At 53.0% G+C, this 101,751-nt stretch carries 90 protein-coding genes (1 of these 90 cut by a window edge); 23 read left to right on the top strand and 67 right to left on the bottom strand.

Annotated features, from left to right (window positions below; all coding sequences use genetic code 11):
* The 8 genes from KP806_RS04335 to KP806_RS04370 form a co-directional block, all read left to right on the top strand.
* Positions 1-200, top strand: partial view of an extracellular solute-binding protein gene (locus KP806_RS04335; protein ID WP_224722304.1) — the 3' portion only. It extends 1,291 nt beyond the left edge of the window; only the last 200 of its 1,491 coding nucleotides appear in the window; its start codon lies off the left edge, out of view; it ends in the stop codon at positions 198-200.
* 94 nt (positions 201-294) lie between these two features.
* Positions 295-1,734 carry an ABC transporter substrate-binding protein gene (locus tag KP806_RS04340; RefSeq protein ID WP_224722305.1) on the top strand — a complete coding sequence of 480 codons (1,440 nt, stop codon included), beginning with the start codon at positions 295-297 and terminating at the stop codon, positions 1,732-1,734.
* A gap of 88 nt (positions 1,735-1,822) precedes the next feature.
* The gene (locus tag KP806_RS04345; protein ID WP_224722306.1) at positions 1,823-2,746 is read left to right on the top strand and encodes a carbohydrate ABC transporter permease; all 924 of its coding nucleotides are present in this window, start codon (positions 1,823-1,825) and stop codon (positions 2,744-2,746) included.
* Positions 2,746-3,624, top strand: a complete 879-nt coding sequence (locus KP806_RS04350) for a carbohydrate ABC transporter permease (protein ID WP_224722307.1) — start codon at positions 2,746-2,748, stop codon at positions 3,622-3,624. Before KP806_RS04345 ends, KP806_RS04350 begins: the two co-directional genes overlap by 1 nt.
* A gap of 167 nt (positions 3,625-3,791) precedes the next feature.
* Positions 3,792-6,479, top strand: a complete 2,688-nt coding sequence (locus KP806_RS04355) for a fibronectin type III domain-containing protein (RefSeq protein WP_224722308.1) — start codon at positions 3,792-3,794, stop codon at positions 6,477-6,479.
* Positions 6,480-6,967: 488 nt separating this feature from the next.
* Positions 6,968-7,804, top strand: coding sequence for a dienelactone hydrolase family protein (locus tag KP806_RS04360; RefSeq protein ID WP_224722309.1), 837 nt, complete (start codon positions 6,968-6,970; stop codon positions 7,802-7,804).
* A 375-nt stretch (positions 7,805-8,179) separates the two neighbouring features.
* Positions 8,180-10,774, top strand: coding sequence for a phosphoenolpyruvate synthase (gene ppsA, locus KP806_RS04365; protein WP_224722310.1), 2,595 nt, complete (start codon positions 8,180-8,182; stop codon positions 10,772-10,774).
* A 293-nt stretch (positions 10,775-11,067) separates the two neighbouring features.
* Entirely contained in the window at positions 11,068-11,523 is a 456-nt protein-coding gene (locus KP806_RS04370) for a VOC family protein (protein WP_224722311.1), read from the top strand.
* A 433-nt stretch (positions 11,524-11,956) separates the two neighbouring features.
* On the opposite strand, the gene KP806_RS04375 is transcribed toward KP806_RS04370, so the two are convergent.
* The 21 genes from KP806_RS04375 to KP806_RS04475 all read right to left on the bottom strand — a co-directional run bounded on the left by KP806_RS04375 (position 11,957) and on the right by KP806_RS04475 (position 36,260).
* Positions 11,957-12,676, bottom strand: coding sequence for a YebC/PmpR family DNA-binding transcriptional regulator (locus KP806_RS04375; RefSeq protein ID WP_224722312.1), 720 nt, complete (start codon positions 12,674-12,676; stop codon positions 11,957-11,959).
* 99 nt (positions 12,677-12,775) lie between these two features.
* The gene (locus tag KP806_RS04380; protein ID WP_224722313.1) at positions 12,776-13,537 is read right to left on the bottom strand and encodes an endonuclease/exonuclease/phosphatase family protein; all 762 of its coding nucleotides are present in this window, start codon (positions 13,535-13,537) and stop codon (positions 12,776-12,778) included.
* 22 nt (positions 13,538-13,559) lie between these two features.
* Positions 13,560-16,817, bottom strand: a complete 3,258-nt coding sequence (locus KP806_RS04385) for a PQQ-binding-like beta-propeller repeat protein (protein WP_224722314.1) — start codon at positions 16,815-16,817, stop codon at positions 13,560-13,562.
* 147 nt (positions 16,818-16,964) lie between these two features.
* Entirely contained in the window at positions 16,965-17,966 is a 1,002-nt protein-coding gene (locus KP806_RS04390; RefSeq protein ID WP_224722315.1) for a zinc-dependent alcohol dehydrogenase, read from the bottom strand.
* A 16-nt stretch (positions 17,967-17,982) separates the two neighbouring features.
* Positions 17,983-20,232: an AraC family transcriptional regulator gene (locus KP806_RS04395; protein WP_224722316.1), complete on the bottom strand. Its 2,250-nt coding sequence runs from the start codon at positions 20,230-20,232 to the stop codon at positions 17,983-17,985.
* A 50-nt stretch (positions 20,233-20,282) separates the two neighbouring features.
* Entirely contained in the window at positions 20,283-21,146 is an 864-nt protein-coding gene (locus KP806_RS04400; protein WP_224722317.1) for a carbohydrate ABC transporter permease, read from the bottom strand.
* Complete coding sequence (locus KP806_RS04405; RefSeq protein ID WP_224722318.1) at positions 21,140-22,105, bottom strand: ABC transporter permease; 966 nt, start codon at positions 22,103-22,105, stop codon at positions 21,140-21,142. Before KP806_RS04405 ends, KP806_RS04400 begins: the two co-directional genes overlap by 7 nt.
* Positions 22,106-22,181: 76 nt before the next feature.
* Positions 22,182-23,804 carry an extracellular solute-binding protein gene (locus KP806_RS04410; RefSeq protein ID WP_224722319.1) on the bottom strand — a complete coding sequence of 541 codons (1,623 nt, stop codon included), beginning with the start codon at positions 23,802-23,804 and terminating at the stop codon, positions 22,182-22,184.
* A gap of 260 nt (positions 23,805-24,064) precedes the next feature.
* Positions 24,065-24,964: a Gfo/Idh/MocA family protein gene (locus KP806_RS04415; protein WP_224722320.1), complete on the bottom strand. Its 900-nt coding sequence runs from the start codon at positions 24,962-24,964 to the stop codon at positions 24,065-24,067.
* Positions 24,961-25,887 carry an L-serine ammonia-lyase, iron-sulfur-dependent, subunit alpha gene (gene sdaAA / locus KP806_RS04420; protein WP_224722321.1) on the bottom strand — a complete coding sequence of 309 codons (927 nt, stop codon included), beginning with the start codon at positions 25,885-25,887 and terminating at the stop codon, positions 24,961-24,963. Before sdaAA ends, KP806_RS04415 begins: the two co-directional genes overlap by 4 nt.
* Before the next feature lie 12 nt (positions 25,888-25,899).
* Complete coding sequence (gene sdaAB / locus KP806_RS04425; RefSeq protein WP_224722322.1) at positions 25,900-26,565, bottom strand: L-serine ammonia-lyase, iron-sulfur-dependent subunit beta; 666 nt, start codon at positions 26,563-26,565, stop codon at positions 25,900-25,902.
* A gap of 31 nt (positions 26,566-26,596) precedes the next feature.
* Entirely contained in the window at positions 26,597-27,670 is a 1,074-nt protein-coding gene (locus KP806_RS04430) for a dihydrodipicolinate synthase family protein (protein WP_224722323.1), read from the bottom strand.
* Positions 27,671-28,687: an NAD-dependent epimerase/dehydratase family protein gene (locus KP806_RS04435; RefSeq protein ID WP_224722324.1), complete on the bottom strand. Its 1,017-nt coding sequence runs from the start codon at positions 28,685-28,687 to the stop codon at positions 27,671-27,673.
* A 111-nt stretch (positions 28,688-28,798) separates the two neighbouring features.
* Positions 28,799-30,139: a hypothetical protein gene (locus tag KP806_RS04440; protein WP_224722325.1), complete on the bottom strand. Its 1,341-nt coding sequence runs from the start codon at positions 30,137-30,139 to the stop codon at positions 28,799-28,801.
* Positions 30,140-30,208: 69 nt separating this feature from the next.
* On the bottom strand, positions 30,209-31,765 hold the full coding sequence (locus tag KP806_RS04445; protein WP_224722326.1) for an ABC-F family ATP-binding cassette domain-containing protein: 1,557 nt from the start codon (positions 31,763-31,765) through the stop codon (positions 30,209-30,211).
* 70 nt (positions 31,766-31,835) lie between these two features.
* Positions 31,836-32,654, bottom strand: coding sequence for a helix-turn-helix transcriptional regulator (locus KP806_RS04450; RefSeq protein ID WP_224722327.1), 819 nt, complete (start codon positions 32,652-32,654; stop codon positions 31,836-31,838).
* Positions 32,655-32,794: 140 nt separating this feature from the next.
* Complete coding sequence (locus tag KP806_RS04455; protein ID WP_224722328.1) at positions 32,795-33,046, bottom strand: hypothetical protein; 252 nt, start codon at positions 33,044-33,046, stop codon at positions 32,795-32,797.
* Between the two features lie 16 nt (positions 33,047-33,062).
* Positions 33,063-34,325, bottom strand: coding sequence for a hypothetical protein (locus tag KP806_RS04460; protein WP_224722329.1), 1,263 nt, complete (start codon positions 34,323-34,325; stop codon positions 33,063-33,065).
* 14 nt (positions 34,326-34,339) lie between these two features.
* The gene (locus KP806_RS04465) at positions 34,340-35,116 is read right to left on the bottom strand and encodes a hypothetical protein (protein WP_224722330.1); all 777 of its coding nucleotides are present in this window, start codon (positions 35,114-35,116) and stop codon (positions 34,340-34,342) included.
* A gap of 59 nt (positions 35,117-35,175) precedes the next feature.
* Positions 35,176-35,865: an ATP-binding cassette domain-containing protein gene (locus KP806_RS04470; RefSeq protein ID WP_224722331.1), complete on the bottom strand. Its 690-nt coding sequence runs from the start codon at positions 35,863-35,865 to the stop codon at positions 35,176-35,178.
* Complete coding sequence (locus KP806_RS04475) at positions 35,862-36,260, bottom strand: GntR family transcriptional regulator (protein ID WP_224722332.1); 399 nt, start codon at positions 36,258-36,260, stop codon at positions 35,862-35,864. Before KP806_RS04475 ends, KP806_RS04470 begins: the two co-directional genes overlap by 4 nt.
* A gap of 177 nt (positions 36,261-36,437) precedes the next feature.
* Here KP806_RS04475 and KP806_RS04480 point away from each other — a divergent pair, with 177 nt between their 5' ends.
* On the top strand, positions 36,438-38,258 hold the full coding sequence (locus tag KP806_RS04480; protein WP_224722333.1) for a stalk domain-containing protein: 1,821 nt from the start codon (positions 36,438-36,440) through the stop codon (positions 38,256-38,258).
* A 63-nt stretch (positions 38,259-38,321) separates the two neighbouring features.
* On the opposite strand, the gene KP806_RS04485 is transcribed toward KP806_RS04480, so the two are convergent.
* On the bottom strand, positions 38,322-38,750 hold the full coding sequence (locus tag KP806_RS04485) for a tellurite resistance TerB family protein (RefSeq protein WP_224722334.1): 429 nt from the start codon (positions 38,748-38,750) through the stop codon (positions 38,322-38,324).
* A gap of 121 nt (positions 38,751-38,871) precedes the next feature.
* On the opposite strand from KP806_RS04485, the gene KP806_RS04490 reads away from it, so the two are divergent.
* Positions 38,872-39,765: a YihY/virulence factor BrkB family protein gene (locus KP806_RS04490; protein WP_224722335.1), complete on the top strand. Its 894-nt coding sequence runs from the start codon at positions 38,872-38,874 to the stop codon at positions 39,763-39,765.
* A gap of 74 nt (positions 39,766-39,839) precedes the next feature.
* Here the strand turns inward: KP806_RS04490 and KP806_RS04495 are convergent, their stop codons facing one another.
* The 17 genes from KP806_RS04495 to KP806_RS04590 all read right to left on the bottom strand — a co-directional run bounded on the left by KP806_RS04495 (position 39,840) and on the right by KP806_RS04590 (position 58,199).
* Positions 39,840-40,349, bottom strand: coding sequence for a hypothetical protein (locus tag KP806_RS04495; RefSeq protein ID WP_224722336.1), 510 nt, complete (start codon positions 40,347-40,349; stop codon positions 39,840-39,842).
* Between the two features lie 114 nt (positions 40,350-40,463).
* Positions 40,464-41,054 carry a YitT family protein gene (locus KP806_RS04500; RefSeq protein ID WP_224722337.1) on the bottom strand — a complete coding sequence of 197 codons (591 nt, stop codon included), beginning with the start codon at positions 41,052-41,054 and terminating at the stop codon, positions 40,464-40,466.
* A gap of 106 nt (positions 41,055-41,160) precedes the next feature.
* Positions 41,161-41,823 (bottom strand): 2-oxo acid dehydrogenase subunit E2, encoded by a 663-nt coding sequence (locus KP806_RS04505; protein WP_224722338.1) that lies wholly within the window; start codon positions 41,821-41,823, stop codon positions 41,161-41,163.
* Positions 41,824-41,846: 23 nt separating this feature from the next.
* Entirely contained in the window at positions 41,847-43,289 is a 1,443-nt protein-coding gene (locus KP806_RS04510; RefSeq protein WP_224722339.1) for a bifunctional 2-methylcitrate dehydratase/aconitate hydratase, read from the bottom strand.
* A gap of 24 nt (positions 43,290-43,313) precedes the next feature.
* The gene (gene prpC / locus KP806_RS04515; protein WP_224722340.1) at positions 43,314-44,435 is read right to left on the bottom strand and encodes a bifunctional 2-methylcitrate synthase/citrate synthase; all 1,122 of its coding nucleotides are present in this window, start codon (positions 44,433-44,435) and stop codon (positions 43,314-43,316) included.
* The gene (gene prpB / locus KP806_RS04520; RefSeq protein ID WP_224722341.1) at positions 44,435-45,322 is read right to left on the bottom strand and encodes a methylisocitrate lyase; all 888 of its coding nucleotides are present in this window, start codon (positions 45,320-45,322) and stop codon (positions 44,435-44,437) included. Before prpB ends, prpC begins: the two co-directional genes overlap by 1 nt.
* 29 nt (positions 45,323-45,351) lie before the next feature.
* Positions 45,352-46,494: an acyl-CoA dehydrogenase family protein gene (locus KP806_RS04525; protein WP_224722342.1), complete on the bottom strand. Its 1,143-nt coding sequence runs from the start codon at positions 46,492-46,494 to the stop codon at positions 45,352-45,354.
* Positions 46,495-46,518: 24 nt separating this feature from the next.
* Positions 46,519-47,379, bottom strand: coding sequence for a 3-hydroxybutyryl-CoA dehydrogenase (locus KP806_RS04530; protein ID WP_224722343.1), 861 nt, complete (start codon positions 47,377-47,379; stop codon positions 46,519-46,521).
* Positions 47,380-47,397: 18 nt separating this feature from the next.
* Complete coding sequence (locus tag KP806_RS04535) at positions 47,398-48,567, bottom strand: acetyl-CoA C-acetyltransferase (RefSeq protein ID WP_224722344.1); 1,170 nt, start codon at positions 48,565-48,567, stop codon at positions 47,398-47,400.
* Between the two features lie 14 nt (positions 48,568-48,581).
* A complete protein-coding gene (locus KP806_RS27530) occupies positions 48,582-49,721 on the bottom strand; it encodes an acyl-CoA dehydrogenase family protein (RefSeq protein WP_263575536.1) in 1,140 nt (379 codons plus the stop codon).
* A 177-nt stretch (positions 49,722-49,898) separates the two neighbouring features.
* Positions 49,899-50,843, bottom strand: a complete 945-nt coding sequence (locus tag KP806_RS04555) for a TIGR03943 family putative permease subunit (RefSeq protein WP_224722345.1) — start codon at positions 50,841-50,843, stop codon at positions 49,899-49,901.
* Entirely contained in the window at positions 50,840-51,748 is a 909-nt protein-coding gene (locus KP806_RS04560; RefSeq protein WP_224722346.1) for a permease, read from the bottom strand. The genes KP806_RS04555 and KP806_RS04560 overlap by 4 nt, the downstream gene beginning before the upstream one ends.
* Before the next feature lie 137 nt (positions 51,749-51,885).
* The gene (nasC, locus tag KP806_RS04565) at positions 51,886-54,012 is read right to left on the bottom strand and encodes an assimilatory nitrate reductase catalytic subunit NasC (protein WP_224722347.1); all 2,127 of its coding nucleotides are present in this window, start codon (positions 54,010-54,012) and stop codon (positions 51,886-51,888) included.
* On the bottom strand, positions 53,997-56,147 hold the full coding sequence (gene nirB / locus KP806_RS04570) for a nitrite reductase large subunit NirB (protein WP_224722348.1): 2,151 nt from the start codon (positions 56,145-56,147) through the stop codon (positions 53,997-53,999). Before nirB ends, nasC begins: the two co-directional genes overlap by 16 nt.
* 535 nt (positions 56,148-56,682) lie before the next feature.
* On the bottom strand, positions 56,683-56,862 hold the full coding sequence (locus KP806_RS04580) for a hypothetical protein (RefSeq protein ID WP_224722437.1): 180 nt from the start codon (positions 56,860-56,862) through the stop codon (positions 56,683-56,685).
* A 72-nt stretch (positions 56,863-56,934) separates the two neighbouring features.
* Positions 56,935-57,693 carry an oxygen-insensitive NADPH nitroreductase gene (gene nfsA / locus KP806_RS04585; RefSeq protein WP_224722349.1) on the bottom strand — a complete coding sequence of 253 codons (759 nt, stop codon included), beginning with the start codon at positions 57,691-57,693 and terminating at the stop codon, positions 56,935-56,937.
* 107 nt (positions 57,694-57,800) lie between these two features.
* Positions 57,801-58,199 carry an RDD family protein gene (locus tag KP806_RS04590; RefSeq protein ID WP_224722350.1) on the bottom strand — a complete coding sequence of 133 codons (399 nt, stop codon included), beginning with the start codon at positions 58,197-58,199 and terminating at the stop codon, positions 57,801-57,803.
* Between the two features lie 191 nt (positions 58,200-58,390).
* Here KP806_RS04590 and KP806_RS04595 point away from each other — a divergent pair, with 191 nt between their 5' ends.
* A complete protein-coding gene (locus KP806_RS04595) occupies positions 58,391-58,681 on the top strand; it encodes a hypothetical protein (RefSeq protein WP_224722351.1) in 291 nt (96 codons plus the stop codon).
* 57 nt (positions 58,682-58,738) lie between these two features.
* Here KP806_RS04595 and KP806_RS04600 read toward each other — a convergent pair whose 3' ends face one another.
* From KP806_RS04600 to KP806_RS04635, 8 genes are all read right to left on the bottom strand, one after another.
* On the bottom strand, positions 58,739-60,373 hold the full coding sequence (locus tag KP806_RS04600; protein ID WP_224722352.1) for a GGDEF domain-containing response regulator: 1,635 nt from the start codon (positions 60,371-60,373) through the stop codon (positions 58,739-58,741).
* Positions 60,360-63,224: an ATP-binding protein gene (locus KP806_RS04605; protein WP_224722353.1), complete on the bottom strand. Its 2,865-nt coding sequence runs from the start codon at positions 63,222-63,224 to the stop codon at positions 60,360-60,362. Before KP806_RS04605 ends, KP806_RS04600 begins: the two co-directional genes overlap by 14 nt.
* Entirely contained in the window at positions 63,217-63,588 is a 372-nt protein-coding gene (locus KP806_RS04610) for a response regulator transcription factor (RefSeq protein ID WP_224722354.1), read from the bottom strand. The genes KP806_RS04605 and KP806_RS04610 overlap by 8 nt, the downstream gene beginning before the upstream one ends.
* Before the next feature lie 177 nt (positions 63,589-63,765).
* Positions 63,766-64,263, bottom strand: a complete 498-nt coding sequence (locus KP806_RS04615) for a DUF1854 domain-containing protein (RefSeq protein WP_224722355.1) — start codon at positions 64,261-64,263, stop codon at positions 63,766-63,768.
* Positions 64,260-66,452, bottom strand: a complete 2,193-nt coding sequence (locus tag KP806_RS04620; protein ID WP_224722356.1) for an ABC transporter transmembrane domain-containing protein — start codon at positions 66,450-66,452, stop codon at positions 64,260-64,262. Before KP806_RS04620 ends, KP806_RS04615 begins: the two co-directional genes overlap by 4 nt.
* Positions 66,453-66,463: 11 nt before the next feature.
* Positions 66,464-66,745, bottom strand: a complete 282-nt coding sequence (locus KP806_RS04625; RefSeq protein ID WP_224722357.1) for a CD3324 family protein — start codon at positions 66,743-66,745, stop codon at positions 66,464-66,466.
* Positions 66,746-67,242: 497 nt separating this feature from the next.
* Complete coding sequence (locus KP806_RS04630; protein ID WP_224722358.1) at positions 67,243-68,019, bottom strand: Cof-type HAD-IIB family hydrolase; 777 nt, start codon at positions 68,017-68,019, stop codon at positions 67,243-67,245.
* Between the two features lie 59 nt (positions 68,020-68,078).
* The gene (locus KP806_RS04635) at positions 68,079-68,792 is read right to left on the bottom strand and encodes an RNA polymerase sigma factor (RefSeq protein ID WP_224722359.1); all 714 of its coding nucleotides are present in this window, start codon (positions 68,790-68,792) and stop codon (positions 68,079-68,081) included.
* A 162-nt stretch (positions 68,793-68,954) separates the two neighbouring features.
* Here KP806_RS04635 and clpP point away from each other — a divergent pair, with 162 nt between their 5' ends.
* The gene (gene clpP, locus KP806_RS04640) at positions 68,955-69,539 is read left to right on the top strand and encodes an ATP-dependent Clp endopeptidase proteolytic subunit ClpP (RefSeq protein ID WP_224722360.1); all 585 of its coding nucleotides are present in this window, start codon (positions 68,955-68,957) and stop codon (positions 69,537-69,539) included.
* Here the strand turns inward: clpP and KP806_RS04645 are convergent.
* A complete protein-coding gene (locus KP806_RS04645) occupies positions 69,534-70,424 on the bottom strand; it encodes an NAD(P)/FAD-dependent oxidoreductase (protein WP_224722361.1) in 891 nt (296 codons plus the stop codon). The genes clpP and KP806_RS04645 overlap by 6 nt on opposite strands.
* 80 nt (positions 70,425-70,504) lie before the next feature.
* Positions 70,505-71,461 carry an EamA family transporter gene (locus tag KP806_RS04650; RefSeq protein ID WP_224722362.1) on the bottom strand — a complete coding sequence of 319 codons (957 nt, stop codon included), beginning with the start codon at positions 71,459-71,461 and terminating at the stop codon, positions 70,505-70,507.
* Positions 71,462-71,752: 291 nt separating this feature from the next.
* Between KP806_RS04650 and KP806_RS04655 the strand changes: the two genes are divergently transcribed.
* The gene (locus tag KP806_RS04655) at positions 71,753-73,819 is read left to right on the top strand and encodes a molybdopterin-containing oxidoreductase family protein (protein ID WP_224722363.1); all 2,067 of its coding nucleotides are present in this window, start codon (positions 71,753-71,755) and stop codon (positions 73,817-73,819) included.
* A 116-nt stretch (positions 73,820-73,935) separates the two neighbouring features.
* Here the strand turns inward: KP806_RS04655 and KP806_RS04660 are convergent, their stop codons facing one another.
* From KP806_RS04660 to KP806_RS04670, 3 genes are all read right to left on the bottom strand, one after another.
* On the bottom strand, positions 73,936-74,541 hold the full coding sequence (locus KP806_RS04660) for an NAD(P)-dependent oxidoreductase (RefSeq protein ID WP_224722364.1): 606 nt from the start codon (positions 74,539-74,541) through the stop codon (positions 73,936-73,938).
* A 54-nt stretch (positions 74,542-74,595) separates the two neighbouring features.
* Positions 74,596-75,570 (bottom strand): 2-hydroxyacid dehydrogenase, encoded by a 975-nt coding sequence (locus KP806_RS04665; protein WP_224722365.1) that lies wholly within the window; start codon positions 75,568-75,570, stop codon positions 74,596-74,598.
* A gap of 115 nt (positions 75,571-75,685) precedes the next feature.
* Positions 75,686-76,408, bottom strand: coding sequence for a PstS family phosphate ABC transporter substrate-binding protein (locus KP806_RS04670; protein ID WP_318153460.1), 723 nt, complete (start codon positions 76,406-76,408; stop codon positions 75,686-75,688).
* Between KP806_RS04670 and trhO the strand changes: the two genes are divergently transcribed.
* Entirely contained in the window at positions 76,396-77,295 is a 900-nt protein-coding gene (trhO, locus tag KP806_RS04675) for an oxygen-dependent tRNA uridine(34) hydroxylase TrhO (RefSeq protein ID WP_224722366.1), read from the top strand. The two genes, KP806_RS04670 and trhO, sit on opposite strands and share 13 nt — an antisense overlap.
* Positions 77,296-77,450: 155 nt before the next feature.
* A complete protein-coding gene (locus KP806_RS04680) occupies positions 77,451-77,597 on the top strand; it encodes a hypothetical protein (RefSeq protein ID WP_224722367.1) in 147 nt (48 codons plus the stop codon).
* 47 nt (positions 77,598-77,644) lie between these two features.
* Here KP806_RS04680 and KP806_RS04685 read toward each other — a convergent pair whose 3' ends face one another.
* The 3 genes from KP806_RS04685 to KP806_RS04695 form a co-directional block, all read right to left on the bottom strand.
* Positions 77,645-78,166 (bottom strand): hypothetical protein, encoded by a 522-nt coding sequence (locus KP806_RS04685; protein WP_224722368.1) that lies wholly within the window; start codon positions 78,164-78,166, stop codon positions 77,645-77,647.
* Positions 78,167-78,241: 75 nt separating this feature from the next.
* The gene (locus KP806_RS04690; protein ID WP_224722369.1) at positions 78,242-79,222 is read right to left on the bottom strand and encodes a glucosaminidase domain-containing protein; all 981 of its coding nucleotides are present in this window, start codon (positions 79,220-79,222) and stop codon (positions 78,242-78,244) included.
* Between the two features lie 324 nt (positions 79,223-79,546).
* Positions 79,547-80,563, bottom strand: a complete 1,017-nt coding sequence (locus KP806_RS04695) for an SDR family oxidoreductase (RefSeq protein ID WP_224722370.1) — start codon at positions 80,561-80,563, stop codon at positions 79,547-79,549.
* A gap of 137 nt (positions 80,564-80,700) precedes the next feature.
* Between KP806_RS04695 and KP806_RS04700 the strand changes: the two genes are divergently transcribed.
* The 4 genes from KP806_RS04700 (at position 80,701) to KP806_RS04715 (ending at position 84,433) form a co-directional block, all read left to right on the top strand.
* Positions 80,701-81,225 (top strand): PCYCGC domain-containing protein, encoded by a 525-nt coding sequence (locus tag KP806_RS04700; RefSeq protein ID WP_224722371.1) that lies wholly within the window; start codon positions 80,701-80,703, stop codon positions 81,223-81,225.
* 192 nt (positions 81,226-81,417) lie between these two features.
* Positions 81,418-82,209: an SDR family NAD(P)-dependent oxidoreductase gene (locus KP806_RS04705; RefSeq protein WP_224722372.1), complete on the top strand. Its 792-nt coding sequence runs from the start codon at positions 81,418-81,420 to the stop codon at positions 82,207-82,209.
* A gap of 3 nt (positions 82,210-82,212) precedes the next feature.
* Positions 82,213-82,998 (top strand): SDR family NAD(P)-dependent oxidoreductase, encoded by a 786-nt coding sequence (locus KP806_RS04710; RefSeq protein ID WP_224722373.1) that lies wholly within the window; start codon positions 82,213-82,215, stop codon positions 82,996-82,998.
* Between the two features lie 46 nt (positions 82,999-83,044).
* Entirely contained in the window at positions 83,045-84,433 is a 1,389-nt protein-coding gene (locus KP806_RS04715; RefSeq protein WP_224722374.1) for a mandelate racemase/muconate lactonizing enzyme family protein, read from the top strand.
* A gap of 51 nt (positions 84,434-84,484) precedes the next feature.
* Here KP806_RS04715 and KP806_RS04720 read toward each other — a convergent pair whose 3' ends face one another.
* Positions 84,485-86,203 (bottom strand): cellulase family glycosylhydrolase, encoded by a 1,719-nt coding sequence (locus tag KP806_RS04720; protein ID WP_224722375.1) that lies wholly within the window; start codon positions 86,201-86,203, stop codon positions 84,485-84,487.
* A 197-nt stretch (positions 86,204-86,400) separates the two neighbouring features.
* Positions 86,401-86,709: a hypothetical protein gene (locus tag KP806_RS04725; protein ID WP_224722376.1), complete on the bottom strand. Its 309-nt coding sequence runs from the start codon at positions 86,707-86,709 to the stop codon at positions 86,401-86,403.
* 154 nt (positions 86,710-86,863) lie between these two features.
* Between KP806_RS04725 and KP806_RS04730 the strand changes: the two genes are divergently transcribed.
* Positions 86,864-87,688 carry a DUF2935 domain-containing protein gene (locus tag KP806_RS04730; RefSeq protein ID WP_224722377.1) on the top strand — a complete coding sequence of 275 codons (825 nt, stop codon included), beginning with the start codon at positions 86,864-86,866 and terminating at the stop codon, positions 87,686-87,688.
* 62 nt (positions 87,689-87,750) lie between these two features.
* On the opposite strand, the gene KP806_RS04735 is transcribed toward KP806_RS04730, so the two are convergent.
* Genes KP806_RS04735 through KP806_RS04750 form a run of 4 tightly spaced genes read right to left on the bottom strand, consistent with a single transcriptional unit; the run spans position 87,751 to position 91,862 of the window.
* Positions 87,751-88,719: a mannonate dehydratase gene (locus KP806_RS04735; protein WP_224722378.1), complete on the bottom strand. Its 969-nt coding sequence runs from the start codon at positions 88,717-88,719 to the stop codon at positions 87,751-87,753.
* A 26-nt stretch (positions 88,720-88,745) separates the two neighbouring features.
* A complete protein-coding gene (locus KP806_RS04740) occupies positions 88,746-90,080 on the bottom strand; it encodes an ABC transporter substrate-binding protein (RefSeq protein WP_224722379.1) in 1,335 nt (444 codons plus the stop codon).
* A 40-nt stretch (positions 90,081-90,120) separates the two neighbouring features.
* Positions 90,121-90,951 (bottom strand): carbohydrate ABC transporter permease, encoded by an 831-nt coding sequence (locus tag KP806_RS04745; protein WP_224722380.1) that lies wholly within the window; start codon positions 90,949-90,951, stop codon positions 90,121-90,123.
* A complete protein-coding gene (locus KP806_RS04750) occupies positions 90,948-91,862 on the bottom strand; it encodes a carbohydrate ABC transporter permease (protein WP_224722434.1) in 915 nt (304 codons plus the stop codon). Before KP806_RS04750 ends, KP806_RS04745 begins: the two co-directional genes overlap by 4 nt.
* Positions 91,863-92,149: 287 nt before the next feature.
* Here KP806_RS04750 and KP806_RS04755 point away from each other — a divergent pair, with 287 nt between their 5' ends.
* On the top strand, positions 92,150-93,055 hold the full coding sequence (locus KP806_RS04755; protein ID WP_224722381.1) for an RraA family protein: 906 nt from the start codon (positions 92,150-92,152) through the stop codon (positions 93,053-93,055).
* A 69-nt stretch (positions 93,056-93,124) separates the two neighbouring features.
* Here KP806_RS04755 and KP806_RS04760 read toward each other — a convergent pair whose 3' ends face one another.
* The 6 genes from KP806_RS04760 to KP806_RS04785 form a co-directional block, all read right to left on the bottom strand.
* Positions 93,125-94,294 (bottom strand): helix-turn-helix domain-containing protein, encoded by a 1,170-nt coding sequence (locus KP806_RS04760; protein WP_224722382.1) that lies wholly within the window; start codon positions 94,292-94,294, stop codon positions 93,125-93,127.
* Between the two features lie 42 nt (positions 94,295-94,336).
* On the bottom strand, positions 94,337-94,987 hold the full coding sequence (locus KP806_RS04765) for a GntR family transcriptional regulator (protein WP_224722435.1): 651 nt from the start codon (positions 94,985-94,987) through the stop codon (positions 94,337-94,339).
* Between the two features lie 174 nt (positions 94,988-95,161).
* Entirely contained in the window at positions 95,162-96,097 is a 936-nt protein-coding gene (locus KP806_RS04770; protein ID WP_224722383.1) for an NAD-dependent epimerase/dehydratase family protein, read from the bottom strand.
* 2 nt (positions 96,098-96,099) lie between these two features.
* The gene (locus KP806_RS04775; RefSeq protein WP_224722384.1) at positions 96,100-97,242 is read right to left on the bottom strand and encodes a glycosyltransferase family 4 protein; all 1,143 of its coding nucleotides are present in this window, start codon (positions 97,240-97,242) and stop codon (positions 96,100-96,102) included.
* Positions 97,243-97,382: 140 nt separating this feature from the next.
* Entirely contained in the window at positions 97,383-98,939 is a 1,557-nt protein-coding gene (locus KP806_RS04780; protein WP_224722385.1) for a GMC oxidoreductase, read from the bottom strand.
* Between the two features lie 148 nt (positions 98,940-99,087).
* Complete coding sequence (locus KP806_RS04785) at positions 99,088-99,510, bottom strand: GNAT family N-acetyltransferase (protein WP_224722436.1); 423 nt, start codon at positions 99,508-99,510, stop codon at positions 99,088-99,090.
* Between the two features lie 169 nt (positions 99,511-99,679).
* On the opposite strand from KP806_RS04785, the gene KP806_RS04790 reads away from it, so the two are divergent.
* On the top strand, positions 99,680-100,648 hold the full coding sequence (locus tag KP806_RS04790) for a cation diffusion facilitator family transporter (RefSeq protein ID WP_224722386.1): 969 nt from the start codon (positions 99,680-99,682) through the stop codon (positions 100,646-100,648).
* Positions 100,649-100,803: 155 nt separating this feature from the next.
* Complete coding sequence (locus tag KP806_RS04795) at positions 100,804-101,643, top strand: sugar phosphate isomerase/epimerase family protein (protein WP_224722387.1); 840 nt, start codon at positions 100,804-100,806, stop codon at positions 101,641-101,643.
* Positions 101,644-101,751 lie beyond the last annotated feature (108 nt).

Raw genomic sequence — 101,751 nt, forward strand, 5'->3', positions numbered from 1 at the left:
CGCTCCCGATCGATGATTTGAAAAAATATCGGGAGCAGATGGCGGCGATGTTCATCTATGGCAAGGCCGGACTTGACGATGAGGGATGGGCCGAATATGTGAAAACTCACGATACGACGCATAACGGCCTTGCGGTGCGCGAAGCGATGATGCAGGACTTGCAAAAGCACCGTTCTGACTTAAATCCAAAAAACGAATAAGGTAATTCCAAAAAATCAAAACGTTTAATCCCTGTCCCGCCCCTTATAATGAGTGTCGAGTGGAACCTTCACACCATTAGAAAGGGGTATTTTTATGGTAAAAAGGAATTTCATAAAAATGGCGCTTGCCGCATGCCTATCGTTGATCCTTGTGTTGACCGGATGCAGCACAGAGGAAACGCCGGGAGCAAATCAAAGTCCGGAGCCCGGAACGGCGTCCGATAAGCCGGTCGAAACGGATAAGACGCAGCAGAAGATTACGCTGACAATCCCGTACCCGAAGCCGGATAAGGAAGCCGAACGCAAAGCTGCCGACGACAAGATGAAACGCTTCAAGGAGAAATATCCGAATGTCGAGTTCAAGACCTCGGACTGGTTGTACAGTGAAGGCGGAGCCGCCACGTTAGCGGTGAAGATGGCTGCGAACGAAGCGCCTTCTTACTACAATACGTATGCGACGGAAGCCAAAGTGCTGACGGAGAAAGGTTACGCTGCGGATATTACGGAATTTATGAACAAGTACGAATATGCCGATCAGTTCAACCGTTCGTTGTTTGATATCTTCAAAATCGATGACAAGGTATATGCCGTACCTACCGATGGATATGTAATGAGCATAGGGGTCAACGCCAAGCTGTTCAAAGAAAAGAACGTTCCGCTTCCTCCGCTTGACTGGACCTGGAACGAACTGTTGGAAGCCGCCAAAAAAGTGAACGATCCGGCCAAAGGGATTGCGGGATTTGCGGTTGCCGCCAAAACGAACGCTGCAGGCTGGAATTTCACCAACTTCCTGTATCAGTCGGGAGAGTTTGTCGAAGCCGTGCAAGACGGGAAAGCTACGGCAACGTTTAATTCAGAAGCGGCGGCGACGGCGATGAAGTTTTATAGAAATCTCCGCTGGGATGCGAATGTACTGCCGGGGGATTGGAATTTGGCGAATCCTGATCTATCCGCCCTGTACAAGCAGGGACGGCTGGGCATTATCCTCCATGCCGGTTCTCTGAACACGGCGATCAACGACGGCGGCATGAGTCCGGACGATGTGCGGATCTATCCGCTTCCTTCGATAGAGAAAGGAAAGCCTAATTACGCCATTACCGGCGGAAACTACTTTGTCATCAATCCGAAGATTTCCAAGGAAGAGCAGGAGATGGCTTTCAACTATATCGTGTTCGACTTCTTTCAGGACAGCGGCATCGCAGCCGAGGAGAAGACGGTGCAGGAGCGTCAGGCAAACAATCAAATGCACATCCCGTCAAGCATTATGTACTATGAGCAAAACTCCGAATACGGCCAAAAAGTGCAGGCCATGTATGACAAATATCCCGGCGTTGTATACAAATACGATCCGGCGTTCCTGTCAAGCTTCTCGACAAACGCCATGCCGGAGCCGCCTTTCTACGCCCAGGATTTTTATGCGGAAATGACCAATATCATTCAGGAAGTGTTTACGGACAAAAATGCGGACTACCGCAAGCTTCTAGCGGATGCGCAGCAGAAATTCCAAGCCGATTTTCTTGACAAAATCGAATAACGGCGACTAAGCAGCACATACGAATCCGATCCGGTGCGATTGAAGCCGGATCGGATTCCATCTCAATCGGGAAGCCGGGAGGTTTATTATGGAAGCTAAGGTGAAACAGATTGGGAAACCTCTAACGCCAAGCTTGCACACCGCGCTTCGCAGGTGGAGGCCTTACCTGTGGGGGCTTTTGTTCCTTTTGCCGGAAATTATTATTTTTAGTGTTTTCCAGTGGAAACCGATAGTCATGAGTATATATTACAGCATGACAAATGTGGACGTCATTCATGGAAACAGCTTTGTCGGGTTCGAAAATTACAGGAGGGTATTCGAAGACGATGCAATACTGATAGCGGTCAAAAATACACTGTATTACGTTTTTCTCGGCCTTGTGATCGGATTCTGGGTGCCGAGCGTCGCCGCTTTGGCTCTGTCCGAGCTTCGCTGGTTTCGGGGAACGGCCCGCCTGATTGTATATTTGCCGAACATCGTTCCGGCCGTCGTCCTGTACGGCATGTGGAAATGGCTGTATGATCCGATCGGCCCGGTCAACCAGTTTCTGGGCTGGTTATCCATCGAACCGGTCCGGTGGCTGACGGATAAAATGTGGGCGATGGCCTCCATTGTTTTCATGAGTACATGGCAGCATTTCGGTGCAACGACACTTATTTATCTTGCAGCCATACTCGGCGTGCCGAAGGACCTGTATGAGGCGGCCGAAATCGACGGCGCTAGGGTTTGGCATCGTATTATCTATATCACGCTTCCCTCCATCAAAATGATTTTTCTGTTAATGTTTGTTATGCAGTTCATCAGCACCAGCCAATCGTACGAGGCTCACTTGGCGATGACGGACGGCGGGCCGAACAACGCCACTTTAACCTATATGCTGCATGTGGTGAAAAACGGATTTTATAAATTCGACTTTGGCAAAGCATCGGCTATGGGCGTGCTTATGTTTGTCGTTCTGACCTCACTGTCGGTTGCGCTTTATCGCCTTCAACGAAAGGAGGACCACGCTTGATGGATTCACGTGAAAGGGGTATGATTTCCAACCAGGATTTGCGGAACCCGATTGTGCGCGTCGTATACACGGTTATGGTTGCTGCGCTTGCAGGTTTGACCGTCACGATGATATACCCGTTTCTAACGACGATATTTAATGCTTTTAAGTCAAAACGGGATATTTTTACGTTTCCTCCCAAATTGCTTCCGCAGGAGTGGGTATGGACCAACTTTACGGAAGGCTGGGAATTTATCAGCTTCGGAAAATATTTTTTGAATACGATGTACATTTTTGGCGGTACGATGTTTTTTTCCATTTTATTTATCGGAATGGCTTCCTTCAGTTTGGCACATCTGAGTATCCCGTACCGCAAAGGCTTTACGCTGTTTTTTATGTGCACGCTGCTCATTCCCGGCTCGACCTATATGATTCCTAATTATTTGAATCTGAAAGAGCTTGGGCTCATCAATACCTACTGGGCGCTGTGGCTGCCGGCGGCAGCCAACGCGTTCTGGATTTTGCTGCTCAAAAACTTTTTTGACGAGCTGAACAAGGAACTGTTCGAAGCGGCCCGCATCGACGGCGCTTCCGAGCTGCGCTGTTTCCTGCAGCTGGCCATTCCGCTCTCTATGCCGATTGTATCGACGCTGTTTATTTTCGGTTTTACCTATGTATGGAATGAGTGGTTTTGGACGGGTATTCTTCTATCAGACGCCGATAAGTATCCGATTGCTACGGCTGTTTACAAATATGTGATTTCGGGCGAAAACAATTCGATCGGCGTCAACGTTCAATTCGGCGTGCTGACGATTGTGATGCTTCCTCCGCTGCTTGTGTTTATATTGCTCCAGAAGCAAATCATACGCGGCGTCAATTTATCGGGCGTCAAAGGGTAGGGCGGGCAGTAGTCCTGAAACTGCAGCATTCGGTATTCATTTCTCAGGTTAGCCGATCACATGCGGAATCAACAACGAAACCTTCGGTTTAAGCACTATAATCCGGAAAATTTATCTTCTACTATGATCTTGTGCACTCAAATAATCGGATGAGGTGAAAAGGAAACATGTTCTTTAAGCATTCCAGGACGATCCGAGTGAGTTTCGGCAAGCTGCTGATTCTGACACTGGCATTGACGCTTCCCATCGCAGTGAGTTCTCCGCCTCCGGCAGCCCATGCAGCGGCCGACACTTTCGATAAACGGGCCGAACAGCTGCTGGAAGTCTTCGCGTCCGCCACGCCGACCAACTTTAACAACCATTGGTTCTTTTACGCGCAAGCCCGCTTTGCCACAAACACGGACGTCAGCACCGCGCTCACCTGGGTGAACTCGCTGAATAACGGAAGCCATCCCGGAGCGATGTTCTACTATTTGAATGATATCGAAACGTATTTGAAATTCGGGCACCTGTATTCCAGCGCCTTGCAGGAGAAAGTAAAAACCGATCTGACCACTAACGCCAAGATAACCTATTACACGTCCAACGGATCCACCGAGAACCACAAGCTGATGTACAAGACGGCTGGATACCTGGTAGCGCAGACGTGGCCGGACTGGTCGAACGCGGGAATTGAATTAGCCGGAAACAAGGCGGAGCTGGAAGCGATCATGAACCAGTATGTGCACAAAGGGCTCGCCGAGTACGACTCTCCCACTTATAACGCTATGACCGTTAACTGCCTGATGCTGTTGGCCGAATTTGTTCAGGATTCGGAGCTGAAGATGAAAGCGAAAATGACACTGGAATGGATGCTGGCCAATATCGGAGCGGAGTGGACGAACGGCTATTACGTCTCTTCAACGCTGCGCGTCTATCCCGTCAGCGTAACGCCTCAGGAAGGAGCCGCTTCGACGATTCAGAACTGGCTTCTCTGGGGAGGTAGAACGCCAAGCTATCCGGCATCCTTGAGCGATCACGCGACGGAAGCTCATTACTCCGTATCGAATGCAACGAGCACGTACCGGATGCCTGCCATTCTGGAGCGGATCGGCCAGGACAGAAGCGTGCCTTACGTCCATAAAGAAAACGGAAACTGGAATACGCGCACGAGCAAATACAGCTATATCACGGACAAATTCGGGCTTGCCAGCCAAGTCGAGCTGAACAATCTCGGTTGGGCGGATCAGGCAAGGCGCTGGCTCGCCCGTTGGGATTCCGAGGAGCCCGGCAGCACCTTCTTCATGACGCATCCAAGGCTGGCCGGCGATTACAAAGGCGCCACGTTCTACGAGCAGGTCATGCAGCATAACGGAGCGTTGATCGGCGTCTACAAAATCCCGACCAGCGGCACCATCAACGGGACGGATCCGATTCTGCAGTATATCGAAGGCCCGATCTCCACGGAAGCCGCGAAGCTAATCGCCGAAGATTCCGGGTGGGTATTCATCCACGGCGGCAGTACGCTGCTCGCGGTCAAACCGGTCAAAGGCTATACATGGGCCCCCGACCGCACAATCAACTCTCAGCTGTTTAAGACGCTGAGAAGCGCGTACAACAAAAACGGCGTCGTCCTGGAGGTCGTCTCCGCAAGCGATTACGGTCTCGCCGAGGAGGATGCGCTGCCTGAAGAAGACCGTTTGGCACTTGAGCTGAGCCGCTTCAAGGACGACATACTGGCAAATACCGTCATCGACGCTTCGCACCTGGACGAAACGAATCCACGGCTGATCTATACGGCGTTATCGGGCGATCAGATGGACATTACTTATCAGTATCCCGGACCCTACAACAATAACCGCAAGCTGAACGGTCAGGCGGTCGCTTACGGCAGCTGGCCTCTCATGGATAATCCGTATATGCACCAAGACTATAACGGTGATTTACTTACTATAGATCATGGAGGAGAAAGTTACGTTTATGATTTCGGCAGCTGGACCGTGACCTACGATGCGCCGGATACCGAGGCCCCCTCGGCGCCGGCGGAACTAACGTCTCAGGCGCAGACGGATACGACGGCGGAGCTTTCTTGGGCGGCGTCGACGGACAATATCAGCGTGACCGGCTATGATATTTATGAAGGAGCGACGCTGATCGGAACAACCGATGGAGCCCTGAGCTTCACGGCGACGGGACTAACACCGGCGACCGCTTACAGCTTCACGGTTCGGGCGAGGGATGAGGCCGGCAACGTATCGGAGGCCAGCCCGGCGCTTTCCGTTACGACCAACGATCCTCCGGATACTGAGGCCCCCTCGGCGCCGGAGGAACTAACGTCCCTGGAGCATACGGATACGACGGCGGAGCTTTCTTGGACGGCGTCGACGGACAATATCAGCGTGATCGGCTATGATGTCTTTGAAGGAGCGACGCTGATCGGAACAACCGATGGAGCCCTGAGCTTCACGGCGACAGGACTAACACCGGCTACCGCTTACAGCTTCACGGTTCGGGCGAGGGATGAGGCCGGCAACGTATCAGAGGCTAGCCCGGCGCTTTCCGTTACGACCAAGGCGACCGATCTGCAGTCTCCGACCGCCCCGACAATACCTAAAGCCGACAACCGGACGGCTGAAACGGTGGACCTGACTTGGGCTCCGGCATCGGATAACGTCGGCGTCGTCAGGTATGAAATCTATGAAGGAACCGTTCTGATCGGTTTCACATCTGGTGAATTATCCTTCCAAGTATCCGGGCTCTTACCGGATGCGGAATACCGTTTCACGGTTAAGGCGGTCGACGATGCCGGCAATGTCTCGGAAGCCAGCAAAGAATGCAAGGTCAAGAGTTATAAGGATAAGAAAGACAATTCATAAAGTATTAGAGAATAAGATGATGCCATACGAGCAGCTGGCGTCATCTTTTTTGCGTTCGGAATGGAATATTTTTCTGTCATTTAAAACAAATAGGGCCTTGAATTCATGTTTTATTTACAATATCGTGCTAACATTTCCTTAATGAGGAAACTAAAGAGGATACGAATGTTAGTTATTTTGGTGATTATTTTTATATTTATCATGATTGCGTGGGGGGTAATTTCCAGAGCGGATCAGGAGACCGCCCATAAGCGCCTGAAACGAGGTAAGAACGACGGTTCTCCGGTCCTATATGGAGATTCCGGAGACTTCGACGGCGGCTGCGACGGTGGAGGAGGCGGAGGAGATTAACCCCCAATGTAAAAGGGCGAGGTTTAATGGGGCGATTGACGGGTCTCCGGGACGGTGCTATGGTGAAATTATCCTGCCCTCGAGCAGGAGATGCAAGCCGCCGACAGAGGACGGTAATCGGAGGAGGCAGAGAAAAAATGAGTTTGATCACCGAGTGGGTTCGCTATGGAGCGGACGGTGAATATCGCGGCTATGCGGCTAGACCGGCACATGCCGGGGAGCCGCTTCCTGCCGTCATTGTGCTGCAGGAAATTTGGGGGGTGGACGAGCATATTCGCGATGTGACCGAACGGTTCGCCCGGGCGGGCTACGTCGCATTCGCGCCCGATCTGTTCGCCGAGAACGGCGAACCGGCTGGGGCGCTTTCCGAGGAACGGATCGGGGACGCGAAGAGGTTTCTGAACACGATTCCACCGGCCGCATGGCGGGATGGCGAGAAGCGGAAGGAGGCGCTCTCCGCGCTGCCCGCGGATCGGGGAAGCACGATCGAGGAGACGCTCGGGCAGTTGTTTGACCTGGGCGGGCGCTTTCCGGATTTCATTCACCGGATTACGACCGCATCGGCTTGGTTGCGCGGTTCCTTCGCACCTTCCCGTGGCCGCGGCGTAGCATCTGTCGGCTTCTGCTTGGGAGGCGCCTTGTCCGCCGCATTGGCTGCGAAGGACGCCGGGCTGAGCGGAGCCGTTATTTTTTACGGCAACCCGCCGGCAGGCGAACTCCTTTCGGACATCGGCTGTCCGCTGCTCGGGCTGTACGGGGAGCTGGACAAGCGGATCACAGACGCCGTTCCCGCATTCGCGGCGGCGCTCGAAGCGGCCGGAAAATCATTCGAGCATCGCATATACCGCGGTGCGCAGCATGCGTTCTTTAACGACACGCGTCCTTCGTTTCATCCTGACGCAGCCCGCGACGCGTTTACGCGGACGCTCGAATTCCTGCAGCGAACACTGGCCGGAGAGGCGCCGCTCATGTAAGTCCGCCGCCCGACCGGCCTGCCCTGGAAGCTGACTGGCCTTAACGGTGGGGGAGCAGTGGTACGACTTATTTTCGAGATATCCAAAAAAGGCTTCGTCCCTTAGTCACGGGATGAAGCCTTTTTCCTTTGTTCGGCAGGCTGTAAAAAAACATCAAGTTAATGACGGACTAAGGATGAGCGGAAATAAAAAAGAACCTGAGATGCTTTATCAGGTTCTAGTATATTGCATATAAAAAGACACGATGATATAATCAGATCACAACGCTTACTTAGCATGAAGACATAATTAGTTCATCTTACAGTTTAATTGTACCATGCCGGAAAACTCTTGTCAAATGTTTTTTCTCAATATAATGGTTAGGGGAGATTTTGAATGAGTTGTTTGGTTCTCGGTTTTAAGGAAATAGAAAAAACGCAGCTTGGGCTGGTTGGCGGAAAAGGGTTGAATTTAGGGGAGTTATCAAAGATTGAAGGAATCGAAGTACCGGAAGGATTTTGTATTACAACCGTGGGATTTCAAAAAGCCTTTGAACAAAACGAAACGTATCGGGCTTTGCTTGATCAGCTAACAATGCTAAAAGTAAAAGATCGAGATCAGATTGGTGAACTCAGCAGAAAGATTCGAGAAATCATTATGGAAGTAGAAATTCCTTCCGATGTTGTGAAAGCAGTTGCTCACTATCTCTCCCAGTTTGGTAATGAACATGCATATGCCGTGCGATCCAGCGCGACTGCTGAAGATTTACCGCATGCTTCTTTTGCCGGTCAGCAAGATACCTATTTAAATATTATCGGCAAAGAGGCGATCTTGCAGCATATCAGCAAATGCTGGGCATCCCTATTCACGGATCGCGCGGTAATTTACCGTATGCAAAATGATTTTGACCATAAGCAGGTTTATATATCCGTTATCGTTCAAAGAATGGTTTTCCCGCAGGCTTCAGGCATTTTATTTACCGCCGATCCGATCTCCTCCAACAGAAAGCTGTTATCTATCGATGCCAGTTTCGGACTAGGAGAAGCATTGGTATCCGGATTGGTATCTGCCGATAGCTATAAAGTGCAGGAAGGGGAAATCGTCGAAAAGAGGATTGCAGCAAAAAAATTAGCTGTTTATGGAAAGGAAGACGGCGGAACAGAGACAAAGCAGGTCGATCTTGATCAGCAGATGTCTCAAACACTCACTGAGCAACAAATTTTACAGCTGGCGCACATCGGTAGACAAATTGAAGCTTATTTTGGATGCCCGCAAGATATCGAATGGTGTTTGGTTGACGATACATTTTATATTGTCCAGAGCCGGCCAATCACTACTTTATACCCGATCCCTGAAGCGAATGATCAAGAAAATCACGTTTATCTGTCTGTTGGCCATCAACAAATGATGACAGATCCCATAAAACCATTGGGATTGTCATTTTACCTGTTAATTACTCCTGCTCCTATGCGTAAAGCCGGCGGGAGGTTGTTTGTTGATATTGCACCTAGACTGGCTACACCTGCCGGCCGGGAAACCTTATTAAATACCCTGGCATCCGATCCGCTCATCACAGGCGCACTCATGACCATAATAGAGCGAGATTTTATAAAATTGTTACCAAATGATCAAACAGCGCCGATTCCGGGCAGAAGTAATACAGATATGCCGGCACAATTCGAGAACGATCCGACAATCGTTTCCGATTTGATTAAGCGTAGTCAAACTTCGATAGAAGAGTTAAAACAAAACATCCAATCGAAATCGGGAGCGGATTTGTTTGATTTTATTTTGGAAGATATCCAGCAATTAAAAACAATCTTATTTGACCCGCAAAGTACGGCTGTGTTTATGGCTGCTATGAATGCTACATCATGGATCAATGAAAACATGAACGAGTGGCTAGGCGAAAAAAACGCAGCAGATACGCTTTCTCAATCTGTACCTAACAATATTACTTCAGAAATGGGTCTGGCACTATTGGATGTCGCGGATGTGATTCGCCCTTATCCGGAAGTGATTGATTATTTGCAGCATACAAACAAAGATAACTTTCTGGATGAATTGGTTAAGTTTGATGGAGGAAGGGAAACCCGAGGCGCTATCTGCGATTTTCTCAGCAAATACGGAATGCGATGTACCGGAGAAATCGATATTACGAAAACTCGTTGGAGTGAAAAACCAATTACCCTAGTCCCCATGATTCTTGGTAACATCAAAAACTTTGAGCCTAAAGCCGGCAAACGGAAATTTGAGCAAGGGCGCCAGGAAGCTATGGAAAAAGAACAAGTGTTAATTGATCGATTGAAGCAATTACCGGATGGTGAACAAAAAGCCAAAGAAACAAAACGAATGATCGACCTCATCCGGAATTTCATCGGTTACCGGGAATATCCCAAATACGGCATGGTTAATCGCTACTTCGTTTATAAGCAAGCTTTACTGAAAGAAGCCGAACAACTCGTACAAACGGGCGTTATTCTTGATAAAGAAGATATATACTATCTCTCTTTTGAAGAGCTTCACGAAGTCGTTCGTACAAATAAACTCGATTACCGGATCATCAGCAAACGAAAAGACGAGTACAAAGGATATGAAAAGCTTACCCCGCCACGCGTTATCACGTCTGATGGGGAAATCATTACCGGTAAGTACAATCGGGGAGGCCTCCCAGACGCAGCAATTGCAGGTCTTGCCGTTTCTTCCGGAGTTATAGAAGGAAGAGCGCGTGTCATTTTGAACATGGAAAATGCCTATCTGGAAGATGGAGATATATTAGTCACCTCCTTTACCGACCCTGGATGGACACCATTATTTGTATCCATAAAAGGGCTAGTCACCGAAGTTGGCGGGCTGATGACGCATGGTGCAGTTATCGCACGTGAATATGGCTTGCCGGCGGTTGTCGGGGTGGAGAATGCTACCAAGCTGATAAAAGATGGGCAGCAAATTCGCGTGAATGGAACAGAAGGGTATATCGAAATATTGTAATAGCTGAAAACACCCACCAAATCAAAATCGATTTGGTGGGTTGTACTTTAACGGAGAATCACAAATTTAAATTACAAATGAATCATGATGATTGTGAACCGAAGCACGAAGCAAGCGATCAGACAGCTCATCAAGGAGCTGCAACGTTGCAAAGGGACGGTTCTGGTCGGAGTCTAGGCTCAGGACGGCACAAAAGTGTTGATTAAATTGTAGTTTGGAAGGAATTAGCAAATGTTGCTAGAATATATATGAAGATGATCAGGTTAAATTTGAACACATAAGGAGATAAAACGATGGTGAAAAACAAATTACTAAGAATGGACAATATTAGTATCGTTGTAGAATCCCTTGATGACGCTATCTCTTTTTTCGAGGAGATTGGCTTGAAGCTCGAAGGGCGAGCTACTGTCGAAGGGGAATGGGCTGGTCGCGTAACCGGACTGGGTTCACAGTGTGTAGAGATTGCTATGTTGGTTACTCCAGATGGCCACAGCCGACTTGAACTTTCGAGATTTCTTACACCACCAATTATATCAGATCATCGAACGGCTCCAGTAAATGCCCTCGGTTACCTACGCGTCATGTTCACCGTTGAAGACATTGACGAAATGGTATCCAGACTCACCACTAAGTGTGGTGCTCAGCTCGTTGGCGAAGTGGTTCAGTATAAGGACTCGTATCGGCTCTGCTACATTCGTGGAAATGAAGGACTTCTAATCGGTTTGGCGGAACAACTCGGTAATAAATAAGTGACGTGTAAAAGAAGACTTAACTGGAATATCCATTACTAGAAACCGGCAGCAGATCATAAATTCGCTGCCGGTTTTATTAAGCGTTAAGTTATCCTTTAGAAGACTAATTGCATAAATGAAGTTCAATTATTCAATTATGATAATGTTATAAATCAAATTAACTTATTTTTTAAAGGGGAGAAAAGAAATAGAGGATTGATAATGATATATAATGTGACACGTTATAAGCAAAACCTTGGTGCATAAGGGATTAACCCGATCATAGGACATATGTACAAAATACGAGTTTTGTGAAGAAGTAGTATAGTAAACAATAATAACCTGACTCGCCGATCGATTTTTCACTTATTTTAAAAAGAACCAAATTCATTTCCTTCCGGATCAGAATTTGGTTCTTTTCATTATTTACACTTCAATTCATAAACATCAATTACTCTTCAAATTCCACGTTATGATAAACCTGCTGAACATCTTCAAGATCTTCAAGCGCGTCGATCAGCTTCTCAAACTGCGCTATGGATTCTTCTGGAAGCGTCACGTAGTTTTGCGCCAGCATCGTCAGCTCGGCTACCGTAAATTCGGTGATGCCGACTTGTTTGAATGCTTCCTGCACAGCATGGAATTGATCCGGCTCCGCATACACCATAACGGTTTCGTCTTCTTCAAGCACGTCTTTGACGTCCACGTCGGCCTCCAGCAAAATTTCGATAACTTCGTCAACCGTTTTGCCGCTGACGCCGATAACGGCCGTTGAATCGAACATGTATGCGACCGAGCCGCTGACGCCCATGTTGCCGCCGTTTTTGTTGAATACCGAACGGACGGCTGGAGCCGTACGATTCACGTTATTTGTAAGAGCATCGACAATGACCATGGAGCCGTTCGGGCCAAAGCCTTCGTAGCGGAGCTCCTCGTATATTTCATCGGCGCTGCCTTTTGCTTTGTCCAGCGCGCGGTCGATGATCGCTTTCGGAACGTTATAGGTTTTAGCGCGTTCCAGTACGACCTTCAGAGCGCGGTTCGATTCAGGATCCGGCTCGCCCTTCTTGGCTGCCACGTAAATTTCAACGCCGAATTTGGCATAAATCCGGCTCGTATTGGCATCCTTCGATGCCTTCTTTTCTTTAATGTTATTCCACTTGCGACCCATGCTGTTCCCACTTTCCTATTTTTTTCTTCCCCCCATTATAACTTATTTTTGACCATTTGGACTAGCCGTCCACCTGCAATCGTCTAATCTCCCGACATGTTATAGCTGTAACCGCACCGTAACCGGATAATGATCGGACGGATAACGGCCGTTGTACATCGTCCTGTCTACGTGCACCGCTTCCATGCGAACATTTGGGGAAGTGAAAATATAATCGATCGGCTCTCCCTCATTGCCGCCCAAAAATCCATGGTACGTACAGCCGATGTCCGTTTCCGTTGAAACCGAATAGGCATCCACAAGTCCAGACTGCTTAAGAATGCCGTTCACCTCGCTCGCCGGCCCGTCATTAAAATCTCCCGTAAGCACTACCGGCAGTCCGCCTCCCATGCTTGTCATCCGTCCTGCAACCAGCCGGATCCCCTTCGTTCTTGCTTCCCCGCTAATATGATCGAGATGAGTGTTGAATACGTAAAATTCCTTTCCGCCCTGCTCCTGCAGCTTCACCCAGGTGCAAATTCGCGGACAATTGGAGCTCCAACTTTTATATCCTAGCTTCTCGGGCTTTTCAGATAGCCCGAAGGTGCCAAACTCTAAACCGGCCAACAGGCTCCGGCGATAAAAGATTGCGCAATGCTCGCCTTCGCGGCCGCCTTCCCGCCCCTCTCCCAGCCATTCGAATTCGGGTAATAAGCTTTCCAATTTTCGGAGCATTTCAAAGGTGCCTTCCTGTGTGCAAACGATCGCGGCGCCCGAGGCTACTATCGCCTGAGCCGCTTCCGCCGCGCGATACGGCCAAGCATTCGGTCCGTCCTGCAGCACATCTACCCGCAAATTGAAGCTCATAATGGCCAGTTCCACGAAATCCCCGCCTTTGTTTTAGTTACGAAATACCCACAGCGTCCACAAGCCGGGTCAGAATTTGCGCTTGCTCGTTTGTCATTTTTTTGCCGGCGTATGCCTGTACCTGCTGCTTGAACACTTTGACCAGACTCTCTTTCACCTGAAGGTTTCCGTTTTCCTCTGCTTTTTGGGCAAGCAGCAGGTTACTGCACAGCGCCTTACCGATCCCGGGATGCTCTTCAGTAAATTCGCTTGCAAGCGCACACATCCCTTCATACGTGACCCGAATTTCGTATTCCATTTCTGACGTAACCGAATTGCCTGCAATATCCGAAGCCGTTACTGAAATGGTATGGGCTCCCGGCTCCAGGCTATAGGCCGGCCCGCTGACCAACGGCTTCGCACAGGTGTCTCCGGTCAGGCCGGAGAGGCTATCGGAAGCGTTGCACCCGATAAGCACGTCCTGCTCGACCGAGTAGACCGTCTCACCCGTAAACTGAACGACCGGAACGGTTTTATCGAGACGAATCTGGATCTCCTTGCTCGTCTCCTTGATTCCGTATGCGCTGACGCCAGCGTACTTCACGCTTGTGACTCCTTCCCTGGCGACAGGTATTTGGACCGACTTTCCTTTCGCCGAGGTTTCCTCGATGGTCACGGCGCCTTCCGCGGCATACGTGATCGAAGCGGCGGTTTCCGATGTAATCGTCAGAACGGCGTCCTGATTAATCCAGCCGTCCACATTCGGTGCTGGGCTTAAGGATGCGCTGGAAACCGGCGGCCGCATGTCCTTCATGCTGACGTAGAAGTCGTCGTAATAAGCAGAAGACATATTGTACCGGCTCGTCACTGCAATAAGCCTCGCGTATGCGGCCCCTGCCGGCGCTTTTCCTTTTAGTGAAACTTTCTGCCACTGGGCAAGCCTGGACTCATCCAGATGGATTTCCAAGGTCGAAATCGTTGCGTTTTTATCATCAAAAAACCGGAACATGAAGCCCGGCTGGCCGGATTCAATATACACGTTAACGCCCGCTTCATAATCTTCGCCCGGTTTAATTGGCAGCTTATCGCTTTGCAAGGCAACGGAAGCGGTTCTCAGCTTATCCGTCATTTTCAGGCTCCTGCTTCCCGATAAGCTGCGGCTGTCGCTTACCTCATAATAATAGTCGATTCCGGTTGCAAACAAGGAAGTCCAGCCAGGCACCGCGCTGCCTGTCGAGGGATCCTCAAAGCCGGAATTTGCTACCGGTACCGGAATGCCCGGCGGTTCCTCGACGATTTCCCCGTCCACCTCCATGCGATACAGAATTGTATTCGTAGCTTGATCCGTAAAATAAAGCTGGCCGTCCATCCCCAGATCGAAGCGAGACGTATCGGCGAGCGTGCGGAAATCCAGCGTTTCCGGATCGATCACGGTTAATTTGTTATTGAATAAGACGTACAGCAGACCGTCCTCGGACCACCGCAGCGGATGATGCGCCCACTGGCTGAAATTCAGCTTCGGATAAATCTTTTTGCTCTTAACAATCTCATACGTATCCGGATCGATAGCAAAAATAAATTCGTATGAAGCCCCCCAAACGAGTCCGTCAGGTCCGATCGACAAATCGCCTATATAAATCGGCTTTTCCAGCCCAGGGATTCGAAGCGGAAACTCAGCTATTTTCTTCTCGGTTTCGGTATCCCAAACGAAAATTTTCGCTTCCTCCTCCGTCGGTTCGGAGCCAAGTCCGCCGCGAATCGTGGTGGAGCCAAACAGCTTGCCGTCCAGTAACGCTGTGCTTAGCACGCTTTGGTTGTCGACAACGTTACGATGAACGTCTAAGCTTCCGGTGGCCAGATCGTAAACTGTCAACGATCCGCCTAACGTGCCGTAACCGGAAATGGTGGAAATATACAGCTTGCCACGTCCTCCGGTCATGTTGACCAGTCTCTCCTGGTCGTTACCGAGTACGGCAAGCCGCTTTGGATTGTCAGATCCCGGTTCAGCTGCCAAGTCATACTCGTATAAGCCGCCTTCCGGGTATACGCCCAAATAAACTTTGGTACCGACCGTATATACGCTGTCTGCCTGGCCGATGCTGAAAGGCTTTGCCGTATTATTCGTCAGATCCACGAGGGAAGAACGTGCCTGTGAGCCTGTCGTGATGAGCTGCGTAGGACTTACGCTTGCAAGCCGATTTACTACACCCGGCAGTCCCGGAATGACCGGAGGCAGTAAATGTACCTGCTTCGTCTCGATATTCATAATCGTGACCCCGCCGTCGTATCGGACGGTCACCAGCGATTTGCCCGGCAGCTCGGGATGGTTCGGAAATTCGGCCCAATCCGCGCCGCGAAAGCCGCTTGTGTACTCCATGCCGGTCAGCTCCACCTCGTGCGTCGTCAAATCGAAGGTCTTCAGCTTTTTGTCCGACATAAAATACAGCTTGCCATCAAGCGAGTCTGCGGCATGCAGCCCCGTTACATTGTCCAGCACGACATCCAGCCAGGCCTCCGTCCGGGTATCGTAAATGAAGGCTTCCCCTGGGATGCCGCTCCCGTCCGTATAACGGGCCAGCAAATACCGGTCGTCGATCGTGCTCAGGTCATAAACCGTGTCCTCCTTGACCGTGAGCAAAGCGGCGATGTCCGTTTTTTCGCCTGTTTCGACATTGAGCTTCACGATTTGCTTATGTGCGGTACCCGCATAGATATGACCGCCCTGATACGCGATCGAACGAACGTATTCCTGATCCAGCTGCCCGATCATGCGGCCGTAATCTCTCGTCTCCCCGGTAACCGGATCGTAACGGTACACCTTGCCTCCGGGATAAGTGCCGACGTAGACGCGTCCCTGTTCGTCCGTCGTGATGCTGTTTGGAACGGACTGCCCGTCGAATTGGGCCGCTTGGGTCGGCACATGCGTAACCGGCGAGTAACTCCACAGCCGCGCTCCCCCTCCGTCAGCTGCAAGAAATAAAGTGCCGTCCGGCGCCACCGTATGAGCCCAAGAGCTTTCCGACGGAGCGATCGGAATGCTGCGCAGCAGCTTATAATCCTCCAGATCGATGACATTGAGATGGCCCGGTTTTCCCTTGCTAGTCGCATAAAGCACATTCCGGCCGTCTTCTCTGCCAAGCGTACCGTTAAAGACGGCAACCGTATAGTTATTCGGAATGAGAAGCTCCTCGGGCGTGCCGAATGTCTTCTGGGAAAGCCGCCCGGTGTCTGCCGAAGCAGCCGGAGCTCCCAGGCCGGAAAGCAAGAGGATGGCGCAAAGCATAATCGAGAATACACGACATTTTCTAATATTCATGAAACAGCCTCCTTCATTCTCATCTCATTACACTTCATGGCAGGATGGTTTCTTTAGAGGATTCAATTCAATTTTATGTCATGTCTCTTAGTTGTCTTTAAATAAGTGGATCCGTATCATCTGCGAATGGGATCCCCGGGAAATGTCTCATGTGCCGTACCGAAGGAGCGTTCCCATAACATCTTTCGAGGCTTCGTAGCTGCCGTACGCCGCCTCCGCCTGCTCGAACGGCACGATATTCGTGATAAGCGGCCGTATCTCGATCCGCCGTTCGGCAAGCAAACGAACGTACTCTCCGATATTCCTTCCCTCGGTCCATCGCACATGGGCGATCGGATAATCGCGGTTATCCCTTTCGTAGCTGGAATCGTACCGGCCCGGCCCGCCGGCGCGGGAAATGAGCACCTGCGCTTCCTTGGCGAACATCAGCCCGCGGGAAAATGAGGTTGTCATATCGCCGACAATCACGATGTTCCCCCGGTCGCGGATCCAGCCAAGCGACTGGTTGATCAGCTCCTCCCCGGGTCCTCCCGCGCACAGAAGGACGCTGTCCGCGCCATAACCGCCGGTCGCCTCCCGCATATGCTCCTCCATGAGCTCCAGGCTAGCGAACGAGCTGATCTTGCCCGGCCTATTAAGCAGCTCCGCTCGGCCGGCCGACAAATCGAGGCCGATCACGCGGAACGCCGCCGCTGAGGCGATTTGGCCGATCATCTGTCCGAGGATGCCGAGCCCGACGACGACCGCCGATTCGCCGAAACGGAGCTCCGCCGTCCGCAGCGCGTGGATCGCGATTGCTCCCAAGCCAGCGAAAGCGGCCTCCTCCGGCGACACATGATCGGGAACGGGCGCCGTCAAGTTGCACGGAACGGTCAGCATTTCCGCATGCTTGACGTAGGGCGCCCCGTAGCATGCGACGCGCTGGCCGGCCGTTATGCCGGCAACTCCCTCGCCCAGCTGCTCGACGATCCCGACCGCGCTATACCCCAGTATTACCTGCTGATCCGAAGTCCGCCTGAGGAAGGACAGCTCGGTACCCGGGCTGATTGCCGAATATTCGGTGCGGATAAGCACATGCCCTGGCGGCGGCGCCGTTATTTCGATCTCCGTAATGCCGATCTTGCCTTTGTATGCCGACACAGCTTTCATGAACGGTACCTCCTCTTCACTCGATGGCTTTCTTGCGGTATTCGCTCGGCGAAATTCCGCAATATTTTTTAAAGGTGGTCGTAAAGGTAGACGAATTCATATATCCCGTCTTCTCCCCGATTTCCGCTACGTTCAGGTCGGTATGCTTCAAAAATTCCCTGGCATGCGACAGCCTGACTTTATTGAGATATTCGACATAGCCGACGCCAAACGTTTTTTTGAAATAATTCGAAAAATATTTCGGGCTTGTGCCCAGCACCTCAGCCATATGGTCCAAATACAAATTTTCCATGTAATGCAGCTCGATATATTGCGAGATAAAGGCGGGATTCAGCTTGCTTTTCTGCCCGTGGCCGCGTTTCTCAGCCATATAATGAACGGCGTCGGACAGCGCGACCCGAATATCCTCATCATGAAAAGCCATCTCCAGCCGTCTGTAAAACTCCCTTTCCGCCTGACCGAACTCCTTGCTCTCGGCGGAGCCATCTCCTGTCTGCTTCAGCAAATGGATCAATATGCTTTTGGCAATATGAACGAGCTGATGATGATGGACATTCCGTTCCGCGTTTTCCCGGATCATCTCGTTTACGATTTGCAAGCTTTCGTCCGTTTTGCCGCTTAACAGGAAATTGGACAGCTTCTCGATTTTCTCGAATGGAAAATACACGTCCGAAACGTACCGGATGCATTCCGCATCGATGACGTGACCAGCCTGCTTTACGTTCCGGTAGTCCATGGCATGCCTTATCTCCCGGTAGGACGCCTGGATATTGCCTATCTTCGAATCGTACCGCCTGCTTGCGTACGTTCTGAACGTGAATCCGTTAAGCCCGCGTCCCGCCGCCTGCTTGGCGACTGCTTCCAATCCGACCAGCACCGCGTTGCGGTCAGCGGGATTCTTCATGCCGATCATGGCCAAAAACAGCATGTGACCCGAATGGTACGGGACGGTTTGCTCGAACCGCTGAGCAAGCTCTGCCTGCAGCCAAGCCGTCATGTCCTCAACCCTCCAATCCGCGGCTTCATCATCGTCAATCGGAACAAAATGGAATCCGGCCATCATGAAGTGCCGTTCCTGAAAAAAATGCGGGTAATACTTTTGCATCTGCAGCTCATATTCCCGGGAATGAGACAGCTCATCCAGCGACTGGAGAAATACGCCTCTGCGCATTTCATTGTCGACGTAATCCATTTGTTTGAGCAGAGCCTCGTTCTCCGATTGGACTTTTACGATTCCGCTGTAAATTTTCCGGAAATCATTGCCCTTAACCGCGCTCCCCCCAAGCAGCTTGAGAATGTCACGAACCGGCCGATACAAATAAACGCTTAGCAAAGCGGACAGGAGAATGGCGCTTATAATGGCGCTCACCATAATCATGCGGCTGGCATCCGTGACGGAGCCGATATTTTGAAATTGGTAAGGCACCTTATCGATGTAAATAAAGTCGTTATAATCCGATTTATAAAAATTGTATTCGAAGTTTTCCTGCGTAACCGACGCTTCCTGCGACGTGTCGAAGTATACGTCGTTCAGAAGCTCCAACAAGTCCCAGTCCTTCTCGGTGCTCAATATAATGTTACGGCTGGCATCAAGCACGATCAGCGATGCGCCTGGAATAAGAGCTTTGAGATTGACCTGCTTCTGCAGCTTTTCCACATCGAGCAGAATCATGACGTTTTTGTCGGACAGCCGGACCTTATTGCCGTCCATGGCCACCATCAGCCGCCTGCTGCCTTTAGCCGATCCGTCGCCGGCGACCGAATACTGCTCCGCAGGAAACATCGTGAACGTATGCTTGGACCTGGCGAACGTCTTCCAATAATCGGCCGTGTGAAGGCTATGCTTATATTTCTGGCTAAACAGGACGCTCAGATCGCTTGTTCCCTTTGAGGTTATCGCCAGATCGGCTCCGTCGAAAAAAACAATAACTTCCTCTATGAAATCGATGGATGAAACCAGGGAAGACAAGCTGTCCTGAAGCATATACACCTTGGCCATGTCGAGATCCCCATCACCGCGAGGCACGATGTTATCGTAGGGCAAGCCGTGAATAGCGAAAATGAGATTATTGACCGTTGCGAACTGGCTGTCGAAAGACTGGATGATGTTTTTGACCGCCAGCCGGTTATTTTGTGTGACCTTCTCATAGATGCCGGAAATCGAATTTTGATAGACAACGAAGTTGGATACAAACATGATGACGATGACGAGCAGCAGCGAGAAAAAAATTTGCAGCAGCCCGCGATTCGCGATTAACCGATTCATAGGCGTCACCTCACAGGATGTCATCCAACTTATATTCCACGCCCATCCACTTAACCCTTTTCCGAGCCAAGCATAACTCCCTTCGCAAAATATTTTTGAGCAAACGGATAAATAAGGAGCACGGGGATCATAGACAGCACGATCGTTGCGTTTTTCATCGCTTGCGGCGCCAAGGCGGCACGGTCGACAAGCCCTGCGTCGTTCTCCGTGTTGTAAATGAGCATATCTCTTAGCACAACCTGGAGAGGATACATATCCTTGTCGCTTAAGTAGATCAAAGGCAGAAAGAAGCTGTTCCAATGCCCCATGAAATAGAACAGTCCGATGGAGGCCAGAGCCGGCTTGGACAGCGGAATTACGATGTTGAACAAAATCCGGTATTCCGATGCTCCGTCAATCAGCGCCGCCTCGCGGATTTGACCGGACATGTTCTCGTAAAAGCTTTTTAAAATAATGAGCTCCATCGTCCAGATCGCATTCGGCAGTACGAGCGCCCAGACGGAATCAATCAGCCCAAGCTGCTGCACAACCATATACGTCGGAATGATTCCCGCGTTGAAGAACATGGTCATGACGATCGCCAGCATAAAAAACCTTCGGCCGAAAAAGGTACGCTGAGACAATGGATATGCCGCAACAGCGGTAAACAACAGGTTAATGAACGTTCCTAAAGCAGTGTAATAGACCGAATTCAAGTAGGCTCTTGGAATTTTTTCGTTTTTCATCACCTCCGCGTAGGCGTCCAGATTGATTCCTTTCGGAAGCAGCAATACTTTCCCCTGGATGACGGAGGCCGTGTCGCTCAGCGAAACCGCCGTAATATAAACGACCGGGTAAAGCGTAGCGACGGCTGCGCAGATGAGCAGCAGCGTATTCGCGATGCCGAATAAAGATAGTTTGCTCTCCCCTACCATAGGCCGTTTCCTCCGATCCTTTTGCTTAAGAAGTTGGCCGACAGCAGCATTAGCATCGCGACCAGTGCCTCGAACATTCCGACAGCCGCGGCGTAGCTGTAGTTGGATTCCAGCAGGCCCTTGCGGTATACGTAGGTCGAGAACACGTCCGCAACGTCATACGTCATCGGATTGTACAGCAGAAGCACCTTCTCGTACCCGATCCGGATCATCGATCCTGTTTTGAGTATGAACATGACCAGCAGCGTCGGGAGCAGGCCGGGCAGCGTAATGTGCCTCATCATGCCGAACCGGCTTGCGCCGTCGACTCTGGCCGCCTCATAAAGTGTCGGGTTGATACCCGCGATTGCGGCCAAATAAATGATCGCCTCGTACCCCATCGTCCCCCATATTTCGGATATGACGTAGATCGGACGGAACCAGCCCGGATCGACAAGGAAATATTTTTTCTCAAAGCCGAGCACCGCGAGAAGCTGGTTCAGCAGGCCGTTGTTCGGCGACAAAAAATCGATGATCATGCTGCAAATAATGACAACGGATAAAAAGGCGGGTAAATAACTGAAGGTTTGCACCGATTTTTTGAACCAGCCGATTCTGACCTCGTTAAGCAGAATCGCGAGCAAAATCGGAAAGGGAAATCCGAAGATTAGCGTATAGAAACCGAGCAGCAGCGTGTTTTTGAACAGCAGCCAGAAATCCCGGCTTGTGAAAAACTTATCGAAATGCTTTAGTCCGACCCAGTCGCTACCCCACACTCCGGAAAAAACGCTGTAATCCTTAAATGCCAGAATCAGGCCGTATAGAGGGCCGTAGCGGAACAGCAGGTAAAAGAGGATACAAGGTATGAATAGTAGCAGCAGCTGTTTGTCGCGTTTAATATGCTTCCACGCCGCTTCGAGACGGGTGGACAGCGGTTTGCCTCCGCCGGGCTTCACGGCTTCCAAGTTCGATTGCCGCACGATGTCATCCCTCCCTGGGACGCCCGGCATAGCAGCCGGACGCCCGCTCTAGCCAATAAACCGGAATTGCCGCCGGTTATTTGGACTCATCGAATCGTTTTTGCGCATCGTTATATACTTTGATCACCTGCTCCGAGCCGTTTTTCGGGGCATTGCGCAGCCAGTCCTGCCACTGCTGCTCGCCGTAGCTTTTATCCAAAATGTATTTCGCGTTAAATTCCTCCGCTGCCTTTTGCAGAGACGTTTGAAGCTCGGCCAGCACCGAAATCTCTTCATCCGTAAAGTTCAGGATCGGATCTCTAGCCTCGCGTTTATCGCCTTTTAAAATTTTATCCTGCGCTTCCTGTTCTTTTTCGGAAAATTTGTAGTACACGCTTCGTCTGTCCGGCCTTAAGTACGCGCCTTCCAGCCACATGCTGTACCGGTCCTCCAGCACCCCGATATCGACGAGCGGCAGTTCGGCCAGCTCCGGATAGACCGGGAATCCGTCGTCGCCCCACTCGAAGTTCACGCCTTCCACGCCGACCGTCATCAGCTCACTCCCGGACGGGCTCGTTAAGTAATCCAGCAGCTTTAACGATATTTCCGTATTTTTATTGTTGGCGACCGCAATGCTGAAATCCGATACTTCCGGCAGGCTTCTTACGTTGCCCGTCGGACCGACCGGGTTCGCATACCTGAGATCGTATTCCGGGTTCTGATCCTTGATCTGGTTGTAAAATAAGTCCAATCTGCCGATCCAGTCCCATGTTACGAACGCTTTGCCGGATGTCATTTTTGTCGTCCAGGAATCCTGCGTATCGGTTAAAAACTCGGGGTCGATCAGCCCTTCGTTATACAGCCTTTTCATAAAATCGAGCATTTCCTTATGCTCCGGCTGCACGCTGGCAAACTTCCAGGCACCGTCCTTCTCGTCGTAGTACGCGGGATAATTGTCGGCATTGCCGAGTCCCCAGCCGAACGACCAGTCCTTAAAAATGTTGGCCAATCCTTTGGAGGCATACGGATAGGAATCCGGATAGGCTTCCTTCAGCTTCTTGAGCGCCTCGTAAAATTGCTCCGTATTCGTCCATTCCTCGATGCCGAGCTTGTCGAAGATGTCCTTCCGGTACAAAAAGCCGTGATTAACGTCCCTGTTCAGATTAAAGATCGGCCAGGTGTACAGGTTGCCGTTCTGATCCCCGAATGATTTGATGACCCAAGCGTTTTCTTCCACGTATAGCTTCTTAAAATTGGGCAGCATGTCCGCATAATCGGTTATCGCAGCGACGCCCTTCTGCTGGCCGATCTTTTTCAATTCCGCGGGCTTCAGTCCGATGAAAATATCCGGCAGCTTGCCTGAGGCTACGACGACCTTCAGTTTGTCTTGATACGTTTGCGGGGAATAGGACTGGAATTCCACCTTTATGCCCGTGCGCTTCAGCAGCTCATTGACGACCAGCTTGTTGTCGTTCAGGTCGGCAACGTTACTTGGCAGCATATAGGTGATGGTAACGGGCTCGTCGACGATCGGCAGCTGCAGCCCCCCGGTGTCGCCGTACTGCTGGCTGCCGGCGTCCGGCGATTGACTTGGTGCAGCTGCCGGAGGATCTGAAGCGCTGACTCCGCTACCGGTCTCGCTGCCGTTCCCGCTGCAGGCGGACAGGATAACGATCAGCATGGATAGGATCAGCGTCATACTCAAAATCTTTTTTGACATGGTACAGCCTCCCTTTTCTCCTATAAGATTGGTCCATCAAGACGGCTCGTTTACATGCTTGCCGCGTCTTACATTTTTAAGTTTAAAAACGCTTTCGCCATTCGTAAACCAAACGATTTCTCGGCCCCTTCGTTTTTTCCGCGCATTGTCCTTCCGATCGTAAAAAACGTTGATAAATCAAGCTTTGAGGCCATGTGGAAAATGATAAAGCGGTAGAAATATAAAAAATTCCGAATCCCGAAAACCTTCAAATTGATGGATTAAAGCTCGATCTCGCCCTTCATCCGGCTTTCATCCGCCGCTTCGAGAAAGCGGATAATTTCGATCGTTTCGTTCAAATCAAGAGCCGGCTTTCGAGTGCCAAACCATCCGATTACGTTCTCCAGCAAACTGGAGTAAAAGGGCTTCGGCGACGATTCGGTATCGACATGCACCGATTCCGTTTTTCGATGGATAAGTGCCCCAAAGCGGTATGAGCCCGAACGGCTAAGTCTAATCGTACCGATTCGCCCGTCATGCCAACGGCCTTTGATCCATTCCATAGTTTCGCTCGATTCAACCGTTACCGAAAGGCAGCCTGGTCCCATTATCGCATATAGCAGCTCGGCCGAGTGAATGCCGTACCAGAAATAGTAGCCTTGCGTCGGTTCAACCGAAATCGGTCCGTATACGTGTGCTCCGGCAATATCGCTTTGCGTTCCTTTCGCGAGCTCCTCAGTCAAGCTCTGGGCATAGCGCAGTGAAGAGCAGCTCATAAGGGGAATACCGCAAGCCTCTGCCATGCGCTTCATCTCCATGGCATCCGCAGAGCTTAACGCGAACGGTTTATCGATGAAGACAGGCTTTCCATAGGCTGCGATCCGCTCAAACAGCTCTTTATGCTTGCGTCCGTCGGCTGCGAGCAGCAATATGGCATCGCTTGCTTCGGCGACTTCTGCGGGCGTGCTCGCGATCCGGACACCGAAGCTTCGCACCAATTCCCCGGTAAAGCCTGCTACCCTTTGACGGCTTAACGGGAAATCCGGGGAACCGCCCGGGTATACGATAGTTACATGTCCCCCATTGACATGATACGGCTGCATGGAATCGTTTAACAGCTTCGTAAATGCGACGGCGTGTGAAGAATCCGCTCCTATGATCCCAAGGTTCAACGGCTTCATCGTTGGCCGCCTTCGGGAGGTACATCCGCATTCTGATGTCCGTTCTCGTGTGAAAACAGCTCCTTTGCCAGCTTGCGTCCGGTCGGTGTCCCGGCCAATCCGCCCTTCGCCGTTTCCCGGTAAATGTCCGGCATGGCGCGTCCCGTCTCATGCATCACTTCGATAACCTCATCAGTTGGGATAACGCTCCTAACGCCCGCTAACGCCATATCCGCAGCTGCCAGCGCCGTTACCGCACCGAACCCGTTGCGGACAATGCAGGGAATTTCCACCAACCCGCCTACGGGATCGCATATTAAGCCAAGCGAATTTTTCAGGGCGAGCCCCACCGCGTGAACGGCTTGCTCAGGCGTGCCGCCGAGCAGCTCCGTCATCGCTCCCGCCGCCATTGCGACCGCAGATCCGATTTCGGCTTGGCAGCCGCCTTCCGCTCCGGAGATAAAAGAGTTGTTCGCAATTACATAGCCGATAGCCCCCGCGCAAAACAATCCCATCACCAGCCGATCATCAGCCCAACAGTAACGCTGCTGAGCGCTGACGAATACGCCGGGAATGATGCCGCAAGAGCCGGCCGTTGGCGTCGCCACGATTTTGCCCATCGACGCGTTGACTTCCGACACCGACAAGGCATAGGTCAGGGCTCGGGATGCATCGTTCCCCAATAACGTGCCGTCCGGCCGGTCCATATATTGGCGGACACGCGCCGCATCGCCGCCGGTCAGTCCGCTTCTCGAAGGTTGGGGATGCTCCAGACCTCTGCGCACGGCTTCCTTCATCACCGTGTAATAATCCGTCATTTGCGTGACAATCGTCGTTTTGCTTTCTCCCGTCTCGAAAGCTTGCTCGTTCAGCATAAATTGTCCGATCGTGACCTGTTCTTCCCTGCATCGCTCGGCAAGCTGCCGCAGCGTCGAAAATCTCATCCGCCCACCCCATTACGAAAGATTCATGCTGGCCACGCGCCTGACCCCTTCAATTGCCCGGATCCGATCCGGCAGCTTGCCGGAGAGACGTTCATCGGTTTGAATAACGGTGAGCGCATCGCCGGCCCGGCTTTTACGGTTCACATCCATATAGCTTATATTTAGCCACTCCGCTTCGATCAGCGATGTGAATGCTGCCAGCATGCCGAGGCGGTCCGCATGGAATACCAGCAAAGTAGGATTATGAACGGAAAATTTAACGTCAAAACCGTTAATTTTCGTCATTTCTGCATTTCCGCCGCCTATCGAAGCTCCCATGAACGAATCTTCCCTATTCTCGCTTCTTAATGTGAGAAGAACGCTGTTTGGATGGACGGTTGGATCCCGTGCAGCGTTGAACGTCAGTTCCATTCCCAAAGCCTTGGCAAGACTTAAAGCATTCCGGATTCTCTCATCATCCGTCGCATAATCCAAAAGGCCGGCCGCCAAAGCCAGATCCGTGCCATGACCCTCATACGTTTCGGCAAACGATCCATATAACGTAAGCTCCGCCTGCAGGGGCATTCCTCCGAAAAGATGACGCGCCGCCCTTCCGATGCGAACGGCCCCGGCCGTATGCGAGCTTGAAGGGCCGATCATGCCAGGCCCAATAATGGAAAATACATCTTTAAACCGCATGAAAGTTTCCTCCTTTCCGTGGGCACCACAATTATTCCGCCAGCCACTGCTCTAAATGCCGTTTCACAAAATCATCGTCGTTTAAATGAGGGTAATCTCTATATACGCGGTCAATTTCCTCCGCTTGGCCCGGAGACAGCGCTTCCTCAACGTCCAGGCACCATATTCCTTGCAGCAGCCCTTGTCTGCGCAGCACCTCATGAATCCCTGCAATACAGCCCTTAAACCCGTTAGCCGTATCAAAAAAAGCGGCATTGGTATCCGTTACCTGAATATTCCGGGTCAGCCATTCCTGCGGCAGGTCCCGGCCATCACGCAGCGCTTTGATTTCCTCCAACAGCTGAACGGCCTTATGTGTCCAAACCGCCCAATGCCCGAGCAGACCGCCGACGATCCGTTTTTTTACTTGGCGCCCGTTAATGACGAACCGATACTCCGTCAACAAGTCATTCAAAATATTGTCGTCGTTGCCGGTGTAAAGCGCGATTTCGTCCCGGCGGCTCGAGCAGCAGACGGCTCGAACGACGTCGATTGTGTGATAGCGGTTGAAAGGCGCAAGCTTGATAGCAATAACGCTTTCCATATCCGCGAAATGCCGCCAAAAATCGCAGCTGAGCACCCGGCCTCCAACGGATGGCTGCAAATAAAAGCCGATGGCAGGCAGTACCTCTCCTACTCGTTCAGTCCTTTTCAGCAGATCGTCTTCACTCAAGTAATCAAGACCGCCCATACTGAGCAAACAAGCGTCATAGCCCAGCTCTGCCGCGATGGAAGCCTCCTCCACAGCCTGCTCCGTCGGACCGCAAACGCCTGCGACCTTGATGAACGGCCTGCTCAGTCTCGCTTGGCCGATTTCTTCTGCGGCAAGACGAAGAACGGGCTCATACAGACGGTTATCTTCATTGCGGATGGCAAATTGCGTCGTATGTACCCCGACCGCAATTCCGCCGGCTCCGGATGCGGCATAGTAACGTGTCAATGCCCGTTGACGACGCTCATCCAGCTTGCGGCACTCCCGAAGCGCGAGCGGATGGGCCGGGATGACCAATCCATCATGAAGCGCACGAGTCAGCTCGGCTGGCAGCTTATGTCTTGATCGCGTCATTTAAAATTTCCCCTTTCGTTCTTGAAAATGAGTCGGTTTATTCCAGGTCGGGCCTCCGGATAACAACCAATCCGCCGTCCAATCAATCATTTGCAGCAGAGAAACGCTCGGATAACCGAACAACTGATGGGATTTAGCGGCATTGCTCAGCAAAGCATTATTCGACTCGGTGCCTTCGAACAGCGCTTCCTTCTTAAGCCTCGCGGCTAGCTCGGCAGCTGCCCAACGAATGGACATCGTCTCCGGTCCCGTTACGTTCATGACCGCAGGCGGGCTCGAGCAAAGCGTCAGGCTCCGGAGTGCCATTTCATTGGCATCCCCCTGCCAGATGACGTTCGCATGCCCCATCGCCAGATTGACCGGCCGGCCTTCCTGTACCGATCGTGCCAGCTCAAGCAAAATGCCGTAACGCATATCGATAGCGTAATTCAATCTGTAAATGGTCATCGGCGTCTGATTCCGATGCGAAAAATATTCAAAAATCCGTTCCCGTCCCAGGCAGGACTGCGCATACTCGCCGAGCGGCTCGGGAGTGACGCTCTCGTCTACACCGCCGCTTCCGACCGGCGAGAAAGGATATACATTGCCAGAAGAGAACACGACCATTCGCGAGTGTTTGTATTTCTGGGCGACCCTGCCAGGTAAATAAGCATTCATCGCCCAAGTAAAGGCTTCCCGCCCCGTCGTCCCGAACTTGTTCCCTGCCATATAAATGACGTTTGCGCCGTCCGGCAGCCGCTCCAGCTCCTGCTCGTTCAGCAAATCGCATGAAATTGTTTCGACACCCGCCTCCTCCAGCCCGCGCTTGGCCTCAGGATCGGAAAATCTCGATACCCCGATAACCCGTTTATTCAAGTTTCCTTCCCTGATCGCCTTGACGGCCAATCCGGCCAAGCTTGGCCCCATCTTACCGCCAACGCCAAGAATGAGGATATCACCGTCGATTGTCTTTAAATCGCGAATCAGCTTTTCGGACGGCTCCGTTAGCTTATTTTCCAATTCTGCGACGTTCCGCATATACCCTTACCTCCCTCGTGTACCGAATCTTCCTTCATCATAACGGGTTGAACTATATAAAGACAAATCTTTTAATTGTCTTTAATTAAACGCAAAAAAAGCCCTCCGAAGCTAAGGGCTTTTTTGCAAAAATGTAAATTTGAAAATTTGTCTCGGCCTTCCTCTCGGCACCTTCTCCATTCCCGAAATGTCGACCAAGCCGTTGTCAATCCATAGTAAAAGCAGGCGGTGTGCGCTCCTAACGGTAATGTCAAGCAGTGCGGCAAGCTCATGCACCTTGTATTCGTTCTTGCCGAACCTCGCTCTGTTGTGCAGCAGCTTGCTCAAATAGGCGCTGGTCATCCCGGCATCCTCCGCCCGTTTGATCAGCTCCGCATCGGTAAAGGAAAGCACGTCTTGAACGGGCTCGGCCATTTCCAAGGGACCGATTAAGGTTCCGTCCTCCCGCACGATGAAGCAAGCATTCCCGCCTGCTTCTTTCGCTTTCCTAAGCGCGGCTCTCGCATTCGTTCCTGCTACGCTAGCAGAGCGTCCGAATCCGATCCCTATGCTTAAGGACAAGCCTAACGATTTGTTCACGTCTTTCGCGAGGGGAACAGATTTATAGCCGCCGGTTTCCCGCTCGAATATTCCCCTTGTCGTAAAGAACAGGTATTCGTCTCCGCCTAGATGAGTCAAATAACCGTCCAGCGATTCCACATAATCGAGAACCATCCGATGAATGCTCAGCTTCAGCTTCTGAACCTCATGCTCATTGCCGCGCATGACGGCAAGCTTGCCGAATTCGTCTATGTTCACCATCCCGACTACAATTTGCGCTTCCTTGCTGCGCCTGGTTTCCGTGGAGAGCAGTGCCCGTTCCAAAGAAACGACAATATCCTGATCGGACGGCATTAACCATACATTCGGGATCCTGCGCTCGTTCAACGTCTTCGCTACCGCTTCCATCCCGGTGATAGCGATGGAGCAAGAGCCAGCTTCATAGCAGCCGGAATGGAAATCTATGAGCCTATCCTTTGTCTCATAGGCAGGCCCATCGTATACGGTGACGTCAAGTCGCGAAATGCCAAGATCGTTAATCGCCCTGTTGACCATCGCTTCCGTAAGCGTATCGACCGAAATGCCTCCGGATAATGCACCGGTATGCCAGGCATGGAATAAAGCCTTGTACAATCCGGCGTCCGTAACAGGGATATGATGTACGGGCAATGGAACACCGAGCGTCTCCTTCACCTTGCGCCGAGACCGTGAATCCGCAAGCAGAATGACCTCCACATGCCCGCTGATCCGTTCTGCCGATAAGGGAGCTTCCTCCTCATGCTCAATGATGACCGGGACCGGTGCGAAAGAGGGAAACGAGTCGATGATCTGCATGACCTTGTCCACAAATAGGGCCGAGCCGATAATTCCGATGTTAATTTGCTTCAGCTGGTCGCTGCTTGAGACCGGCATCTTCCCGCCTCCCTCCTTTTCACACCTTAATAAGCGTCACCCGCTCCCCTCCACCCAAACGTCGAGCTATTAAAATACCTTCGTCGTCCAGCTTTCGCAATTCCAGGTTTCGGTAACGACGTCACGATAAAACTCAGGTTCATGGGAAATGAGCAGAATGCTTCCTTTGTATGCTTTAAGGGCCCGCTTCAACTCGTCCTTCGCATCTACATCCAAGTGGTTCGTAGGCTCGTCGAGAACCAGCAAATTCGTTTCGTTGTTTATCAGCTTGCAAAGTCTGACCTTCGCTTTCTCCCCGCCGCTGAGCACGGCGATTTTGCTTTCGATATGCTTCGTCGTGAGACCGCACTTGGCCAATGCCGCGCGCACCTCGAACTGCGTAAACGAAGGAAACTCTTTCCAAATTTCTTCGATGCAAGTATTGTAGTTCGTATCCTTCATTTCCTGCTGGAAATATCCGATATGAAGATTTTCTCCAAGCTGAACGGAGCCCGAGATGGCCGGGATCTCTCCTAAAATGCTGCGCAGCAGCGTCGTCTTCCCGATTCCGTTAGCACCTACGAGCGCAATCTTCTGTCCGCGCTCCATACGGAGATCAAGCGCTCTGGATAAAGGAGCGTCATAGCCGATCACAAGCTCCTTCGTCTCGAAAATCAGCTTGCCGGACGTTCTGGCATCCTTGAAGTTGAACTGCGGCTTCGGTTTCTCCTTGGCCAGCTCGATTACTTCCATCTTATCGAGCTTCTTCTGCCTCGACATCGCCATGTTGCGCGTTGCTACACTGGCCTTGTTGCGGGCTACAAAATCCTTCAAGTCGGCAATTTCCTGCTGTTGACGCTTATAAGCCGACTCCAGCTGCTGCTTCTTCATTTCGTACACTTGCTGGAAATGATCGTAATCGCCGACATATCGTGTCAGCTCTTGATTCTCCATATGATAGATCAGGTTGATGACACTGTTCAAAAACGGAATGTCGTGGGATATCAAAATAAAGGCATTCTCGTATTCCTGCAAATAACGCTTCAGCCATTCGATATGCTGCTCGTCCAAATAGTTCGTCGGCTCGTCAAGCAGAAGGATGTCCGGCTTCTCAAGCAGCAGCTTCGCCAGCAGCACCTTCGTGCGCTGCCCGCCGCTCAAATCGTGGACGTCCTTATCGAGACCGATATCGGTAAGTCCAAGGCCGCGCGCAGTTTCGTCGATCTTCGCATCAATCAGGTAAAAATCCTGGTTTGTCAACGTATCCTGGATCGTACCGACATCCTCGAGCAGCTGCTCCAGCTCCTCTGGCGTAACATCTCCCATCCTGCCGTACATGTCGTTCATTTCCTGCTCCAGGTCAAACAAATATTGAAATGCGCCTTTCAAGACATCGCGCATCGTCATGCCTTTGCCCAGTACGGCATGCTGATCCAGATAGCCTACGCGAACGCGCTTGGACCATTCGACCTTGCCGTCATCCGGTTGAAGCTTGCCTGTAATAATGTTCATAAAAGTGGACTTACCTTCACCGTTAGCGCCGATAAGACCAATGTGCTCGCCCTTCAGCAGGCGAAAGGAAACATCGTTGAAAATCGCACGGTCCCCGAATCCATGACTAAGTCGTTCTACGTTTAATATGCTCATCTATGACACCTTTTCCCTAAAATATTCTCGTACTATTATAATCGCTGCGGGAAAACAACTCAATGAGGGATTAGGGACGCGACGCTTTTCCGGCGGCAGCTTCCGGTCGAGACTGAAGTCTGCTTATAAAATTGCCCATTAGCACGGGAAGAGAAATAAGGATGGGAGGATCATCGACTCTTGGCTCGTATAACGAAACTTCCTGATAAGGCACGGTTGTAAAGGGTTCGACGACGATCGGCTCCCGCGAGCGTGTTCGCAGCGTCGTATGCGGCAATAAAAAATCCTTTGCCTGTGACCCCCATGAAACGGAAGTGGCCATCAAATAATAGATGCCGGGTTTAACATCTGTAAACCGGAAGGTTCCGAGTCCCGGAAGCAAGGTTCCGTATAAGGGCATCCCTTCGGGTATAGGCTTAGCGAACAGGCCGATCAAAATGACACCGTCGAAAGGAACGTCCGCCTCTATAGTACCTTCGATGCACTGATGAGTAATGATGGCAGGTGCCGATTCCCGCCAATCATTCAAGTTATGTAAGGTTTGAAACAAGCTGTCCGCCTGCTGTGCCGAATTTCGAAAGTGGGACGGCGTCACGCCTACCCGCTCCGTAAATCTGGTCGTAAACGTGCCGAGGCTTTGCTGCCCGATCTCCAGCCCGATATCGCGAATGCTCATATTCGTATGAATTAACAGATCCTTCGCCTTCTGCAGCCGCAAAGCGGAGACGAAGTATTGGGGAGAAAGCCCCATTCTTTCCTTAAAAATCCGAGAGAAATGAAACGGGCTATAGGCAGCGTAATCCGCCAACCGGGAGAGCGGAAGCGGATCGTAAATATTCTGATGAATATAGGCGATGACTTCGTCAATTTCCGGATACCGATCAGACATCATTTAATACCTCTCTTCAAATCTCATATCGAACATTTGTTCTCGTATATATTACCACATATTAGCAGTAATTGGAACCCTAAAAATTCTGTTTTACAAAAAAATGACCATCCGCCGGGGCGGTGGTCATCTAAGATTTTTCAGCTCGTCGTCAAGGCCGTGCCGGCTAAATGAAGTGAAGCTCTGATCGTTTGCTTCCTCATTCGTAAACGCAGCTCTTCGGCCGGTGTCTCGGCCAGCTTGTCCGTCCGGCTTATCTCCAGCAAAGCCGCCTTCGCGGCTTCCTCTGCAAGCCGGTCATTTTTCAATAAAAAATGTGCAACCTGATAAGCGTAAAGCTCGAGCTCTCTTAACCGTTGCAGAGTCAGCTCCATTCGGCAGTCCGGTTTCATACCGCCCACCGCCGATTCATTCGTTATAACGTTCATGTACATCTAAATTCAACAATCGAATGGCGCTTAACTTCTCCGCAGAGCGGCTGTTATCGTCAACAACGGCCGGTTTTCCGGAATAAAGAAGCATTCCGTCTTTAAGGTCGAGAACGGCGGCCATAGCTCTTTCCTCTTTCATCAATAAAACATAAACTCGGTCCTTGGAAATCTGCACCGATTTGATAACTCCCCCGCCTATCGCTTCAGCCGTAATCGTTGTATAGTCAAAATCATCTTTCTTTAAAGCTAGATCGTAACGGGATAAACTGATGCTGGCGGGATCAGATTCAGCCCAATAGAACATATCGTTTTGCAAGCTGTAAGCCCTTTGTCCGCTTTTTTTTGCTAATGAATAATGATCCGGTAAAGCGACGACTTCCCCCGTTACATAGGAAAATGAATAAAGCTTCGATGGCACTTCGTCATCAACTGCAGCGCTTGCGGCTTTTTCAACAGAATTTCTGTGTCCATCGATAACATCGCTTGAAGTTCTTTCATCCAAGATGATATGCTGCGACGTATCGGAAAAGATCAGAGGTTTAATGATTGAAATTTCTGTTTGCCCTCCGTTTCCACCTCTTTCAGGACCGTGAATCAGCTCATTTCTTAATAAATTCCCATTATTGATGTCAATGACAAACAGCTCTTTCCCGCCAGGCGGCTTTTCGTAATATAACTGTTGAACCAGTAAAAACACCTGATCCTCCACCAACTGAACATCCACTAAATATAAGTAGTCGAATGCTGTCTTAAGCGGGTATGTATTCTCTATGCGGGACTCTTTCCCCGATTTCTCATCTAAAATATCGAGACTTATCCTAACGCCTGCTTCTTCAGAACGGCCGCCGACACGCTCGGCTTCAGCGTAAATGACGCGCTCCTTATCTCGGAAAAAACCATCGAAGTTCATTTTTCCCCGCATAAAGGAGCTATACTTGTCAACTAAAGCCTTTATGCCGGATTGACTATAGAACCATGATCCGCTATCGGCTAAATAATGACGAAAAGTAAAGTTGCTTTCCCTATAAACACTCCCGCGCATACTTACCGACAATTGCTCGGATCTCATGTTACCAAAATAGGAGCCGGATAAGTTGACAGCTTTTCCGTATACCGGATTACCCTGAACGGTTTCCAGCTTATATTCAGGCAAATGATTACGTGTGCCAATTGAATAATAGACAATGATGCCGCTAAGAGCTAATAAGACCGCGACGACCGAAGTCCAATATCGCTTCATATGTATCCTCCCCCTCAAACCGATATCTTCCTCTTAATCAATCTCAATCCCAGCCAGATCGAAGCAATCGCCACGGCTATGCACACAGCAATTATAATAACGAAGAGTTCGCCAGGATATAAATAACCCCTGAGTCCGCTTGTTGTTGTGCTTATGGCTAAGAAAACAACGAGTGAACATCCAGCCAAATAAAGCAAGCCATACAAGATGCCAACACGTCTGTAGCTTCTCTCAAACAGTAAGGTGGTGAAAATAACAAGCACCGCTAACGTGCCTAGCCCGTAAGAATATAAAAACTGTTCGAACCGGCGGGGTATGAGTGTGTTTAATGCAGGATTAGCCTTTATCGCGTCTACGATATGGGATTCCTCCCGGGAATCTGCGGGTACAGCCAGATTGAATATGAAATGCTCTACGGAAAGCAGAGCAAGCTGATAGGATATCATGACAAAAACAAACAAAAGAATAGCGGTTATTTTAGCCCAATAGAGCTGGCACCTTGCGGACGGAAGCATAAGCAGGCGATAGATAAACGTGCTCCGCCCGAGCCAGTCCCGGTACCAGATAAGCAATATGTATACGACCAATACAGATATGCTGATAAGAATCGGAAGAATGAACCAGAACTGCATATTATACATCGCCCATTCAAAAGTCAGATTTTCTGGAGGAGGCACACTGAACGAATCCGCCACCAAATCCCTGAGCTTCTGCTCTGCACGCAGCTTCAATTCTCTTTTTACAATCCATAGTAAAGATGAGATTTGCAAAATAGCCGTCAATCCCATCAATGCCGCCAGCACCCACCGGAACCGGTGAACCTCCATATGGACCAGCTTTAAATATCGGTTCATCCGCGGTACACCTCCCTCATGACATCAATGACCGATTTGCCCTCTCCGCTGCGCATGTCCTCGACATCGAACGAACGCGTAACGATGCCGTCCCTCAGCATCACCGCTTTATCGATCAAATGCTCCATTTCTCCGATCTCATGCGTCGTCAGCAAAACGCCGCGGCCGTCTATCAAATCGCTTGTGAACACCTCTGTAATCGTTTCCCGGCTGAACAAATCGATTCCTGAGAAAGGCTCGTCCAGCAAAATGTAATTGGAATCCTGCCCGAGACCGAGCAGCAGGTTGAATTTGGCGGCCGTCCCTTTGGATAAGCTTCCGATCCGCTCCGAATGCTCGAGGCTGAAAAATTGCATCAAATCGCGGGCCCGCTCCTTGTTCCAGCTGTCATAAAAATCCTCCATAAACGTCAGCGCCTCGGACAGCCTCATGCCGGCCGGCATCGTCAGATGATCGGGGACGAACGTCACCTTCTCATACAGGTCCGGTCCGGGCGGCCGGCCGTCAATGCGGATCGCTCCTCCCCCGATAGGGGTCAGCCCCATAATCGCCTTGAGCACCGTCGACTTCCCCGCTCCATTGACGCCAATCAGGCATGTAATTTGTCCCTTCTCCGCCGTGAAGGATACTCCCTTCAGCACCTGTCGGAGCAGGTAACGCTTTCGGATATCTGCAACTTCAATCATGCTCCGCCCCCGCTTTCCTCAAATTGTTGCTTGACCAGCTGCAGAAGCTCTTCGATCGGAACGTCGATTTTCCGCACGGATGCCACAAAAGCATGCACCGCTTCGCCGAGCAGCTCCGCTCTTACTTGCTCGAGCACCTTGGCATCGTCTGTAATGCGGCTTGGCGAGTTGCCTTCCGTTATGATCAACTGCTGCTCCTCCATTTCCTTGTACGCCTTCTGCGCCGTATTCGGGTTAATTTTCATAAGCGAGCCGAGCTCCCTCCTCGAGGGAATGATTTGTCCGGCCTGCAGATGCCCCGTAGCGATCCGCTCTTTGAAATGCCGGACGACTTGCAAGTACACCGGGTCCCTGTTGTTGAAAGCGACTTCCGACCATCCTTCGCTTGTTTGCATCGCGGTACCTCTCGTTTCTGGACTAGTGTGTGTACTACGTGGTTCATACACCCCACATGTATTATGCATGTAATACACCATATTGTCAGTCGTTCCCAAAAAAGAGAAACCTTTTCCGTTCTAAAGCGTCTATTAGGTGTTACAAGATTTTACCAACCATGGAAGAGAGGAATTTAAGTGAGCAGACGCACAATCCGCAAATCGTCTTTAGCAATCATTGCGCTTGCCGTTACGGCTTCCGTTTGGAACGGAACCCCTTCAGCACACGCTCAATTGTCATCGGGATCAGCCGGCCGTTCAGACTCTGGCACCGTGTCGGTGCGCCCCGTCTCCGTTTCCTTTCAGAATTTGCAAATTTCACTCCCAAGGCCACCCAAGCTGATTAACGGCACGATGATGGTTCCCGGCAGAGCACTTCTGGAAGGCCTCGGCTGCGAGCTGGAATGGGACGCAGCCGATCGCAAGCTTTCGGTGTTACTTCATTCCAAAAGAGTAATGACCTTCTGGGCTAACCGCCATGAAGCGGAAGCGCATGGCGAAATGATCGGAAATTTGAGCGCTGCGCCATATATCGACGATCTCGGCCTATGGGTTCCTCTGCGGCTTGCTGCGGAAGCGAGCGGGCTGCGCGTATCGTGGGAAGCTTCACTTCGGCTGGCCATCGTCAGCGATCCCCATGCGCTTCCCGTCATCCGTGTCGCCGCAAAAGCCGATAACGGAATGACGGAGCCGCCGACGCAGCTGCTATCTGCCATGCGCGAGCGGATGAACGCAGATATCCGGCTCAATTTGTATGCCCCCGAGAACTATCGCGACCGCATCAATATTATGATTGCAGCGGGGGAGATGCAGGACCTTATGCTGCTGGAGGATCCGTATCCATATCCGGACGATCTGCTTGAGAGTATTGCGCTCGATCTGACGGATGAATTAAAACAATTCCCGCGGCTAAGCCGGCTGGCGCAAAATGAATCGGGCGGACGGACCGTCTCCGGCAAAAGCATAGGCATCGCCCGACCGGGAGATCCGCACGACGCCCCGTTTCCTGCAATCCGTCAGGACTGGCTGGACCGGCTCGGACTTGTGAAGCCTTCGACGATGGAGGAGCTGTACGAAGCGCTTAAGCTGTTCACCACACATGATCCGGACGGAAACGGCAAATACGATACGGTCGGTCTTACCGGCTATTTAAATGGAGACGGATTAGGGACGCTTAGCTGGGTCGAGCATGCATTCACGGGATTTCCAGCCCGCTTCTCCGTCAAGGACGGCCAAATCACCGACCATGCCGTCAGCCCGGAAGAAGAAAAAGCACTCCAATGGCTTGCGCGCGCGTATGCCGACGGACTAATCGATAAAGAATTTCCCGTAATAAGCAAGGAACAGGCAGACAGCCGGCTAAGCGGTAACCAAGCGGGGCTATCGGCCATAAGCTTGTCCCAGGCGGCAGCATTGACTTCCGACTCCTCGATTTGGTCTCCTTTGCCTGGTATCAAGGCTGATGCGGGCAGCACTGCAATTGCGCCGTGGAATACGCGCGGCAACGGCATGTACATCGTGACGGTCATGACTAAGACCGACAGAAAGGCCATTCTGGAATGGCTCGACCGCGGTTATGAGATGACGGAAAATGGAGAATGGGCAAAAGTTGACGGTCTTGAAAACCGCGATCATTCCGCCATTAGCCATCTTTTTGGCCAAACGGACGTTCTTGCGGGAGGGGACAGCCTGGATCAGCTTCCCGGATCTGTACGCAAAGACTATGAAACGGCGGTTAACGAGTGGCGCAAAACCACTTATGAGGGACAAGTTCTGCAGCAGGCCGGCGGGTTATGGCGCAGCGGCGAATATGCGGAAATGAATCGTAAGCTGGAACAGTTTAAAATAAAAGTGATCGTGGGAGCGGCTTCGATTTCAGAGTGGAAAGCTTTTGCAGCGGAAATGACTGACTCCGAGGAATATCGCAAAATGATGAAGGGGCTGCAGGAGCTTCTATAGCGGTCAAGAAAGAGGATTGCCTAAGCAGCTGTACGCTGTTTTCGGCAATCCTCTTTTTACTGCTTATAGACTAGGCACGTGTGAGCTCAAGATAAGCTTCATCCCTTCGATTCTCAGCTTATCCATCCGCACGACCCAGCTTTTGAACGCTTCATACGTTTCGTCCGAAAATCCGAGCAGCCGCTTCATATCCTGCACAAGCTGCTTTTCGTCGTCGTTGTAATCCCCGTCGGCAAAAATGAGCAGCAGCATTTCCGCGAAAAATATATTTTTTACCTGTTCGTCCTTAATGCCGCCGATGATGTCCGCTAGCTCCCTTGGCGCAGGAATATCAACGGCTTCCCTAGGAATGTCCATCTCATCCATATAGGAGCGGAGGTAACCCTGTTCCTTGCGGTTGACGAATCCGTCCGCGTTAGCCACCAAATGGGCCAATTCCAGAAAAGCCAGTTTATATTCGGTTTCTTGAAGAAAATGCAAAAACAATTCCATCCACTCTCCTGTTTGATAAAGTTGTGCTCCACTAACCATTCGACATGCGTCGACTCATTCCTACTACGTGTTTAAAGGATCGATCGTTTCGTTTAATGAATGACAAAGGAAGGTGTTGCCGATGTCACGAAAACAGCGAATTTACCGGTTTATCAAACAGCTTTATTCCCGATTCCGGGATGACGACGTCCCCGGGATCGGAGCGCAGCTTACTTATTACTTGATCCTGTCGTTTTTCCCTTTTCTCATCTTTATGGTGAGCGTGCTCGGCTTCGTGCAGCTGTCAGGGGACAGTCTCGTCGCCGAGCTCATCCGGATTTTGCCTGCCGATACGGGAGAATCCGTCAGCAGCATCTGGAGCGAGGTTGCAGGGCACAGCAGCGGGGCTTTTCTGTCGCTTGGCATGATCGCGACCCTTTGGTCGGCCTCGAACGGGCTTAACGCGATCATTAAAGGAATCAACAAAGCCTACGACGTCGAGGAGAGCCGGCCGTTTTGGAAAGTACGCGGCATTTCCCTGCTTGCCACCGTCGTGCTGGCGGCCGTCATCATGATGTCGATGCTGCTGCTTATTTTTGGGAAAGTGATCGCCAAATATGTATTCCGGCTGCTGGATATGACCGCCGGCTTCGAATGGGTTTGGGGGGTTCTGCGCTACTCCGTACCGGTCGCGACGATGATTATCGTGTTTTGCCTGCTGTTTTGGCTGGCGCCAAACCGGAGGCTGCGGTTCAGAGAAGTGATTCCGGGGGCTTTAATGACAACCTTCGGATGGATTACGACCTCCCTTCTGTTCCAGGTGTACATTAACCAGTTCGGCAATTATTCCAAAACCTACGGCAGCCTCGGCGGCATCATCGTACTGTTAATCTGGCTGTATTTGAGCTCGATCCTCATTCTGCTCGGCGGCGAAATCAACGCGACGCTTGCCGCGGGAAAGCTGAAGGAAACACCTGCAGCGAACATCAAACGCCGGCCTATAAAAACCCGGCCAACCATTCGCGGCGAATTGTAAACACCGTACAGGCGAAACGATTCATCCGCCAGCAGCAAAGGGAGCCGCAATCACCGCGGCTCCCTTACAGCTGCCTATGGAATATACTGCTGCACGATCCGGGTAACGACCCCGTCCTTCACCGTCAAATGGTAAGGAAAATCAAGCGGGCTCAGCACATCCTCCGTCTGGAGCAGTCCGATGAATTTGTCCAAGGAAATCGGTTCGTCCCACACGATATCCGCCTCCGCCGCATCTCCCGTCCGGTTATAAATTTGCATCAGCACCTCGGCATCGTCAGCAACGGGCAATTCCGTCAATTCGGCCTCATCGTCCACGATGTAATAACCGTCAGGGGGACCGTCAAGCCCGCTGTCACCCTCCCGCTCGAGAAACGCCTTCACCGCTTCTTCGCCCTCGTACCATTCGATCTGGTCGACAGTCAACACATAACGTCCATTTTTCTCCAAAGCATGATCGATAAAAGCTGTCGTCGTCTCCGGCGTTTTCTCAACCGGCGCGTATTCGCGGCCAATCGCCGGCGCAAAGCTGAAGGCCGTAAGACAAACCAGCGATACGGCTGCCGCCATTATGTATTTTTTCATTGCGTCGACGCCCCCTAAGCAATTAATATGACTATTTGGCTTACCTATAGCATATAACGATTCCGGTGCGAAAAATGTTACAAAAAGGAAACGACGAAATTTTTTTTATATCGATTACAGGGCGGGCTTGCGCCAATTTAATACGCTCGTACCCAATCCGCCGGCCGTTATGGTCACTAACGACAAAAATAACGTGTCGTCCGGCAGCAGGTAATCGCCGACACTTATAATCACCAAGTCTATCATGAGGATAATAAAGCCAACGTTAAGCGGAATAAGCTTCGTTACAAAGTGGGCAAGCAGATCCGTTCCGCCCGTGGAGCAATCGAACCTGAGCATAACCCCTAGGCCCGTCCCGATAATAAAGCCGCCGACGACGGCCCTCGTAAATGCCGTCCATTCGATGTAGTATATAAAATAATATTGATACGGCTCCAGCAAGTCGATCATATAGCTTGAGAAGAGCAGGCCGCTGATACTGTAATACAATAGATCCCTGTTGTGAAACCACGCCAGTACGAATATCGGGAGGCTGCAGACGATCATGACCAGCCCGATCCGGATGTGAAACAAATAATTTATAATCAACGCAACCCCGATAACGCCGCCGTCAAGCACGCCCAGGGGAACGAGAAAAAAATTGATCCCTATCGCTAAAAGAAGGCTGCCGACGACGATCGCCGCTATTTTATTCAAAGAAACCAACCCGATCAATCCCCTCGATACGGCCTGTCTCATTTATATGCAGAAATCGGATATTGCATGAACAGAATTCAGCAATATCGGAAATGGGTCCTGCTATATATGTCTTTTAGCCGTACATCAGCTCCTCCGGATCATATTCCCCTAAGTTTTTTTTGACGGCTTGGAGGAATTTGACGCAGGCCGCTTCGTTCAGCAGACGGCTGTCGAAGGATAAGCACATATTGACGAAATAACCTTTTGTCAGGCTTTCTCCAACGAATACCGGCTTTTGCTGCACGGTTTCAAAAGAAAGGCACGACGCATGAGCTGCAGGGATCGCCGGTGCGGACAGAAACGTCCCCGCACCGGAAAACCCTTTTACGGCAAAGGTGCCGGCCGGCTGCCTTGTCCTTGCGCTTCCCCCGCTTCTATTGCGGATGCGGTCTAAAATAAGGGCGAAGCCCGTCAGGCTAATCCGGTCGGCATGCTCGATGACGTTCGTAACCAGCTCGCCGGCGGATTCCGCAGACAAGCTGAGGGTCACATCCTGCTTGACGGCCATCGTTCCGTCCGGGCCTATGCAGCCGTTCATCTGCGGAAAGGCTTTTATCGCATGGATGACGGCATTGATATAGAAAGGCAGAAGAGTGAGCTTCACCCCCTCCCTGCGCATAAATTCGTCCTTATGCTTGTAGTGCAGCCGGACCAGATTGCCGACCTCGGCTTCCATTGCCAGCCATGACGCCGCTTTGTTCTCCTGCTGTTCTATCGAATGATTCCGATCGGACATGTTAATCCCCACCTTTTGTGCGCTTATGGGATGAACAAATCCACGAATTGCTGAACGGGTGTATCCGCAAGCATCTCGTGGTCCTGGCACCGCCTAACAACGGCATCCACCTGCTTGGCCGGCAGCCTGCTTCTCAAATTCGACTCGAATTTGCGCTCCAGCAGCGGAATCGCCTCCTGCCTTCTCCTCCGGTGTCCGATTGGATATTCGATTTCGAGCTTTCCGGAGCTGGTGCCGTCCTTAAATAAAATTTCGATCGCATTGGCGATGGAACGTTTGTTCTCATCCAGGTAATCCAGCGAATAGCGGGAATCCTCTACCGTCTCCATCTTCTGCCGCAGCTCGTCGATCCGGGGATCCTTTGCCGCTTCGTCCTCGTAATGGTCGGAGTCAAGCGTACCGTGCAGCAATCCGATCGCAACCATGTACTGCAGGCAGTGATCCCGGTCTGCCGGATTGTGGAGCGGTCCCTTTTTGTCAATGATTCTTAGCGCCGACTCATGGGTTGTCAGGATGATCCGGTCGATTTCGCCGATCCGGTCCTTCATGCGGTCATGCAGCTTGATTGCGCATTCCACCGCGGTTTGGCCGTGAAATTCAGCCGGAAACGAAATTTTGAACAGCACGTTTTCCATCACATAGGAAGCGAATTTGCGGTTCAACGAAAACGGTTTGCCTTTAAACAGCACGTCGTAAAAACCCCAGCCTGCCGCCGTAAGCGCGGACGGGTAACCCATCTCCCCTTTTACCGCCATCATGGCCAGCTTCACCGCGCGGCTCGTTGCATCTCCTGCCGCCCAGGATTTGCGAGTCCCGGTATTCGGGGAATGCCGGTATGTGCGTAAAGGATGGCCGTCGAGCCAGGCATTCGATACCGCTGCGACGATTTCGTCCTTCGTTCCGCCAAGCAGCTTCGTTACGACCGCCGTAGAGGCGACCTTGACCAAAATAACATGATCGAGCCCGACGCGGTTAAAGCTGTTTTCCAGCGCCAGCACGCCTTGTATTTCATGCGCCTGAATCATCGCGGTTAACACATCCTGCATCGTGAGCGGCGTCTTCCCTGCGGAAATTCGCGTCCGGCTTATATAGTCGGCTGCTGCCAGTATGCCTCCAAGGTTATCGGAAGGGTGTCCCCATTCGGCTGCCAGCCAGGTGTCGTTATAATCCAGCCACCTGATCATGCAGCCGATATTAAACGCGGCCGTTACCGGGTCAAGCTGAAAAGGCGTACCGGGAACGCGCGCCCCGTCCGGCACCACCGTTCCGGGCACGACCGGACCGAGCAGCTTCGTGCATTCGGGGTACCGGAGCGCAAGCAGGCCGCAGCCAAGCGTATCCATCAGGCAATAGCGCGCGGTTTCATAGGCTTCGCGGCTAACGATGACCCCGTTTGCCGCATAATCGGCGATGTCGGTAAGCACCTGATCCGGCTCCGGCCTTTCGTTGCTGATATAAGAAGACATTCTTATTCTCCTTTCCCTATCGGATCATTTCCTATCCGCAAGCGGCAGCCAGGCGCCCGGCTCCGGCCCCGTATATTCGGCGGTAGGGCGGATAATCCGGTTGCCGACCCGCTGCTCGATAATATGGGCGGACCAGCCCGCAATTCTCGCGACGACGAACAAAGGCGTAAAAAACGAAGTTGGAATGCCTAACATCCGGTACACGGAGGCGCTGTAGAAATCGAGGTTCGGGAACAGCCCCTTTTCGCGCCGCATCACCTGCTCGATCCTCTCGGATCTTTCATACAGCTCCATATCTCCCAGCGCGGCAGACAGCGTTTTCGACCATTCCTTAATGATGTCGGACCTCGGATCGCTGACCGAGTATACGCGATGGCCAAAGCCCATGATCAGCTGCTTTGCCGCCAGCATTTCCATAAGTCCCGCTTCGGCTTCCTCCGGGCTGCCAAACCGTTCGAGAAGCTCCATCGCCGCTTCGTTTGCACCGCCGTGAAGCGGGCCGCGAAGCGTTCCGACTCCGGTCGTAATGGCCGAATACATATCCGATAGGGTTGACGCCGTTACGCGCGCAGCGAAGGTCGATGCATTAAATTCATGCTCGGCGTACAAGGTGAACGAAACGTCGAGCGCTCTCTCGTGCCGCTCTTCCGGCTGACGCCCGTGCAGCAGCTCCAGGAAATGTGCCGCGATGCCGTCCCCGCCGCCATCCGTATCCATCCTCGTTCCACTGGTGTGAAAATGATGCCAATAAAGCAGCATCGAGCCGCTGCTTGCCATCAGCCGGTCGGCGATATGCTGCGCGCTCCGCCCGGGCTCCTCAGGCTCGAAGGAGGCGAGTGCGGAAATGCCGGTGCGGATCACATCCATCGGATGGGCGCTGGCCGGCAGCTGCTCGAGTATCTTTCGCAGCCTTTCCGGAAGCTTTCTCAGGCCGGCAAGCTTCTCCTTATAGCACTTAAGCTCCCCCGCGTCCGGCAGCTTGCCGTACAGCAGCAAATACGCCGTTTCCTCGAACGTTCCTTGCCTTGCGAGGTCGTGAATCGAGTAACCCCGGTAGTTCAAGCCTTTCCCTTCCTTGCCTACGGTGGAAATCGCCGTCTGGCCGGCAATGACGTCGGCCAGGCCTCCTGTTTTTTTGAGCGCCATTATGGATCTCTCCTCTCCGTCCCGAACAGCTGATCAAGCTTTCGTTCATAGCTGTAATAGTCAAGAAAGCCATAGAGCTCCTCGCGCGTCTGCATGAGCGCAAGCGCCTTCCGCTGCGTCCCGTCCCGCCGGATCGTCTCGTACACCTGCAGCGCTGCGGCACTCATCGCGCGAAAAGCGGACAGCGGATACAACGCAAGCCGAACGCCGGCCGCCCCCAGCTCTTCCGTCGTAAACAAAGGGGTTTTGCCGAATTCCGTTATGTTTGCCAGCACCGGCACCTTTACCGCGGCGGTGAAGGCGGCATAATCCTCCAGCGACGTCACCGCCTCGGGAAATATCATATCGGCCCCCGCTTCGACGCATGCGCACGCCCGGTCGATCGCCGACTCCAACCCCTCGGAGGCGATCGCATCCGTCCGCGCCATAATGACAAACTGCGGATCCTCGCGGGCATCGGCGGCAGACTTGATCCGGTCGACCATTTCCGCCTTGGCGACGATCGATTTGTTGGGCCGGTGACCGCAGCGCTTCGCCGCAACCTGATCCTCGATATGAATGCCTGCCGCACCCGCACGCCCCATTTCCTTCACCGTTCTGGCAATTTGGAACGCTCCCCCGAAGCCGGTATCGGCATCCACAAGCAGCGGCAGCTCCGTCACGCCGGCGATGCGGCGCACATCTTCAAGGCAGTCATACAAATTTGTAATGCCGAGATCGGGCAGGCCGAAGGAGGCGTTCGCCACGCCGGCGCCGGATACGTAGAGAGCCTTAAATCCGGCCTTCTCCGCCAAGATGGCGGAGAAGGCATTAATCGCTCCGGCCACCTGCAGCGGCTTCTCGAGCTCGAGCGCCTCGCGAAGCCTCTTTCCCGGTGTCTCGCTCATCAGAATCACCGCCTTTCCCATTAAAATATTTATCTCAGCAGCTGGTTGCTGATAACGATCCGGTGAATCTCATTTGTGCCTTCATAGATTTGCGTCACTTTTGCATCGCGGAACAGTCTCTCAGCCGGCGATTGCTCCAGGCAGCCTGCCATGCCCAGCAGCCGGACGGCCGCTCCGGCCGCCTCTACGGCCGTATCCGAAGCAACCATCTTGGCCATCGAGGCCTCCCGCGTGCACGGCTTTCCTTCCTGCCTGAGGCCCGCAGCCCGGTAAACGAGCAGCCTCGCGGCTTCCGTCTTCGCCGCGAGCCGGGCGATTTCCGCATGCTCGGGAGCAAATTTTCTCGGCCGCTTGCCTGCACTTGAGCGCTTGACGGGAAAATGCCCGAGCATCAGCTCAAGAGCCGCCTGCGCGATGCCGAGCGCCTGGGCTCCGATTCCGATTCTACCGCCGTCCAGCGAGCCCATGGCGATGGAGAACCCTTCCCCTTCGCCTCCGATCCGCTGCGACACCGGAATTTTGACGTTGTCGAAATGCAGCTCGCACGTGTTGGAGCCGTGAAGGCCCATTTTTTTCTCGCTTTTGCCGATCTGAAAGCCCTCGGACTCCTTGTCGACAATAAAGGCCGTAATCCCGCCGGGGCCCCTCGTGGCGTCGGTGACGGCAAACGTCACATAGACGTCCGCCGCGCCGGCGTTCGTAATGAACAGCTTGGTTCCGTTCAGCACATAATGGCCGTCCTCCCGCACCGCCGTCGTCCGGATCGAGGCGGCATCCGAGCCCGCCCCGTGCTCCGTCAGCGCGAATGCGCCCAGAGCCTCCCCTGTTGCCAGCCTCCGGACATAGCGCTCTCTTTGCTCGTCATTGCCATAGCGAAGAATCGGCAGCGTTCCGACCGAGGTATGAACGGACAAAATAACGCCTACCGCAGCGCTGACCTTGGATATTTCGTTAAGGGCCGCCGTATATGCAATAAAATCGAGCCCTTGACCGCCCCACTGCTTCGGAATAGGCAGCCCGAGCAGCCCGAGCGGTCCCATTTTACGCAGCAAGTCGCCCGGAAACGCTTCATGCCGCTCCATCCAGGGAACGATCGGACTAATTTCGGTTATCGCAAACTGGCGGCTTCTCCTGCGCGTCTCCTCCTGCTCTTGCGTAAAGCGGAGCTCCATAGCGAGGCACTCCTTTCGCTTGCTCTACTCCTTTCCTCCATAAGCATAAAAGCCGCGGCCCGTTTTACGCCCAAGCCAGCCTGCCAGCACATAATTGCGAAGCAGCGGACAAGGACGGTATTTCGAATCTCCGAAGCCTTCATGCAGCGTCTCCATAATCGCCAGGCAGGTGTCGAGCCCAATCAGATCCGCTAAGGCGAGCGGCCCCATCGGATGATTCATCCCCAGCTTCATAATCCGATCCACCGCCTCCGGCTCCGCCACCCCCTCGTATACCGCATAGGCCGCTTCGTTGATCATCGGCATCAGCACGCGGTTCGAGACGAAGCCCGGATAGTCCTTGACCGCAACCGGCGTCTTGCCTGCCGCCGCAGCAAGATTCCTCACCTGCGCGAACGTCTCGTCGGACGTGGCAAGACCCCGGATTACTTCAACAAGCGGCATAACGGGAACGGGATTCATGAAATGCATGCCGATCACCCGGTCGGGCCTGCCGGTCACCGCCGCAAGCTCCGTTACGGACAGGGACGACGTGTTCGTCGCCAGTATCGCCAGCGGCCCGCAGATCCGGTCGAGCGCTTGAAACAGCGATTTTTTCAATGCCATCTTCTCCGGCGCCGCCTCCACGACCAGCTCCGAATCGGCAGCGTCGGCAAGCTCGGTCGTCAGCCGGATCCGGCGCAACGCTTCCGTACGCTGCTCCTCTGTCAGCCTGCCTTTCTGAACGAATTTGCGAAGCGATGCCTCGATCGTGCCAAACCCCCGCTCGGCCGCGGAGCGTTCGATGTCATACAATGTGACGCCGAACCCTGCCTGTGCGAAAACCTGCGCGATGCCGCTGCCCATTTGTCCGGCGCCGACAACCGTTATTTCACGTATATTCATCCCGATCCCCCCGCCGCCTTATCCTTCGACTTGAATTAATAGCGCGTCGCCCTGCGCACCTCCGCTGCATATGGCCGCGATGCCGAGCCCCCCGCCAGCTCTCCTCAGCTCGTTCATCAACGTAAGGACAATTCGCGCGCCGCTTGCCCCGATCGGATGCCCGAGCGCGATGGCTCCCCCGTTGACGTTCACCTTGTTCGGATCCCAGCCAAGCAGCTTTCCGCAGGTCAGCGCTACGGATGCGAACGCCTCGTTTACTTCGAACAAGCGGATTTGATCGAGCGTCACGCCCGTTTCCTTAAGCAGCTTCCGGATCGCCAGCGCGGGAGCCTCGGCGAGGGACGGCGCCTCCGTGCCGACTGCGGCGTGCCCGATAATCGTGGCAAGCGGCTTATGTCCGAGCTTCTCTGCCTCAGCCCTTGACATGAGCAGCAGAGCAGCCGCGCCGTCATTCACGCCGGGCGCATTGCCGGCCGTAACGGTGCCGCCGGCGCCTGAGATCGGCTTCAGCAGCGCCAATTTTGCCGCATTCGTGTCGGAGCGGGGACTTTCATCCGACGCGATGACCGTTTGGCCGGCCTGATACGACACGATTTCTTCTGCGAATAAACCCTGACGGCTGGCCGCAATCGCTCGCTGATGGCTGCGAAGCGCCCATGCATCCTGCTCAGCGCGGGTTAATCCATATTCCTCCGCCGCCTTGTTGCCGTGCACCGTCATATGCACGTCGGCAAAAGCGCAAAGCAGTCCGTCATGGATCATCAAGTCCACCATGGCGGCATTTCCCATCCGCGCTCCCCACCTGGCAGACATGGAAGCAAAAGGTACACGGGACATACTTTCCATCCCGCCGGCCACAATCGTTTCCGCATCTCCGGAGCGGATCATCTGATCCGCCATCGTGATTGCCCGCAGGCCTGATGCGCATACTTTATTGACCGTCTCCGTCTGAACGCTCCAGTCGAGGCCGGCCAGCCTCGCTGCCTGGCGGGCCGGATTTTGTCCGGCGCCCGCCTGCAAAACCATTCCCATAATGACGCCGTCCACCTGCTTGCAATCGGCTCTTGCCTTCTGCAGCGCACCTTTGATCGCCGCTGCGCCGAGCTGCACGGCCGAAACGTCCTTGAACGCCCCGCCGAATTTCCCGAAAGCCGTACGGGCTCCGCCGACAATGACGGTTTCTCGCATCGCGGTATCGCCTCCTACTCCGCCAAGATGCGGAGAATCATATCCGAATTCAAACCGCCGGTGCCAAAATCCGATTCCAGGCACTTGGCGTCGCGCAAAAATCGCTCCATCCGAAATTCGCGCATATAGCCGGAGCCCCCGAATATTTGAACGGCTTCGATCCCGGCCGCTACCGCCGTTTCCGCCGCGTATTTTCTTGCCATAGCCGCCTCTTTGCCGCAGCTCTTTCCTTCATCCATCAGCCAAGCCGCCTGATAAGCAAGCAGCCTTGAGGCGTCGATCCGCGCCGACATATCGGCCAGCTTGAACGCAATGCCCTGCTGCCTTGCAATCGGCTTGCCGAACTGCTTACGCTCCTTCGCATACCCGGCTGCAGCCTCCAGCGCTCCCTGCGCAGCTCCGACAGCCATGGCGGCTGCGCTGATCTGTCCGATATCGGCGATTGCTTCAACCAATTCTTTTACATTGCTTTCATTTCCGATTTGTGCCAATCCCGTTGCCTCATATCCTCGTAAAATAAGCGGTGCGGTCGCGAACGAGCGCAAGCCCAGCTTCCGCTCCGGTTCGCCGACCTCGATCAGCGGCCCGGCGGTATCGACAAGAAAAAACTGGACGCCCGTTTTGCTCCTCCCGTCATGACCTTGCGCAGCCACAAGCATATAGTCGGCCTGCGGCGCATTCATGGCCGACGGCTGGGTGCCGATCAGCCGGTAGACCGTACCTGACTGCAGCGACCGCAGGCAGGCGGCCGCACCGGTCTGTCCCGCATGTGCCGCATGGAGCGCGCAGCCGCCCAGCTTCGCACCGCCCGCGAGCTCCGGCAGCAGCATCCGCCGCAGCTCCTCGCCGCCGAAGCGCTGCAGCGGCCATACGCAGTAGGCCGTATGCGCCGCAAGCGCGGCAGCCGTCGACGAACATACTCTTGCCAGCTCTTCGAGCACAATCGCGTAGGTTAACAGATCGCTGCCTGCTCCCCCGTACTTCTCGGAAACCGGAATTCCCGCCAGGCCAAGCTGCGCCAGCTGCGCGAACAGCTCCCTCCGGAACCGGCCCTCTTCGTCTCGGCTACCGGCCCCCGCCGCCACCGCTTGCTCCGCAAAATCCCGGACGACCTCGCGAGTCAGTTCCTGCTCCTCCGTTAATCCGAATTGCATGCCCCCTTCCTCCTCCCTCATGCCGAAGCTGTGGACAGCTTTCGACGAGTTCCGCGTTTATCCTAAGTATATGAACGCGATAAGATGAAAAGTATTGATTCTAAAAATCAATATCCGGACATAACGAACAAGCCCCTTCCGGCGGAAGGGGCTTGCTGCAGACCTTGTTTTAGACGGTCAGGATGTCCGGTATACGTAAGGATCCTTCGGTTCTTTAATCGGATTCCATCCGCTAACCTTCAGTACGGGAATCTTTTGCTTGAACGGCTGGTAGTACTCCCAATCCAGCTTGCCGCTCACATGCACCCAATCGTCGTCCTCTACTTTGGTACCCTTCGGAAATTCCACAAGCATCCCGAAGACGCCGGAATCAGCGACGCAATGAATGAAGCCGAAACGAAAAACAAAATAGTGGCTGTCATCCACCTGCTGGCCTTTAAAGGCAAAGCCGTCGAAGGCAATCGTTTTCCCAAAAAAAGCGTCCAGATTTTGATAAATGACCTCCATTCCCTTCAAATAATTGGCATCCGTCAAGGTGACCGAGCCAAGCGATGCAAACTCGGCCAGCTCTTTGTGATTCAGTTCCTCATAAACGTCCTTTTGGTAGAAAATGCTCGTATCCGGCTTTAGAAACTGGTACGACGGGTTGTCCTGTATATCCTGTTCAAATCCGGGTATCGAAAACCCTTTTGCCTTCACAAAACTGGAATCGAGAGCATGCGCGGGCAGAAAGAGCCCCGTTACGATCGGAATGAATAAGATGAAGCAGCCGACAAAACGTTTGAGCTTCGTCTCATTGCCGTGCGAGTGCCCGCAATCGTGACCATGATCATCGACGCGACGTTTATGCTCATCAATGTGACAATGATCATCATGCCGGCATGCCTCATGGTGATCGTGACTATGCTCCGGCATAGCTTCACCCGCTGCCTGCTTCTTCTCTTCCGCTCTCTGCCGCTTAGAAACACGAATAAACTCGAATATGCTGAGAAGTCCCATCATCACAACGGCGCTTATCGATAAATAGGCGTATTTCATATTAATGTATTTATTGATCTCGCCCGTGTAATGAAGCATAAAAAACATGAAGGAAAATCCGAACAAAATAACGAAACGAATCATCCAAACAGCCTCCCTGCAATCAGCGATCCGCCTAGGGTAAACACCGTCACAAGCGCAATGAGCGCCAATACAAATTTCGTACGGTACACGCCAAGCAGCATCAGCGTATTTTTAATGTCAATCATCGGTCCGAAAACTAGAAAAGCGGATAAGGAGCCGAGCGTAAAGGTGCTGCGGAACGATGCGGCAATGAATGCATCCGCTTCCGAGCATAGTGAAATGAGGAAAGCCAAAGCGATCATCACAAGCGAAGCCGTCACCGGATTGCCGCCAAGCTGCAGCAAGTAGGAGGTCGGCACAAACGTCTGCATGCAGGCTGCGATAAGAGCACCGAGCACCAAATATTTTCCTACCGAAAAAAACTCCTCTACCGCATGCGCGATCACATCGTATAACCGTTTCATGACCGGAATCGACGGCTCGCGGTACTCCGCGCCTTCCTGAACGGCTGCCGCAACCGGGGCAAGCGGATAGCGGAAAGGCAGCTCCTTGAACAGCAGGGACAGGCTGAGCGAAACCGATAACGCCACTGCGAAAGCCAGTCCGGCCCGGATACCGACCATCGTCCAGTCGTTGCCAAAGGCGATATAGGTTGAGAAGAGAACGATCGGATTTACGATCGGTCCCGTCAGCATAAAGGCAATCCCGGCATGCAGCGGCATCCCTTTGCTTATTAGCCGTCTTGTAATCGGCACAATTCCGCACTCGCAGGAAGGGAAGAACAGGCCGATACCGCAGCCGAATAATGCCGCGAGCACCCGGTTTTTCGGCATGATCCGCGCAATCCATCTCTCCTTTACGAAAGCCTGAATAAAGCCTGAAATAAGCACGCCGATCAGTACGAACGGGATAGCCTCCATCACCATACTGATAAAAATCGTGTTCAATTGATAAAGTGTCGTCACGCCGTTTCATCTCCGATTCTGCTAATAAAATCGCTAATCATTACTATAGCGCTTTCTCAGCACTGTATAAAGTGAAAAAAAAAGAGCCCGCTCCCGGCAGACTCTTTCCATACTTATAGATAACTGCGGCGACAGAGTCAGCGAATCGGCTTAATCGAAACCGTCGAGGTTTTGAAGCCCGGCATTTTGCAATTCGGGTCCAGCTCCGGACTTGTTGCTTTATTAACGTTCTGGACGCCGCCCCAATGCATAGGCACAAAGACGGTATCTTCTTTGATCTGGGCCGAAATGCGGCTCCGGACGCTGAAGCTTCCCCTCCGGGACCGGACTTCGACTTTGTCCCCTTCTTCGATTTTATATTTTTTGGCGGTCCGTGGGTGCAGCTCCACGAAATTGTCGACGCTCCTGGCAGCCAAGGAGGGACTCCTCCGTGTTTGCACACCGGTCAAATAATGCGACAGCACGCGCCCGTTCGTCAGCGTGAGCGGGAATTCCGCATCCGGCACCTCCTGCGGCTGTCTGCTCGGTACGGGGATGAAAATTGCCCTGCCGTCCGGATGTGCGAACGATTCGGTAAACAGCAAGCCGTTTGGCTCCTGCTCCTCCGTTGACGGGCATGGCCAGTAGACGCCTCCCTCGCGCCGCAGCCTGTCGTAGGTAATACCGTAATAATCGGCCACTCCTCCGCGGCTTGCCACCCGAAGCTCATTAAAAATTTCCTCAGCGGAGTGATAAGTGAAGTATTGCTTTCTGCCCAGCATCTCGGCGAGCTCGCACAATATCTTCCAGTCATGTCTCGCTTCGCCAGGCGCCGGAATCGTCGATTCCCGCAGCAGCACGCGTCCCTCCAGATTGGTCAGCGTACCGTCGTTTTCCAGGTAGGCGGTAACCGGCAGCACGACGTCCGCCATGCGCGCCGTTTCCGACAGAAACATATCCGCCACGGCCAAAAACCCGATATTTTGCAAGCCTTTCTCAACCAAATCCGCATTCGGATTGGAAACGACCGGATTGGAGCCCATCACGAACAGCGATCGGATCGTGCCGTCATGCACCAGCTCCATCATCTCGTAGGCGGATACTCCTTTTCGCGGAATTTCCGCCGGCTCCACTCCCCACACTTTCGCGATGTATTCGCGGTCGCGGTCATCCTCGATCGAGCGGTAGCCCGGCAGCTGGTCGCTCTTCTGACCGTGCTCCCTGCCGCCTTGCCCGTTGCCTTGTCCGGTTACGGCGCCGTAGCCGCAGCCCGGCTTGCCGACTTTTCCGGTCGCCAGCACGATATTGAGGAAGTTGCGAACCGCGACATGACCGTCCGTTTGCTGCTCGACGCCCCGCGCCGTGAACAAAATTCCCGTACTCGCCTTGCCGAATTCGACCGCTGCCTTATGGATCAGCGATGGATCAAGGCCGGTTAACTCCGCGATTCCGTCCAAATCGACGGTTTCCAAATGACGCTTCAGCTCATCGAAGCCATTCGTGCGGCCAGCGATAAACGACTGATCCATCAGCCCCTCGTTTTGCAGCACCTTCAGCATGCCGTTCGCCAACGCGGCGTCCGTTCCCGGCCGGATTTGCAGATGGATGTCCGCCATTTCCGCCGTCGCCGTCACTCTCGGATCGATGACGATGATCGTCGCTCCGTTTTCTTTTGCCTTCGTAAAATAAGGCATCAGCGTCGGCTGGCATTCGGCAATGTTCGTTCCGGCCAATATAATGCAGCGGGCAAGCGGAATATCGGATAATCGGCACGTAAGCCCGCGGTCGATGCCGAACGTTTTGTTGCCTGCGGAAGCAGCGGCGGACATGCAGAACCGGCCATTGTAATCGATATATTTGGTACCGAGGCCGATGCGCGCGAATTTCCCGAGCAGATAAGCCGATTCGTTCGTGAGCGAACCGCCGCCGTACAAACCGATGGCGTCCGGGCCGTACTGCTTGCTGACCGTTTCGAAATTGTCGCGGATCAGCGTAAGGGCTTCCTCCCAGGTGGCGGGACTCAGCTTGCCGTTTTTCCGCACGAGCGGCTGCAGGATGCGGTCGCCGCTCATGACATGCTGATGCGCGTTCATCCCCTTCACGCATAAACGCCCTTCCGAAGCCGCGTTCGGAATGCCCTCGATTTTGTAGGTTTTGCGCTGCGTGCCCGGCAGCGGCTCATTTGCCGTAATACGAATCTTGCACTGCACACTGCAAAACGGGCACTGCGTATCCGCATGAAATCCCGGCTCCAGCGTAAGCGGAGAGCTTATCGTTTGCTGCATATGCGTTCACCGAACCTTTCTTCGCTTGCTGCTGCCGCTTCCACGACCCTGATTCGACCGGTCAGCTCTTTGCGGTATCCGGAATCGAACAGCATTTCTCTGATTTCTATAATCCCTTCCTTTTCCATCCATTTCCACATCGGCTCGCCGTAATCCGCCCGTTCCCGGTACAGCTGCAGGCAGGCCGCCGACAGCTCCAGCGCCTCTTCGTCGGATTCCGCAATGCCGATCAGCTGGCCTTGCTTCACCGGATTTTCCGCATGGCCGGCCGCATAAACCTCCCAGCCGGCAGGAGCTCCCGTAATGCCGATGTCATGCACCAAAACGCCGGCCGGATTGTGCAGTCCGGAAGTGACGACAGCCCGCATTGGTACGGGAAAGGTTAAGCTTTCTCCCACATGATACAGCTCCGTACCGAGCGACTGGGAATCGTAACCCTCTTTCCGTTCATGCTCGTCATTGGCGACAATGCCGACAGACAAGCCGGTAGGGGATGCGCCGCGGCCAGAGGCAGCGGCTGCCGCCGGATTTGCCGGCTGCCAGAGCGAAAGGTAATATTCCATCGACGGTCCGCATTCGTCACAACCGGATTTGCTGCGCCAGCCGAGAGCGAGCATCGCTTCTTCCTTGTGGGCAAAATCGCCCTCCGCAACTGCCGCTTTCAATTGTTCATGGCTCAAATCGGTACATCCGCATATCGGCGGTGCCGATGCAAGCATCGCGTCCTTGCCGTGCTTCAGCGCATATTTCACGATCGCCGCTACCATCGGCTTGCAGCCGCCGCAGGAGCTTGACGCCTTCGTGCGGTCCCGCACCTGGTCGCATGTCTCCAAGCCGTCCTCGAGGACCGCGCACATAATTTGGGATTTGTTAACCGCGTTGCAGGCGCATACCGTTTCGCGGTCCGGCATCGCTGCGACCAGCTCGCTTTGGTCCTGGCTGTCGGACGAGCCGGAGGCGCTTGCCAGCGCGGAAATCGGAGCCTGCCGCTTCACGAGATTCAGGAGCGAGGTGCCCTCCGTCGTATCGCCGAACAGAATCGCACCGCTGACGATACCGTTTTTCATCGTCACTTTTTTGTAAGTGCCGCGAATGCCGTCGTAAGTTTGCAAAGCCGTATCGGCATCATTCTCGTTAATTTCGCCTACCGAAAATACCTCAACGCCGGAAACCTTCAGCTGCGCATAAGGTACGGAGCCCGTATACGGAGCGGTCTCCTCTTCGCATAGCGTTTTTGCAAGCACCTTGCCTTGCTCGTACAGCGGCGCAACAAGACCGTAGGCGATACCGCGGTGCTCTGCGCATTCTCCAACCGCAAAAATGTTCGGCACGCTCGTGCGCATATAGTCGTCTACGACAATCGCCCGGTTCGTGTCGATGCCGCTGCCGCGTGCAAGCTCGATATTCGGCCTGATTCCGACCGAAACGACGATCAAATCGGCTTCCAGCGCCGCTCCGTTCGAGAAGCGAATGCCCTTCGCCCGGGTTAAGCCGGTAATGCTCTCCGTATCCTTGCTGAGCCAAAAGCGCATGCCTTGACCTTCCAGCTCCTTGCGCAGAAGCTCGGCCGACATCCGGTCCAGCTGCCGGTTCATCAGGTAAGGCGCATTATGGACGACGTCCGTCTCCATCCCCAAATTAAGCAGGCCTCTCGCCGCTTCCAGCCCGAGCAGGCCGCCGCCGATGACGGCGGCTTTCCGGTATTTTTTCGCATAAGTTATCATCGTATTGCAATCGTCAATATTGCGGAACGCGATGACGCCCGGCTTGTTAATGCCGGCGATCGGCGGAATAAAGGCCGAGGAGCCCGTCGCAATAATCAAATAATCGTAATCGGCGCGCAAGCCGGACTGCGTCTCGACATATCCCGCCTCCTTCTGAATGCGGACGACGGTTTCTCCCGTGAACAGCCTGATTCCTCTATCTTCATACCAGGCATAATCGTTAATCGTAATTTCATCGATTGCAGAATCGCCCTGCAGCACCTTGGACAGCATAATGCGGTTGTAATTGGGACGCGGCTCGCTGCCAAAAATCGTAATTTGGAATCTGTCCGGAGCCAGGTTGCAGATTTCTTCTACACATTTGACGCCTGCCATGCCATTGCCGATAACGACCAATTTTTTTCTATTCATATAGGTTCACATCCACTCATGAGAATCAGATCTGGATCGTAAGCATAAAGAACCCTTCCCCGCAGCCGGGAAAGGGCGTCGTTGCCCGGTGGAATGCGCACGCCACTGTGCGTCATTTCTATAATGTAAGATTAGTGCATGCCGATAGTTATGTCAATATATCTAACAAAAGAATTCGATAAAAAGGCGTCTAAATCCCAAAATTGTGTCAGGTATATTGACGTTAACATTACGCCGAATCTATAAACGGTTTGGGATCACAGCATGGCGATCCATCATACACAAAAAAACGGCGCACAAAGCCGTGCAGCCGATGGCAACGAGGCCGCAGCCCTATCCAGATTGATGGACGGATTGCGGCCTTTTTTAGTATGGGACAGAGTCAAAAAAGGAGAGATGGGGTTGGAGAGACAATCATTTTAGTATGCCCCGTGCAGAAAAGGCGAATCTCGTCGCGCTTCCGATATTGGGAGATCCGGTTTTGCAGGCTTGTGTCAGGTTTCGTGACAGATTATTGGGGGCCGAAACGGACCGGTCAGATCGGGATGCTCACGACGCTGATCCCTTTTGTTTTGGGCTGGCAGTTCCTGATCTTGTGCTCGGTTACGTTAGTATCTCTCATTTTGTTGTCGGTCATGCAGCTGAAATGGCGGAACAAGTGGATGACCAAAGGAGGCAAAGCACGTCTGGGGGCCGCAGCCGACGTTTCGCTCATAAAGCTCCCCTCTGAATCATCCGGTTTCCCGGAACCTTATACTTAGGTTCCCTGGGTGAAGGCCTGCCCGGCTTACTCTAAAGGAAGCTTTTTTTCGCCCAATAAAGCTTTCATAAAAAGCCTTTTGGGATTTTGCAGCAGCTTCGCCATCGATTCCGTCCAGCGGTCCTTTCGTTCCCCGCCCGTTCGTGCCGCATAATATTCGGAGATTACCCTGTTGTACTGATGGAGCTCATCGCGAAGCTCCTCTGTGCTTTGTTTGTACACGTCCTCGTGATAAATATGGGACATCGGCAGCCTTGGCTTCTTGTCTGAGCGGTTTTTCGGATAGCCGACGCTCATGCCGAATAACGGAATGACCCGGTCCGGCGTCTGAAGCAGCTCGGTTACGCGACCGAGCTTATTTCGGATGCCGCCGATATAACAAACGCCAAGACCCATCGATTCTGCCGCGATTGCGGCGTTCTGGGCAGCAAGTGAAGCATCGACGACTCCAACCATAAACGTTTCGACGGACTGCAGCGACTGCAGGGTACGGGAGTCGAGCGTCCCCTCCAGCTGCGCGGCAAGCTCAAGGCGATGCAAATCGAGGCAAAATATAAAAAAATGGCCGTTCTTCGCGACATAAGCCTGTCCGCCCGCCAGCTCGGCAAGCCGCTCTTTTTTGACGGGATCTTTAATTCCGATGATCGTATAGGCCTGGACATAGCTTGACGTCGAAGCGGCCTGCGCGCTTTGCACGATCGCCGCGGTCTGCTCGTCCGTAAGCGGCTTGTCCAAATAAGAGCGGATCGACCGGTGATCAAGGATCGTCCGGATTGTTTCGTTCATAGGGCAGCACCTCCGTTGCTTTTTCTCCATTATGTCATAGTTCTTAACCAAGGCAAAGAAGGCCTGCCGTCTGTCATGCCAGATCGGCAGGCCCTCCCTTATGCCTCTTAATCGTAAATAACCTCAGTACCCGCTATAAAGTCATGTATTGCGCGCCTGTCCTCCCTCACGGCTACCATAATGGCGCTGACAAGAATGCCGACCCCAAACGTAATGCCGTAAATGATGCCGGCTATAAGGACACGTAGCAGCATATTCCAGATCGTTGGCGGCTGATCGTCGTCAAATCTCCTGATCCGGATGCCGCATATGCGTTTGCCAATGGTAAAGCCTTTCCAAAATACAGGAACGAGCAATGAATATAAAAACGACAGCAAATTCGTAAACCATTCCTTTCCTTCACCGCCTGTGATCAGCAGCGAAAGAATGGTGAGCGGGACGGCCACGATAATTCCATCCAGCAAATTCGCGCCCAACCGAATCCAAAAGCCTGCTCCCTGATTCATTTGCACAGCCTCCTTGTCGTATTTCCCCCGTTCTTATTTGTATTGTCAGAGGAGCGGCAATAGAAGGGGCGGGCGCTTCGGATTTTTGTCGTTAACTTTTACGTTTTGTAAAACAATTTTTGACAAACTTTACGCTTTCGATCTGCTATCATTGTTTTCAGGTTGTCCATCCTAGAATAGGAGCGTTGATAATGAACACGATTTCTAACGAACATTTTGAAAACGAAACGATTGTATTTGATGGATTCAGCTTTATCGGCTGCACGTTTACGAATTGCGTCATCATCATCTCGACACTCGATTTCGACTTCCGCGGCTGTACCTTCTATGAATCCAATCTTCACGTCAATCCCGAGCTCTCCATCTTCGAAATCTCGCATAAGCTTTCGCAATCCACATACGATCATACCACCAACTGCTACCGGAACGATTATAACTATCCGAAAAAAGCGCTGGATCTTTCGACGGTCAATGCCCGTTAAAGCTCCAGCTTAACGTTAAAAGAAAAAACCGCCCGGAGAGGCGGTTTTTCCATGCGGTCAGATGCGGTTAGCCAAACGCTCGATACGAAGAAACAGCTCCTGCATATCAAAGGGTTTGACGACGTAATCGTCGGCGCCTTTCTGCAGAGCGTGCACGATATCCGCTTTTTGGCTGCGGGCGGTGAGCATGACGACCCATACATGCTGCTCGGGGAAGCCGGCCCTCAGCCGGTCAAGCACCTCAAAGCCGTCCAATTCCGGCATCGCGCCGTCCAGCAAAACGATATATTTCTCTCCCTCCCGGTACCAGCCGGACGCCAGAAAGGCCGTTCCGTCCGGATACGCGAAAGCGCTGACCCGTTTGCCCGCGGCAGGCTTCCACTGCGAGAATTGATCCAGGATAAGCTCGCGCATTAACGGATCGTCATCGACGACGACTACGTTTATAACCGCTTCCTGCCCCGCAGCCGAAATGCCCTGCGCATACACGACCGACCGGTCGCGGCCGGAGCGCTTGGCCGAATACAGCGCCTGATCCGCCTCGTCCACAAGCTTCTCCGGATGCTTGTTCGCTTCATGAAGCCCGGCCAGACCGGAGGAGAAGGTCACCCGGAAGCTTTCCCCGCCGCTTTGGAACCGGAGCGAGTTGAAGCCCTCTCTCATATCCTCCACGATCAGTACCGCATCCGCCGTCCCGCAGCCCGGAAGCAGCAGGGCAAATTCCTCTCCCCCGTACCGGCACAAAATATTCTGCTTGCGGATCGAGCGTTTGGCAGTCGCGACAAATGCTTGCAGCACCTCGTCACCCTTCAAATGTCCATATGTATCGTTCACCTTCTTGAAATGATCCAAGTCGATCAAAACAAGCGTAAACGGAGCTCCGTTCCGGTTATAATCGTCGATGCCCTGCCTGACCATCACGTTAAAATGCTTGCGGTTGTATGCGCCCGTCAGCTCATCAACGATGATCGAGCGCTGCCAGTCCCGCTTCATCGCGAGGCGGTTGGCGGTTAAAGCCAGCAGCAGCTCGGTCGAAAAGGGCTTCGCGAGAAAATCCGTCGCCCCCATCCGGTAAGCGCGGATTTGATTGTCGGCGGAACCGTCGGCGCTGATCATGAGGATCGGAATGAGCTCCTGCTTCGCTTTTTCAACCATTTGCGGCAGTACCTCCATGCCGCTTCGGTCAGGCAGGATGATGTCCAGCAAAATCAGATCCGGCTTCCAATCGTAAAACAGCTTCAGTCCCCGCTCGGCATCCAGCGCGATACTGACCGGATAGTCATGCTTCTCCAGCACTTCCTTCAAATAAGCGACAAACTCGATGTCATCGTCGATCAGCAGTACCCGGTTCGAGCCTTCGGCAGCGCCGGCCGCCACATTTTGCTCAAAAACCGTCTGCTTCCTGTCAGACGGCAGCTCCTGCGGCATTCCTTGGAACATGCGGAGCAGCGGACCGACATGCCGCTCCCATTCCAGCCTGCCAATCATACGGCCACCGTCCGGAGCGAACGACCTTTCCTGTTCGCCGGAGTATAGCTCTACCTCAGCTAAGCCTAACGTCCCGCCCGTTCCCTTCAGGTTATGAAAAAAACGGTGCAGCTCCTGTTCGGCTACGGCCGGCTGCGCCGACCATTCCGCGACAGTCTGTCCGACTCTTGCCTGCATTAGCTTTACGTATTTATCCCTTTTCATGCCGTTCCTCCGATCTTAAGATGAGATCTGACAGCCGTTCGCTCAGCCTGCCAGGCAGGTACGGCTTGACCAGAAACTCGGAGATGCCCCAGGCTGCGGCCTTTTCCTTCTCTTCGAAAGCGCTCGAAATGAGAATCGGCTTATTCAGCAGCTTCTCCGATTTTTTCATCATCGTAATAATATCCCATCCCGTTAGGCCTTGCTCAAGCATTAGATCGATGACGACTGCGTCCGGATTCAGCCTTTCCAGCTCATCGAGCGCTTGCCGCCCTTCCGCAAACAAATGTACCCGGTAACCGCTTGCCTGCAGCTCGTCTGTCAGCAGCAGCGATAAATGGTGATCGTTCTCCACCAGCGCCACGAGCAAGGAAGCTTTCTCCGGTTTCCGCTCAGGGTCCTCTACAGCCGAATGCTCAAGCCGCGTAATGGCCGGCAAACGAACCGTAAACGTGCTTCCCGAGCCAAATACCGATTCTACGCCGATCGTTCCTTTGTGCCGGTTAATAATTTCTTTCACGATTGCAAGACCGAGCCCTGTTCCGCCAATTTCCCTGCGGTCCGAATTGTCAACGCGGTAAAATTTGGAAAACAGCTTCGGAAGCGCCTCTTCCGGGATGCCCAGGCCTTCATCCTGAATCCGGATGACAAGCTGCTCGTCCTCCACTGCGGCGTCGATGAGAATCGTTCCGCCGTCAGGCGAATATTTTACCGCGTTGTTTAACAAGTTAATGAACGCCTGGCCCAGTTTCGCAGCATCCGCCCATACCAGCGCCTTCGGCGCACGATTGCAAAATTCAATGCGATGCGCAGTGCCGGACAGCTTCTCCGTCTCGACGATTTCTTCAATCAGGGAGGCTATGTCAATCGCCTGCATGTCATAAATCTGCTTGCCCGATTCCATTCGCTGCAGATCGAGGAAATCATTAATTAACGCCGTTAATCGTTTGGCTTCCTGATAAATCGTCATCATATATTTTCTTTGTCGCTCCGGGTTCAGCTCCCGGTGTATAAGCAGCTCGGCGAAACCAAGCACACTCGCAAGAGGCGTCCTCAGCTCATGGCTTACCGTGCTGACAAACTCGGATTTCATCCGGTCAACCTCGTATTCCTTCGAAATATCCCTGTGCACGAACAGCAAACCGAATTTATCTCCCTGGCGGTAGAGAGGCTCGCAATAGATTTGGATGTGCTTTCGTTCGGGCAAAGACAGCTCATAATTCATGCTTCTGCCTTCCTCCGTCAGCTCCCCGTTCACAATCCGCGTGATGAAGCCGACCAGCCTTTCCGGCTCAATTACCTTCTCCCGAATCGTCTCCAGAAAGGAATCGATCGGCAATCGGGTAGAGGAGCCCGCTTCGGACACAACTCCGAGCAGCTCCGACATTCTCCGGTTAATCTGCAGCGTCGTTCCGTGCAGGTCGGTGAACTGAATCCCTTCCTGAACCGTGTTCAGCATATCGCCAATCATCTGCCGCCGCTTCTCGGACTGCTCGAATAAAACCAGCTTGTCGAAGGATAACGATACCTGCTTGATAAGCCCGTCAATTTCGGCTTCCTCCTGCCGAGAGACGTCGCGGCCGAGCTTGGTCAGAATCAGGCATGCAACCATTTCCTCATCCGCGCCTGCCACCGGTACGACCAGATCCGTAGCGCTCATCGGAGCAGTGTGATAGCCCCGCTCGGCCGTTGACGCCGCTCGATTGATTCGGTATGTCTTTTTCGTCTGCAGCGCCCGCAAAGCGATTCCTTCGTCAAGCGTCGCGACGGCCTGCTTGGCGGCTTCCTCCGACAGGCCGACGGACGCGTACGGGTGCGGCTCCTTCATCATAATGAGAATCCCTTTGTCCGATTCGGTTATTTCCACCATATTTTGAATGATGCTCTGCAGTAGCTCGGTCTGATTCAGCGTATTGGACAAGGACTGGATGAGCTGATTTCTTTTTTCCAGGTACCGCTCGTTTTTCTCCATGAGGGCAAGCGCGCGCTGCAGCTCTTCCTGCTGTGCCTGGAGCTCGTCCTGCTGTGCTTGGAGCTCTTCGTTCTGGGCAAGCAGCGTCTCTTCCTTGAGGTGGATTTGCCCCATCATCGACTGCAATGAACGAGAAAGCTCTCCGATTTCGTCCGCTCTCGTCAAGCTCTCGAGCTCGAAGCGCTCGCCTTCCGCAAAACGCCTCGCCTGCTTCGTCAGCTGCCGGAGCGGCGCTCCCATATCGGTGCCAAGCTTTCTCGTAATGAAAGAAGACAAAATGAGAACGGCGAGAATATAGGTGATAAACGCGCCGGCTTGAAGAGCCAGCTGCCGCACAAGCTCACCGTTTTTCTCCTCCGCGATCAGCTTCACCTGATTCTCGAAGTCGTAGGCGTAGACGATCAGTTTATTGACCGGATTGTCTTCATCCGCGGTGATCAGCTGCCGCAGCGAGCCATAATCCTCGGCTTCCGCATACGCAATTGCCTTCGGCAGCGTCGTCTCAAAATAATCCGTAAAAAACGCTTCGATATTTTGCATCACTTCCATTTCGGCTTCACTTAACTCACGTTTCTTGATCTCAAGGAGCGCATTTTTCAGCTTTTCCTCCTCGGCAAAAATCTGCTCGTATTCATAATCGGACAAATAGACGAAATACCCTCTGGCCCGCAAAATGATTTCATTCGAATGATCCGCGATTTCGGAAACGAGCTTTAGCTTATCTTGAACCGCTTCCGCTTCCCTCATATAATCCTGCACAATCGAATAGGTGGTCCACAGCATATAAAATGCGCCGAACAAAATAAGCATGACGGCCAGCATCATCATGGACACAAGCCGCTGTGTTATGCTTCTTTTATAAAAATGCCTGAGCTTACTCACGCAGCATCTCCCCGATCCGTCCGATCAGCTCAAGAGGGCTGAACGGCTTGGACATAAATCCGTCCGCCCCGGCATTCAGCACCTTCTCCTGCTCCGCCTGCTGGCTTTTCGCCGACAGCATAAGAATTTTGGGCCGCTGCTCCTCAGCAAGCTCGGCTTTTGCCGCTTCGATCACTTCCGCCCCCGTCATACGGGGCATCATGTAGTCCAGAATAATCAGATCAAAGGCATCCGCTTTCATTTTATCAAGCGCTTCCACTCCGTCCGACGCCTCATCAATTTCATAGCCTTCATCCTCGAGCGTGTCCGCAATCAGCATTCTGAGCACGGGCTCGTCCTCGGCAATCAGTATTTTTTTCGGCATGTTCTTCCCCTCCGTCGCATCGCACTCAATTGTCATTTGTCGACATTTTTCTACAAAACTAATGCTCTGTTATTCGACATCTTTTTCGTAATTCCTTTTATTTGCAAATGCCGGTAAGGTTGAAACGAAAAAAAAAGAACACGCGGCCAAATAGCCGAATGCTCCTTATAGGACTGCTTAAATGACGTCGGTCAATTCGTTGCGGCTGTGACTGTCGAGCTCCCTCCAATCGGCGATCTCGCATCTCCTTCCGTTCAAATCCGTCAGGATGATGCGGCCCCCTCCGGGGAACTGCAAATGCTCATGCAAATTTCGCATCGCCATCCTTGTTGCGCCCAGATTGGTTTGGAGCTCCCAAATCCACAAGTCCGCTTTCTGCTTGATGCTGTCGATCCTGTCGACGCGGGGCAGAAAGTACCGGAACTGAAGCTCCGTTCCGATTTCCTTCAAGCTTTCCCGGTCCAGCTCCTCGATGTCGCGGATGATGCACAGCTCTTCCCCTTTCATATCCCGTACCGAAATATACTTCGTCGTATACAAGAAAGGAAAAGCCCGGTGCACAACCAGCTCGTCGAACGGCTTTCCGTTAATCACTCCCTGGAACACGCCGCCCGGCCCGCGGCTGAAGATGACATCGTCGGTACCAAGTATCGTCAGCTCGTAAGGATCCTTCATGCGCTTTCCACCCCTTTGATCTTGGACAGCTCCTGCTGGGCTTCCACGAGCTTATGATAGGCGCCTTTTTGCGAGAGCAGCTCCTCATGCGTGCCGACCTCAACGATTTTGCCGCGTTCAAGCACGACAAGCCTGTCGGCATTGCGCAGCGTCGAAAGCCGATGCGCGATCGCAAAGGTCGTACGGCCCTTCACAAGCCGGGTAATCGCCTCCTGAATTTGCCGCTCGGTTTCCGTGTCGACGGACGCGGTCGCCTCGTCGAGAATCAGAATGCGCGGATCGTGAATGATTGCCCTGGCGATCGATACCCGCTGCTTCTCCCCGCCGGAAAGACGGTGACCGCGCTCCCCGACCCTCGTATCGTACCCGTCGGGCAGCCGTACGATAAAATCGTGGGCATTGGCGATCTTCGCCGCCCTCATAATCTCCTCGGGGGTTGCATCCGGCTTGGAGTAGGCGATATTCTCGGCAATCGTTCCGTCGAACAGGAAGGTTTCCTGCAGCACGACTCCGATTTGCTTTCGGAGGTCGGATTGGCTGATGCGCCTCAGATCGACGCCGTCGATCAGAATGGCTCCTTCGTCGGTATCGTAAAATCGGCAAATCATATTGATAAAGGTCGATTTGCCCGCGCCGGAATGGCCGACCAGCCCGATCATTTCTCCGGCTTTCACTTGAAGATTCACGTCCTTGATGACCGGATGATGCTTCTCGTAGCCGTAAGTCACCTTTTGAAACTCAACCTCTCCGCGAATCGTGCCGATGGCGGCCGGCTCGCGCACTTCCGGCACCTCCGACGGCGTATCCATAATTTCGAAAACGCGATCGGCGGCCGACAGCGCGTTGCTCGCCCAGTTGATCATTTGGCTCACCCATTGGAGCGGGCCGAACAGCATCGTCAAATAGGCGATTAACGCCATCAGCGTTCCGAGCTGAAGCTCATCCTTCAAGACGGACTGGCCGCCGAAATACCAGATCATCAGCGTTCCAAGGCCGGCGATGAAGGCGAACAGCGGAAACATCCCCTGCCACATGCCTTCAATCCGGATATTATTGCGTACGACCTCGCGGTTTGCCTCCGCGTAGCGGCTCATTTCGGTCGCTTCCTGGCCGAACGCCTTCACGACCCGGATGCCCTGCAGCGAGTCGCCAACCAGCACATTCAAGCGGAAGATGGCTCTCCACTGCTGATACCAGCGGCGGCCGATTTTCGGCCACAGCTTCATCGATACGGTGACCATGAACGGCATCGGCAACAGCGCAAACAAAGTAAGCTTCCAGTCCAGCCCGAACATGATGACGAATATTGCGATGACCCTCAGCGTTTCCCCGCTCACCCAAATGACCCCGTCGGTCATAAACTGCCGCATCGCCTCCGAGTCGCTGTTGACCCTGCCGATGAACTGCGAGGTTTGGCGGCGGTCGAAGAAAGCAAGCGACAAGCGCATTAACGCGCTGTAGATGTCCTTGCGGAGATCGCCCATTAATTTCGAGCCGACCCAGACGCCGATCAGCCCGCGCACCGTCTGCATGACGGACAAAAGAAGCGCGGTCACGCCTAATCCGATGACGACCATCAGCAGCGACTGGCCCGCGTTTTTCGGCTGAAGAACGTCGTCGATCATTATCTTGGTCAAGTATGGCGGAATGAGCTCGATTAGCGTTGTCAGGACAAGCAGGATGCCTGCCCCGGCCATCTGCAGCTTATACGGCTTTGCATACTTCAGCATCCGGGCAATAGCCTTGCCGCTGCTTTTGCAAACGGGACACACCTGCGTCCCTTCCGAAAGCGGATTGTCGCAGCTCGGACAATAACGGGGGAACTCCTTCTCCGAGACGGCCGGGCGTTCCTCGCCCTTGGCCATGGCCGTCAATAATTTGGCGGCAAAGCCGAACATAGCGGAAAGCGCAGCGGTGTACCTCGCAATAACGACAGGACCGCTTCCCGTATCCGCCAGCAGCATTCCGCCCCCGACACCGTTCACCGACCGCGCTTCCGTCACCTGATCCAGGCGCAGGCTGCGAAGCAAAGCTCCGCCGGATTCCCAAACGGCGACTTCCTGCTCCGTAATTACGGTCCATTGCTCGCCGAAATGCCCGTTATGCAATAAATCCGTCTTCGCGCTGAACACGGGCTCCTGCTGCAGCTGACCTCGGATTTGATTCGGGAGTGTTTCTAATATAGCCATGTCTACCCCCATCAGCGGTTAATGAGCTCTCGCGTCTTCACAATAATTTTGCGGATGCTCTCGCCGGACAAATGATATTTCTTCTCCAGCTCGGCTACCGACCAGCCGTTCGTGTAGTGGCGGCATATTTCCTTGTTTCTCTCCGCAAGCAATTTTCTCGTGCCGCTGACCTCTCCCCAATGCGCCCGCTTCTCGGCCGGCTTCGGGATATAAATCAGATCTCCCTGAATATACTTTTGCAGCTCCTTCAGCAAACTAGGGGGAAGCACATCTCTTCCATTTTTGTAATTCACGATAAACGTCCTCCTCAAACAGGCTTAGCTTGGTTTTCTCGATTGCATGCGTAACCGTCAGCATTTTGCCGCCTCCTTTCGTTCGATTCGAAATAGGTTCTTAAAACAGAAAAAACCGTGGATACTCCTATTCTCCACAGGCCGTCTTGGCATAACAAACCCCATTTACGCCACCTTCTAAATTATAAGGAAAGCCCTTACATTTGACAAGAAATTTATGACAATAATTCCATCATTCCCATGCGCGTGTTTCCTCGTACAAAATATCTTCGGATGACCCGCCGTGATTCTAAAAGAAGGAGGCCGGAAGACCTCCTTCCTGCTTCAGGATCTCCGTTTAAACGGAGATCACCTCTACGCGATTAATCAAAACGATCAACTCCTTTCCTGCAGATTCCGTCGGCCCGACATCATCAGTATACTTCCAGATCTTAGGCGTATGAAAGTGAAAGAATGCCTATAAAAGAAGTTTACCAAATCCGCCGGGCCATGACCGGCTAGCCCAGAAAACCGAGCATTTGCAAACCGTGCCAAATGCCGTCCTCGGATACGTCCTTGGTTACGTACCGGGCCGCACGCTTCACCTCGTCCGGCGCATTGCCCATTGCGACGCTGTGGTGCACGAGCCTAAGCATCTCAAGATCGTTCAGCCCGTCTCCAAATGCGTATATATCCTCCGGCTGAAAGCCCGCTTTGCGGATGAGCGCTTCAATCCCCTTTGCCTTCGAACCGCCGGGCGGCATCAGATCGCTGCCGTAACGATGCCAGCGGTTATAGCCGAATTCGGCGAAGCTTTCCTTGTAGCAGCCTTCATCCTCCTCGGTACAGAACAAAAGGCACTGATAAATCTCTTTTCCTTTGTAGAAACCCGGCTCATGCGGAGGAAGCTTCAGCTTCATCGCCTCGCTGCCCGCATCCAGATAGGCGTTCTGGTCGGTGCTCGTGCGCATGCCCTCCGGCGTCATATAGACGAGCGGATGCCGGTTCGCATCGGTCAGCCTGGTCAGCTCCTCCAGCCGCTTCTCATCCAGCGCATGCCGATACAGCACCTCGCCTTTGTAGACGACATATGAGCCGTTGAAGCTGACGTAGGACTCGATTCCGAGCGCCCTGCCGACCTCTGCGAGCATGAACGGTCCTCTGCCCGTAGCGATAACCAGCTCGTGACCGGCCTTATTCAGCTCGGCAACTGCCCTTTTTGTTGAATCCGGAATGTTCTTGTCCCGGTCAAGCAGCGTTCCGTCAATATCAAAAAAAATCAGTTTTCTATTCATTCCCGCCCCACACGTTCCTTCCCTGTTCGTTAGGAACCATTATACCGCATTCACCGCGTCTATGCGGCCATTTGGAGCGCGGGGCCGCGCCGTGAAGCAAGCCTGCGTTTTCCGTAGACAATGTTGTGCAGCAAGCCTGCTGCGCAGGCGGCTTCCGCCGTATCGCTCTGAACGAGCCTGAGCAGCTGCACAGCGTCCCCTTTCTCGTAAGCTGCGGCAATCGCGCGCAGCCACAGCTTCGTTTGCTCGTCCTCCGGCTGCTCCAGCGCCGGCTGCTCCAGCTCGGCCCGGACGGAGGAGAGTGCAGCGCGTGCCCGGTGCAGCGCGGCCTTCACGGCACCCTGCGTTACTGCGAGCAGCTCGGAGACGTCCGCCGTGGAAAACCCGTACACGTCGCGAAGCAGGAACACCGATCTTTGAAGCGGCGAAAGATGGTGAAGCAGCGCATGGAACATTTCCTCAAGCTGCGCTGCATTAGGCCCGGACGAAGGTTCCGGAACTTGCTCCAGTCTCACGATTCTTTCATACCGCTTCCTTCGCCTCGTCCGGTCAATCCACGTCGTTTTGGCAATACGCATAAGCAGCGCTTCCATATTGCCATGGCCGCAGCCGGCAGCCTTAGCCAGCGTTACGGCTTTCAGCCAGGCATCCTGAGCCAGATCCTCTGCGTCCCAGCGCGAGCCGGTGATGGAAAGACAGTAACGGAATACCGCAGCGTGCAGCCGCGCCAATGCGGCGGATTCCTCTTTTTGCGCGGAAATGACAGCTCTCATCAAAAGACCTCCTCCTTGTTGCGATAGCTTCCCCTGATATAGTAAACGAATGAATGCCGAAAAAGGATACGCCGCCAATAATTATTATAGCAGCGTATCCTTTCATCGGTTCCGTTCGATTACAAAGGGAAAGCATCGATAACATTCAAGGAGGTATCCGACATGAGTCATTATATGCCCTATGTCGTCGAGCAAACGAACCGCGGTGAAAGGTCTTATGACATTTATTCGCGGCTGCTCAAGGATCGTATTATTTTTTTGGGATCTGCCATCGATGACCATACAGCCAACAGCATAGTCGCCCAGCTGCTCTTTCTCGCAGCCGAGGATCCGGATAAGGAAATTTCGATGTACATTAACAGCCCGGGAGGTTCCACGACGGCCGGCTTCGCTATCTACGATACGATGCAATTTGTGAAGCCGCCCGTTCATACGATCTGCACGGGCTTTGCGGCCTCCTTTGCCGCCATCCTGCTGCTTGCAGGAGAGAAAGGCCACCGCTCCGCCCTTCCGAACAGCGAAATCATGATCCATCAGCCGCACGGCGGAGCGCAGGGCCAAGCAAGCGATATCGCAATTTCGGCCAGACGAATTCTGGATACGCGCAGAAGGCTGAATGAAATAACGGCCCAGCGTACGGGGCAGCCGATTTCGAAGGTCGAAGCCGATATGGACCGCGATTATTTTATGTCCCCGGAGGAAGCGCTGGAGTACGGTATCATCGATAAAGTCATAACGGCGCTATAGCAGGCTTTTATTGATCCAGATGGCAGCCTGGCTGCCGTCACCCATCGCGATCGTCGACATTTCGGAGTGGGCCGTCACATCTCCGGCGGCCCATACATGAGGAACGCTCGTCATTTTGGTGCGCGGATCCACGACGATATGCCGGTTGTCCATCAGCCGGGCGCCAAGCTGCTCCGCAAGCCCGCTCCTCACCTGGTTCCCTCCTAACGCGACGAACGCATGACGGGCTTCCAGCCGCGTTCCGTCGTCAAGAATAAAGCCGCTCAGCTGCGACTGCTCCGCCAAAACCTCCCGGACGGACGTTTCGATATAGACAATCCCTTTTTGATCAAGGCTCCGGCGAACCGACTCCTCGACCTCCGACTGCTCATGATTGACATACGTCAGCTCGCTCGTCCAATGAGTAAGGGCAAGCGCCATGGAGGCGCCGGTATTTCCCGCCCCGAGCACGACCGTCCGTTTCTTCCATACCTCGTAGCCGTCGCAGTCCGGACATACATAGACGCTAACGCCGAGGCAGGGCAGCAGTGCCGGAAAAGGCGGAAGTCGGTCCTTGACGCCGGTCGCCAGAAGAAGCCTTTTGGCGCTAATCCGGGAGGAATCTTCAAGCGTAACCGTGAAGCCTCCTTCCTCCCTCGCCGCTGCAGCCGCTTTGCCGTACACGAACTGCACGCCCAGCCGTTTGGCCTGCTCTCTGCCTGAAGCCAGCAGCTCCGGGCCGCTTACACCGTCCGGCCAGCCTATAATATTGTGATAGCTGCGGCACATGGTCGACCTTCCTTCCGCCGCGTCCACAACCGTTACCCGTCGGCAGTAACGCCCGAGCTGGATCGCGGCCTGCAGGCCCGCGATGCCCCCGCCTACGATTAAGCAGTCAACTTGCATATTTTTGCCTCCTGCAAACCTGAATTTGGTTTAGTATCCAGTTCTTTTTGCGCATTTATGCAGGAGGCCGGAATTGCGTTTTACGGCCGGGCTTCGGCTCTACCGCCGCTTCTTCGGCCTTCATGCCGTTTGTTCAGGAGCTCGGGCAGCGCAATGCCAAGCAGGACGACGGCGACGCCGATCCATTGGAGCGCGCTGACATGTTCCTTCAGCACGAGCGACGACAGCAGGACGGCTACGGGCAGCTCCGAAGCGCCCAAAATGCCTGCCATCCCTTCACCAATATGGGGGACGCCGATCGCGAACAGCACGGGCGGGATAAAGGCGCCGAACATGCCGAGAAGGAAGCCGAACAGCAGCAGCTCGCTCCCGAAAAAGCCGTTAAACAGGAAAGCCGGCGGAAACAGGACGAACACAACTAGCATGCCGCCCGTGATCATCCATGCGCTCCTGTATGCGGGATGTGCATTCGGTACGGCTTTGCCGCTGAAAAAAATGAACAGGGAATAGCTGACTGCGGACAGCAGGCCCAGAAGGACGCCGATCAGATGAAAGCGGCCCATGCCCTGCTCCGCGATTCCCGCCGCCAGCAAGGTGCCTGCAAATAAGACCGCGATCGTGATCAGCATAACCCTTCCGGGTCTTTGGCGCTGGCTGACCGCCTGAACAAGGACGCCGATCCATGTGAACTGGAACAGCAGAATAATGGCAAGCGAAGCAGGAATATAGCGGAGCGACTCGTAATACAGCAAACCGGTGACGGCTGTCGGCGTACCGGCAGCCATCAGCAGCAGCCTCTGCTTCCAGGTCAGACCGGCTGCGGCTGCTGAGGCTGCCGAATCCGGCTGCCTGCGTACTCTCCGCTTTTCCCTGCTTTTCAATATCAAGGCCAGCAACCAAGCAAGCACGAAGCCCGTAAGCAGCTGGCTTCCGACGACCTCACCGAGACTGTAGCCTTTGCCGTAGGCCAAAACGACGATTGTCGATAAAATGCCGTAGCTGGCCGCGCCAAAAAATACGGATAATAAGTACTTCAACGTAAAACCCCTTTTTGTGATTATTTTCTGCGTTTAAACGCAAAAAAAACCTTGCCGCAAACATTCGATCATATGCTTATGACCGGATATTCGTAGCAAGGAAGTAAAGGCTTCCCGTAGAAACCCCCACCCTATACGCGTTCGTTCCATTATGGGGTTATACGAAATATAAAATTGTCCGTTCGGCTAGTTCCATGGTAATGTTACATGACAGGTGAGCTATTGTCAATCCCGGCATTTTTTATTCTAGCTATGTTATGATAGTCACTAGCAAGAAAGGATGGATCGCATATGGCCAATCAAACATCTTCGCAAACCGTCCGCTCCGTCTGCCCGTTTGACTGTCCGGATACATGCGGGCTTAGCATTACGCTTGAGCAAGGCAAGGTAACTTCCATTACCGGAGACAAGGATCATCCCGTTACCAAAGGAGCGATCTGCAATAAAGTCAGGCAGCTGCCCGACCGTCTATATCACCCCGAACGTCTTCTCTATCCGATGAGGCGTACCGGTCCGAAAGGAACGCTGTCGTTCGAACGCATCAGCTGGGAGGAAGCCTATCGCGAGCTGACGGAACGCATGCGCAGCATGATCGATCATCACGGCGCAGAGGCGATTTTGCCCTACAGCTTCTACGGCAATATGGGCGTACTCAATGCCGAAGGAATGGACCGCCGCTTTTTCCACCGTCTAGGCGCGAGCCGGCTGGACCGCGCGATTTGCAACAATGCCGGAGCGGCCGGCTACCGTTATACGATGGGCGGCTCGATCGGAATCGATCCCGAGGATACGGTTCATACGAAGCTGTTCATCATTTGGGGCTGCAATCTCGTATCGACGAATATGCATCAGACCATGCTTGCGACCGAAGCCAGAAAAAATGGGGCGTATATCGTCCACATCGACGTCCACCGAAACCGTACCTCCGCCTGGGCGGACCGCTTTATCCATGTGCGGCCGGGGTCGGATGCCGCTTTGGCGCTCGGCATTATGCATGTCCTCATACGCGACGGTCTGGTCGATTCCGGATTTTTGCGGGAGTATGCGATCGGCTACGAAGAGCTGGCGGCGGAAGCGGCCGGATATACGCCGGAACGCGTATCCGGCATTACCGGCGTGCCCGCTTCGGAAATCGAAGAGCTGGCTCGCCTGTACGGCACGGCATCGCCGTCTTTTATCCGAATCGGCAACGGCCTGCAGCATCACGATAACGGAGGCATGGCGATTAGAGCCATTTCCTGCCTGCCGGCGCTGACCGGCCAGTGGAATGTCCGCGGCGGCGGGGCGATGAAAGGCAACGGCTGGTATTTGCGCTTGAATACGGATCGTTTGGAGCGCCCCGACCTGATGCCCGATCCCGCTGTCCGGAGTATTAACATGAACCAGCTTGGCGACGCGCTGCTGGAAGCGGATCCGCCGGTGCGCATGCTGTTCGTCTACAACAGCAATCCTGCCGTCGTAGCCCCCGACCAGAACCGGGTTCGGGAAGGTTTGCTGCGCAGCGATCTGTACACGGTCGTCCATGATTTGTTTTTAACCGATTCTTGCAAATATGCGGATCTCGTTTTGCCGGCCGCCTCGCACTTTGAGAATACGGATCTGTACACCTCCTATTGGCATCTCTATGTGCAGCTGCAGGAGCCTGTCATCGAAACGGCGGGAGAGTGCAAATCGAACTTCACGCTGTTCAAGGAGCTCGCACTGCGCCTCGGCTTCGAGCCGGAGGTTTTCTACATGACCGAGGAGCAGATGATTAACGAAGCTTTGGACAGCCGGATGAATCCGTTATTGGAAGGCATTTCGTTCGAAGCGCTTAGGAAAAACGGCGGCCGGATGAAAGCAGGCGGCGGCAAACTTCCGCCGTTAGCGGAAAGAATCCCTACGCCCAGCGGCAAGATCGAGCTGTATTCGCAGGCGATGCTCGAAAGCGGCTACCCGCCTGTTCCTGTCCACACGAATCTGCTTGAGCCGGACCGTTACCCTTTCTGGCTGACGTCGGGCCCGAATCACAGCTTCATTAACTCGACCTTTGCCAATCAGGAAAAGCTGAAGAAGCTGGAAAAACGGCCACTGCTGCATATGCATGAAGAGGATGCCGCCAAGCTGGATCTGGAGCAGGGCGAGCACATAAAAATCCGCAACGACAGGGGCGAGATCGAAATGAACGTCTCGATCGGTACGGATGTGCTGCCTGGCGTGCTCGTCACGCAAGGCTTATGGTGGGATGACGCGGACAAAGGATATCAGGCGGTCAATGCGCTGACTCCTCAGCGGCTCTCGGACATGGGCGGCGGAGCCGTATTTTTCTCAAACCGCGTTGAAGTCGTCAAAACCGGCACTTTTCCGAACAAAGCGTAATCGGCTGTATCCGTGCATTCTAAGCGGCGATTGTGACCGTTACGAGACAATCGAGACAAACCAGACAAAAAAGGCGTTGTCAGGGTAATCCCCTGGCAACGCCTTTTCTGCACGGTCTATTCGCAAACTCCGACTCGTCGGCCGATGTGTTTCCGTTCAAAATACTCCGCAACCGCAAATGCCGCCGTATCCGCAAACGTAATCTGCGAACCTCCGTCCGGAAGCCTGTCCCTCTGAACCCGGTATGCCGCCTTAGGCTCCCCTTGTACAAGCCTGGTCGGACAAACGATCGTCCAGTCAAGCTCCGCAAGCAGCAGCTCGCGGTATACCTGTTCATGTTCCATCGCCGCTTCATGATTGGTCCGTTTCGTTTCGGACGACTGATATCTGAGCAAATCGGGCTCCGCTGCGCTTTGCAAAATTCCGGCCGTTCCGATCGTCACGAGCCTTCTCACACCGAGGCGCTGCATCGCGTCAATAACGTTCCGCAAGCCCGCAATGAGCGTTCCGCCGCCCTCCGTTCCCAGGGCGCAGATGACGCCGTCCGCGCCTTTCAGCGCCTCCAGTACGTCGTCCGGACGGCGGACGTCTCCGACAAAGCAGCCCTCTTCCGCATGCACCGCCGAGCGGACGAACAGCTTGGGGCGATGTCCCCGCTCCTCGAGACCCGACCGGATGTAACGGCCCGTTTTGCCTGTAGAACCGATTAGCAGAATTGGCATCTATGTACGTTCCTTCTTCCTTCGCTTTTTTAGACGAATGAGCGTAAATCGGAGTTACTTTAATTCCTTCACGATATGCTTAGGCAGCGTTTCGCCCGTCAAAGCCTCAACCATATTTCTGGCGGCGAGCAGCGCCATATCATTTCTCGTTTGCGTCGTCGCCGAGCCGATATGCGGCAGTGTCACGACGTTGGACATGTTCATGAAGGGATGACCTTGCTCAAGCGGCTCCTTCTCGAATACATCGAGGCCGGCAGCGCCGATCGTACCGTTTTGCAGCGCTTCGATCAACGCCTCCTCGTCTACCGTCTGGCCGCGGGAAACGTTAATGAACACCGCATCCGGCTTCATGAGCGCAAGCTCCTGGCGGCCGATCAGCTTCGTCGTCTCCGGCGTGAGCGGCGTAAGCAGCACAACGAAGTCCGAAACGGCAAGCAGCTCGTTCAGCGGGGCATATTGAACGCCCATTGCGGTTTCCACTTCAGGCTTCCTCGTACGGTTGTAATAAACAACGTCCATCTCGAAGCCGAATTTCGCCCTCCGGGCTACGGCCTCGCCGATCCGTCCCATGCCGACAATGCCCAGCTTCGCGTGGTGCACGTCCTTGCCGAACAGCTTGACCCCGTCGCCGGATTTCCAATGCCCTTCTTTCACGTATCTATCCAGCTCCGCTACCCTTCTTGCAGCCGACAGAATTAGCGCAAAAGTTAAATCCGCTACCGTATCATCCAGTACTTGCGGTGTATGCGTGCCTATTACGCCGCGCCGTTTCATCGCTTCGAGATCAAAGTGATTGTAGCCGACGCTGATCGTGCTGACAGCTTTCAGCCGCGGCGCCTGGCTCAGAAGCTCTTCGTTAATCCAGCGCCCCCCCGTCATCAGCCCGACCGCTTTCAACAGTTTCTCCCTGAGCAGATCCTTTGGAATAGAGCCCTGCTGATGATCCCAAACCTCGACCTCGCAATACTCCGCAAGTAACGCCAGCGCCTCAGGCGGAATTTGCCGGTCAACAAATACAAATGGTTTCATATAGAATCTCCTCTCCGATCTATTTAAACATCTATTTTCTGCCACGAAATAAGCATACCATATTTGCATTCATTCCGGTCATCCGGCTTGGACTGCACGAAAGCTTAGATAACCGCTACTTGATCGGGGTATAGCCGGTCAGCTCTACGATTCGCTGGCCTTCGCCCGATAATATCCAGTCGATAAACGCTTCGGCGTTCGGGTTTGTTGTTCCGGCGGTAACGGCGTAAAACTTGGCCGACAGCGGGTAAGCACCGCTTCTGATCGAAGCCCTGTCCGGCTTCACCCCGTCTACTTCAAGCAGCCGGATTTCACCGTTCCCAACCATCTCCGTGGCGAAAAATAAAAAAGAATATCCGATTGCGTTCGGATAATTGCGGTAATCGGCCGTCTGCTGAATAATGCCGCCCATACCCGCCGCCACGTCTTTTTGGGGAGGCGTCATAAGCGTCCGGCCCTCCATCAGTTTCTGCAGCATCGTCTGGCTGCCGCTGTTCTCGGGGCGCTGAAACGCTCTGATCTTGGCGTTATTGCCTCCAGCCTGCTTCCAATTCGTTACCGTCCCAGAATAAATGTCCTGAATCAGTTGTTTCGTTAATCCGGTCACCGGATTGTCAGCGTGGACGAAAAAAACGAACGCTTCCCTTCCGATCGGCGTCATCTTTAGCTCCACGCCCGCCCGCTCGGCGTCCTGCAGCTGCTGCTTGGACGGCTGCGCAGCGCAAATAATATCCGCATCGTTATCCGAGCTGCCAGGTTGATAATATAAGCGGAGTCCACTATAATATAGAGTGCTTTTATTTGTTCCCGGAAAGGATTTTCTCAATGAGCAAAACAAACGAATATCGTATTTTGTTATTTTATAAATTTGTACCGGTACCCGATGCGGAGCAGTTCGCCGCCGAGCATTTGGCTTACTGCAAGGAGCTTGGCATCAAGGGCCGCATCCTGATCGCTGATGAAGGCATTAACGGTACGTTGTCGGGCACGGTCGAGCAAACAGACAAATATATGCGCGACTTGCGAGCGAATCCGCTGTTTTCGGATATCGTGTTTAAAATCGACGAAGCGGACGAGCACGCATTCAAAAAAATGTTCGTCCGCTTCAAGAAAGAGCTCGTCACGCTCCGTTACGACGTACCGCTCGATCCGAATACGCTGAGCGGAAAACGTCTCTCCCCGAAGGAGTTTCGCGAGTATTTGCAGCGCGAGGACGTAATCGTGCTTGACGGACGCAGCGATTATGAATTCGATCTCGGCCATTTCCGGGGCGCCATCCGCCCGGATCTGGAGACATTTAAGGAGTTTCCGCAGTGGCTGCGCGAGAATATGGCCGACGTGAAGGACAAGCCGATCATCACCTACTGCACGGGCGGCATCCGCTGCGAGAAGCTGACCGGCGTTATGATGAGCGAAGGATTCACCGATGTGTACCAGCTCGAAGGCGGCATCGTGACGTACGGCAAAGACGAGGAAGTGCGCGGCGACTTGTTCGACGGCAAATGCTACGTATTCGACGAGCGGACGGCCGTGACGATCAATCATACGGACAGCGCCAAAATCGTCGGCAAATGCCACCATTGCGGACAGCCGGCGGAAACGTACCTGAACTGCGCGGACGATTCCTGCCATCGCCAGCATCTCGTTTGTCCCGAGTGCGAAGAGACGAAAAACGGCTTCTGTTCCACCACATGCGAAGAACATGTCGTCAGTGTGAACGGTTGATATAGCAATAGGCGAAAAAGGCTGATCCTCCCGCTCGGGTTGATCAGCCTTTTTTACAATCCACGACGATTTAAAAAAAATTGTTTCCAGCTCCGTTACTTTGGATACCCTATAACTGCTCCACCAACCAACGTACAGCAATGGAGGTCAGAAACATGGCGCGCAATAAAAACAAATCCATCCCGGCGCAAAACCAGTCGTTCGCCGCCCGCTCCAGGGAAGCAGAGAATAATGTTGCCGATGCTACGGATGCAAACAAAAACCAAAAGGGACATATTCCGAACAGCCCTTCTACCGGTTAGGAAAATGAAAAGAGCGGCAAGCGAACATTTCGCTTGCCGCCCGGTCACTAAACTAAACTGTCCCAGCGGTGGCGGTACTGAAGCAGCTTGGGATGCAAGATCCTTGGCTCGACAATAACAAGCAGCCGCAATTTGACGATCCACTCCTCGAAGGAGGAATAGGAAGCGAACGCGTTAGCCGTCTCTCCGCTCAACAGAAGAAAGAGCGGGCCCGGGTACGTTTCCGCAATATGCCTCAGCGCGGAGTCGATCGGCGTATATTTTTTGCGCTTGGCTTCCAGCCGCTCTACGACTACATTCACCGATTCGCGCTCCCGCTTCCACTCATACAGCTTATCCTCCCGCTTGTATAACGCGCTAACGGGCTCCTTCGACATCCGCTTGACAGTTTGCTCATGCAGCGGATAGAGGACAAGCCTCGCAAACGACCGCTCCTTCACCGTAAGCGCCGCCAGATCCAGCTCGCGGTCCGACACGTGCTCGAAAGAATCGTAGTAGACAATCGTTCCTTTCCGGTCCTCCTCCTGCGGCTCATAGCCGAACGGTACTTTTTGGGGCAGCTCACTCATAGCAGGTTCTCCTAGTCAAAAAGATAAATGTTGGACTCGATTTGAAAATACCATATATGTATGCAAAAAGCCAACTTACAGCTTTTTATAGTCGCTTTTCATGATCGCTCTGACGAGCGACGGCCACTTTGAGTTCGCCGGACAATACTTTTTGGCAACCTGTTCGACCGTTTCCAGCCCTTTGCCCACATAATGCTTGGATAACAGCTTCCCGAACCTTCTTACGCTGTCGCCCTTCGTTTTGAAGCTGAACGCTTTATTGTATTTATCCCCGTCGATGGCATTTAAGCCGAATAAATTATTTTTGTTTTTTGCGAGCTTGCTTTTCCCGTTCCCGCTTTCCAGCTTCATGACCGCAATCGTGAAAAAAGCGTTAATGCCGTATTCTTCCTCAATTTCGAGAATGGCCGACTCTAGTCCGTGCCCGGATAAGGCTGTTCCCTTAAATATTTTTTTGATATGTGCCATCGTTAATCCCGAATCCGAATCCACTCTTGAAGAAGGCTTATCGGGCAGCTGCCGGGTTTCCTCCGGGGCGGAGGCGCTGCTTTCCACGCTTGCGATACGGACTGCGGCTTTTTGTTTCTTCGGAGCCGGCTCTTCGGCAGCCGGTTCAGGCGCGTTATTCTCCGTTTTCTTCGCATAACCTGCATGAATATAACCGCCGTCCTTCAGCTTCAGCCAGCCGTTGTCGGTGACGGCTGCGATCTCAAAGGCCGTTCCTTGCTCCGCGACATGAAGAATGCGCGAACCGGCATTTGGCTCCGAACGGACATTCAAGTAATAAGCGGTAACCTCGTACACCGGCAGTTTCTTCTCGGCCGGCTTTGCCGGCTGTGCTTGCTCCGCAGGCGGAGCCTTCGGGGAGGCTTTAGTTTTGGATTCGCTCTTTCGGTCTTGATCAGCCGTACTTCGGGCAGCCTCGGGAACCGGAACGGTCTTCTTCTGCGGCTCGATCGTCTTCTGAACGCTCACCTCATTTCTTGCGGTGACGGCATTTCCGGCCGATTTACCGGATATTCCGGTAAACTGCGGGTCATTGTTATTTATGGGCATAACATTCATTCCCGATGTGATTAGTAAGGATAATAGCAACAGGACAAGCACAGATTGCTGAATGAACGTTTTTCGCATGATATACCTCTTCTCGTTATGGATTGAAGGATATGCAGTCTTTAGGGACAATCAGACAGTCTGTGAAGATTATATGTCGGGCAGTCCACAAAAAAGACGGGAAAATGTCCGTTTTTCGGCTCAAACCGCAATTATGAGAAAAAATAAATAATTGCCGGGCGCCTGAAAAATCTTAAAAAACGCCAAAAAACCCTTATTCCGCAAGGGATAAGAGCTTTTTGGACAATGAATTTTTATGCAACCCGCCTACTTCCTGGATTTCCCAAATCCCGCCTCATGTGCCTCGATTATGGCATCCATCTGAGCATTCCAGGCTTCGTCCTCCGTGCAGCGCTCCGGATGCGCCTCAAACCATTTCACGGTACGCGCGATCCCCTCCCCGAAAGGAACGGTCGCTTCGAACTCCGGAACCAGCCTTTTGATTTTGCTGTTGTCGAAAACGCTCGTTACGGCTTTGTCGCCGAGCAGTCCGCCTTCCAGCTCGGGATTATGCGAGATCAGAAACTCCGAGGAAATATGGACAAGCTTCGGCTTGCAGCCGGCCGCTGCGCCGATCGCTTCATAAATTTGATTCCATGTCAGCACCTCGTCGGAGGTAATATGATACGCCTCCCCGATCGCTTCCTCGCGCCCCAGAAGGCCGACCAACCCTTTGGCGAAATCGGTATTATGCGTCATCGTCCATAAGGACGAGCCGTCTCCGTGCACGATGACGGGCAGCCCTTTGCGCATGCGGGCGACGAGCGACCACGGATGCTGCCAGCTGTTCAGCGAGGCCGGGATCATCGTATTGCCGTACGTATAGGACGGCCGTACAATCGTATACGGAAAGCCGGACCCGGCGCGTTCCGTCTCCAGCAGCTGCTCGCAAGCGATTTTATCTCGGGAATACTGCCAATATTTATTCTCAAGCGGCGTTTTGTCTTCCGTGACCATATAGTGCCCGGGCGGCTTCTGGTAGGCCGATGCCGAACTGATGAAAATATATTGCTTCGTTTTTCCGCGGAACAGCTCGATGTCCGTCTGAACATGCTCAGGGGTGAAAGCGATCCAGTCGACGACGACGTCGAAGGAATGGCCTTCAAGCGCGGCCGCTGCCGACTCCCGGTCACGGATATCCCCGGTAATGACCTTTGCGCCGACCGGAACGAAATCGTCTCTTTTACCTCTATTGAACAGATAGAGCTCGTAACCTCTCTCCACTGCGAGCTTCGATACAGCCTGGCTGATCAGACCCGTACCGCCAATGAACAATACCTTCATCCGTATTCGCTCCTTTTTCTTCCGATTCCCATCCATTTTAATGCAAGAATCGTTCAATGAATAGTAGGAAAAGTTATGTTTTTCGGCTGCATGGCGATGATATAATCGTAATATTCCATCGAAAGGTAGGGTTTACCTTGAACAAAATCGCGCAAACGACGCTGTACGCCGCCATTCTCTCCGGCTTGCTCCTCAGCGCCTGCGGCAATCAGGCGTCCCTTGCGGATAACGGACAGGGCGCCGCAAACGGGCATCACGAGCACGAACATGAGCGGACGTCCAGCGGCGATCTGCAAGAGAAAACTTCTTCGCTCAAGACGCTTCCGGCTTTCCTGGATTCGGCCTCCCGGGACATCGTCGCTGCATATCGAACCGCTGCGACCGTAACCGATATTCTCCCCTATATTCCCTGTTATTGCGGCTGCGGCGAAAGCGCCGGACATCGCAGCAATCTCGATTGTTTCATTGCAGAAATAGGCGAAGACGGCTCCGTCGTCTGGGATGATCACGGAACGCGCTGCGGGGTATGTATGGAAATCGCCGTTACCGCCGCCGCGATGAAAGCAAGCGGCATTGAAACGGAGCGGATCCGGGCGCTCATCGACGATACCTATAAGGAAGGCTACGCAAAGCCGACCGATACGCTTCTTCCTTCCGCATAACCGGGCCTTAATCGCCCCTGCAAGCCGGCAGCCGTCCGTGCCGCCGGCCTAACAATCCCCTGCCCTATTGACCTTTTGCAAAAAATCAAACAAAATCATAATTTTAAAGCATCGCCACTTCAGCTCCGAAATCTCTATTATTAAGCTATTAGATGAAACCTAGCACCTAAAGCTGCTTGATGGAGGGGATCTATGAATCTTCATAACAAAACCGTGTTTATAACCGATGCGGACAGCGGCAGCGGTTCGGCCGTCATCCGTCGTTTGGCCGAGGAAGGCGCCCGCTTTATTCTGAACAGCCGGTCGGGAGGCGAAAAGCTTGCCGATGAGCTTTCCTTGATCCGCGAAGCGGGCTCGCAGGCGATCGTCGTGAGCGTCAATCCGTCCGTCAGCGCCGAGGTGGCGGAAATGCTGCAGTTTGCAGAGCAGCAGCTTGGCCCGGTCGACATCCTGATCCATAACGATAACGAAGTGCTTCAAGCTTCGGTCGAAAGCTGCAGCGAAGAGGCGTTTTGGGATTGCCTCAGCAGAAACGCCAAATCGGCGTTTGTCTGCACGCAGGCGGTCGGCCGGCAAATGGTCCGTCAGCAAAGCGGGAGCATCATTTATGTCTCCTCTATCCACGCCGAGAAGCCAACCGGCTCGTCCTTCGCCTACAGCGCTTCCAAGGGAGCGGTGAAGATGCTGGCCAAGGAAGCGGCGCTGGTGCTCGGCCGGTCCGGCGTCCGCGTCAACACCATCGAGCTTGGACCCGTTCAAGGCGATGACAAACGTTTTAAAAGCAGCTTCTCTACGCTCTATCACGACTATGAATACAAGGTACCGAATGCCGTTCTCGGCAGCATCGAGGATTTGGCCGGGCTCGTCCACTTTCTCGCATCGGACGATTCGGCCTATGTGAACGGAGCGGATATCCGCCTCGACGGCGGCTTTCTACTGCATTATATGAATTTCAAAATGAAGCGTCCCCAGTCCGGGAGGTGAACCATGAGCATCGCAGGCAAAATTGCGCTCGTTACGGGCGCGGGTACCGGAATCGGCAAAGGGGTAGCGATCGAGCTCGCACGGCGCGGGGTCAAAGTAGCCGTTCATTATAACCAGAGCGATGCCGGCGCACTCCATACGAAGCAGCAGATCGACGAGTTTGGCGGAGACTGCTTTCTCGTGCAGGCCAATGTCGCGAACCGGGAGGAAATCGAGCGGATGGTCGGCATCGTCGCGGACCGATGCGGCGGCATCGATATTTTGGTGAATAACGCCGCTTTGCAGCTGAATTACGATTTTTTCGAGCATGACGACGCCTCGTTCGACCGGATGATGAGCATTAATTTAAAAGGTTATCTGCAGTGCATTCAGGCTGTTGTCCCTTATATGAAGCAAAAGCAGGCCGGCTCGATCATTCTTATGTCTTCGGTCCACAGCAAGCGCCCAACCGACTTCGACGCCGTTTACTCGATGACGAAAGGCGGCATCCGTATGCTCGGCCGTGAAAGCGCAATCGAGCTTGCCCGCTACGGCATCAGGGTGAACACGATCGAGCCCGGTGCCGTCGACGTCGGCAAGCAAAGCGCCAGAGAATCCAAGCCGATTATGACCCGGGAGGATGCCGAGCGTCACAAAAAGCAGGCCGGCTCCATCCGCGACAAATTTCCGCTTGGCCGCGTCGGCACGCCCCTCGACGTAGCACGGCTCGTCTGTTTCCTCGCATCCGACGAAAATGAGTTTTTGACAGGCTCCTCGATCCGCCTCGACGGCGGCAGTATGCTGCTTTAATGCAGGTTTAACGATCAAGTTCAACTATATTGAAGGAGTGATTTTTGTGGCCAATAACCCGTCCTATGAAGAAACGTTAGCGCATGTCAGCACCTATTCCAAACCGTCCGAGCTGCGCATTACGGACATTCGCTTCACCGATATTACAGGCGGTCCGTTCCACAGCAGCTTGATCAAGGTGTACACGAACCAGGGACTTGTAGGATTCGGTGAGGTTCGCGACGGCGCAGACAAGGTTTACGCCCAAATGCTGAAAGGGCGCCTGCTCGGGGAAAACCCATGCAACATCGATAAGCTGTTCCGCAGGATCAAACAGTTCGGCGGACATGCGCGGCAGGGCGGCGGCGTCAGCGGCCTCGAAATCGCAATGTGGGATTTGGCGGGCAAAGCATACGGCATCCCGATCTATCAAATGCTCGGCGGCAAATTCCGGGAGAAAATCCGCATGTACTGCGATACCGAAGTCGTAGGCAAAGATACGGGCACCGCGATGGGCCTAGCACTTAAGAAACGGATGGATCAAGGCTTCTCCTTCCTGAAGATGGATCTCGGCATTGGCCAGATTATTCACGAGCCCGGAACCTTGAGCGCGCCGGTCGGGTTTCTTCAGGAAATGCGGGATATTTCACAAAAACGTTACCGGAGCCATAACGAAAATTTGACGGAGGATGAAATCAGGGACATCCGGAACCGCCATTACGATATTCACAATATCCCCCACCCTTTTACCGCTATCCACGTTACGGAAAAAGGACTCGACATGCTTGAGCAATACGTCGCGGACGTGCGCGCGGTCATCGGCTATGAGGTTCCGCTTGCGGTAGACCACTTCGGCCATATCGGCCTCGAGGATTGCATCAAGCTGGGCCGCCGCGTCGATAAGTTTAATTTGGCCTGGATGGAGGATATGCTGCCTTGGCAGTATACGGAGCAATATGCGAAGCTGGCCCGCTCGGTCACGACCCCGATCTGTACGGGCGAGGATATTTATTTGAAGGAAAACTTCCGCCCTCTGCTTGAGGCCGGCGGCGTTTCGGTCATCCACCCGGACGTGCTGACGACGGGCGGCATTCTGGAGACGAAAAAAATCGGGGACATGGCACAGGAATATGGCGTTGCAATGGCCATCCATATGGCGGAAAGCCCGATCGCCTGCCTGGCGGCCGCCCACGTCGCAGCCGCTACGGAAAACTTCATGGCGCTCGAGTACCATTCCTGCGAAGTGCCATGGTGGGATGATATTATCATCAGCAGCAAGCTGCCGAAGAAGCTCGTCCAAAACGGCTTCATTCATATGGTTGACGCCCCGGGCCTTGGCATCGACGACCTGAATGACGAAGTGCTCGCCCAGCATCTGCATCCGAATATTCCGGGGCTGTGGGAAGCAACCGATATTTGGAACCAATACCATTCGAACGACCGGCTTTGGAGCTGACGGTCCTTCAACGATAAACAGCCAGCCGGTCAACCGGCTGGCTTCTTTGTTTTACTCCGAGGCGGTACCTGTGACAGCGGTGCCGCTCTTCGTAATCGTGTAGGTGACGGTTTCACCGCTCCAAAAGTAGAAGGTCAGCACAACTTCACCGTCGTTCACTTCGTTGAAGAAGTTTGGCGTAAGCTTGATCTCGTTCGTTTCATACGACGGCGAGAAAACATACGAAAATTCCTTGAACGAGGTCCAGCTCTGCGGACCTGCGTTGCCTCCGGCCGCGTAGACGGCTTCCATCGTAGCAAGCCGGTCGCCGTTAAAGGAGGCTGGAATCGAGAACCCGGCGGTCGTACCGGCAGTATTGTGCAGCACCGGCGTATCGTAGACGATGACGTCAAACACCCAATCCTCGCCTTTGTTGAAGTCCGCTTTCAGCTCCGCGTTCTCCCCATATTCCCCAGCTGCCGTAAGCTTGTCCAGCAGCTCCGCCTTCACTGTCAATACATTTCCTTGCAGCGTGTAATCGGAGCCCTTGCGCAGGGCCTTGCCATCATAGCGAAGTGCAGTCAGCAGGTTGCCGTTCAGCTCCAGATCAATGACAGCATCCTGAGCCGCAGCTCCCTTCCGCACATAAATCAGATCCGTTTCCGCCGCAGCGGAACGTCCCTTCCAGCTCGACTTCAGCATGCCGAACAGCTGCGGATCGTTCCACTTCAATTCGAGGCGGTTTAAATGCTGCCCATTATCCCACAGCATATGGGTAATGCCTCTCTCTTGAATGTAATGCAGCAGAAACTCGAAAAACTTAAGTTTTTCGCCTTGCTCGATCGTTCCCGTATTTTTGTCGAAGCCGAGCAGGCCGAATTCGCCCAAAATAACCGGAATCCCTTTCGCTACAAGCGAGTTATAGACGCGGTCAAACGTCTGGACGATATCGTTTTTCGTTTCCTCGTTAAAGCGGGTGAAGCCGGCGATATTGACGCTGAACGGCCAAAAGCCGTAATAATGAACGGTCGCAATCAGATTCGGGTCGTTAAGCGCCTCGAACGTATTAACGAGCGCATCGAGCCTGTCCTGGTTCGCACTCGTTTCCAGCGTAGGCAGGACGAGCGGGCGCTCTGCATTGTTGCCGCCGGAGCTGCGAACGATTTGATGGAAGGAAACATTCAATTCATGCAGCATCGCATAGTGCGTTTCGCCGCCTCCGCCCCATCCGTCCGAAAAGCGGGGTTCATTAATGCTTTCAAACGACAGCTTGTGCGTGTAGTTTTTGAACCGGTCGGCGATTTGCGTCCATGCCGCGTTGTAGCGTGCAAGTACGGCGTCATGCTCGGTTCCCATCCGGTTTACCCATATCCAGGAGTCGTGATGCAAGTTGATCATGACGTAAAGGCCGGCGTCCAGGGACCAATTTACAACCTCTTCAATACGGTCCATAAAGGCCGGATCAATTTCGTAGCCGGGCGCCTCGCCCATCCTCTGGTCCCAAGTAATCGGGATGCGGATGCTTTTGAAGCCTTGTGAAGCGATGTGCTTAATCAGTTCCTTTGTCACTCGCGGGTTTCCCCAGGACGTCTCGTCGGCTCCGGTCGCGTCGAATGTGTTGCCGAGGTTCCAGCCGGGCTGCATCGCTTCGACATAGGATTGAATTTTGCTCTTCGGAACGATAATCGAAGGCTCCGGCTTCGAGGCCGCTCCTGCGGCCGGAACGAGCATGGCTGCCATGATCGCAACCGATAACAAAACGGTGAACAGCTTGCTGGACAGTTTCATCATTCCGATTTACCTCCTTATGAAATAGGTGTTTGAACGAAACAACCTGCTTTTAAGCCAATTTGTCTACTCCTCCTCTCTTTATGTAAGCGCTGTCAACTCTAGCGACAATGAAAATTTTATCATGGCTTCACGCCCGGCAATACCCCAATATTTAGGTAATAAATCAGGTCAAAATTAAAGGTGGCGGGACGAACCCGTCACCCCTCCACCACATCCGCTCTCAAGTCGCCGGCAACCTCAATCATCTTCGGGATGACGGCATCGTTCAGGCCGGACACGTAAACATCCCCGTCATAATGCCGGAACGGGATTTGTTTATCCCCATAGCTCCACATGAAAAAATCCCCTTCGATCGACATGGTCGTCGCTCCCTTCACCGTAAACACATTTGTATAAGTGAAGTCGGGTTTGTTCTCAAAATATTGCTTGCACTCCTCCAACGAAATCGTAAGCGGCGATTGTCCGTCTACCTGCAACGATCTGGTAATCCGATAACGCTGACTCATTTTTTTGCCTCCATTGATTTTCCAATTTTTTATGTGCGGTTTCTTTATCCCCTTTCCTACTATAACCTTGCCCGTTCCCAAAAAGAAAGGAGAAATGCTTCGGAAGAGAAGCGCATATGGTAGTAAGGGCTATTATTGATAAGGAGGTTGAATCATGGCTGATGCCTTTGTCGTCCGTTCACTGGATGAGATCCGCTTTTGGTCCAGGATCATGAAGGAGCATTCCCTGTTTCTGAGGCTTGGATTCCGATGCGAGGATACGCAGCTTATTCAGGAAGCGAACACTTTTTATTCAATTTTCGAGCAGATTGAAGCAAGAGCGAACGCCTACTCGGCGGATACGGATCCGCAGCAGATTATGGCGTTCAACACCGAAGTGCATACCGCGGTATCGTACATCTGGGCTTTTAAACGAAAGGTGCTGGAGCTCATACTCACATGCCAGCTCCCCGGGGCAAACAATTTTCCGCTCTTAGTCGACCATACGAGCCGGGAAGCCAATTATTTCCGGAACCGGCTTGCCGATCTCAATAACGGGAATCTGGAGCCGCTCGGGGACGCCATTATCGACGAAAACGTGTTCTTTTTGAAAATCATGGCCGATCACGCGAAGTTTATCGGGCATCTCCTCGATCCTTCGGAGCGTAAACTCGTCCAGCAGGCGAGGGAATTCAGCCACGATTTCGATCAGCTGCTTTGGCAGGCTCAGGATTTAAGCTCCATGCGCCCGCAGTCCGAAACGGTTCCGTTGCTTGATCAATTTTTGGACCAAAACCGGGTGTCGGTCGTAAGTCTTCGCGATTTCAAAAAGACCGCACGCGATTTAATTGAAGCCTGCCGAATTAAAAGCATCATCCATCCTCTGCTTGCGGATCACGTTTACCGGGAAGCGGAACGGTTTTTGGACATCATTGACATGTTTGAGGAGTCATTGACGGGCAAGGCTGTCGCAGGGGAGAAAAAATGGCATCATGATTGAACCGCATCTCTCAACTCCATAAAAAAAGAAGGACGGGAAACATGCTCCCGTCCTTCAAGTCTTTATCTCGCTGCAGCGGCAGCAGCCTCCATCAAACCTCTGATATACCCGATCCCGTATAATCTGCCGAGCGTCTCGTAGCCGGGATTCGTATTGTCCTCCCCTTCCATCGTCGGAACGTGATCCGGGCGAGCCGGGCCGTTAAAACCGACCTCGTAATACGTGTGCATCGCCCCGAGCATATCCGTTTTTCCGTTGTCATGGAACGTTTCCTCGAACTTCTCCGGCGTCCCCACTACATCTCGGAAATGAACGAAAAACAGCTTGTCCTGTCCTGCAAAATGCCTGATCACGCTTGGAATATCGTCGCCCGCCGTCGCGAGCGTACCTTGGCATAACGTGATGCCGTTGTAATCGCTCGGCACGAGATCGATCGCTTTCTGCAGGGCGGCGGCGCTTCGCAAAATCCTTGACACGCCGCGGATCGGCGTAATCGGCGGATCGTCGGGATGCAGCGCCAGCTTAACCTTTGCCTGCTCCGCAACCGGGACGATCCGCTCCATGAAATAGTGGAGGTTTTCCCAGAGCTGCTCTTCCGATACGACTCCGGCTTCGGTAAGCGGAGCGTCCTTCATCAAGCTGTGGTCGTAGCTGGATACGAGTGCGCCGCCGCGCGTTCTTGTCGTCGTCGAGGTCCGGAACCAGTTGAACTGCGCCATGAAATTGTAGCAAAGCACCGGAATGCCGGCCGCGCCCATATTGACGAGGAAACGCTGGAACTGCTCGATTTCCGCGTCCCTTCCGGCCGTCCCAAGCTTGATCTCATTGCTGGGCGGCATGGATTCGATAACGGTCAGCTCCAGGCCGAAATCCTGGAAGCGCTGCTTCATCCGGATGAGCGGCATCAAATCCCAAGGCTTCTCTATCTTCTCTTCCCACGGCAGCCCTCCTACAGCGTGATCTACGCCGAGCTGCTTTGCCAAATGCCACAGCCGGTTAGGCTGGGATGAAAATACTTCCGCTAGCTTCATATCGATGATCTCCTCCCGCAAGTCCGTTAGCCGGCAGCCTTCTCCGCCAGCTCCTTGCCCATTTTATCGATTTTGTTAAACGCATCTTCAATCGATTGCTGGGCGAAGGTGACGGCCTCCATTTCCTTCCTGTACGTATCCACCCATTCGGAGAAACCGGCTGCAGGCGAATAGAATGGAAGCGCTTTGTCCAGGGACAGGTCGTAAATCTCTTTGCCGATTTTGTCTTTCGGCTCCAGCGTTGCTTCAAGCGACGCATACACATCCGGATTGATCGGAATGCCGCGTGTCAGTCCAAGCGCAGTGCCCGCTTCTTTATCCTCGATAAACCACTTCACGAACTTTTTGGCTTCGTCTTTGTTTTTGGAATTTGCGCTGACGCTCAGGAATATCGTCGATTGCGCCCAACCTCCGCCCGCCGGCCCGACCGGCAGGTTCACGACGCCGACCTTGCCCGGCATCAGCTGCTCCAAAGCGCTGACCGAGCCGGTTGTCGCCCCGCGGGTCATCAGCACGCCGGAAGCCATCGGATCCGCCTGCGGATCGTTCTCGAGGAACGCAGCCGCTTTCTCTGCCGGCGGTACGATTTTCGCTTTGCGGAACTCCTCATACGTGCCGTAAAATTTCATGAACAGCTCTTTGTCCAGCGTAAACGTCTTGCCTCCGTCGGACATGATCGGCGGCTTGCCCATCGACGTCTGATAATAGTTGAAGCCGTCCCATGACGTCGTATCTCCGATCGGATACTTGCCTTCCGGCAGCTTGGCGCGGGCGTCTCTCGCCCATTGGAAAAACTCGTCATACGTCCAATCCTTATGCGGAAGCGGAATGCCGAATTGCTCCAGCTCGACCTTGTTGAACGCCAGCCCCTGCGCGTTTTGGCTTAACGGAATGCCGTACAATTTTCCGTCGATTTTCAAATTCTCGATAACGCCGGGATCGACGATGCCGGACAGATCGATATCGCTCAAGTCCTCCAGCTGGCCTCTCGATACGTATTCCTGGATAAAGGCGGCGTCCATCTGCAGCACGTCCGTGATCGTCTTCGAGGCGGCCAGCGTCGGAAGCTTCTGCCAGTAGGCATCCCAGGCCATAAATTCAGGCTTGAAGGTGACGCTTGGATTTTGCTTCGTATAGATGTCGAGCGCTTTCTTCGTCGCTTCGTGGCGCGCATCCGTTCCCCACCACATAATGCTAAGCGTCGTGCTGCCGCCTTCCGCAGCGCCTACATTGCCGCTTGCCGGTTTGTTCGTGGCGTTATCCGGCGAGTTTCCGCCTCCGCCGCCCCCGCTGCAAGCCGAAGTGACGAGCAGAGTGGACAGCATCAGAGCACCAAAGCCTTTGGACCATTTCGTGTTCATTCTTAACGCATCCCCTTTACCTTTTTTAATGGCAAATACGTTACCCCTTCAAACCTGTAGTCGCAATTCCTTCGACGAAATGCTTTTGAGCCAGGAAGAAAATAAGGACCGAAGGAAGGATCGACAGCAGAGACATCGCCAGCAATTGCCCCCACTGAATGTCGAATTGATCGATGAACATCCTTAGTGCCAAGCCGACCGTAAACTTATCGACCGAGCTTAAGTAAAGCACCTGAGCAAAGAAATCGTCCCAGCTCCAGATGAAGGTGAAAATCCCGACCGTGACGAGCGCCGGCTTCAGCAAAGGCAATACGACTCTCCAAAAAATACCGTATACGCTTGCGCCGTCGATCGTCGCCGCTTCGTCCAAATCCCGCGGAATGCTGCGGATGAACTGTACGAGCAGGAAGATGAAGAACGCGCCGCCCCCGAAGAAATGCGGCAGAACAAGCGGAACATAACTGTCGACGAAACCAAGCTTATTGAACAAAATGTATTGCGGCACGACCGTAACCTGACCGGGCAGCATCATCGTCAGCAGCAGGATGGAGAACCAGAAGCCGCGCAGCTTGAAGTTCAAGCGGCCGAAGCCGTAAGCTACGATCGCCGCCGTCGCCACGCCTCCAAGCACGTTGCCGAGCTCCATTAGCAGCGTATTGCCGAAGAAATGCGCAAACGTGTAATCCGCCGAAAAATGCCAGCCGTTTGAATAGTTCTCCCACATGGGCGTCTTCGGCCATATGGTCGGCAGGCTGAGCTCCTCGGCCTTCTTGAGCGAAGCGCCCACCCACCAAATGACCGGATAAAGCATAATGAACGAGAAAGCCGACAAGGAAAAATGGCTGGTCAGATTGGAGCGCAGCGTATTCATTTTGTTTTCCCCCCATCCGACTCGTAGAACACCCAGTAGCGCGATGCCGCGAAATTAATCAAGGTCAGCAGCGCCACGATGGAAAGCAAAATCCAGGCCAGAGCCGACGCATACCCCATCTGGTAATGCTTGAAGGCCTTCTCGTATAAAAACATCGCATACATATACGTGGAATTGATCGGTCCGCCTTTCGTGATGATGAAAGCAGAGGTAAAGGTTTGGAACGAGCCGATAATGCCGAGCACCAGGTTGAAGAACATGACCGGCGACAGCATCGGAAGCGTAATGCTGATAAATTTTCTTACCTTGCCCGCCCCGTCTACCGAAGCCGATTCGTAAAGCTCCTGCGGCACCTGCTTCAGACCGGCCAGGAAAATAACCATCGTCGAACCGAACTGCCACGTGTTGAGCAGGATCAGGGTGCCGAGAGACGTGTCCGGATTCGAAATCCAGCCGACGCCTTCAATGCCGAACCATGCCAGCACCTGGTTGACATAGCCGTCCAGACCGAACATATTGCGCCATAGAGCGGCAACCGCGATGCTTCCTCCGATCAGGGAAGGAAAATAGATCGCCGTCCGGTACAGGTTCATGCCTTTGATGTTTTTGTTCAGCGCGATCGCCACCATCAAAGAGAAGAACAGCTTGAGCGGGACGGAAAACAAAACAAACATAAACGTTACGCTCAGCGATTTCGTAAAGGTCGCATCATCCGTAAAAATGTTGACGTAATTGTCGGTGCCCGTCCATACCGGATCTTCCAGCAGCGAATATTCGGTAAAGGACAAATAAAAGGATTGCGCAATCGGCCATAACGTAAGCAGCAGAAACCCTAGCAGCCACGGCGAAATAAAAATATAGCCCGCCAGCTGTTGCCCGCTTATTCGCTTGCTTTTCTCTTTAACGGGCATGCTCTTGGTTTGCGTACGGGTTTTCGAATCGGCGATTACTCCAATAGTCATCTCCTCCTTATTGCTCCAAGCTGAATTATTTGTTGTTCCCTTACTTTAAACGAAAGCGGTTTCATGTTGGAAGTAGACGAATTTATGAAAGTGTTTGATTTTTCTTAGTGCGAAAAATTCATACATACGAGCCAAATGCCGTAAGAAAGTCACATCGACAAAAGCGGGATAAACCCTAACAATAGACTTAGAAACAACGACAAGAATATCCTAAAACTACGGAAGAGGTGCCGAATATGAAATTTGACAATCCGGAAGATATCGTACAGCTTACGCCGCTATGGGAAGGAGAACGCTTTCCGAACGGCCGTCCAAAAGTATCCGAGGATATTCTAAGACGTATGCGCAAAATTACACTGGAGGAGGCCTGGGGGCCTTTGTGGAACCGCGGTTATACGTTTCAATTTGAAGGCGATTTCAAAATCATCCATCCGAATCAAGTGATGGTCGGCCGTGCCGTGACGGCGGTCATGGTACCGAAGCGGCCCGATCTGCATGAAACGCTGCTTAAGTACGGACATGAGCAGGAGCAGCGGCGCGGCTTCTTCAATCAATGGGTGATCGACGAACTGGTCGAGGACGACGTCGTCGTCGTAGATATGTTCGATAAGGTTCACCTCGGCACCTATGTCGGCGGCAACTTGTCGACGGCGATCTCGACCCGGACTAAACGCGGCGGCGCTGTCATCTGGGGCGGCATCCGCGACAATCAGCAGGTGGTGGAAATCGATAATATCAACGTCTACTACCGTGGCAGCGATCCGACCGCCATTGCGGACGTGACGATGGTCGGGATGAATGTGCCGACCCGAATCGGCAAAGCCATTTGCCTGCCGGGCGATGTCGTGCTCGGGACGCCGTCCGGCGTCATATTCATCCCTCCCCATCTGGCCGAGCTGACGGTCGTGCAGGCGGAGAAGTCCCAGGTACGGGACGTATTCGGCTTCGTGCGGCTGCGGGACAGCGTCTATTCGACCGCACAAATCGATGCGGCTTGGGATCTCGCCTTGTGGTCCGATTTCATGAACTGGTTCGAGACGGACGACGCAGCTGCGGAGTACCGCCATCTGGATTGGACGAAGGAGCTGGAGGATGCCCGCAAAGCGGACCGGAGCGGACCGCAAAGCGACGTAAGACTGTAACGAAGGAAAAAGAAAGAGGCTCTGCCGGCGCAAATGCGGACGGCAGAGCCTTGTTTATTTAACCTTTCGTTATTTGCCGACCGACTCCCGGTATTCGCTAGGAGACAGGCCTACCTTCTTTTTGAAAATTTGACTGAAATACCTCGGATCCTGATAGCCGACTTTTTCCGCGACCTCGTAGTTTTTGTAATGCGTGCTTTTCAGCATATCCTTCGCCTTATTGATCCGGATGTCCGTCAAATGCTCGATGAACGTTTTTCCCGTATTCGTCTTGAACAACAGGCTCAAATAAGTCGGCGTCATATACACCTTCTGCGCGACGCTTTGGAGCGAGGCGTATTGGCATTCCTGCTCCATATGCAGAATCGTCTTCTTGATGATGCTTCTGTGGCTCTCCTTCTGATTATGGGAGATCACTTCTTTCATACATACGAGAAAGCGGATGACATACTGCTTCAATTCCTCCAGCGTTTCCAGCCTGATCACCGTCATGACGTCAAACGGCTCGTATGCGCCGATGTTCTCCGATTCGGCTACCGCTCTTTTCTCCAAGCCGATCAGCAGCCGGACCGTCAAATCGTACATGCTTTGACAAGCGACGGGGCCTCTATGTACGACGCTTTCATAAAAATCGCGGACGGCTTCCTCCACCTCGGCCGGCGTTTCGGCAGCTTTGAAGGCGTCGAACAGCCCCTTTTCCCGTTCATCCGGATAATGCTCGAGCGTCTCGTAATCGCCTAGCTCGCTGTAGCTTATAATTTGGCCGGTCCCCCGGTAAAACTTGTGACGCAGCGCCTTCGCCGCCTGCCTGTAAGAATGATGGATGTCGCAAAGCTGGCTGCACGGCTTGCCGACTCCGATATTAACAGGATCGTGCAAAAATGACCGCACCTTTTCGCTGACCGTTTCGAGCATATCCTTAGACATCCAGGAGAAGAGCAGCGCGACCCTTCCCTCCTCATCCATAAAAACAACGCTTCCGTCCGTCATCTGCTTCTGCAAAAAATCTCTCATTTTCTCGACATAAACAAGCTTCTCGTGCTCATCCTGGAAATGAGCCGAAGGCTCCAGCAGCGCAATCGCCGGGAAGGTATAATAAGGATTTAGTCGCAAACGCGACAAGGCTTCCTTCAAATCGCCTTTTGAGCTGCGCGAGCCGGACACCAGATTTTGCAAAAAACGGTCCCGCATCCACGTCAAGATAACATCCTCTTCAAACAATAATCCCTCTTTAAGCATGATCCATTACCCCTTTTTTATCAGGTTGATTGATGCCATGCGTTACGAATGGAGATGAATCGTTTTATAAGAGTGCATATGCTCGATAAACGTTTGCCCGGCAGCTTCCGCATCGCCTTCCCGCAGCACCTCGACCAGCTTCATATGCCAGTCGGCGAGACCGTCGGTCTTGTAATGCCTGTTCGAAATGGCCATAAACCTCATCACCTTCAGCTTCATATGGTTCCAAAGCTCAAGGATCATATGATTGCCGCAGCGCTTATAGAAAAATCCGTGAAACTCCATATCCAGCTCTAAAATAGCGAGTACGTCATTCCGGTTATGCGCATCGTCCATGTCCTTGATCAAGCTTTCCAGATAGCTGTAATCCGCTTCCTTCATCGATTTCATCGTTTCCCTGACGGCATATCCTTCAATGATTTCTCTCAAAACAAATATATCTTTGATTTCTTTTGCGGTAATATCGGAGACAACCGAGCCTTTATTAGGAATGCCCGTAATAAAACCCGCCTGCTTTAAACGTTCAAGCGCCTCACGGACGGGGGCTTGGCTAATATTGAATCTTTTAGCGATTTCCAGCACGAGCAGTCTGGTGCCCGGCTGCAGCTCCCCTGAAAGAATGTCCTTCTTCAGCATCGTATAAACCTGTTCGCTGATCGAGTTTGTGGATACGACCGGCCACTTGTTCTGCATTCCGTTCACGTCTCCGTTTCCTATTATCGATTATCGATAATCCGCTTTCTGGTTTTATTATAAAGCGCTTTCAGTCAGCGTGCAACGGCGGAATTTGTCGAATAAAACAAAAACGCCCTGTGTGCAGGACGCCAATTATTTAATGAGATTAATTTTTAATGCATCTAACTAATTCTATTTCTCATCATTCGTCTGATCGGCCATTTTTTCAAAAGCGAGAGTGTCTTTAAGCCCTTCCTCCAGGGAATACTGCGGCGTCCAGATTAATTCGGATTTCGCCGCTTCGTTGCAGAGCACGCTGTGGCGAATATCGCCGGGCAATGCCGGTTTATATTCGGCCGTTACCTTGTTGCCTGTTAATGAACAAAGAAGCTCCAGCAGCCCATTGACTGAAGAAGGAACATTGCAGCTCACGTTCAGCGTTCGACCTCCCCCGCTCGTCAAAGCGGCGGCATTAGCGCTCACAATGTCTTTGACATAAATGAAATCTCTTGTTTGATAACCGTCGCCGAAGATGGCCGGGACCTCTCCCTTTGCGAGCTTGTTCAGAAAGATAGAGATGACGCCGCCCTCCCCTTCCGGATCCTGCCTTGGCCCGTATACGTTGGCATAACGGAAAATCGTGTAGTCGATTCCGTACAATGCGGAAAAGGCTTCGATATAATGCTCGGGCGAATGCTTGGAAATTCCGTAAAAGGAAAGCGGTTTGACCGGATGCCGCTCATCCACCGGCAAATATTGCGGCGTCCCGTAAACGGCCGCGGAAGAAGCGTATACGATTTTTTTTACGCCATATTTTTTGCAATGCATCAAAAGCGCCAGCGTCCCGAGTATGTTCGTGCCCGCATCCTTGAGCGGCTGCTGCAGCGAGGTGACGACATTGATTTGCGCAGCGTGATGGTAAACGACTTCCGGCCTGCACGCCTCGAAAATGCCGTCCAGCTCCGGACCGGTTACATCCGCTTCGTAAAACCGTGCCTGCGGCGGCACTTGATGCTTCTTTCCGTGAGACAGATTGTCGATGACGGTCACCTCATGCCCGTCCTCTACAAGCCGATCCGTCAAATGCGAGCCGATAAATCCTGCACCTCCGGTAATAAGGATCCGCATCGTTACATCAAGCTCCGGTAATAGGCTCTCAAACGATTGACCGTACTGGTCCAACTGAAGCTGGCAACGGCCCGCGATCTGCCGCCTGCCGAAAGGCGCCTGCCTAATGCCGGGTTTTTCATAATTCGGGACATCGCCGAAGCGAATGCCGCCGGACTTTTATAGTCGTTAACCAGCAGCCCGCTTTTGCCGGTCTGTACAATTTCCAGAATGCCGCCGCGCGCCGAAGCGACCAGCGGGATGCCGGAAGCCATTGCCTCGGAATTTACGCAGGCAAAGCCCTCCTTGAACTGGGTCGGACAAACGAATATATCCGCCAGGTGGTACATTTCATGTATTTTATTCGGAGTGATGTATCCGGTAAACCGGATCGGGACGTTCAGCCGCTTCGCCATTTGCCTGACTTTCCTCATATAAGGAGTTTCGCTTTTCCGCCCCGGCCAGGAGGCGCCGACAGCGACGATTGTAACCTTCTTGTTCTCCTTGCGAAGCAGCGCTGCTGCCTGCACGAGCGTGTGAAGTCCTTTTCTCGGAATGATCCTCCCTACGAACAGCAGGTTGAAAGTGTTCTTTAACCCGTATTTTTGCCGGATGCCGTTCTTATAAGAACGGGATCTCGGCCTGAATTTGTCTGTGTCGACGCCAAGCAGAATCGGCTTGAATTTTGCGGCATATTTAGGGTATCGGGCTTTAAACGTAGCGGCGAGGGAGGAGACGACGCATGCCACCCCGTCGGTTTGCCGGAGGACGGCATGGCCTTTCTTGCGGCTCATCTGCGAGAGGAAATAAAGGGAATGCAGCGAGAGCACGATCGGCGTCTTCGGAAACGCTTTTCGGATCGCACGGATAAACGCAGGCCGGTTATCGATTTGAATGACGTCGAATCGTTGTCCGCGCAGCTTTCTCATAGCCGTCTGAATGTACTGTCGCCCGCTGGGATATGGAAAACGCACGTACTTCAGCTTTCCGTTCGCGGCCGCATTCGTTCCGGGCAGCTTCGGATGCGTACAGCTGACAAGCGTGACCTGGTCTGTGCCTGCCATTCTTGTAAAAACATTATGCATAACGGCTTCCACCGAGCCTCCCTTGACCGGGGGAAGCGGCAGCCGGTCTGGAGCAATGGCTAAGATCTTCACTGCATACATCCTTTCAACTATCGGGATAAGCTACTCCAATCGATGAATATACGGATTATACTATGTGAAGTCAGACGCCGGGAAACGGCATTCGCCCAGCAACCATTGGATTGGAAGAAGAACAATTCGGAATGTCAAACGGAAAAGATCTAAACGAGCGTACGATAAATATAATCAGCCGTACGGAACGCATTGGCTACCGTCGTTAGCGTAGGATTTACCGCCCCTGTCGACGGAAGAACACTGTTGTCCGCAACATAAAGCCCTGAAATGCCGTGAATTTGACCGTACCGGTTTGTCGCCGATGTCGCCGAGTCATCCCCCATCCGGCACGTCCCCGCTTCATGAAAGTCGTACCCGGGAGGCCAAATACAATCGCTGTCGGGTACGGACGCTTTCATGGCTTCAGCAGCCTGCAGCAAAGCCCTCTTCATCTGACGGACGACTGCAAAATCGGCTTCGCTGTAAGCGAAGTTCACTTGAATTTCCGGAACGCCGTCCGCATCTTTCTGATTATGGTTCAAGTAAAGGAAGTTCTCGTACCGGGACTGGACTCTGCCGGAAACATCAAAAGCGACCGACGTTCCTCCGGCGCCCAGCTTGAACTGGTAGGGACGGCCTTCCGTTTGCGGAATGATCAACGAAATTCCTCCTTCCGCCGAATGCTGCGGCGGGAGGCTGCTATGCGTACTTAAATAGGTATGATTCGTAAGATAATGACCGATCGCTCTGCCCGGAATATCGGAGCTCAGCAGCAGCCTTGGCGTTTCGAACGTGCTTGCCGCAACGACGACCTTTTTTGCTTTCAGCGTGTACGACTGTCTATCACGCGATATCGCTAGAACGCCAGCGACCTTGCCTTCTTCGTGCAAAATTCGTATCGCTCTGGCCTGCACGGCCAATTCAAACGACCCGAGGCGCAGAGCGTCTCCAATGAAATTGATTGCGCTGAATAAGTTATCGCCGTCGCCCATCGCATTCGGCAGAAGCCTGGACTCAGGAAAACCTCCGGCCCATAAGCGGCGGAGAAGGAGTTGATTAATCGGCGTGTCGATCCCGGCGACATTCATCATTTGCTCGGCGAGATTATAGTAAGGCTCCAGCTCTTTATAATCAAACGGCCAATTGGCAAATTCAAAAGGCGGAAGCCGCGGTGAAGTAAACCCCCAGAACAACGTTCTGCCGCCAAGTGCGTAGACTACCCTTGCGCCCGGATATTCCGGCATTCTTATCCCGATCGGCGTAGAGACGGTTGGACTTAAAAAATATTCCAGCATCCGGTTCCAATCCCACAAGGTGCGTACATTCACGGCATGCGTCGGAAGCAGCAGCCTTCCTCTTTCGATGACGCCGATCCTTTTGCCGCTGATTTTCCCAAGCTGCTCGCATAGTCTCCACAGCAAGGCGCTGCCCCCGGCCCCGGTTCCTATAATAAGCACGTCGTACTCCACCTGCTCCATTTGCGACAATGGAGTTAGTGGAACCCATTGCTCCTGCCGGCCCTGCGGCAGGACAGGAGGACAAAATGTAATATCGGAAGATCCGCTCATAGAAGTCTTCGGGGGAAGGTTGACGATAATGCCGCCGAGCTTTGTATCCGGGCTTTCTACAAGCGGATTAATAGAGACGAGCTCTGTCAATGAAACCTTGCAGAGCCCGGCGATCATTCGAAGTGTTTCCCCTGTCCCGGCGACATATCGTCTCAAGCGTTATCCCCCCCTTTTTCAGACAGCTCTGCCCCGTACCCGGCATACGCCGCTTTAAGCAAACGGCAGCTTATGATCTACCTATATTCAAGGACAACCTTTGATATGTGGAATTGAAGGGGATAATTTCCCTCATTAATAATTAATGTCATAAATCTTTAATCATCTTAACATGAGGAATATTCTCCTCCATAAACACTTCCGAATCGGTCCGGTAACCTAATTTTTCATAAAAGGGAGCGGCTTGTACTTGTCCGTGCAGCTTCGCTTGACCGGCCCCTTTCTCGGCGGCGATGGCTTCCAGCTCCTGCATAATCCGCTTGCCAAGCCGATGCATGCGGTGAGATTCAAGCACGCAAATTCTTTCGAGTTTGGCGGTTCCGTCGACGAAGCGCACTCTTCCCGTTCCTGCGGCTTCGCCGTCAACATAAACGAGTACATGCTCCGCAATCGGCTCATACTCGTCAATTTCAACTTCCTCCGCTACTCCCTGCTCCTCTACAAATACTGCTTTGCGGATCCGGAACGCATCCTCCAGCTGCTTTTTGTTTTGTATGCGTACAACATTAATCATGTTCTCTGTTTCCTTTCATAGCTGAGTCATTCATTCATTATAATGCTTACCTGATATTATGCAAAAACAAGTACCTGACCGACAAGGATTGCGGCAATTTGAATTTCCTCCGATTTCAGACTAAACTTGTTATATATGATCCAAAATATGGAGGTTGATTGGCAAAATGAGCGATTGGCTAGCCCTCGTCAAAAAAGGTAATACCTCATCAGCTGCGGCTGCTCTTGGAAACACGGGACTCGCCGCGATTAAAGCGGTTGCGGCATCCTTCAGCGGCAGCGGTACGATGTTTGCTTCTGCCATGCATTCAGTCGCGGACGCCGTTAACCAGGGCTTCGTTTTTGTGGGAAGCGTATTGGCGGAACGGTCGCCAACCAAAAGATTCCCAACCGGCTTCGGTCGCGTTATCAATTTATTTTGTATGATCGCTGTCATCGTCGTAACGATTATGGCATATGAAACGTTTCTTAAAGGCATGAAGCTGCTTAAATATCCAGAAGAATCGACAAATTTTTGGTTAAACTTTATCGTGCTGTTCATTGCGATTGTTATTGACGGCAGCATTTTGTACAAAGCAATGAAGGAAATTATTAAGGAAACCCGCACAAGTGCAAAGGGTCCCGCTATGTTTATAGCCGCGTTCCGAAATGCGAACCGGGCGGCTCCGCCAACAAGGCTTGTATTCTACGAGGACATTGTTGCGACGCTCGGAGCCTTGTTTGCGCTGCTGGCTGTCATTCTGGCGGAGTTTACAGCGTTTAAAGCCATGGACGGCATCGCCACCATATTAATCGCCTGTCTGATGATTGGAGTAGCCTTTAAAGTCGGGTTTGACAATATGATCGGCCTGATAGGGGTTGCAGCTCCGAAGGAAGTTGAGGAGCGGATCGCCGGTATAATCATAGCTGATCCGGACGTGACTGACATCAGCAAGCTTCGCATCGTACAGGAGGGCCGGCGATATCATGTAGAAGCTTATATCGAGCTGCGTAAAGAGCTTACGCTGGCGGTTGCGACTGATATTAAGCATAGAGTTCGCGATCGTTTGCTGGCAGACAGCGACATTTCCGATGTGACTCTGGGCATCCTGGACGATAACGGCATAAAAACCTGGACCCCTTCCTCGAATATATAAGCAGTTTGCTCGCGACCGGCTTTCACTGGTCGCTTTTTTATTTTCATAAACGCTAACCAGCGTAACGATTAGCCAAATTTGATACATGCTTTTTGTGAGTTTCAAATGCTATCCTATTATCTAGCAAGAACATATTAATTATGAGGCGGGATGACATGGCTTATTTATCCGTTAGTACCTGGAGCTTGCACCGTTTGCTTGGCCCCCAACGCTTGACCGTATGGGATGCGGAGTCTAGCACGCACCAATTGAGCATACAGGATCAGCCGCAGCGGCATACCCTTTTGGAATTGCCAAATGAAGCGGCATCAAGGGGGTATCAAGCTCTCGAGATTTGTCATTTCCATTTTCCAGCCACAGACAACGATTATTTGGAGCAGCTTAAGCATTCCTTCGAGACAGCCGGCATCTCTTTCGATACGCTGCTGCTTGATTATGGCGACCTGACCGAGCCCGATGAACAAAAACGTATGGCAGATACGGCTTACATACGGAGCTGGATCGATGTCGCCGCGCTGGCAGGGGCCAAACAAATCCGCATCATTGCAGGAGAAGCTTCTCCAACGGACCATGCCGCTATCCGGCAAGCCGCATCCGCTCTCAAGGAATTAGCAGCATATGCTTCTCCTAAAGGAGTACGCGTCATTACCGAAAATTTCAAGCCGCTTACCTCTACGGCAGCAAGCTCCCTGATGCTTCTGGAGACGGCTGGCCCGGAGGTCGGTTTTATTACCGATTTCGGCAACTACCGCGGCCCCGGCAAGGTGGAGGAAATCGCCTCCACCGCCGGCCGCAGCGTATCGATTCATTGCAAACCGAACTATGACGAAAACGGATATCCCGATGCGGATACCTTCTTGTCCTATTTAACAGAGGTCCAAAATACGGGCTACAACGGCTCCTATGTTCTGATCTACGACGGCCCCGGTGATATGTGGGAAGGCTTGGAGCGTATAAAAACGCTTGTCGTCCCTTTTATAAGTACATCTCGCTAGTATTTCACTTTAACGGCACCCGCAAGATGACTCCCTTACAGTACGAGGGCACCGAAAAAGTTCCTAGTTCAATTAAACGAGCCCTACCTCGATTTCTCGAGGTAGGGC

It is taken from the genome of Paenibacillus vietnamensis, from assembly GCF_020169515.1.
GTDB lineage: Bacteria > Bacillota > Bacilli > Paenibacillales > Paenibacillaceae > Pristimantibacillus > Pristimantibacillus vietnamensis.

Excerpts from the sequence above, each read along its gene's own strand:
- KP806_RS04340 (WP_224722305.1), top strand. The coding sequence starts at position 295 with ATGGTAAAAAGGAATTTCATAAAAATGGCGCTTGCCGCATGCCTATCG.
- KP806_RS04345 (WP_224722306.1), top strand. The coding sequence starts at position 1,823 with ATGGAAGCTAAGGTGAAACAGATTGGGAAACCTCTAACGCCAAGCTTG.
- KP806_RS04350 (WP_224722307.1), top strand. The coding sequence starts at position 2,746 with ATGGATTCACGTGAAAGGGGTATGATTTCCAACCAGGATTTGCGGAAC.
- KP806_RS04355 (WP_224722308.1), top strand. The coding sequence starts at position 3,792 with ATGTTCTTTAAGCATTCCAGGACGATCCGAGTGAGTTTCGGCAAGCTG.
- KP806_RS04360 (WP_224722309.1), top strand. The coding sequence starts at position 6,968 with ATGAGTTTGATCACCGAGTGGGTTCGCTATGGAGCGGACGGTGAATAT.
- ppsA (WP_224722310.1), top strand. The coding sequence starts at position 8,180 with ATGAGTTGTTTGGTTCTCGGTTTTAAGGAAATAGAAAAAACGCAGCTT.
- KP806_RS04370 (WP_224722311.1), top strand. The coding sequence starts at position 11,068 with ATGGTGAAAAACAAATTACTAAGAATGGACAATATTAGTATCGTTGTA.
- KP806_RS04375 (WP_224722312.1), bottom strand. The coding sequence starts at position 12,676 with ATGGGTCGCAAGTGGAATAACATTAAAGAAAAGAAGGCATCGAAGGAT.
- KP806_RS04385 (WP_224722314.1), bottom strand. The coding sequence starts at position 16,817 with ATGAATATTAGAAAATGTCGTGTATTCTCGATTATGCTTTGCGCCATC.
- KP806_RS04390 (WP_224722315.1), bottom strand. The coding sequence starts at position 17,966 with ATGAAAGCTGTGTCGGCATACAAAGGCAAGATCGGCATTACGGAGATC.
- KP806_RS04395 (WP_224722316.1), bottom strand. The coding sequence starts at position 20,232 with ATGAATCGGTTAATCGCGAATCGCGGGCTGCTGCAAATTTTTTTCTCG.
- KP806_RS04400 (WP_224722317.1), bottom strand. The coding sequence starts at position 21,146 with ATGGTAGGGGAGAGCAAACTATCTTTATTCGGCATCGCGAATACGCTG.
- KP806_RS04410 (WP_224722319.1), bottom strand. The coding sequence starts at position 23,804 with ATGTCAAAAAAGATTTTGAGTATGACGCTGATCCTATCCATGCTGATC.
- KP806_RS04415 (WP_224722320.1), bottom strand. The coding sequence starts at position 24,964 with ATGAAGCCGTTGAACCTTGGGATCATAGGAGCGGATTCTTCACACGCC.
- sdaAA (WP_224722321.1), bottom strand. The coding sequence starts at position 25,887 with ATGAGATTTTCGACGCTGCGGCAGCTTGCCGAGCGATGCAGGGAAGAA.
- sdaAB (WP_224722322.1), bottom strand. The coding sequence starts at position 26,565 with ATGCGGTTTAAAGATGTATTTTCCATTATTGGGCCTGGCATGATCGGC.
- KP806_RS04430 (WP_224722323.1), bottom strand. The coding sequence starts at position 27,670 with ATGACGCGATCAAGACATAAGCTGCCAGCCGAGCTGACTCGTGCGCTT.
- KP806_RS04435 (WP_224722324.1), bottom strand. The coding sequence starts at position 28,687 with ATGCGGAACGTCGCAGAATTGGAAAATAAGCTAACGGAGCCGTCCGAA.
- KP806_RS04440 (WP_224722325.1), bottom strand. The coding sequence starts at position 30,139 with ATGCCGGTCTCAAGCAGCGACCAGCTGAAGCAAATTAACATCGGAATT.
- KP806_RS04445 (WP_224722326.1), bottom strand. The coding sequence starts at position 31,765 with ATGAGCATATTAAACGTAGAACGACTTAGTCATGGATTCGGGGACCGT.
- KP806_RS04450 (WP_224722327.1), bottom strand. The coding sequence starts at position 32,654 with ATGTCTGATCGGTATCCGGAAATTGACGAAGTCATCGCCTATATTCAT.
- KP806_RS04455 (WP_224722328.1), bottom strand. The coding sequence starts at position 33,046 with ATGAAACCGGACTGCCGAATGGAGCTGACTCTGCAACGGTTAAGAGAG.
- KP806_RS04460 (WP_224722329.1), bottom strand. The coding sequence starts at position 34,325 with ATGAAGCGATATTGGACTTCGGTCGTCGCGGTCTTATTAGCTCTTAGC.
- KP806_RS04470 (WP_224722331.1), bottom strand. The coding sequence starts at position 35,865 with ATGATTGAAGTTGCAGATATCCGAAAGCGTTACCTGCTCCGACAGGTG.
- KP806_RS04475 (WP_224722332.1), bottom strand. The coding sequence starts at position 36,260 with ATGCAAACAAGCGAAGGATGGTCGGAAGTCGCTTTCAACAACAGGGAC.
- KP806_RS04485 (WP_224722334.1), bottom strand. The coding sequence starts at position 38,750 with ATGGAATTGTTTTTGCATTTTCTTCAAGAAACCGAATATAAACTGGCT.
- KP806_RS04490 (WP_224722335.1), top strand. The coding sequence starts at position 38,872 with ATGTCACGAAAACAGCGAATTTACCGGTTTATCAAACAGCTTTATTCC.
- KP806_RS04495 (WP_224722336.1), bottom strand. The coding sequence starts at position 40,349 with ATGAAAAAATACATAATGGCGGCAGCCGTATCGCTGGTTTGTCTTACG.
- KP806_RS04505 (WP_224722338.1), bottom strand. The coding sequence starts at position 41,823 with ATGTCCGATCGGAATCATTCGATAGAACAGCAGGAGAACAAAGCGGCG.
- KP806_RS04510 (WP_224722339.1), bottom strand. The coding sequence starts at position 43,289 with ATGTCTTCTTATATCAGCAACGAAAGGCCGGAGCCGGATCAGGTGCTT.
- prpC (WP_224722340.1), bottom strand. The coding sequence starts at position 44,435 with ATGGCGCTCAAAAAAACAGGAGGCCTGGCCGACGTCATTGCCGGCCAG.
- prpB (WP_224722341.1), bottom strand. The coding sequence starts at position 45,322 with ATGAGCGAGACACCGGGAAAGAGGCTTCGCGAGGCGCTCGAGCTCGAG.
- KP806_RS04525 (WP_224722342.1), bottom strand. The coding sequence starts at position 46,494 with ATGGAGCTCCGCTTTACGCAAGAGCAGGAGGAGACGCGCAGGAGAAGC.
- KP806_RS04530 (WP_224722343.1), bottom strand. The coding sequence starts at position 47,379 with ATGAATATACGTGAAATAACGGTTGTCGGCGCCGGACAAATGGGCAGC.
- KP806_RS04535 (WP_224722344.1), bottom strand. The coding sequence starts at position 48,567 with ATGCGAGAAACCGTCATTGTCGGCGGAGCCCGTACGGCTTTCGGGAAA.
- KP806_RS27530 (WP_263575536.1), bottom strand. The coding sequence starts at position 49,721 with ATGCAATTCGGATTAACGGAGGAGCAGGAACTGACTCGCGAGGTCGTC.
- KP806_RS04555 (WP_224722345.1), bottom strand. The coding sequence starts at position 50,843 with ATGATTCGTTTCGTTATTTTGTTCGGATTTTCCTTCATGTTTTTTATG.
- nasC (WP_224722347.1), bottom strand. The coding sequence starts at position 54,012 with ATGCAGCAAACGATAAGCTCTCCGCTTACGCTGGAGCCGGGATTTCAT.
- nirB (WP_224722348.1), bottom strand. The coding sequence starts at position 56,147 with ATGAATAGAAAAAAATTGGTCGTTATCGGCAATGGCATGGCAGGCGTC.
- KP806_RS04580 (WP_224722437.1), bottom strand. The coding sequence starts at position 56,862 with ATGAGCGAAACGTCGGCTGCGGCCCCCAGACGTGCTTTGCCTCCTTTG.
- nfsA (WP_224722349.1), bottom strand. The coding sequence starts at position 57,693 with ATGAACGAAACAATCCGGACGATCCTTGATCACCGGTCGATCCGCTCT.
- KP806_RS04590 (WP_224722350.1), bottom strand. The coding sequence starts at position 58,199 with ATGAATCAGGGAGCAGGCTTTTGGATTCGGTTGGGCGCGAATTTGCTG.
- KP806_RS04595 (WP_224722351.1), top strand. The coding sequence starts at position 58,391 with ATGAACACGATTTCTAACGAACATTTTGAAAACGAAACGATTGTATTT.
- KP806_RS04600 (WP_224722352.1), bottom strand. The coding sequence starts at position 60,373 with ATGAAAAGGGATAAATACGTAAAGCTAATGCAGGCAAGAGTCGGACAG.
- KP806_RS04610 (WP_224722354.1), bottom strand. The coding sequence starts at position 63,588 with ATGCCGAAAAAAATACTGATTGCCGAGGACGAGCCCGTGCTCAGAATG.
- KP806_RS04615 (WP_224722355.1), bottom strand. The coding sequence starts at position 64,263 with ATGAAGGATCCTTACGAGCTGACGATACTTGGTACCGACGATGTCATC.
- KP806_RS04620 (WP_224722356.1), bottom strand. The coding sequence starts at position 66,452 with ATGGCTATATTAGAAACACTCCCGAATCAAATCCGAGGTCAGCTGCAG.
- KP806_RS04630 (WP_224722358.1), bottom strand. The coding sequence starts at position 68,019 with ATGAATAGAAAACTGATTTTTTTTGATATTGACGGAACGCTGCTTGAC.
- KP806_RS04635 (WP_224722359.1), bottom strand. The coding sequence starts at position 68,792 with ATGAGAGCTGTCATTTCCGCGCAAAAAGAGGAATCCGCCGCATTGGCG.
- clpP (WP_224722360.1), top strand. The coding sequence starts at position 68,955 with ATGAGTCATTATATGCCCTATGTCGTCGAGCAAACGAACCGCGGTGAA.
- KP806_RS04645 (WP_224722361.1), bottom strand. The coding sequence starts at position 70,424 with ATGCAAGTTGACTGCTTAATCGTAGGCGGGGGCATCGCGGGCCTGCAG.
- KP806_RS04655 (WP_224722363.1), top strand. The coding sequence starts at position 71,753 with ATGGCCAATCAAACATCTTCGCAAACCGTCCGCTCCGTCTGCCCGTTT.
- KP806_RS04660 (WP_224722364.1), bottom strand. The coding sequence starts at position 74,541 with ATGCCAATTCTGCTAATCGGTTCTACAGGCAAAACGGGCCGTTACATC.
- KP806_RS04665 (WP_224722365.1), bottom strand. The coding sequence starts at position 75,570 with ATGAAACCATTTGTATTTGTTGACCGGCAAATTCCGCCTGAGGCGCTG.
- trhO (WP_224722366.1), top strand. The coding sequence starts at position 76,396 with ATGAGCAAAACAAACGAATATCGTATTTTGTTATTTTATAAATTTGTA.
- KP806_RS04680 (WP_224722367.1), top strand. The coding sequence starts at position 77,451 with ATGGCGCGCAATAAAAACAAATCCATCCCGGCGCAAAACCAGTCGTTC.
- KP806_RS04685 (WP_224722368.1), bottom strand. The coding sequence starts at position 78,166 with ATGAGTGAGCTGCCCCAAAAAGTACCGTTCGGCTATGAGCCGCAGGAG.
- KP806_RS04690 (WP_224722369.1), bottom strand. The coding sequence starts at position 79,222 with ATGCCCATAAATAACAATGACCCGCAGTTTACCGGAATATCCGGTAAA.
- KP806_RS04695 (WP_224722370.1), bottom strand. The coding sequence starts at position 80,563 with ATGAAGGTATTGTTCATTGGCGGTACGGGTCTGATCAGCCAGGCTGTA.
- KP806_RS04705 (WP_224722372.1), top strand. The coding sequence starts at position 81,418 with ATGAATCTTCATAACAAAACCGTGTTTATAACCGATGCGGACAGCGGC.
- KP806_RS04710 (WP_224722373.1), top strand. The coding sequence starts at position 82,213 with ATGAGCATCGCAGGCAAAATTGCGCTCGTTACGGGCGCGGGTACCGGA.
- KP806_RS04720 (WP_224722375.1), bottom strand. The coding sequence starts at position 86,203 with ATGATGAAACTGTCCAGCAAGCTGTTCACCGTTTTGTTATCGGTTGCG.
- KP806_RS04725 (WP_224722376.1), bottom strand. The coding sequence starts at position 86,709 with ATGAGTCAGCGTTATCGGATTACCAGATCGTTGCAGGTAGACGGACAA.
- KP806_RS04730 (WP_224722377.1), top strand. The coding sequence starts at position 86,864 with ATGGCTGATGCCTTTGTCGTCCGTTCACTGGATGAGATCCGCTTTTGG.
- KP806_RS04735 (WP_224722378.1), bottom strand. The coding sequence starts at position 88,719 with ATGAAGCTAGCGGAAGTATTTTCATCCCAGCCTAACCGGCTGTGGCAT.
- KP806_RS04740 (WP_224722379.1), bottom strand. The coding sequence starts at position 90,080 with ATGAACACGAAATGGTCCAAAGGCTTTGGTGCTCTGATGCTGTCCACT.
- KP806_RS04745 (WP_224722380.1), bottom strand. The coding sequence starts at position 90,951 with ATGAATACGCTGCGCTCCAATCTGACCAGCCATTTTTCCTTGTCGGCT.
- KP806_RS04750 (WP_224722434.1), bottom strand. The coding sequence starts at position 91,862 with ATGCCCGTTAAAGAGAAAAGCAAGCGAATAAGCGGGCAACAGCTGGCG.
- KP806_RS04755 (WP_224722381.1), top strand. The coding sequence starts at position 92,150 with ATGAAATTTGACAATCCGGAAGATATCGTACAGCTTACGCCGCTATGG.
- KP806_RS04760 (WP_224722382.1), bottom strand. The coding sequence starts at position 94,294 with ATGCTTAAAGAGGGATTATTGTTTGAAGAGGATGTTATCTTGACGTGG.
- KP806_RS04765 (WP_224722435.1), bottom strand. The coding sequence starts at position 94,987 with ATGCAGAACAAGTGGCCGGTCGTATCCACAAACTCGATCAGCGAACAG.
- KP806_RS04770 (WP_224722383.1), bottom strand. The coding sequence starts at position 96,097 with ATGCGGATCCTTATTACCGGAGGTGCAGGATTTATCGGCTCGCATTTG.
- KP806_RS04775 (WP_224722384.1), bottom strand. The coding sequence starts at position 97,242 with ATGTATGCAGTGAAGATCTTAGCCATTGCTCCAGACCGGCTGCCGCTT.
- KP806_RS04790 (WP_224722386.1), top strand. The coding sequence starts at position 99,680 with ATGAGCGATTGGCTAGCCCTCGTCAAAAAAGGTAATACCTCATCAGCT.
- KP806_RS04795 (WP_224722387.1), top strand. The coding sequence starts at position 100,804 with ATGGCTTATTTATCCGTTAGTACCTGGAGCTTGCACCGTTTGCTTGGC.